We start from the raw sequence: 115,343 nt of genomic DNA, 5'->3' as shown, positions 1-115,343 counted from the left end.
CGACACCGAGCTGTACATGACCACCTTGCCCATGGGGCTCTCCTCTGCTCTGGGGTGCCCCAAATGTAGCGGGTCGTGAGCGGTCGCTCCTTCGAGCAGGCCGCACGGGTGTTCTCGCGAATCCGGACGGCACGACCGCGATATCGAACACGGGCGGGCCTTCACCTCCTGCCCACAGCGGCGGGGCTCTGGTACGAGTTCGAATACGGGGCCGCCCTGCGGGTGAACCCGGAGCCGCTCAGGGAACCTCGACACGAGGTCCTCGCGACCGACGCCCGCAAGCAGGAACGCGGTGACGCGGTTTCCCACCACGACGTGCTCGACCAGGTCACGCACCGAAATCTGTGACGGTGTGGGCAGACGCCTGTCTCCTCGCGTTCAGATGGACGCCGGAACTCCGGTGCGCCCGACCTGCGCGACGGCCACATGAGCAGTCGAGCGTCCTTCGTGAAACTCTTCGAGCGTCGTTGTATTGCAGCAGAGGTAGAGGGTGTCGAGGTTCTCTCCGCCGAATGCGCACGCCACTGCCCACGTGTCGGTGACCTCGACCTTATCGGTGATCTGGCCGCCTTCGACGACCCGATAGAAGCCGCTGTCGACACCGAGGGTCAACGCGTTCCCGAACCAGAGGCCGCCGTCACTATCCAGGGCGATGCCATCGGGGTGAAACGACTCGTCGAGCTGCGCCCATACTCGGTGGTTGGTCAGACCGCCATCTTCCGCCATGTCGAACGCGCTGATGCGGTGCGGGAAGGTTTCCGCGACCAGCAGGGTGCCATCGGGGGTACGTGCGCAGCCGTTGGGGAAGATCAGATCTCCAGGTACCTGCGAGACGCTGCCGTCGGCACGGATGTGGACGAGGTTTGTCGGCTTCGGATCCTCTTCACCGAGCGCGAATCCGAAATTGCCGGCATAAGCGTCGCCCGCCGGTGAAACGTACAGGTCGTTGCCGATCCCTCCAGCCAGTGCGCTGAAGTCGGCATACTGCTCGAGCTTGCCGCCGGCGGTGATGCGATACACCGACCGCTCGTTCTGCGAGACGACAAGTGGTGTCCCGTCGGGAAGGAAACCGAGTCCGGACGGTCGTCCGGGCACTTTAATTATCGGCGTTGCGGCGCCGTCCTCAGCGAAGGTGAGCACCTGTTCGCCGAAGAAGTCGCTGGCCCAGAGTTTTCCGTCATGCCAGCGAGGTGCCTCGAGAAACTGATGCCCGGTCGAGAATGCTGTGGGTTGGTAGGTAGCCATCGCGTGAACTCCTAAGTCCGTGCGGGTTGAGGTACTGGGTGATTTTCACTCGGCTGTCAGGAATTGGGTCCCGAGCCAAGGATTCGGCACGATTGTGGTGGATCAGCTCCTTGTGGAGAGGGTGGTCGACGAAAATTCGAAATCCCTCTCGGAAATCGTCGATTTCACTGGTCTAAATGGACGGCTTAAAGGTGAATGTCACAACATGTATGAGCATGTTTACCCTCGGGTTCCGATCGGGGTGGCTGGTCAGGTGAGATCAGACAAGTTCGAACTGCTCCTGATATCCACCGGCAGCAGCCTTCTCGAGGATTTCGAGATATACCGAGAGACCGCCGGGATACATGAGCATTTCGACGGTTTTGCCGGGTACGTTTGCGCCCATGTACCATGACTTGGCCAGGGGGAACAGGGTGGCCGAGGTGAGATCAGCGATATGCGCACCCCAGTATTGTTGGGCTTCCGGCTTGGCCTCGATGCGGGTATAGCCGTTGTTCCGCATGTGCTCGACGATTTGGATCAGATGTTCGCCTTCAAGTTCGGCGCATGTCGGACCATTGCAGAATGCGTTCGGGCTCTGGGGCCCGTAGACGTACAGAAGATTCGGGAAGCCTACTGTCGCCTTGCCCAGTGCTGTCCGGCTGCCGCCGCGGAACACCTCCTCGAAGGTCTCATTGCTGGTGCCGCGAATATCGATGGCAGTCAAACCTCCGGTGACCGAGTCGAAGCCGGTGGCCAGCACGATGACATCGACTTCGTGTCGGGTTCCGTCCGCGGTGACGATGGCGTCACTGGTGACCTCCCGGATCGGATTGGCAGAGGAATCGACAAGCTCGACATCGTCACGGCACAGGCTCTCGAAGTAGTTCTGCTCCAGGGAGACACGCTTGACGCCCCACGGGTGGATCGGCTCGGTCGGTGCAAGCAGTTCCACCAGCTCCGGCCTGGTGATGCGTTGACGTGTCTTGTCCCGCCAGAACGCGTACAGGATGTCGTTGTCGTCCTTGTCGAACAGGACATTCAGGAAGCCACCCAGCCAGGGCTGTAGTCCACCGTTGGTCCAGAGTTCCTCGAGTATTTCGTTGCGACGTTCCTCGCTCAGATCCTGGAGGTTCTCTTTGAGGAAGTCATAATCGAAACCGGCCCAGGTGTTCTTGCGGTTGGCGAATCGCTCCGGGTAGGTCTTCTTCATCTCGGCATTGTCCGCCTCAGTGAGCGCTCGCTGATTCATCGGAAGCGCGGTGTTAGGGGTGCGCTGGAACACCGTCAGATGATCTGCGACTTTCGAGGCCTCCTGGATTACCTGGATGCCGCTGGCTCCGGTGCCGATGACGGCGACCCGCTTGCCCGCAAGGTCGTAGCCCTCCAGTGGCCAGCGTGCTGTGTGGAAGTAGTCGCCCCCGAACTTCTCGAGGCCAGGGAGCTTGGGGAAGAGGGGCTTGGAGCCGGCACCGAGACACATGATCACGAACCGCGCCTGGGTGGTGAATTCCTCACCGGTGCGCTCGTTGCGGGAGACCAATGTCCACTTATGGGTTTCTTCATCGAACCGGCCTGCCAGGACACGGGTCTCGTAGCGGACGTCTTTGCTCAGGTCGAGCTTCTCGTCGACGTATTCGAAGTAGCGAACCAGCTCGTCACGACCGGGGTACATCTCGCTCCAGTTCCAGTCGCGCCAGAGCTCTTCACGCGAGAACTGGTAGACCGGCGCCCAGGTATCGACGCGTGCACCTGGATAGGAATTCCAATGCCAGACGCCGCCGAGTCCGGTGCCGGCCTCGTAGATCTTGACGTTGTAGCCGAGGGTGCGCAGCCGGTCGAGCTGGTAGACGCCGGAGAAGCCGCCGCCGATGACGAGGACGTCGAGTTCCTCGAGGAGTGTGGTGTTCACGGGAGTTTCCTTTCGGAAGGGGTACGAGGGAGATGGGGGAGTGCGATCAGACAGCGTTGTCGGAGGCCAGAGCGTCTCGGATTCGGTCACGCAGGACGAACTTTTGGATCTTGCCTGTCGCCGTCCGCGGTAGTTGTTCGACGACTTCGAGCCGCTCGGGCAGCTTCTGGGTAGCCACCCGATGTTCGCGCAGGAACGACGTGAGCTCGTCCAGGGCAGGTGGATGCGCCTGGTCGCTCGGTACCACATAGGCGCAGATGCGTTCGACCATGATCGGGTCGGGCATGCCGATCACCGCGATATCGGCAATACCGGGATATTCGAAGAGCAGGTCTTCGATCTCCTTGGCGGAAATGTTCTCCCCGCCCCGGACGATGATGTCCTTACGCCGGCCGGTGATCTGGATGTACCCGTCCTCGTCGATCACCGCCAGATCACCGGTCCGAAACCAGCCATCCGAGGTGAAGGCATCCGCATTGAGTGTCGAATCGACGTATCCGGTGAACAGGTCAGGGCCGCGAACCTGCAGGTCGCCGACCGCGCCCGGAGGGACCGGAGTGTCGTGTTCATCGACAGCCCTCGCTTCTGCGGACCCGATAGGACGCCCGTCGGTGGTGGCGCGCTTGTCCAGCGGATCGCTCGCGTTTCCGCCGGACAGAGTCGGGAATTCGGTCGATCCGTAGATGCGGGTCGCGGTGCAGCCCAGCTGCTCCTCGGCCTGCCGGATCAGTTCGGGAGGTACGTCGGCGCCACCGCAACCAAACACCCGCAGGGTGATGTCGTACTCGGCGCGATGCGGGTGGTGTACCAGCCCGTGCAAGAAGGGTGTGGCACCGACGACGAACGTGCAGCGTCGGCGTTGCAGCAACTCCAGGCCGGCGCCGGGGTCCCAGATATCTTGGAACACGACATGGCTGCCGAGCATGAACGGCAACTGCAGTCCGTACAGAATGCCGGTGATGTGACCGACCGGTGAGGGCATGTACACGATGTCCTCGCCGGTCAGATCGAAGAGTTCGATGATGCTCCGGTTCTCGTAATCCAGGCTTTCGTGGGTGTGCAGAGCACCCTTCGGATCGGAGGTGGTTCCGGATGTGTACAAAAGCAATGCGATATCGGTGCTGGCGTGCGAGACGGGATTGTCGAGTGGAGTGGCGCCCGAGAGGATTTGGTCGAACTCGTTGTCGGAACCGCGAACGGTGATCACATGCTCGAGGTCGGGGAGCGTGGGCGCCAACTCGTCGAACATCCCGCGGTGGTCGAAGGTGCGGAACATGCCGGGCACAAACGCGATACGCGCTCGCGATTGCTTCAGAATGAACTGCACTTCGCGATGTCGATAGATCGGGATGATCGGGGTGGAGACCGCGCCGATCCGCAGCGCACCGTGATGTACGACGATCGCTTCGAGCCAGTTCGGCAACTGCCAGACCACCGAGTCGCCCGGCCGGATCCCACGCTCGAGTAGCACGCCGGCCAACCGGCGGATCATGGCGTCGAGTTCGGCATAACTGACCTGACGATCGCCATCGACCACAGCCAGCCGATCGGGGTGATGGTGTGCATACTCGGCCAAACCAGAATCGATCGTGCTGCGGCTCCACTCGCCGCTGGTGAGGTAGCGGTCGCGGCGCGCGGAATCGGTGTGAGTTGCGGTGATCATCGGTCGACTCCGTCGGTCAGGCGCCGCGAACCGATGAGTGCGTGGAGTTCGTGCTCGTCCCCATACCAGGTCCGCAGGGCGAGGACGCGGCGGTAGTACCAGTGTAGGTCGTATTCGGTGGTGAAGCCGATCCCGCCATGCAACTGCAAGGCGTCCTCGACCACCTGTCGTCCGGCGCCGGCGGCATAGGCCTTGGCCGTCCACGTTGCCATCTCGATGTCGAAATCAACCTCAGCAGAGGAAATATCGGAAACCGTTGCCTCACAGAGCGCCTCCATCGAGATGGCCGCCTGTGCCATCGACGCCGCAATGTGTTTCACGGCTTGGAAGGATCCGACGGGCTTGCCGAATTGCTGGCGCTGCGCGACGTACTCGACAGTTTTCTCGAGCATACGGCGGGCGATACCACTGATTTCGCACGCGGTGAGAAGCCGGAACCATGCCCGGATCTGTCGTAGGAGTGTGGCCGCTTCGGTTCCGGTGGCGAGGATCTCGGCGTCGGTGACAGTTCGCGATGCGATCTCCAGGCGCACGTATTGCGATGTGGGATCGGAACTGGTGATCGGCGTGAGTGCCAGCGCCGGGTCACTGCCCGGTAGGAGCAGCAGCGCCGGTCCGTCCGGGCCGTCGACTGCCAGTACCAGCGAGTCGGCCTCGGCGCCGAAGCGTACGAGTTCGATCGTTCCCTGGATCTGCCCCGATTCCATGTGCACGGAACCGATCGAGGATGCCCAGTCGAGGGTGACGGCAGGGTCGGCGAAGGCGACGAGCGAACCGTCGGGAATGTCGAGGTACGCCGGCAGGATCAGTTGCTCGACCAGGGGGCCGGGTATGAGCCGATCACCGACCAAGACGATCAGACCGGCGACCGCGGTCAGGTCGATTCCTAGACCACCGCGGTTTTCGGGGCGGGTCAGCTCGGACCAGCCGAGGTCGTCGAGTTCGGCCATCAGCTCCGGGTCCCAGCCGCCGCTGAGCAGGGCATGGTGGTAGTCGGATGTGACACGGCGGTCAAAGAATTCGCGGATCGGGGTGACGAGGTCCACGTCAGCTGCGGTGAGACTCATCATCAGCTCCTGGGTAGGCCGAGCAGTCGCTCGGCAACAATGTTGCGTTGGATCTGTGATGTACCGCCGTAGATCGATGCGGCACGCGAGAAGTAGTGATCGTGAATCAACTGCGCGGCGTTCAGCCCGAGAGGTTGTGATTCGGCGTCGAGGCGGAACGGTCCGAGGAGATCGGCGAGGGCGCGGCCGACCACCTGCTCTGCGTCGTTGAGGACGAGCTTGTCGATCGAGTCGAGCGGATGTGGTCCCTCTTCGTCGATCAGGCGTTGCACAGTTCGGCGGATCTGAGCGTCCAACACCCGCAGCGCCACGTGTGACTCTCCGATGGCGGTGCTGATCCGACTATTGGTCGCCGATTCCGGGGAGGTGCCTCGTAGTCCGTCGATCGTCTTCTCGACACCCCAGCCGATCTCCACCTGTCGGCGCATTGCATAGTTGCCACGTTCCTGAGACAGGGTGTCGAGGGCAATTCGCCAGCCGTCGTTTTCCTTGCCGACCAGGTTGCCGACCGGGACTTCGACGTTGTCGAAGAAGACCTCACAGAATTCGGCATCGCCTGTCATCTGGACGAGTGGACGGACGGTGATTCCGGGGGAACTCATGTCGACGATGAGGTAGGAGATGCCGGCGTGCTTGGGTTCGGCGTCGGGGTCGGTGCGGCACAGCAATGCGCACCAACTGGCCTGATTGCCCCAACTGGTCCAGACCTTCTGTCCGTTGACGACGTACTTGTCCCCGTCGCGAAGAGCGCGGGTCCGCAGTGATGCGAGGTCGGAGCCGGCAGAGGGTTCGGAGAACCCCTGACACCAGATGTCTTCGCCCGCGAGCAGAGGTGGCAGAAGACGGGTGCGCTGTTCGGGCGAACCGTACCGGTGGATCGAGGGGCCGACCACATCGAGGCCGATCAATCCGATCGGGGCGGGTGCATGAGCGCGCGCCAGCTCCTCGGAGAAGACTTGCTGGTGCCGCGCGGTGAGGCCACGTCCGCCGGCTTCACGTGACCATCCCAGCCCCATCCATCCGGCATCGAATAGTGTGCGCTGCCATCGACGAAGGACGTTGAACCGTTCCTCCAGCTCCAACGGCACGGTGGGGATCTCCGTTTCGGCAAGCCACCTCCGAGCCTCGCGCCGCAGTTCGGCGATCTCGGTGATCTGCTCGACCGGCACAGGTGAAACAGCATTCATCTCATGCTCCCGTGTAGGCCGGTGCGCGATGCTCGAAGAACGCTGCTACGGCCTCTTTGGCGTCTGAGTAAGCGGACAACTCGCCGGAAAGACCCTGCTCGAACTCGTATCCGCCCTTGAGGTCCTGGTATTCGATCGCATTGAGGCTGCGCTTGGCGAACCGCAACGTGACCGGCGAGTGCCGGACCATCTTGGCCGCCACGTCGTAGGCTACGTCGAGGAGCTGATCGGGCTCGACGACTTTCAAGACGCCGCCCTGCTGCGCGAGTTCCTCGGCAGACAGCGGTTCGCCGGTGAGGTGCAGATAGCGGACCAACTGCTGTGGTACCAGGCGTGAGGCATGTTTGGCGCCGCCCATCACACCGACGTTGACCTCGGGAAGCGTGAAGGTGGCGCCCTTGGCTGCCACGACCAGATCACACGACGCTGCCAGGGCCAATCCGGTGCCCACGGCCACTCCGTGGACAGCTGCGATCACCGGCAACGGGCAATCGTAGATCGACCAGAACGCTTCACGGACCGCAAGCATGCGCTCACCGGCGTTTTCCGGCGTCATCGTCTGGAATTCGGTGAGATCGTTGCCGCCGCAGAAGTGCTTGCCGGCGCCGGTCAAGACGATCGCCCGAGCCTCGGGGAGGTACTCCTCCGTGTGGGTGAAGAACCACTTGATCTCTGCGTACATCTCGCGGGTGACCGCGTTGACCGGCGGGCGGGTAAGCCAGACCGTGCCTACCTTCTGATCGGTCTTCCATTGCAAAAATTGCAGATCCTTCATCAAAGTTCCTTTGTTCGAACGGGCGTAAGCAGAAGCTGTGACCGGCCGGGTGGGGATGGTCGCCTCCATGAGGCGACATGTCCTTGATCCCTAGTGGTTTGCTTCACAACCTGATGTGCTTCTACTCACATTAGTAGGCCCCTCTCCGTAGATATGTCAATAGCTCGTATCTGAAGATGTGGAACTGATCGGGGCCAGGAAGTTCAGAGGATGCATCATTGAACTTTCGTTCATCGCAAGCGGATGACCTGGTTGAGCCCGTAAAAGCGGAGCAGGGAGGGCTGACTCCCCGCGAGTGAACGAGGCAGCGCGAGGTGTGCCTAGCTGCGTGTTAAGCCGACAATGTCATGCGGACTTATCTTCTGTTGAATCGAGCAGGTAGCATCAAATCAACGACGTTTGTCCATGGCTCTTATCGTAAAATGTGCGTACTGTACGGACTGCGGCCGTAATGGAGACCTCACCTACGCTCGGGCGCAGTGCGCCTGCGCCGCCCCGCATGGGAAGGAGGCATTGTGTCCGATCGGCTCTCGAACGGCGGCAGTGCGGGATACTGCGGTGGACCGTCCGCCGCGGGTATATCGTCGGAAGGCTGTCTTGATGGCTGTGCCGCCAGTCCGGACACCGTGTGCATCCCATAGGGGCCTCGAGGAGGAAAAGGGTGTCGTGACCGCATCGCAAACTGTGAAGGCGTCCACTGCCTCGCGCCGGCGACCTCGTGACCGGCGTGCGCAGATACTCCACAACGCCAGTGAATTGTTCACGAAATACGGGTTTCACGCCGTGCGGATGGAAGACATCGCTGAGGCAACCGACGTCACCGCACGGGCGATCTACCGGCACTTCGCCAACAAGCAGGATCTACTGTCGCAGGTGGTCCTCGAAGACCAGGACCGACTGCTCATGGCAGCCCAATCCGCCGAGAGTTCCGAATCCGACGTCTGCAGCTTGGAGCAGTTGTTGACGTGGATGGTCGAGGCATCACTGGAGAGCCTACGACTCGGCCCCCTATGGCAGCGAGAAGCACGGCACCTCACCGCCGATGACTTCGAGCGAGTGCGCGAGGGTACTCGTCGCATCGGAGGCGCGGTGCGAAGGGCCATTGAAAAAGCCGATCCCTCCAAGAGTAGATTCGGTGCCGACGTACGCGCGTGGATGGCAGTGAGCATCATTACCAGCCCAGGGCACTACGACCGTTCGCTGTCACAGCGTCGCCTCTCCCCACTGCTGGTGTCTGCTGCGTTGGCAGCCATCAATACCCCTGAATGCGCGTCAGCGTCACCCGAGTCGCGCGATGCGCCTGCGGCGGAGGCTCCAGTCGCAAATGAACGGCCAGGTACATCACGTCGCGAACAGATCATCGCAGCAGCTGCGCGCGCGTTCCGGGAGCGCGGTTTCGGTGGAGTCAGCCTCGACGAGTTCGGCATCGCAGGCCCTGCCGTCTACAGGTACTTCGACAGCAAGGCAGACATCCTCTCCGCCTTGATCATTCGAGTACAGGAATGGATGGCCCTGGAGAGCTCCAGGGCCATGCATCACAGCGCCTCGGATGAACAGGTCATCGAAGGCCTCGTGAGAGGTTATGTGCGTATCGCAACCGAAGCAACGGATCTGCTCGCCGTTTCGGTTACCGAAGCCCTCAACCTCCCCGCTAGTGCTGCCGAGCGTAATCGGCGAGTCCGCCAGGACGACCTCGCCGAATGGGTCAAATGGCTACGAATCTCGCGTTCAGAAGTCACCGAGGCCGACGCACTCGCGCTGGTGAATGCGGTTCGCACGGCACTCAACGATCTTGTCCGTATTCCGCACCTTTCACGACACGCAGAGTTCCCCGACGAGCTTGTTGCGTGCTCGCTGAATGCTCTTCTGAATACCCCGATGCCATCGGCACGATCGGGTCGGCGGCGTGATGAATAACCATGGTTGGTTAGAGAGCGGTGCCCGAGAGTCCGCTGCCCAAGGCCCCGAAGACGACTCATGCCGTCGGCGAGCTGAGTATCCGCATACTGTGCCGACACGGATTGCGAGCCGAGTCGGTCGATGGCGAACCACGGGCACCGACGTGGGCAAGTGCCGATCCGATGTCAGTGTGTCCAGCAGCTCGTCCGTGGTAAGGCCTTTGCCGCACACGTGCTCCGCGGCGCCGAGTTCGAAGCTTCCCGCGACCGCCACTCGCCCCCACGCCAGTTGTTCACGGGTGGTCCACAGTTCGATGCTCCAGTCGATGCATAGCCGCAGCGTCTGTTGCCGTGTCGGCGCACCTGGGGCTGCCGCGGGTCAGCAGGGTGTAGCGGTCGGTCAGCCGCTCGAGAATCTGCTCGGGAGACATCGCCCGCAACCGAGCGGCCGCCAGCTCGATTGGTAACGGCAACCCGTCGAGCCGGTGACAGATGCCCGCCACCGCCACCGCATTCTTTTCGGTCACGTGTCCGGCAACCGCGGACCAGGTGGTCGATTGGCCCGGAACCGGGCTTGTCGGGGACTGACAGCCCGTAACCAGCTAACCTGCGCAGATGAGGTTCTTGGTCGGCTGCTCCTACGTCAGTGTGTTGTGCGCCTTACTGATCGGAGTGTGGGTGCTTCCCCAGCTGTTGACGAAGGGATATATCGATGTCGGCGGTTCCCCGGCCTTCGAGCCGTTGTTCATCTATCCAGGGGTTGTCGGGTTTGTCGTCTGCATCATGGCTGCTGCGACATCGTTGGTCCTGTTTGGACGCCGCCGACTTACATCGGTCGGTCAACGCCTCATCGCGGCTGGCCAGGTGTTTACAGTCGCGTTGTTCGCCGCATGTATTGCGTCGCTGCGGCTGCCGTCGGCGACTGGATGGGAGCTACTCGCACTGCCCGGGGCATTGCTGATCGGTCAGACCGCGGTGGGGGCCGGCTTGGTGTTTTCGAGATCGCTGAGGGGCACCTGATGAACGGGCTGCTGTGAGCGCTTGCTTGCCGCGACTGGCCTGACCGGTTGCGATCCGTTGCGGAGCCACCTGTCGGTCGGAGTGCGGTGTGGTACATGACCGCGTAGAACGCCACGAGCCGCCGCATGCGCTTGCGATGCGGGAACGGAACTGACGTACGACACGGTGGTGAGCAACTGTGCCGCCCCTGGGCCCGCGCTTCGCGGTGGACAACGGCTTCGGCGAGCCGCACGTCGACGGGTGCGGCGCAGCCGCAACACGCACTTGCCCTTCGCAGATAGGCGATCCCGCCGTGAGCACCCGGAAACCGGGAGATCGTTGGACGTGCCATGACCTCACAGTATGAAGCGAGGGTGCTAGCGTCGGCTTCCTTACTCGGGAACCAGGAGCGCTCCGCCATGAAGTACACCGTCTCGATCGAGATCGCCCTGCCTCTGGAGACAGTGGTACAGCTGCTCGCCGACTCGGCACATCTGCCGAAGTGGCTGCGGGGTCTGGTGCTGCACGAGCCGCTGAGTGGGGTGCACGGGCAGGTCGGTACCAGATCGCGAGTCGTGATGCAGATGGGGAAGCACAAGTTCGAGGGCACCGAGACCATCACGCGTCGGGAACCGGCAGACCTGCCCGGGATCCCGAAAGGGAGCGTCGTTCACTTCGACCGCGAGATCGTCGGCGAGGGCATGTGGAGTGCGGTGCGCGACCGGTTGACCGAAGCGGGTCCGGAGATGACGCTCTGGGTGAGCGAGAGCGAATACCGGTTCAGCGGCTTGCTGATGCGCCTGGTGGGGCTGCTGATGCCCGGCTCCTTCCGCAAGCAGTCGCTACAGCACATGCAGGACTTCAAGGCGTTCGCCGAGCAGGGAAAGGACGTCCGCGAAGCGAAGGACTGATCTACGAGCAGCTCTCGTCTCCCGAAGAGTAGAGCAGCCGGACGTGACCTCATGAGGCACCGCAAGGGGTCCGGTTTCGGAAACCGCTCGGAAGCTCGGGGTTCCGATTCGGGCGATCGGGCTGGGTGAGCGCGGTGTGGACGAGTTGCGGGTCGCCGCGGCCTAGCTGGTACTTTGTGTGCAGTGCTTACCATAACTCGTCTGTGACCCAGACCCTTAGCGTTGATTGTGTGCCGCGCCTTCGTGCGGTGGTGATTCCGTGTGCCTCGAGAGGGAACCCGTTGGCGGGTTCCCTCCTCCTGTCCTGCATTGGAATCGCCACTTGGAGCTCACTTGATCATTTCATCGACAACCATGTCCATGCCGCGTCGGCAGCGCCCGTTCGTCCTCCGCCGTGCTGAGCTGGAGATTCTGCGATGACCGCCGGTCCTGCGCCTCAGCGCCGTCAGAATCTGCGCGCCGACTGCGGAAGCTGTTTCGCCTTGTGCTGCACTGCGTTCGGGTTCTCGCGATCGGTCGATTTCGCCGAGGACAAGCCAGCCGGCACGCCATGCCGGCACCTCGGTTCGGAGTTCTCCTGCACCGTCCACGCGGGACTCCGCTCACGGGGGTTCCGCGGCTGTACAGTTTTCGACTGTTTCGGCGCCGGCCAGGCCGTATCCCAGCGATTGTTCTCCGGGATCAGCTGGCGGGAGCGTCCGGATTTGCAGCAACGCATGTTTGCCGCCTTCAAGGTCATGAAGCAACTGCACGAGATGCTGTGGTACCTGCTCGAGGCGCAGGCGCGTACCTATGACCCGGACGCTGCACATGAAGCTCGCGACCTCGCCTCAGTCATCACCGCACTGACTCGTGGCGGCCTGCCCGAACTACTCACGGTCGATATGGATGCTCTGCATTCCGATGTCAGAGCAGTCCTCGTCGACACCAGTGAGGAAGTTCGCGCTTCCTACTTCGCCGAAAGTGGACACCTGGACAAGGTCCTCGCTCCCGGGGCGGACCTTGTCGGTAAGAATTTGCGCGCACGCAGATTGTGCGGCGCGGACCTACGCGGAGCCTGTCTGATTGCCGCAGACCTGAGGGAGAGCGACCTCACCGCGGTTGATCTGCTCGGCGCGGATCTCCGTGATGCCAGGTTGGAGGGCGCCGATTTGTCGGCCGCGTTGTACGTCACCCAACCTCAAATCAACGCCGCCCGAGGTAGCGGCGAAACGCGTTTGCCTGCCGGTATTTCTGCTCCCGCACACTGGCACAGTCAGTAGCCGGTCGGCCGACCACATCGTTCCGTCACAGACTATTCCGCCGGATAGAGGGATGTCGACCGTCGGCGTGCTTGCTACGGACACCGGGCACTTGACCGATCTGGCCGCCGGTGTGGCTCACGGCATGGCCATCCCTCTATCCGGCCTGTTCGACGCAACGAAGCTCGGCGGCCTTCGGCAAACCCTCGTGACGCGGTGTTCGACGAGCTTCCTGCACCGTGATGCACTCACACATCTGTCGACACGGATTCGGACCACGCGGGGCGCACTGCAGAACCCTGGTCGGCACGAGCTACCGGTGGACGATCGTGGCACCGAGACGAATACTGCCGGTAAGAAACTCGGCGACTCGGTCGATCTCGGTAAGCGAGCAGCTCACCAGTATTTTCACTTCTACGTCGCGTTTCATCGCGTCAACGGTGAGCGCGACCGCGGTGATGCCGGTGGTCGAGTCCGTACCACGGAAAATATCGACGCCCGCGCCATCGGCTGCTGTGGTGCCGATCAGGTAGCCATAGTCCAGTGGGTAGGTGACGGCAGGATACCTCGGGTGAGCAGTGCCTTTCGGTCGATCTATCCGCACCTCGGCCGAGGAGACGAGACTGTCGAGGGCATCGAAGAATGACATCTGCATCAACACAGTCTGCGGCATCTATGAGGCTCTGATCCGTCCGGTGGGGAATCGTTGACCGGTCGTCAATCCTTCAGAACGCTGGCAACTCCGATGTGTGGGTCTCGGTGACATGTCCGGCTAGCTGGCCGAACGTTGACGTAGGTCGAGTGGCCGCGAGCACTTACCGTGCAAACGAGGAGACGATTCCCGATGTCACCTTCCCCTATCTGGTACTGGCTCGGCGACCATTACTGGTACACGGTGTATCCGTTGATAACGCTGTTCGGCCCGATCTTCAGCTGATCGCGATGGTGGACTCCGCGACGACGTCTACTTCTGGTGCCGTTCCTGTGAGGTCGCGGTCCGGGACGTGCAAAACGACATGAGTGTCGTCGTCGCGTCCCGCAAGCCTGACGAGTGCCCTGGACCGCCCGCGCCGCCGCACTGGTAGGCAATTATCTGAGGACTAGCGGCAGTGTCGCGGTGAGCTCGCCCAGTTCGGCCTTCTCCGCGTCGGTCGGGGCCCGCCGTCCGGTGCCGACCAGCAGCGCGTCCCTGTCGCAGAACGACGTGGGGAAGGTGGTGCCGGCGATCTTCTCCGACATATGGCGGGACTGGGCAAGTCCCTCGATGGGCGGCTGCGCAGCGTCCGGGAGGTGTGCGATGAGGTCGAGGTGAAACTGCAGCAGCCGCGGCTCCTGGTATGCGGCGGCGAGCCGGACGATCAAGGAGTCGAGTGGGTCGTCGCCGCTTGGCGGTGTTTGGGCGAGGTCCCAGTAGGTCACCGCGTTGCGGGTTGGTTCCGAGCCGGTGGGAGTCGCGAGGGTGATCAAGACGTCCTGAGCGTCAATGATCAGGTGGCACACCAAGTCCCGCCGAGCCAGCCGGTGCAGATCGGCAGTGGATATCTGCTCGGTCGCCGCGCCAGCTGACGATCGCCCAGTTGGATGCCAGGGCGGCGTTATCACGTCAGATGTCGCTTGCTTTCATACCCGAGTGAGGCTGCGGGCGAAAACAGACGTTCCCTCCCTTCGATGTGTGATGTGTGGGTGAACGCCCGCCTCGTCCGGCGGGCGTTCACGTTGGGTCAGTTCAGGGTGGCGGTGTCGATGACGAACCGGTATCGGACGTCTGACGCGAGGACGCGCTCGTATGCCTGGTTGATCCGGTCGGCGGGGATCACTTCGATTTCGGATCCGATGCCGTGGTCGGCGCAGAAGTCGAGCATCTCCTGGGTCAGGGCGATGCCGCCGATCATCGACCCGGCGAAGTTGCGGCGGCCGCCGATCAGCGACATCACGTTCAGGCTGAGCGGCTCGGCTGGAGCACCGACATTGACCAGGGAACCGTCGACGGCGAGGAGTCCGAGGTAGGCGTTGAGGTCGATTGCGGCGCTGACCGTGTTGATGATGAGGTCGAACCGGCCGGCGAGCTGCTCGAAGGTTCTGGGGTCGGAGGTGGCGTAGTACGCGTCTGCGCCGAGGCGGAGTCCGTCCTCCTGCTTCTTCAGCGACTGGGACAGCACGGTGACCTCGGCGCCGAGGGCGTGGGCGATCTTGACGGCCATGTGCCCGAGCCCGCCGAGGCCGACGATGGCAACCTTCTTGCCGGGACCGGCGCCCCAGCGGCGCAGCGGGGCGTAGGTGGTGATCCCGGCGCACATTAGGGGAGCCGCCGCAGCCGGGTCCAAGCTTTTCGGGACGGACAGGACGTAGTCGGCATCGACGACGACGTGGGTGGAGTAGCCGCCCTGGGTGGTGGTGCCGTCACGGTCTACGCCGGCGTAGGTGGGGACCATGCCGTCGGTGCAGTATTGCTCGTCGCCGTTGCGGCAGTTGATGCACTGGCCGCAGGAGTTGACCAGGCAGCCGACGCCGACGCGGTCACCGACCTTGTGACGTGTGACGTCGGCGCCGACCTCGGCGACGATGCCGACGATTTCGTGGCCGGGCACAACCGGGAAGGGTTGCGAACCCCAGTCGCCGTTGACGGTGTGGATGTCGGAGTGACAGATGCCGGCGTACTGAATCTCGATAAGGACGTCGTGGGAGCCGACGTCGCGGCGCTCGATGGTCGTGGGAACCAGCGGCTGGCCCGCGGCGGGAGCGGCGTACGCGTGGACACGCATGGCAAATCTTCCTTCTTCTCTGGGGGTCACTTCGGTGGTGAGTAGGGCAGGACCGCGTGACCGGTGGCGCATCCGTCTACGGGCAAGCACCGGGCGTGTACGGGCGAGCACCGGGCGTGCGGGGTGTGGGCTATCGCTTCTTGGTGTTCTTGAGCTCGTCAGCCAGTGCGCTCGCCTCGGCCGCGAGGAGCGTGGCACGGGCCTCGTCGCCCGCGTCGATCGTGCGCCAGTAGTCGATCTTCAGTTCGACGTAGCGTTGGCGGAGTGCCATCTGCCGGGCCTCGAGTGCGAGTTGCTGCCGGCGTTGGGTCAGCAATTCGATCTGCGCGGGGGCGGCCCCGGCCCCGAGTTGTGCGTTGGCGACGTACTCTTTCATGTCGCTGACCGACATCCCGGTTGCCGCCAGGCACGCGATTGCCAACAGCTGTCCCAAGTCGTTCTCGTCGTAGACCCTGTGTCTACTGCTCTCCCCGCGGCTGATCGGCGCGATCACACCGACCGACTCGTAGTAACGCAGCGTGCTGGCCGGAAGTCCGGTCAGTGCGGCCGCGTCCTTGATCGTGTAGTCGCGTGGGGTGGTTCGTGCACTCACGACATAAACGCTAAGAACTTCAAGTACTTGAAGTCAAAGGTTGAGTGGGTCACACCCGAGGGCCTCGTCAAGTTCTGCCGATGTGTCGGTTGAATCGGAGGCTGATTGGTCGCGGGCCGATTCCGAGTTCGGGCTGAGCAACTCCGGTCGCTGCACCAGCAACTGTCGCAGCCGACCGTCGTTTCGTACCCCGCGACCACCACCATCAACGAGGCGGTGCCCACCGCTTCGGACTCCGAGAGCCAGTCGGCTCGTCGGCGGCGGCGAGCTCGCTGAACAAGTCATCGGCCGGGCACTCGGCCTTGGCGGCCAGCAGCGAGTCCGCATCACCGCGGGCGATATCTGCTGTCCGATAGCTGCCGGACAGATCGGGCATGCCCGAGGTTCATGCATACCGCCTTGACGGTTCGGGGGCGAGGCAACCGAATCGCCTATGCGGCAGACATTCTCGCCTGACCAAAGTTGCGGAGTTGATCTCAGCGGAGCCGCAGCAGCGCGGCGCCCACACTTTGAGCGCCGACTTGCGACGGTCGTTGGAGTGGTCTGCACCGGCCGTCCCCGTTGGCACGCGTCGCGTTCGAGCAATTTCTGGGGGGAATGCGTCCGCAACCGGACGAGAAGGAAGGAGACGAACTCTCTTCCACTTTCAATGTATAGCGCACCCGGGGTCTTGCGGCAAGGCCCGGGTTGTGCCGCAAACTTACCGGCCTGAGCCGGAACCGGCGGAATTGGGGGACATGAATGCGTGTGTTGTTGTCGACGTATGGGTCGCGCGGTGATGTCGAACCGTTGGTGGGACTCGTGGTGCAGTTGCAGGACCTCGGCACGGAGGTGCGGGTGTGCGCGCCGCCGGACGAGGACTTCGCGCAGCGCCTGGCTGGTGTCGGCGTATCGATGGTGCCCGTCGGGCAGTCGGCACGTGCGCTGACGACCGCGGCACCGTCTTCGGCGGACCTGCCCCGGCGCGCGGCCGAGTTGATCGCCGCTCAGTTCGAGGCGGTCACTGCTGCGGCCGAGGGATGTGACGGGTTGGTCGCGACCGGTGTGATGCCTGCGGCGGCCGGTGCGTTGTCGGTGGCCGAGAAACTGGGCATTCCGTCCGTGTCCGTGACCTTTCAGCAGCTCACCTTGCCGTCACCGCATCGCCCGCCGCTGGCGTATCCGGGCCGGTCATTCCCGCCGGATGTGACGGACAACCGGACACTCTGGGAGCTGGACGCTCAGAGCATCGATGCGCTTTTCGGTGAGGCGCTCGACACCAACCGGGCGTCGATCGGCCTGCCCCCGGTAAGCCACCTTCGCGACTACGTTTTCGGCGACCGGCCGTGGCTCGCGACGGACCCGATTCTGGACCCGTGGCGAGGGACGTCAGACCTCGATGTCGTCCAGACCGGCGCGTGGATCCCGCCCGACGACCGCCCACTTCCTGCCGACTTGGTGGCATTTCTGGACGCTGGCACACCGCCGGTGTATGTGGGCTTCGGCAGCATGCCCATGGGAGCGGCGAAGGACGCCGCCAGGGTGGCCATCGAGGCGATCCGCGCGCAGGGGCGCCGCGCACTTGTCGGGCGGGGTTGGGCGGACCTCGCCCTGATCGACGACCTCGCCGACTGCTTCGCCGTCGGCGAGGTCAATCAGCAGGCACTGTTCACCCGGGTAGCCGCCGTCGTGCACCACGGCGGCGCGGGAACGACGACGACGGCCACGCGGGCAGGCGCGCCACAGGTGGTGGTACCGCAGGTGGTGGACCAACCGTACTGGGCCGGACGAGTGGCCGCTATGGGTATCGGCGCAGCGCACGACGGTCCGATTCCGACCTTCGAGTCGCTGTCGGCAGCACTCACGGCGGCGCTGACTCCTCAAACCAGAGCACGGGCGGCCGCCGTGGCGGGCACGATCCGCACGGACGGGGCAGCGGTCGCCGCGACGCTGCTGCTCGGCACGATTGAACGACCAACGGATCGGAGCTGATGACTGTGAACCCCTTGACTACCACGGCATTCGCTCTTCCCGACCACCTGACGGCCAAGGCCGACCCGGCGCTGATCGCCGGGGATGAGCGGCACTTCGCCGCGATCGCAGAAAGCCTCGAACAGTCCATCGCCGACCTGTCCCGCCGCATCGATGCCGAACGCAAAGCGCCCCGCCGTCTGGGCCAGGAGGCGATGGAGCGGGACATGATGGTTCACGAGCTGAACGCTCAGCTGCGCGCCTTGCGCCGCTTCGGCTTGGACCTGTGCCTCGGACACATCGTCAGCGCCGACAACCCCGAGCCCGTGTATGTCGGACGCCTCGGCCTCATGGACAGTGCGGGCAATCAGCTGCTGGTCGACTGGCGTTCGCCCGCGGCCGAGCCGTTTCTCGGGGCCACCCACGCCAACCCGCTGGGCCTGACCCGCCGTCGCAGGTATCGCTGGACCCGCGGGCGGATCAGCGATTACTGGGACGAGGTGTTTACGCCTGACGGGTTCGAAGGGAACGCGGCGCTCGACGACCAGTCCGCGTTCATCGCCAGCTTGGGCAGCAACCGGACTGCCCGAATGCGAGACGTGCTCGGCACCATCCAGGCCGACCAGGACGCCATTATCCGTGCGGGAGCGAGCGGCGCCCTCGTCGTCGACGGTGGTCCGGGTACAGGTAAGACCGTCGTCGCGCTGCACCGCGCCGCGTACCTGCTCTACTCCGACCCCCGACTCCGTCACGGGGTGTTGTTCGTCGGACCACACGAGCCCTACCTGGCCTACGTCGCCGACGTCCTGCCCAGCCTCGGCGAAGAGGGCGTCCAGCTGTGCACCCTGCGCGACCTCGTCACCGAGGGCGCCGCCGCCCGGGTCGAGCAGGATCCGGAGGTGACGCGCCTGAAGTCGTCCGCGGATCTGGTGAAGGCGATCGGTGCGGCCGTCGAGTTCTACGAGGAGCCGCCCACCGAGGGCATGACGGTCGCGACCGACTGGACCGACCTCTGGCTGAGCGCCGACGACTGGGTCGAGGCATTCGCAGCGCCGGAACCCGGCACTCCGCACAACGAGGCGCGGGACCAGATCTGGGAGCTGCTGCTCACGATCCTGATCGACAAGTACGACGGTGACGTTCCGGCCGCCCAACTCCGGAAGTTGTTGCAGCAGAACGACGAACTGCGCGCAACCCTCGACAACGCATGGACCCTGATCGAAGCCGCCGACCTCGTCGCAGACCTGTGGTCGGTCCCCGCCTACCTGCGCAAGTGCGCACCCTGGCTCAGCGACGACGAAATTCGGAAACTGCAACGCGCGGACGCCCAGGACTGGACGGTGTCCGACCTGCCACTGCTGGATGCGGCACGGCAGCGACTCGGGGACCCGGAGGCGTCACGACGCCGACGTCGGTGCAACGCCGCCGTCGCTGCCGAACGCGCGCGCATGAGTGACGTCGTCGACGACCTGATCGCGGCCGACGACTCGGAAATGCTCGTGATGTCGATGCTGCGTGGCCAGGACCTGCAGCAGTCCCTGGTCGACGGGACCGCTCTGCCGAGCTCCGACCCGGATTTGCTCGCCGGACCGTTCGCGCACATCGTGGTGGACGAGGCTCAGGAACTGACGGATGCGGAGTGGCAGATGTTGTTGCTGCGCTGCCCGTCCCGCAGCTTCACCATCGTCGGGGACCGGGCGCAGGGCCGGCACGGGTTCACCGAGTCGTGGCACGAACGGCTCGGGCGGATCGGGTTCGATCGGATCGACCTCGCCGCACTGAGCATCAACTACCGGACCCCGGAAGAGATCATGACGGAAGCCGAACCGGTCATCCGTACCTTCCTCCCGGACGCCAACGTGCCGACCTCCATCCGCAGCAGCGGCAACCCCGTCGTACACCGATCCACGTCGGAGCTGGGCTCGATCCTCGACACCTGGCTCGAATCGAACTCCGACGGGATCGCATGCGTCATAGGCGATCCCGATTTCCAGTCGACGTCGCGTATCCGGTCGCTGACACCGGAGCTGTCGAAGGGGCTCGAGTTCGACCTCGTCATTCTGGTCGACCCGGCGTCGTTCGGTGAGGGGATCGAAGGAGCCGTCGACCGCTACGTCGCCATGACGCGGGCAACCCGGCAACTCGTCATCCTCACGAGTTCCTGACGCCGGCCGACCACAGGCTGGGGAGCTGCCCCCTAGGACTACATCAGTTCGCCGCCCGTCGCCTGCAACTCCAGGTAGTCGCGCACCAACAGGGGTGAACAGGGTGTGGACACGTCAGCCCAGGGAGAGTGGTCGGGTAGTTGCAGTGGCAGCGTTTCGGGTAGCGCTTCGCGACACCGGATGCCGGCCCGCAGTGGCGGCGTCAACGAGTTCCACCACGTGTCGAGGGCGCATCTGCAGTGGGAGAGGTAGTCCGAGAGTGGTCCCTGCAGAAGCGCGATCTGCGGTACCGAATCAGCTTTGCCACTGATGGCTGCGACGCACGAGTTTCCGCACACGGTCATCACCTGACCGATGAACTGTGGCGGCATTATGCCTTCCGGATTTCGCAGCAGGGCGAGGCGTGCGCCGGCGGAAAGGGCTTCATACGCCGCTTCGGGGTCGATTGCCTCGTCACCCATGCCACGACGGTACTCGGATGTGGTCGTCTCCTACCAGGAACCGCGCTAGTTCGTTTTTCCGGTCCGGTGAAGGATCGCCGAGCGGTCGGCGATCCTTCACCGGACATTTGGTCGGCCTGTCAGCTCGTCATACTGGCGAACATGCCGGGTTCGTAGGACCCGGCCGGATTACGCACGATCACGTTGATCCGGTTGGCGGCATTGATCAGGGCCACCAGGGACACCAGCGCGGCGATCTGGTCGTCGTCGTAGTACTTGCGCACCTGCGACCAGGTCTCGTCGGACACGCCGTGGTGGGCGTCGGCGAGCCGGGTGCCCTCTTCTGCGAGTGCCAGCGCGGCCCGCTCCGCCTCGGTGAACACGGTGGCCTCGCGCCAGGCGGCGACCAGATTCAGCCGGATCGGGGTCTCGCCGGCGGCCGCGGCATCCTTGGTGTGCATGTCGGTGCAGAAGCCACAGCCGTTGATCTGGCTGGCCCGGATCTCGACCAGGTGCTGGGTGGCCTTCGGCAGCGGCGATTGGTCGATCACCAGGGCCGCGTTCGCGAACCGCTTAGCGAATTTCATGGCAATCTCATTGTCGAACAGGTCGAATCGGGCATCCATGACTTCGTCCTCACTCGTGGTGGCGTGCTGATCTGTACGAACATGAGATGCCGGGCACCCGACTGTTGTGACACATGTTTCGGATGTCACAAAACGGCGGCGTCCGGTGTCTGGTGTCTGACACAGAACGACAGAGAAGAGGAGCCACCCATGGCCGGCACGTCGCAGACCACGCCCGCAGATCGTGGCGGGAGCCAGGATGATCATTCGGATCCCGCTACCGAAGCGTTCGTCGCCCACCGCAACCTGCTGTTCACTGTTGCCTACGAGATGCTCGGCTCAGCCACCGACGCGGAAGACGTCCTCCAGGAAACCTGGCTGCGCTGGGCAGGCGTCGATCTCGACACCGTCCGCAATCAGCGTGCGTATCTCGTCCGGATCACCACCCGTCAGGCCCTCGTCCGGCTGCGGACGCTCAGTCGGCGCAGGGAGGCGTACGTCGGCCAGTGGTTGCCCGAGCCGCTGCTGACCGCACCCGATGTAGCCGAGGACGTCGAGTTGGCCGACAGCGTGTCCATGGCGATGCTGCTGGTGCTAGAGACGCTCGCGCCGACCGAGCGGGCGGTGTTCGTGCTGCGTGAGGTGTTCGATCTCGAGTACGGCGAGATCGCGGAGGCCGTCGGCAAGAGCCCGGACGCTGTCCGTCAGATCGCGCACCGGGCGCGGGGACATGTCGCGGCGCGCCGACCGCGCGGCGTCGTGTCCCCGGCCGAATCCCGAGACGCACTCGCGGCGTTCCAGCGGGCACTCGAGACGGGTGATCTGCAGAGCCTGCTCGACCTGCTCGCACCCGACGTCGTCCTCTTGGGTGACGGCGGCGGGGTCAAGCAGGCGGTGCCGCGACCGATCGTGGGAGCCGACAAAGTGGGTCGCCTGCTGGCGGCCGGCCTGCCGCGGATCGACGGCCAGGTGTCGGTTGAGCCGGTGCAGATCAATGGCTGCCCAGCTCTGATCGTCCGGCTCGACGGGGAGATCGACGACGTCGTGGCGGTGCGGATGGACGACGGCATGATCACCGGGCTCTACATCGTGCGCAATCCCGAGAAGCTCTCACGCGTCGAGCAGGAGAACGCGGTGAGCCGCTGAGATCTGAACGCTGACGGTGGGGCTGTCGCGTCGGCGATTCGACCCGCGGTGAGGTAGCAATCGACAACTGAGGCGTCAGAGCGTGTGGGGGGTGGCGATTTTGTTCGTGAGGGCAAGGGCGACCAGTCGGCCGCGTTTCTCGTTGCGGGCAAATTCGTCGACTTGGAATTTGCTGCAGAGAGCGCGCAAATGTGATTTGACGGTTTCGGTGCTCAAATGCAGAGCGTCGGCGATCTGCTGGTTCGATGCGGGGACAGGGTGATCGGTGCCGTTGTGGAACGGCCGGCACAACTCGGTGAGGACGGCGTGCTGGGCAGGGGTGAGCTCGGGGGGTGTGTCGAGGGTGTCGCCGATGGCGGTTTCGCCGCATCCGGTGGCGGGTTCCCCGTGGTAGGTGAGGGTGCTGTCGCCGATCCGGATGACGTCTCCGGGGTGCAGGATCCGGCGTCCGCGTATCCGGGTGCCGTTCACGAAGGTGCCGTTGCGGGAGAGACTTTCGTCGGTGACGGCCCAGTAGCCGCCGATGTGTTCGACGGTGGCGTGGAGGCGGGAGATGTCCGGGTCGGTGGACAGTGACACGTCGGCGTATGCGGAGCGGCCGATGATGATCTGGGACCGGTCCGGGGTCAGTGGTAATTCGTGTGTGTGTCCGTGGTTCGTGTAGGTCAGGACCGGGTATTTCACTGGCATTGATCCTTTCGGTATGTGTCCGCAGGGATGGGCAAGGTCGTGGGTATGGCGCTTACCGGTTCCTTCTATCGTGGTGCGCCGGGGGTCGTGGTGTTAGTGCCCCTGGGGTGATATTTGTCCACCCCTCACGGGGGCTCCAGGCGCCAGGCGCTATCGGGCGCCGCGGATCTGTGGATGTTCGGCTCGAAGGGTCTTCGGGGTCTGGGTGTGCGGTGGAGATGCCGGTCAGACGAAGGCGGAGGCCAGGCACCATGCGGTGAAGAGGCCGCCGAGGCAGAGGGCGATGATGCCGAGGGTCCGGGCCCGGGCCGATGCGGCGCGAGCGCCGTCGAGGTCGCCGTTGTACCAGCGGGGAAACACTTTCAGTGCGTTGCTGAACGCGGCGAACGCGAGGGGCCAGAAGAACACGACGGTGACGACGGCCCACCCGACGTTCGAGGACGGGGGCGGCGGGTACTGCGGGGTCTGCGGTGTGGTCAGTTCGGGCTGGGTCATGGGTCTTCCTGAAGTATGTGCGGTGTGGGAGTGGGTGTGCTTGCCCTGTTCACACTGGTCCACACCGATCCCGCCCGCATCCCCTTCAGGGTGGGAGTGCGGTCACCCCCTGTCGAGGCTGCAATGCGTTGGGGGACTGAGGGTTCGGAGACTCTTCGGGGTGTGGTGATGTGCACCCTGAAGGGGATGAGGTGACCCCGCGGCGGCGGGCATTGTTGACGGCATCGAAAGCACCACCCCCACTCACACACCGGAGGAACACACCATGTCGAACACCACCACGTCCACCAAGTCCGTCAAGACCACAGTCCGCGCCCTTCTCGTCGGCGCCGCCGCGGTGCCCATGCTGATCCTCGGGGCGGGTGCCGCGTCAGCCGCTCCATTTCCGTTCGATGTACCGATCAATATCGGTTTCGAGAACAACCAGCAGGGCGGCAATGGTGGCAATGGCACCGGTGGCAACGCCGGTAACGGCAACAACAACACCGGCGGCAATGGAACCGGTGGTGCGGGCGGCAACGTCGGCGGAGGCGGAATCAATATCGGTTTCGAGAACAACCAGCAGGGCGGCAATGGTGGCAATGGCACCGGTGGCAACGCCGGTAACGGCAACAACAACACCGGTGGTAACGGAACCGGTGGTGCGGGCGGCGGCGTCGGTACTAGGTAACGCGTCATGTTGAGAAGGTCCGCGATCGGGGCGATCGTTGCAGGTGCCGCGGCGGCGGTGCTTGCCTGCGGGGCGGGTGCCGCCGTCGGGTCGGACGGCGGCATTCTCGGCCCGACGACGGTCGTCGGGGTTGCTGTTCCGGACACCCCGGGCGCCGCGAATTGTCAGCCGGGTGCGCCAGGGAGCGGCACCCGGGGCGGGGACGGCGGCGACTGTGTCGGCGGTTCCGCCGGCAATGGTGTCGGCAACCAGGGCGGCAGCGGCACGGGTGGCGCCGGCGGCAACGCCGGATAGCCGCCGCCGGGGTGAAACGGGAGGGGTGAACAACGCCCAGCGTTCACCACCACTCACCATCGATGACCGGTCCCCACCGGGGCGTATGTGCCCGGCGGGCACCGGTCGTCGGCGTGCCGCGCCGCCGCCAAGCCGGTTCTCTGGTTGGGTGGCGTTCCGATACCGGTACAGGCGATGTCAGGTTCGCTGTTTACATTGCTCTTGGTCTTCAGTCATTGATGGCTATTGCGCGCCTCGCGGCGTGTGGCCACGGCTGTGGCTTCAAGAACGTGGCCGGTCGCAGGCCTCTGATGTGGAACCGGTGAAAGGGGGAGGCGGACTATCGAAACACGCGGGGAGGCGGTCAAGAGGTCTCTCGCGCAGGCCGCATCGGGCGCAATTTTGCACGTCCTTCGCATCTCTCCCAGTACGATCAAGAGTGCGCCTAGCGCCCATAGTTACGCGACGTCTATGAGCTGCCCATCGGTGAGCGGATGGTCGAGTAGCGGTGTCAGGGCCTGCCCGACTTACTCGCCGCGGCTGGGCATGGTCAGAATGAGGTGGGCGTCGTAGTCGGCGCCGTCCGAGATCGCCGCCTTGCACAGGCGGACGGCGGGTTCGGGGTTGAACAATGACGGTGCCGCTGTTGCGGCCTCGGTGAAGAGAACAGAATCGGTGCTCACACTCGATTCGGGAATCACGACTGCACGGCGCACGAGGTCGGGAATGTCGCAATCGTGCTCGGCACCCAGGCCTCGGCGATGTCCGCCCGCAGCCGAAGGGGTGTGGCGCGGGCGCGACGGCCTTCACCGTAGAGCAGGTGCGCCAATCGCACCGGGTGGCGGCCGTTCTGGTCGACACTGATCAATCCGAGTGCGTGTGCATCCTCTACGGCGCCGAAGTCGGTGACGTCGGCCAGGATCTGTTCCGGGAGCGGTTCCGCGACCGCGAGAACGTCGAGGACGGCGCCGACGGCGGGGGAAGGGCGTGGAGTTGCGCGCCGATGAGATCCGCTAGTCCCGGTGAGGCTGTGGGGGACAGCCCCACACCCAGACACCAGCACTGAGCCCCGGCGCTTCAGGGCTTGGACTGAGTCGTCCGGCGGCGAGTTCCTGCTCGACCAGGTGACGCAGGTACAGGGTATTTTCGATTCGCTGCAGGTGTCCGTCCTTCCATAATGCAGTGACCGCATCGGGAGCGGGTTCTCCGGTACGAACGGTCACCACAACCGGGCTCAGGCGGCGCCGAACCAGTTGGAGTACCACGCACGCGGACAGGTCGTCGAGCAGGTGTGCGTCATCGCGCCGTAAACGCCTTTTTCAGGCGGGCATCGATGGGTCAGTCGGCGGTTGCGGTCATGGTGTGCTCCTGGTGTTCGGTCCGTCCCGTGAGCGGTTCGATCGGCTCTACGAGAACCCTGTGCGCGGGGACGCGCCTCGCCTGGAGTGAGTTGACCCGCAACGGAATAGATGAGCGCGGCGCGGCTCATGGGGGCCGTAGGCCACGCCGACGACGGGTGTGGTCGCCGAAGCCCAGATCCCTCATTGCTTCGACGGCAATCCATTCTTCCGAACTCCGATGATGAGTCGCGGAAGCCACACACCAGAGGTGACCCCCGAAGGACGTACACACGTGCCGGTCTTACTTTCCATAGCGGGCGGTAACCGGGAGGTCCGCCCCGGCCAACCGGGGGCGACAGGGATACGGGCTCATGCCGAGGACGACCGTAGCCGAGGACGCGGAGTTCGATGCCCGCTCCGCGATACCCGACATCGGACGAGTACCCCGACGGCCCGCCGTAACTCCCTCGGTGTCACCCGGTTGGATTGAACCCGCTGCCGCCAACCGTTCACCGCAAGAGGAACTCCCACGCCCAGGTCGCCGTTCGAGGGGTCATGCCGGCTCGGCGATGCTGTTCTCGGCGGAGTCCGAGGCCTTGGGAGGTTGGCGGCTGAGGAACAGGGCGAGCAGCGCTCCCGCCGCGCACACCACCGACGTGATCAAAAATATCTCGGTGTACTGAGTAAGCAGAGCCCGGTCGACTGCCCCGGTGTACTCGGCCAGCTCCCGTGCCGCCTGCTCGGGAGGTTTGCCGACGGGGAACGGCACCTGCAGGTTCGCAGTCAGGCTGTGGAAGCGGTGCAGCCCCCACGCGGATAACGCGGCAACCCCGACGAGCATCCCGGTCATCCGCGCGACCACCACACCGGCCGAGGCGATCCCGTGCTGGCTGGGCGGCACGGCGCGGAGCACCGCAACGGAGAGCGGCGCGATCACCAGGCCGAGACCTAGCCCAGCGATGGCCAGGTCGGTGTCCAACCGGGGCACCGCAATCGGCCCGACCTGGTACGGCACGGACAGCACGTCCATCGGCCACCGGGCCATCCGGAAGTAACCCGCCGCGGCCAGCAGCATGCCGGCCGCCGCGACCACCCGGTCGCCCAGCCGTGCCGCCAGCAGCCCGCCGAGCAACGCGCCGACCGGGAGCGCGGCCAGGAACCGCAGCAGCAGTATGACCGCTCCCCGGTCGTCCCGGTCGAGCAGCGACTGGGCGAACAGGTCGACGTCCACCAGGGTCACCATCAGCGCGACGCCTGCCGCTCCGGATACCCCGAGCGCGGCAAGGAATGCGCCCATCTGCACATCGACCGGGTCGATCAGCCGGGTCTTGGCGCGCAGCTCCCAGCCGACGAAGGCGATGGCAGCGACACCGACCCCGACCAACGTCGGCCCGCCCCACGGTGGCAGCACCGCGGTGCGCGGGTCCGGGTTGTACAGGCCGACGACGGCCAGCCCGAGGGCGACCGCGAGCAGCAGCCCCCCGGCCACGTCCACCCGGACGGGCTCGTGCGCCCGGTCGCGGCGCGGCACCGAAACCTGCACCGCGATCATGGCGAGCACGCCGAGCGGTAAGTTCATCCAGAACACGCCGCGCCAGCCGGCGATGCCGAACGCGCTCGACCACACGGCAAGGCTGGCGATCGCCACCCCATACAGCGGGCCCAGCACGCTGCCCAGCTCCTGCGCGGCACCCACCGCACCGAGCACGTTCGACCGCTTGTGGGTTGCCCACAGGTCAGCGGCAAGCGCCATGGTCACCGGCAGCAACGCCCCACTTGCGACACCCTGGACGACCCGCCCGGAAACGAGCAAGGGCAGGTCGTCGGCGAGCGCGGTGACCACCGAGCCGACCAGGAACCCGGCGAGGCAGCTCTGCAGCACCAGCTTGCGGCCGAACCGGTCCGATGCCTGGCCGAGCAGCGGCATCGCGGCGATGTAGCCGAGTAGGTACCCGGTGACGATCGGGGTCACCCGCTCCAGTCGGTTCACCGGGATCAGCAGGTCGTCCATGATCTGCCGGATCATGCTCACCACGACGTAGGTGTCCAGCGCGCCGAGCAACACGGCGAGCGCCGCGGCGCCGATGGCGACGGTCCTGCTCCGCGGGATCAACTCCACACTCACGCCGGGGGTGTCACCGTCACGGGCTTGTCCAGCTCGGACACCACCACGTCGACGGTCGGGGCGTCTGCGCCGTCCGGCTTCGGGAACGTCACCAGCGCTCTGATCGGCAGGTGCCTGCCGTCCTCGTCAAGCCAGACCGTGATGTCCACCTCGGACTCGACCCCGGGAACGATGTTGCCCACCGCGTCCTTGTCCGCCCGTCCGGTGATCTTGTATGCGGGTGTCCCGTCAACCTTTTCCCTCGCCTCGGTCTTCGCATCCGTGATGTTGGTCAGCACCTTCGCGAAGCCCCGGTCCGGGTCGAGGATGGTAGACGGGTCGTAGTACTCGGCGGTGAGCGAGGACGGATACCGCTGAAAGGTGCCGGTCGGGCCCTTCAAGTACAGCGAGTCGTCGACCAGCACGAATTCCCCGTCGATCAGCTGGCCGGCCAGGGTCAGCTTCACCGTGCCCTTCGCGCCACCGGCCGGACCGCCCTCCCTGGTCAAATCGCCCTCGGCGGCCTGCACGCTGATGCCTGGAATCGAGCCGGTGACGGACATCGTGAAGTGTGCGCTCCGGATATCGCGGACGGCGGACGCCGACTCGGCGAGCAGCCCGGCCGCGTCCGGCAGGTTCGCGCTCCTTGCCGGATCGGTGTCGGTGGTGCAGCCGGTGACTACCGCCGCGCTGAACGCGAGGGTTCCGAGGAAGATGCGGCGGGTGAGCATGTCCGCATCGTAGGACGCAGGCTCCGAAAACGCCTGGGATTGCGGCCAGAACCGGTGTCGTTGTGGCCCGACCTGGTCCCTCGGCCGACCGACAGCGCGCTGACGACGGTTGTTGATCCCTACCGCTCTCCCGCGGTCAGGCTGCGGGTTCGCTTGTCCCATGATTGCGGGGGCGGCAAGCGCTCCGGCGCCAGTTTCAGGGTTCGCCCCCTCAGTACACATCCCGTTCGGCGCACTGAACCAGAAGTCCGCGGCGGTCCAAGAAGCAACGAACGACAGTGTCTGACAAACTACGGGGACCTAACAAACGGCTCCGCGAGCGAGCCTGGCGATCATGTGGGACCAGGAGCCTGCCACAGAGAGTCTGTTGTGGAACAACGGTCGGCGCTAGCCGATGTGTTGAACGAGCCACCGGCACGCCGCGCTCGCAGCGGTCACGCTCGCGACCGCCCTGACCACCCCAGTTGCGGCGATCTCAGTGCCCGCGACGCTTATGAGTTCGGCGGGAGCCGCGGCGGCCTACTGGTTGCGCACCCGACCGGCGAGGTGGAACGACGGGCTGATCCTCGAGACCGGATACGGGCATGTTCCTGTGGACCTGCTCCGGCAACTGCTGCGAGGTCCCGACATCCTGCTCGCCCCACCGTGCTCCTGATCCTGATCGTTTAGGTGAGCTGATCAAGACGGTGCGAGCCAGGCGTGAATGCGATCGAAGTTTGTCAGCGACTGAGTGGATGGCGTCCACGGTCAGGTGCCGCACGGTCAGCGGTGGTGTTTCGGGTGCGCTGAACGCGGCTCCAGTCGAATTCGTGCCAGCCGGGGATGTGGCGTTGCCGGCCTTCGTCGCGGCGGCGGTGTTCGTGGTCGCGATTTGCCCGTGTTTGTACTCCTCGGGTCGCCGTATACGCGCCACCTGACGGAAGGGCTGGAGTCACCGCTTGGAGACGCATGGTGAACGACGCGATGAAGCGGATATCCGACGCCGGAGAAGGCGTGCGGTGGGCGGCTGACTCGGAATCCGACGCCTCCCACCGGGCGAATTACAGCGGCGCCGGGGCAGCTACGGGTGATCACCGCGCCGATCCACCACTCGTTCCCGAATCTGATCGATGTGCCGAACAGACCGAAAGGTTTGAACGAGGCGCCGACGGGAAATACCACACGCGGCGGCGCGTTGCAGGCGAACGGGCTGGTGCACCCTCATCCTTTGTCGGCGCGGCGCCGGGGCGACGAAGGATGGCCCGTCCTGCTTGAAATTGAAACCAAACCCTTGACTCCGCCGTACCGAATAGTAGATTGAGAGCGGTCATGTGACCTACCTCTCGAGCTGAGAAGTCGGGTGGTCGGTCATACGTGGTGTTCTTCGACTGCGTGTTCGGGGCGTGACTCTCGGTTTGTGTGCCCGGAATGTAACGCGCCTGCGTTCCAGCAGATCGGAGTACGTGGATGAGTCCTGTCGCGACTGTCGCCACGCGAACGACCTATAGCAGCCAACCCATGCCCACCCTGGTATCAGCCACTGATCCTACGTCGAGGACGGCGCAGACACAGCAAACGCCGCCCCAGTCGAGCCGGGACGGCGTTCGTATCGTCGGGCAGCCTGTATCAGGCTCCGCGTCGCTTGGCCTTGAGCAGGTCGAGACGCTCCTTGAGCAGCTCTTCCAGTTCTTCCTTGGAACGACGCTCGAGCAGCATGTCCCAGTGGGTACGCGGCGGCTTGACCTTCTTGGCCTCGGGTGCGGTGCCCTCGACCAGGGTGCCCTCCAAGCCGTTGCGGCAGAGCCACGTGCCCGGGATCTCGGCGTCGTCCGCGAACGGGATGTCGAACACCTCACCGTTGTCGCACCGGTACTTGGCCATCCGACGGGGTGCGAGGTCGTGGTCACGGTCGGTCTCGTAGCTCACCGCTCCGAGTCGACTCCCTCGAAGTACGCGATCTGCCATGGTTGTGTCCTCTCCTCGATCGTCTCCGCGCGAGCACGCCTGGACAGCAGCCAAGCGTTCACACTCATCTACAACGCCACGGCTTCCCGATTGGTTCCCGCACGCCGCGCAGATGCAACCTCGCCATCTTACCGGGCGGGCATCGAGGGGTCGCGCAGTAAGGTGGTGGACCATGACCGGCGCATCCCGCAGACCCGACTCGTGCGTGTGGTGCGGCCGGGAAGTCGCGGAGTCCGGGATGGGGCGACGCCGCCGGTATTGCCGCCAATCGTGCCGGCAGCGAGCGTACGAGCAGCGCACCCAGGTCAAGGGCACGAGTATCCCCGCGGATGCCGTGGTGCTGACCGCCGAGGAAGCCTCCGCCATGGTCGACCGGATCTTCCAGGTTCGTTGTGCGGCCGAGGACGTGGCGACAGCCGTCGCCGAAGGTGCGGCGGCCCATGAGCTGGAGTCGTTGTGCGCCGACCTCCTGCACCTTGCACGTGAGGCCGAACGCTTCCGCTGAGGCCCGGCCACGGGCAGCGGGAAGTGCTGCGCATCCTGCTCGACCGGCCCCATCCGGGTCGCCGTCGCAGATCGTCGGCGATTCCGGCACGAACATCACGAATCGACGCACACCGGACCCACGCGTGAAGCACGATCAGTACAGCGTGGCGGACCGGCAACAGTCGGTTCGTCCCACGCGCTGGGTCTGCGCATCCACAGTTTTCATACCTGCTGGGGGAACGAGATGACGAGTTTGACTTCGCCGCAGCCGAACGAGCGCGCCGCCGAGGGGAACGTGCCCGATGGGGCGTTCCCACTGTCCTCGGTGCAGAGGAGCATGTGGTTCGCGCAACAGCTGAGCCCCACGGTTCCCAAGTTCATCGCCCAGTACGTCGAACTGCGGGGCCACATCGACCTGGACCTGCTCAGTGAGGCCGCCGTTCGCGCCGCCCACGAATTCCAGTCGCCGTTCCTGCGGTTGCTCGATGTCGACGGGGAGCCGTATCAGATGGTGGATCCCACCATCGACCCGTCGATCGGGTTCCGCGACTTCCGCGGTGAGGCCGACCCGATGGCCACCGCGAAGGCGTGGATGGATGAGGACTGCGCGACTCCGCTGCGCCTGACCCGCGATCGGCTCGTCGAGATGACGGTGCTGCAGATCGGCGAACAGCACTACTTGTGGTACACGAGGATTCACCACGTCGCGCTCGACGGCTACAGCGGCATGACCATGGCCAATCGTGTTGCGGCACTCTACACATCCCTCGTCGAGGGCACCGAGCCCGAACCGAATCGGGCGCTCGATCTGCGCGAACTCTACGGCCTCGATCAGAAGTACCGCTCCTCCAGCAGGTTCGAGAACGACCGCAAGTACTGGGCCGAGCGAATCGTCGGCATCGAGCACGGCAGCACCCTGGCAACCCACGACGCACCGGCCGCGGCGCAGAGCCGGCTCGAGAGCGCCACGCTGTCCGAGGCGGCCCTCGAATTCCTCGACGTCTCGGATCAGCGGGTGGGTGCGACTTCGGCGGCCGTGATGGTCGCCGGGTTCGCCTGCTATCTGTCGCGGATGACGGGTCGACGGGACGTCCTGATCAACCTGCCGGTGTCGGCCCGCACCACGGCCCCCCTCCAGCGGTCCGGCGGCATGCTCGTCAACGTCGCGCCGCTGCGCATCACCGTTCGTCCCGAAGACACTGTGGCAGAACTCGTGCAGCGTGTGCAGTTGGAACTGATGGGTGCTCTGCGCCATCAGCGGTGCAGCCTCGAGGACATCCGCCGCGACGCGGGATTGTCCGGGACCGCCGAGGGTTTGGCAGGCCCGATGGTCAACGTGATGCTGTTCCACCAGACGTTCACCCTGGGCTCGGTGGTGGGGGAGTATCACATCGTCACTTCGGGTCCGGTAGACGATTTGCTGGTCAATATCTATCAGGGCGGCGACGGGGAGACGCTTCTCGACTTCCGCGGCAACCCCAACCGGTACGGGCCCGAGGAACTGCGGGCGCATCATCGCAGGTTCGCCGAGTTGATCGAGGAGTTCATCACCGCTGATCCACAGACTCGGACGGCTGCCATCCACGCCGAGAGTGCCCGGTTGGCGGCGCGGGTTCTGGAACGGCAGTCCCAGTTCGATTTCTGGTCGCGCGAGTTGGCCGCGTTGCCCGAGGTGACCGCACTTCCGCTCGATCGGCCGCGACCGGCGGAGCGGGACGGTGCCGGCGAGGTGGTCGACTTCGCCGTCGATGCCGAGGTGCAGCGGCGGGTGCACGAACTGGCACGAGCCGCCGGCACCGCACCCTTCGTCGCCGTGCACGCGGCGCTCGCGATACTTCTGGGACGACTCGGGGACACCGACGACGTCGTGATCGGGACGCCGATCGTCGGGCGGGATCCGATCGACTCCGTCGACCCGGAGAGCGGCACGTTCTTCAACAAGGCCGTCCTCCGCTCGCAGGTGGACGGGGCGTCGCCCTTCTCCGATCACCTCGCGCGGATCCGGGACGCCGACCGCGCTGCCTTCGCGCATGCGGCGTTGCCGTTCGACGACCTGGTTGCCCGGCTCGTCACCGACCCGGACCCGTCCCACGCACCGCTGTTCCAGGTGATGCTCGAGTTCACCGACGGTGGTCACCCGCACGACACAGCTGGGGACGTGCGCATCGATCCCATCGAGCGCGAACACCGGCCGCTGGGTCTCGATCTCGTCTTCTCACTTACCGAATCCGAATCGGGCGGCGGCATCGACGGCCGGGTGCTCTACGCGACGGACGTGTGGGATCGCAGCAGTGCCGAGGCGCTGGCGAGGCGTTTCGTGCGCCTCTTGCGGGCGGTGACGACCGATCCGGCGGCGCCGATCGGGGACGTCGCCCTGCTCGAGCCCGCCGAATACGCGGAGTTGAGTCCCGTTCGCGGCGACGCCTGCGTGGAGCCGCGGACTCTGCCTGCGTTGCTGCGGCACGCGGTGGAGACGGGAGGGGACGGTGCGGCGCTGGTCTTCGAAGGCCGCACCCTGACCTATCCGGAACTCGACGATCAGTCCGACCGCCTCGCGCGGATGTTGATCCGCCGCGGTGTGAGGCCCGGTACGGTCGTGGCGCTGGCGATTGCGCGGTCGATCGAATCGGTGCTGGCCACCTGGGCGGTCGCGAAGTCCGGCGCCGCCTTCGTGCCGGTCGATCCACACTATCCGCCCGACCGCATCGAGCACATGCTGACCGATTCCGGCGCCCTCGTCGGACTCACCGTCACCGCACATCGCGACGCCCTGCCGCAGACGGCACCGTGGCTGGTGATGGACGACCCCGAGTTCGGGCAGGCACTGGCCGACCAGTCACCCGGCGCCGTCACCGACGCGGACCGTCTCCGGCCGCTGCGGTTGTCCGACCCGGCCTACCTCATCTACACCTCCGGCTCCACAGGCACCCCCAAGGGTGTCGTCGTCACCCATGTCGGGCTGGCCAACTTCGCTGCCGACCAACACGCACGGTTCGGTGTCACGCCGGAGTCCCGCACCCTGCACTTCTCGTCGCCGAGTTTCGACGCCTCCATTCTCGAACTTCTGCTGGCGGTCGGGGGCGGAGCGACCATGGTGGTGGCCCCGTCCACGGTGTACGGCGGCAGCGAACTCGCGGACCTGCTCCGGCGGGAGCGGGTGACGCATGCCTTCGTCACCCCGGCGGCGCTGGCGTCGGTCGACCCCGACGGTCTCGACTCGATCCGGTGTGTCGTCACCGGCGGGGAGAGTTGTCCTCCCGCCCTGGTGGAGCAGTGGGCACCGGGCCGGGTGATGTTCAACGCGTACGGGCCGACCGAGGCGACGGTGGTGGCCAGTGTCGCCGGACCGCTGGTCGTGGGGGAGCCTGTCACCATCGGCAGGCCGTCGCGCGGTGTCGACCTGCTGGTGCTCGACGCGCGCCTGCATCCCGTCCCCAAGGGGGTGCCGGGTGAGTTGTACATCACCGGTGACGGTGTGGCACGGGGGTACCACAACCGGCCGATTCCGACGGCCGAACGGTTCGTCGCCGACCCGCACGGGGCCCCGGGGCAGCGGATGTACCGCACCGGTGACCTGGCGCGGTGGAACCTGCGCGGTGAGCTGGAATACCTGGGCCGCACCGACTTCCAGGTGAAGATCCGCGGATTCCGCATCGAACTCGGTGAGATCGACGCCGTCGTACGCTCGCATCCCGCCGTCGCGTTCGCGACCACGGTCGGGCGCACCGCCCCCTCCGGGGACACGGTGCTGGTGACGTATGTGCTGCCCGAGGTCGGCGCCGAACTCGTCGTCGAGAACGTCCTCCAACACGCGGCGGCCGTGCTGCCGGCACACATGGTGCCCGCACGCATCATGGTGCTCGCCGAGGTCCCGCTGACCCCGGCCGGCAAGCTCGACCGGAAGGCATTGCCGGAACCGCACTTCGAGGCCACCTCCACGGTGTACCGGGCGCCGGGAACTCACACGGAGATGCGGGTCGCGGAGGTCTTCGCGGACCTGCTGGGCGTCGAACGTGTCGGCGTCGACGACAGCTTCTTCGACCTGGGCGGTGATTCACTGGTCGCCACCCGGGTGGTCTCCCGGGTCAACACGGCGCTCGGCACGGACATCGGGGTGCTGGACCTGTTCGAGGCGCCGAGCGTGGCGCTGCTCAGTGCCCGCATCGACGCCCTCGGGCCCCGCACGTCGGCACGCCCGCCGCTGGCGCCGCGCACCACTGCCGGCCCGGTGCCGGTGTCGCTGGCGCAGCAGCGGATGTGGTTCATCAACCAGCTCGACACCGCGTCCCCGGCGTACAACATTCCGGTGGCCATCCGGTTGCGCGGCACCCTCGACGTGGAGGCGTTGCGCGCCGCGGTGCGTGACGTCCTCGAACGGCACGAGTCGCTGCGGACCGTCTTCCCCAATACCCCGAACGGGCCGTTGCAGGTGGTGCTGCCGGTCGCGGACGTCAGTCCGGACCTCGACGCGGTCGAGGTAGCTCCCGGCGAGCTCGACATCCATCTGCTCGCGGAGGCGGCGACCGGGTTCGATGTGACCGTGCAGCCGCCGATCCGCGCGAAACTGTACCGGACGGCGACCGAGGATCATGCGCTGGTCTTCGTGGTCCACCACATCGCGGCCGACGGACTGTCGATGACGCCGCTGACGCGGGACGTCATGGTGGCCTACCACGCCCGCGCCGCCGGTGAGGTCCCGCAGTGGGCGCCGCTCGAGGTGCAGTACGCCGACTTCTCCGTGTGGCAGCGGGAGCTGCTCGGTTCTGCCGACGATCCCACCAGCGTGTTGTCCCGGCAGCTGTCGTTCTGGGCCCGCACTCTCGACGGCGCCCCGGAAGTGCTGGACCTGCCCACCGACCGGCCGCGCCCGGCACGGCAATCCATGGTCGGCGGCACAACGGATTTCACCATCCCTGCACGTCTGCACGCCGCCCTGCTCGACATCGCCGGCGCCCACGATGCCAGCCTGTTCATGGTGGTGCACGCCGCTCTCGCGGTGCTGCTCTCCCGGTCGAGCGGATCCTCCGATGTATCCATCGGCTCCCCGGTGTCGGGTCGCGGCGAGCGGCAACTCGACGACGTCGTCGGCATGTTCGTCAACACCGTGGTTCTGCGCACCGAGGTCGATCCGGAGAGCAGCTTCCCCGAAATCCTCACCCGCACCCGGGCCGCCGACCTCGCGGCCTTCAGTAACACCGACCTGCCGTACGAGCTGCTGGTCGACGAGCTGAAACCGACACGCTCCGAAGCCCATTCGCCGCTGTTCCAGGTGATGCTGGTGCTCCAGGGCTTCGCGGACACCCGGCTCGAGCTTTCCGGGCTCGAGGTGGAAGTCCAGGGGCTCGAGACCGGTGCCGCCAAATTCGACCTGCAGGTGATCCTCACCGAGCACATCGAGAGTTCCGGCGCCCCCGGCCCGATCGACGCCCAATTCTCCTACGCCGCAGAGCTGTTCGAGCCGTCCACGATGGACGCCCTCGCGGAACGGTTCGTCACGCTGCTCGACACCGTCACTACCCACGCCGAGGCGAAGGTCGGCGACATCGAGTTGAGCGGCCCCGACGAGAACCGCCGGATCCTGCAGGAGTGGAACGACACCACCACCGTCGTACCGTCCTCGGCCACCCTGGTCAGCCTCTTCGAGGCCCAGGTGCGGCGCACGCCGGACGCGGTGGCAGTGGTGTTCGGTGAAGACGAATTGTTGTACGCGGAGTTCGATGCCCGCGCCAACCGGCTCGCCCGCGAACTCCTCGCCCGCGGCGTCGGGCCGGAATCCCGGGTGGCCGTGTCGTTGCGGCGATCGCTCGAGTTGATGATCGCCATCTATGCGGTCGAGAAGACCGGGGCCGCCTACGTTCCCCTCGACCCCGACCATCCGGCCTCGCGTATCGCCTACGTCCTCGACAACGCCGCCCCGACGTGTGTCCTCACCTCGTCCCGTGATCGCTCCGAAGGGTTGATGAGCGAAGCCGGGAACTCCGCGATCGAGATCGACACCCTCAACCTGGCGGCCCGGTCGAGCACACCGATCACCGACGCCGAGCGGGGCGGAGCCATCCATCCCGATTCGACGGCCTACGTGATCTACACCTCCGGTTCCACCGGCAGGCCCAAGGGCGTTGCGGTGAGCCACCGGGCCATCGCGAATCGGTTGCTCTGGATGCAGGACACCTATCACCTGGACCACACGGACGTGGTGCTGCAGAAGACACCCGTCACGTTCGACGTGTCGGTGTGGGAACTGTTCTGGCCGCTCGAGGTCGGGGCCCGGCTGGTGCTCGCGGCGCCGGACGGTCACCGCGACCCCACGTATCTGTCACACGTGATCGCCGACCATCAGGTCACGACCATGCACTTCGTGCCGTCGATGCTCGCCGTGTTCACCGCCGGCGCGGAGCCCGACCTGTGCGGTTCGCTGCGCCAGGTGTTCTGCAGCGGTGAGGCACTCCCGCCTGCCACGGCCGACGCCTTCCGGGACTTCGGATCGGCGGCGCTGCACAACCTGTACGGCCCGACGGAAGCCGCCGTCGACGTCACCTACTGGGAATGCACCGAGGCCGACCGGGTGTCGGTGCCGATCGGTGCCCCGGTGTGGAACACCCAGCTCTACGTCCTCGACGCCCGCCTGCATCCGGTGCCGGTCGGCGTACACGGTGAGCTGTACCTGGCCGGTGTCCAGTTGGCCCGCGGATATGTCGGGCGTTCCGACCTCACCTCCGACCGTTTCGTGGCCAACCCGTTCGGCGAGCCCGGTCAGCGCATGTACCGCACCGGCGACATCGTCCGGTGGCGTGCCGACGGCAACGTCGAGTACATCGGCCGGCGCGACTTCCAGGTGAAGCTGCGCGGACAGCGGATCGAGCTGGGCGAGGTGGAGGCCGCGCTGCTGGCGCATTCGTCGGTGGCGCAGGCCGTGGTGACGGTGCATCGCAGCGAGGCGACGGGGGAGAGCCTGGTCGGTTATGTGATCCCGGTGGCCGGCGTGGAGATCGACACCGCCGACATTCGCGACACCGCGGGCGAGTCGCTGCCTGCGTACATGGTGCCGACCCGCATCATGGTGCTCGACCGGTTCCCCCTCGGCGCCACCGGCAAGTTGGATCGCGGTGCGTTACCAGAGCCGGAGTTCCTGAGCCCGTCAACCGAATTCGTGACTCCGCGCAATCCCATCGAGGAGATCCTCGCCTCAATCTTCGCGGACCTGCTCGGCGCACCGCGGATCAGCGTGTACGACAGCTTCTTCGACCTCGGCGGCAACTCCCTCGTGGCCACACGGTTGGTGGCGCGGGTCAATGCGGCACTGGGCAGCCGCATCGGTGTCCGGGATATCTTCGACGCCCCGAGCGTCGCCACCCTGGCCACGCGGATCGAGTCCGAGGCCGTCCACAACGCCGAGCGTCCACCGCTGGTCGCCGGCGATCGGCCGGAGCGGGTGCCGGTGTCGCTGGCGCAGAAGCGCATGTGGTTCATCAACCAGTTCGACATCGATTCGCCCGCCTACAACATCGCGCTCGCGGTGCGACTGACCGGTGACCTCGACGACGACGCCATGCAGGACGCCGTCGCCGACGTCCTGGAACGGCACGAGTCGCTGCGCACCCGCTTCCCGATGGTCGACGGCGAGCCCGTCCAGGTCGTCCTCGACACCGAGGACGTGGTGCCGGATCTCACCCCCATCGGAACATCGGAAGACGACCTGCCGCAACACATTGCGCGTCTGGCCGGCGCCGGATTCGATGTGACGGTCGCGGTGCCGGTGCGCGCGGCCCTGTTCTGCACCGCACCCGAGGATCACGTGCTGGTCATCGTCGTGCATCACATCAGCGCGGACGGCTTCTCGATGGCACCCCTTGCCCGGGACGTGATGACCGCGTATGCCGCCCGCACCGGTGGCCAGGCACCCGACTGGGCGCCACTGACCGTGCAGTACGCCGACTTCGCGCTCTGGCAGCACCGGGTGCTCGGCAGCGCCGACGACCCGGACAGTCTGCTGGCCGCCCAGCTCGACTACTGGACCCGAACCCTGGCCGGACTCCCGGAGTTGCTGGCGCTGCCCACGGACCGTCCACGGCCGACCCAGCAGTCCTTCCGCGGTGGTGTCCACTCGTTCAGCATCGACCCCCAGGTGCACAGCAGGTTGATCACCACAGCGCGAGAGCACAATTCGAGTGTCTTCATGGCAGTGCACGCGGCCCTGGCCGTCCTGCTCGCCCGGCTCGGCGACACCGATGACGTCGCGGTGGGAACGCCGATCGCCGGACGCGGTGACGCTGCCCTCGACGACATGGTGGGCATGTTCGTCAACACCCTCGTGCTACGCACCCCGGTGAAGCCGGGTTGCTCCTTCTCCGAACTCCTGGCCAAGGTCCGCGATACCGACCTCAGCGCCTTCCATCACTCGGACCTCCCGTTCGAGCGGCTGGTGGACGCCATCTCGCCTGAACGCGCCACGTCGCATTCACCGCTGTTCCAGGTGGTACTCGAGTTCCGCAACAACGAGCGGCCACGTCTCGAGCTGCCCGGACTGACCGTCACCGGGCTCGACCTCGCCACCGACATCTCCAATTTCGATCTCCAGCTGACCCTCACGGAGGAATTCGGGGTGTCGGGGGAGCCGGCCGGCATCTCGGCCGCCTTCACGTACGCGGCGAGTCTGTTCGACGCGTCGACGATCGCCGGTTTCGCCGATTACCTGCAACGGATCTTCGACGCCGCCACGGCGGATCCGGAACGCGCCGTCGGGGACATCGAGCTGATGGTGGCCTCCGAGCGCGCCGCGCTCACCCCGGTGATGGACGCACCCGACACCGAGCTGCGCACACTCCCCGAACTGCTCGCGGCGGCTGCAGCGACAAATCCGGAGTCGGCCGCACTGATCTACCAGGGTCGGGAGGTGTCGTACCGGGATCTCGATCAGCGATCGAACCGACTGGCCCGGCTACTGATCGGCCGCGGCGTGGGCCCCGAATCGGTGGTGGCGCTGGCGATGGGCCGGTCCGTCGAATCGGTTCTGTCCCTGTGGGCGGTGGCAAAGACCGGCGCCGCGTTCGTGCCGGTGGACCCGGACTACCCGACCGACCGCATCGTGCACATGCTGACCGATTCCGCTGCGCAGCTGGCCTTGACGGTGACCGAGTTCCGGTCGGATCTACCCGAATGCGTCGACTACCTGGTCGTGGACGCACCCGAGCTCGGTGACGACTTGGCCGGTCAGTCGTCGGCTGCCGTCACCGATGCCGACCGCACGCTGCCCGTTGCCTTGGAGAACACTGCGTATCTGATCTACACGTCGGGATCGACCGGCATGCCGAAGGGCGTCGCCGTCACTCACCGTGGCCTGGCGAACTTCGCGACGGACGAACGCACCCGATTCGGCATCACCGCGACCTCGCGCACCCTGCACTTCTCCTCTCCGAGCTTCGACGCCTCGATCCTCGAGCTGCTGCTCGCCGTCGGGTCCGGGGCGACGATGGTCATTGCGCCCTCGACTGTCATCGGCGGTACCGAACTCGCCGATGTGCTCCGTGAGGGCCGGGTCACCCACGCGTTCATCACCCCTGCTGCGATGGCGTCGGTGGAACCCGTGGGTCTCGATCACCTCGAATGTGTCGTCACCGGGGGTGACGTGTGCCCGCCGGAGCTGGTGGCGCAGTGGGTCACCGCAGACCGGCGGATGTTCAACGCTTACGGCCCCACCGAAGCGACCGTGGTGTCGAGCGTGACCGGTCCGATGGTGCCCGGCGAACCCGTCACCATCGGCAGGCCGCCGCTGGGTACGGGCGAAATGGTGCTCGATTCGCGGCTGCACCCGGTGCCGAACGGGGTGACCGGCGAGTTGTACGTCACCGGTTCGGGGCTCGCGCGGGGCTACCGGAACCGGGCCGGCACGACGGCCGAGCGGTTCGTCGCCAACCCGTACGGCGGCCTCGGCGCCCGGATGTACCGGACTGGCGACCTGGCGCGGTGGAACCGCGACGGACAACTGGAGTACCTGGGCCGCAGCGACTTCCAGGTGAAGATCCGCGGCTTCCGCATCGAGCTCGGCGAAATCGAGACGGCCCTCGCCCGCTACCCGGGCGTAGCCCATTCGGTGGTGTCGGCGCACAAGGGCAGTACCGGGGTGAACCGGCTCGTCGGCTACGTCGTGCCGACCAACGGCGCCGAGCTCGAGCCGGAGGCCGTCCTCACCTTCGTCGGCAGCTTCCTTGCGCCCTACATGGTGCCGTCCGCGTTGATCGTTCTCGACGCGCTGCCGCTGACCCCGGCGGGCAAGCTGGATCGGCGGGCACTGCCTGAGCCGGACTTCGGCGCCCGCGTGTCGTCGGGGCGCGCACCGGTCTCGGAGATGGAATCGGTGCTGGCCGACCTGTTCGCCGAAGTCCTCGGACTCGAGTCGGTGGGCGTGGACGATTCGTTCTTCGCTCTCGGCGGCGACAGCATCATGTCGATCCAATTGGTGGCCCGCGCCAAGTCGGCGGGTGTGGTGCTGACCCCGCGGGACGTGTTCGAGGCCAAGACGGTGGCCGGGCTGGCGGCGGTGGCGTCCTGGGTGGGCGACTCCGACGTGGTGGTGCTCGAAGAACTGCCCGGTGGCGGCGTCGGTGCCATGCCGACCACCCCCATCACGGCGTGGCTCCTCGAGCGCGGTGGCGAGTTCAACCGCATGTCGCAGTCGATGTTGCTGACCGCGCCCCCGAATCTGCGTGCGATAGAACCGTTGATCGAGACGTTCCAGGCTGTCCTCGACCGGCACGACATGTTGCGGGCGCAGCTGATCGTCGGGACCGACGAGTCGCATCTCGAGGCGTGCCCGGTCGGCTCGGTGGCCGCGCGCAACATTCTGCGTCGGGTGGCCGTGTCCGCCGTTCCCGGCACCTCCGAGTTCGCGGGCGCCGTCATCGCGGAACTCGATGCGGCACTGGACCGTCTCGACCCGGCGTCGGGTTCGATGCTGCAGGTGGTGTGGTTGGATGCCGGTGACGCCGGCGGCCGGTTACTCGTGGTCGCACACCACCTGGTGGTCGACGGGGTGTCCTGGCGGATTCTGGTGCCCGATCTCGCGACGGCGTGGGCGCAGGTCTCGGCGGATCAGGAGCCGGTCCTCGAGCCGGTCGGCACGTCGATGCGGCGCTGGGCGCACGGACTGGTGGACCAGGCGGGTGAGCGGGCCGTCGAACTCGACCTCTGGCAGCGAATCCTCGACTGCGAGGACCCGCTGATCGGTAGCCGACCACTCGATCCGAACATCGATGTGAACGCCACTGTCGGCAGGATCACCGTCGAGCTGCCGGCCGAGGTCAGCGAGGCGATCCTCACGGCCGTCCCGGACGCGATCCACGGCAGCGTCAACGACGGGCTGCTCACCGCACTCGCGATGGCCGTCACACAGTGGCGCAGGTCCCGGCTCGTCACCGGTGCCCATGGGCGGCCCGTCGACGGCACGCTCGTCAGCCTCGAAGGCCACGGGCGAGAAGACCAGGTGGTCCCCGGTGCCGACCTCGGCCGGACCGTCGGCTGGTTCACGGCGATGTTCCCGGTGCGCCTGGACCTGTCGGGCATCGACCTCGACGAGGCCTTCGATGGTGGCCGGGCCGCCGGCTCGGCGATCAAGGCGATCAAGGAGCAACTGCTCGCCATCCCCGACCACGGCATGGGCTACGGCATGCTGCGGTACTTGAACCAAGAGACCGCACCCGTGCTCGCGGATCGCTCGCTGCCTCAGATCAGCTTCAACTACCTGGGCCGGTTCGCCGCCGACCTCTCCGAGGCCGCGACCCGCGCCGGGTGGGCGCCGACCGGGGAAGTCGACATGGACCGCGCCCAGGACCTCGACACACCCGTCACCTCCGCAATCGACATCAACGCCGTCACCACCGAGGTCGAGGACCGTCCGCAGCTGCGCGCGACGTGGGCCTACGCGGCGGGTGTGCTCGACGTGACCGAGGTGCGGGCACTCGCGGAACTGTGGGTGCAGGCGCTGACCGCGCTCACCACCTACGCGTCCCGCCCCGACGCCGGCGGAATCACCCCGTCGGACCTGGACCTGGTGTCCCTCGACCAGGACACGATCGACCGCGTCGAGGCCCGCTTCCCCGCGCTGTCCGACATCTGGTCGCTGTCGCCGTTGCAGTCCGGTCTGCTGTTCCACGCACTCCTGGCCGAAGAGTCGATCGATTCGTACACCGTGCAGATGACCATCGAGCTCCGCGGTGCGGATTCTGCGCGGCTGCGACTGGCGGGGCAGGCCCTGCTCGACCGGCACGCGAATCTGCGGGCATCGTTCGTCTACGACGAAGGCGGCACCCCGATCCAGGCAATTTCCCGGCAGGTGGAGCTGCCGTGGACGGAGATCGACCTGTCCGGCCTCGACGCCGACGCGCGTGCAGCCGAGATGGACCGCATCGCCGACGCCGACCGGCGACGTGGCTTCGACATGTCCACCCCGCCGCTCATCCGGTTCACGCTCATGCAGGTGGGCGGGGACGAACAACATTTGATGGTCACCAACCACCACATCCTCCTCGACGGCTGGTCCATGCCGTTGCTTATCCGCGACCTGCTGACGCTGTACGCCACCGCGGGCGACACCGCCGCGCTGCCCCGGGTGAACCCCTACCGTGACTACCTCGCCTGGATGTCGCATCGCAGCACCGAGGAGTCGCTCGGAGTGTGGGCGCGCGCCCTTGCGGGTCTGGAAGGACCCACCCTGCTCGCGCCGGCCGACGCGGCCGCCCAGAGTACCGACGAATCGAGTGAACTGATCGTCGAACTCGACGACGACGACACCGAACTCCTCAGCGCGCTCGCCCGGGAGCGGGGCATCACGCTGAGTACCCTGATTCGCACGGCATGGGGAATTGTGTTGGGCAGCTTGACCGGCCGCACCGATGTGGTCTTCGGTGGCACCGTGTCGGGCCGCCCCCCGCAGATCGCCGGAATCGAGTCGATGATCGGCTTGTTCATCAACACGCTGCCGGTTCGCGTCGTGCTCGACCCGTCGGAGACGCTGGGGGAGTTGCTCGAGCGCATCCAGAGTGAGCAGGCGGCGCTGCTCGATCACCACTATCTGGGGCTCACCGACATTCAGGGCGTGGGCGGCGACGGCGCCGTTTTCGACACCCTGACGGTGTTCGAATCGTATCCGGTGGACCGGGCGGGCCTCACCGAGAACACCGACATCGCAGGCATGAACGTTCTCGACGTGCACGATCGCGCCAATGCCGCGCACTATCCGCTGGCGGTGATCGCCTCCGCGCATGAACGCCTGCAACTGAAACTCGAATACGTTCCCACCCTGTTCGACGGTGACGCCGTCGCGCGCATCGGTGACCGGGTGGTCCGGGCCCTGATGGCACTCGCCGAGCGGCCGAATCTGCGGTTGGCACAGTTGCGGCTGCTCACCGAGGCCGAGGAGACCGCGCTGGTTCCGGTCCGGGGGCTGCCGGGCCGTTCCGTGCGGACACTGCCCGCGATGTTCGCGGAGACCGCCGCGGCGGCCGGCGACGCCACCGCGGTCGTGGCCTCACACCGCCGGTTGACGTACCGGGAACTCGACGAACGGTCCAACCGCTTCGCGCGACTGCTGCTCCGCCGCGGTGTCGGACCGGAAGATTTCGTCGCCCTGGGTATTTCGCGGTCCCTCGAATCGATCGTCGCAGTGTGGGCGATCGCCAAGACGGGTGCAGCGTTCGTGCCGGTCGATCCGGGCTACCCGCGTGAGCGAGTCGAACACATGCTCGGCGATTCGGGCTGCAGGTTCGGTGTGTGCGTGAATGCCGACCGCGGCCGGTTGCCGGCCGCCACGACCACGTGGTTGACGCTCGACGACCCCGAAACGGTCACTGCCGCAGCCGAAATGTCGTCCGATCCAGTCACCGACGACGAGCGTGTCGTGCCACTGCGATTCGCGCACCCGGCGTACATGATCTACACCTCGGGATCGACGGGCACCCCGAAGGGTGTGGTGGTCAGCCACCGTGGCCTCGACAACTTCGCCGAAGAACAGCGCGCCCGGTACGGGACCGACTTCACGTCGAGGACGATGCACTTCTCGTCGCCGAGCTTCGACGCGTCGGTCCTCGACTACCTGATGACCTTCGCGGTCGGCGCGACCATGGTGATCGTGCCGACATCCGTCTACGGCGGTGACGAACTGACCGAACTGATCCGATCCGAGCGCATCACCCACGGATTCATCACTCCCGCCGCGCTGGCGTCGGTGGACCCGGAAGGCCTCGACGGCTTCCGTACCGTGGCGGTCGGGGGCGAGGCCGTCCCGCCGGAACTGGTAGCGCGCTGGGCCCCGGGCCGAAAGATGCTCAACGCTTACGGCCCCACCGAGTCCACCATCGTCGCCAACCTCAGTGATCCCCTGGAAGCCGACGAGCCCGTGACGATCGGCGGACCGATCCGTGGTACCGCCGAGGTCATCCTCGACGCCTGGCTGCAGCCGGTCCCCGTCGGTGTCGCCGGGGAGCTGTACATCAGCGGTGAAGGACTTGCCCGCGGCTACCATGCGCGGGCGGGGCTCACCAGCGAACGGTTCATCGCGAATCCGTTCGGTGAGCCGGGCGAGCGCATGTACCGTACCGGTGACCTCGCGCGCTGGCGTCCGGATCGAACAGCGGAATACCTCGGCCGCACCGACTTCCAGGTAAAGGTTCGTGGTTTCCGCATCGAACTCGGTGACATCGACAGTGCCCTCGCCGGGCATCCCTCCGTGGCGTTCGCCGTCACTCTCGGGCGCCCGGGGCCGACGGGTGACACCGCACTCGTGTCCTATGTGCTGCCCGAGGCCGACACAACGCTCGAACCGCCGGAGCTGAAGCAGTGGGCGGCGGAACTGCTGCCCGCCCACATGGTGCCGTCGAGCATCATGATCCTCGACGAGATCCCGTTGACCCCGGTGGGCAAGCTCGACCGGGCGGCTCTACCGGAACCACAGTTCCTGCCGACGACGGACGAGTTCCGCCCGCCGTCCACGGTGCTCGAGCACACCATCGCCGACGTCATCACCACCGTCCTCGGGATCGAGCGGGTCGGCATCGACGACAACTTCTTCGACATCGGTGGTAACTCGCTCATCGCCACCCGCGTGGCGGCCCGGCTCACCGCCGAGTTGGACACCCAGATCGGAGTGCGCACCCTGTTCGAGGCGCCGACAATCCACGCCCTCGCCCGCATGATCGAATCGACCGCGTTCGCCCCCGCCGGGGACGGCGACCACGCGAGGGTTCCGCTCGAGCCGAGGCGGCGACCGGAGCACGTGCCGGTGTCGCTCGCACAGAAGCGCATGTGGTTCCTCAACCAGTTCGACACCTCCTCCGCCGCGTACAACATTCCGCTCGCGGTGCGGCTGACCGGACGGCTGGACGTGGAGTCGCTGCGCGCGGCCGTCACCGACGTCTTCGTCCGGCACGAATCGCTGCGCACCGTGTTCCCCTCCCACGATGGGGAACCGACGCAGGTGGTGCTCTCGCCCGGACAGTGGACACCGAATCTCGAGATTGCCGACGTGGGGGACAGTGAACTTCACGACCACATCGCCGCGCTCGCGACCGCCGGGTTCGACGTGACGGCCGACGTGCCGATTCGTTCGGCACTGTTCGCTCTCGCGCCCGACGAGCACGTACTCGTCATCGTGGTGCACCACATCTGTGCCGACGGCTTCTCACTCACTCCGCTTGCCAGGGACGTGATGGCGGCCTACGCGGCCCGCATCGCAGGCAGCGCTCCGCAGTGGAGCCCCCTGTCGGTGCAGTACGCCGACTACACGCTGTGGCAGCTCGAACAACTCGGCAGCGAAAGTGACTCCGAGTCTCTCATCTCCCAGCAACTGCGGTACTGGACAGAGCAGCTCGCGGACCTGCCCGAGATCCTGCAGCTGCCCACAGACCGCGCGCGGCCGGTTCAGCAGTCGTTCCGCGGCGCCCAGGTCGACTTCACGATTCCGGCCGAGCTGCACCGCTCGCTGTCCGCGCTGGCGCGCAAACACAACTCGACCATGTTCATGGCCGTGCACGCAGCCCTGTCCGTGTTGTTGTCGGCGTTGTCGTCCACCGAGGACATCGCGGTGGGAACACCGATCGCCGGTCGCGGTGAGGCGGCACTCGACGAGATGGTCGGCATGTTCGTCAACACCCTCGTCCTTCGGGCCGCCGTCGACCCCGCCGGGGGCTTCGGCGACCTGATCGATCGGGTGCGGGCCACCGACCTCGCGGCATTCCACCATTCGGACGTGCCGTTCGAGCGGTTGGTCGACGTGCTGGCGCCAGAACGGTCCACTGCGCATTCCCCGCTGTTCCAGGTACTGCTCGAATTCCGCAACAATGAAACCCCACGACTCGAGCTTCAAGAATTGACCGCTACGGCCGTCGATTTCGATCTGGAAGTGGCCAAATTCGACCTGCAGCTCAGCGTCGAGGAACGCTTCGACGAGGAGGGGACCGCCGCCGGGATCACCGCGGCATTCGTCTACGCCACCGACCTGTTCGAGGCCGGAACCGTGCGCACCATCGCGGACCGGTTCCTGCGGGTCCTCGGTGCGGTGACCGCCGATCCGCACGCCCCCGTCGGTGACATCGAACTCACCGACGCCGCCGAACGGGCCGCGATGGCGACCGAGTGGAACACCGTCGGCGTCGATGCCGGTCACGACACCCTGGCGGACCGCTTCGGGCAGACCGTCGCCCGGTTCCCCCAGGCCACCGCGGTCACCTCCGAGGACGTGGCGTACACGTACCGTGAGCTGGACAACCGCTCGAACCGGTTGGCGAGGCTGCTCATCTCCCGTGGAGTCGGCCCGGAAACCCTGGTCGCGGTGGCACTTCCACGTACCTGCGATCTGATCGTCGCGTTGCTCGCGGTGATCAAGTCGGGCGGTGGATATCTTCCGGTCGACATCACCTATCCCGCAGACCGGCTGGCGTTCGTCTTCGAGGACGCCGCACCGAACTGTGTGATCACCACCGTCGGCGATGCCTCGGCGCTTCCGGAATCCGGGACGCCCGTCATCCTCCTCGACGACATCGAGACCGACGCCGATCTCGGGCGGCTGTCCCCGGCGGCGATCACGGACGACGACCGGGTCACCCCCCTCGATGCGTCGTCGGTGGCCTACGTGATCTACACCTCCGGGTCGACGGGCCGCCCGAAGGGTGTGGTCGTCTCGCACCGCAACGTGCTCACTCTCTTCGCGAACACCCAGCCGCTGTACGGATTCGACGAGAACGACGTCTGGACGATGTTCCATTCGTATGCCTTCGACTTCTCCGTGTGGGAGTTGTGGGGACCGCTGCTCTACGGCGGACGACTGGTGGTCGTCGACTACTACACCGCGCGGTCACCGGAAATGTTCCACGAACTGCTCCGCAACGAGCAGGTGACGGTCCTCAACCAGACGCCGACCGCGTTCTACCAACTGGCCGAGACCGACCGAATCGTCTCGGAGATCGACGTGACCGCAGCGGCACTGGCGTTGCGGTACGTGATCTTCGGCGGAGAGGCCCTCGACCTCGGTCAGCTGGGACGCTGGTATGCCCGGCACGACGACTCCGCGCCGACCCTGGTCAACATGTACGGCATCACCGAGACCACCGTGCACGTCAGCTACCTGCGGCTCGACCGTGAGTTCGCCGAGTCCGCCTCGGCCAGTGTGATCGGACGCGCCATCGCCGGGCTGCGTGTGCACGTGCTCGACCGGCGCCTGCATCCCGTACCGCCGGGCACCATCGGCGAAATGTACGTGTCCGGCGAGCAGGTCACCCGGGGCTACCTCGGCCGTGCGGCGCTCAGCTCCACCCGGTTCGTCGCCGACCCGCTCGGGTCCGGCACACGGATGTACCGGACCGGCGACCTGGCGCGTTGGAACGCCGGGGGTCAACTCGAATACCTGGGCCGCAGTGACTTCCAGGTCAAGATCCGCGGTTTCCGCATCGAACTCGGTGAGATCGAGTCGGCGTTGCTCCGCTACCGCGGGATCGCGCAGGCCGTCGTCCTGACCCGCGACGACGGCCACGGGGGCAACCGGCTGATCGGATATGTCGTGCCCGAGTCCGGGTCCACCGTAGAGGTGTCCTCGGCGCTGGAATTCCTCGGCACCCAGCTCACGTCCTACATGGTTCCCGCGACTCTCGTCGTCCTCGACGCCCTGCCGCTCACCGGCAACGGCAAGCTCGACCGCCGCGCGCTGCCCGAACCGGACTTCGGCGCCCGGGTGTCCGCGAGCCGGGCACCCACCACCGAAATGGAAACAGTGCTGGCCACGTTGTTCGCCGAGGTTCTCGGACTGGACTCGGTGGGTGTGGAGGATTCGTTCTTCGCGCTCGGCGGTGACAGCATCATGTCGATCCAGTTAGTGGCCCGGGCCAAGGCTGCGGGTGTGGTGCTCACCCCGAGGGACGTGTTCGAGGCCAAGACGGTGGCCACCCTCGCCGAGGTGGCGTCCTGGGCCGGGGCTGCCGACGTGGTCGTCCTCGAGGAGTTGCCCGGTGGCGGTGTAGGCGACATGCCGACCACCCCCATCACGTCGTGGCTGCTCGAACGCGGCGGCGACTTCCGCCGCTACACCCAGACGGCGCTGCTCGCCCTGCCCCCGGCAACCGACCGCACGATGCTCGAGCGCACGATCCAGGCGGTCGTCGATCACCACGACATGCTGCGCGCCCAACTGGCCGGGCCCGCACCACAGTGGCGTATCGAGGTGCGCGGGTCCGGGTCCGTCGACGTCCGCGAATTCCTCCACCGCGTCGAGGTGCCCGCGGTGACCGGTTCCACCTTCGCCGACATCGCCACCCGCGAACTCGACGAGGCCGCGGGACGACTGGACCCGGTAGCCGGTGTCATGTTGCAGCTGGTGTGGTTCGACGCCGGTGACGGCGGCGGACGGTTGCTGGTGGTCGCTCATCACCTCGTGGTCGACGGGGTGTCGTGGCGGATCCTCGTCCCCGACCTGGCCACCGTGTGGGCGCAGCTCTCCGCGGGCCAGGAACCGGTCCTCGAGCCGGTCGGCACATCGATGCGCCGGTGGTCCCACGGTCTCGCCGGCGCTGCCGTGGACCGCGCCGGGGAACTCGACCTGTGGCGCGGGGTGCTCAGCGGTGACGACCCGCTGATCGGGTCGCGGCCACTCGACTCGGACGTCGACGTGGCGGGCACCGTGGAAAAGCTGACCGTCGAGGTGCCCACCGACGTGACCGACGCACTTCTCACGAAGGTGCCCGAGGCATATCACGGCGGAGTCAACGACGGCCTGCTTGCGGGACTGGCGCTGGCACTGGCGCGGTGGCGTGCCCGGTCGGCGCGGCGCACCCACGGTGAAAGCTGGGCCCAGTCACTGGTCAATCTCGAAGGCCACGGTCGTGAAGACCAGGTGCTGCCGGGTGCGGACCTCGGCCGCACCGTCGGCTGGTTCACCGCGATGTTCCCGGTGCGCCTGGACCTGTCGGGTATCGACCTCGACGAGGCCTTCGACGGTGGCCGGGCCGCCGGCTCGGCGATCAAGGCGATCAAAGAGCAACTGCTCGCCATCCCCGACCACGGCATCGGCTACGGCATGCTGCGGTACCTGAACCCGGACACTGCAGAAGAACTGCGCGCGCTGCGCCAACCTCAAGTCACGTTCAACTACCTCGGACGGCTGGGCGGTGCAACGTCGACCGATACCCACGGACACCCGTGGGTTCCGGTGAGCGACACCAAGCTCGACGACGTTCCCGCCTCCGACATCCCGGTCGCCTCGGTGCTCGACATCAACGCCGTCACCGACGCCGCCGCCGACGGAAACAGGTTGCGCGCGACATGGGCGTTCCCGGCCGGTGTCCTGACCGAGCCGGAGGTACGCGAACTCGCCGAACTCTGGGTGCAGGCACTCACCGCGTTGACTGTCCATGTGGCGCGGCCCGATTCGGGCGGTGTGACGCCGTCCGATCTCGACCTCGTCAGCCTCGACCAGACCGCGATCGACCGGCTCGAGGACCGCTTCCCGGCACTCGCGGACATCTGGTCGCTGTCGCCTCTGCAGTCGGGCCTGCTGTTCCACGCGCAGTTCTCCGACGCCGCCGTGGACCCGTATCTCGTTCAGCTGACCCTCGAACTGCGCGGGCAGGTCGATGCCGACCGGATCCGCCGCGCCGGCCAGGCACTGCTCGATCGGCATCCCAACCTGCGGGCCGCGTTCGTCCACGACAGCGCGGGGGCCTCCGCCCAGATCATCCAGAACGGTGTCGTCCTGCCGTGGTCCGAGTTCGACCTCTCGGATCTGGAACCGGCCGAGACCGAGCGGGACTACGACCGGATCCTGGAGCGAGACAGGGCGGTCAAGTTCGACATGTCGCAGGCACCGCTGCTGCGGCTCGCGCTGATCCGGCTCACGGAACAGGACTACCGGCTGGTCCTGACCAATCACCACATCCTGCTCGACGGCTGGTCGACGCCGCTGGTCATCCGTGACCTGCTCACCCTGTACGCCACCGACGCCGACGGCAGCCTGCTGCCCCGGGTGCACTCATACCGCGACTACCTGTCGTGGATGCGACGCCACGACATCACCGAGTCACTCGCGGCGTGGCGCGCCGCTCTCGACGGAGTGGACGAACCGACGCTGCTCGCGCCGATGGACCGGGCCGAAGCGCATTCGGCGATGGCCGAGGAAACCGCCTTCACCCTGTCGGAGGAACAGACCACCCGCCTGCGTGAGCTGAGCCGTGAGCGTGGACTGACCCTCAACACGGTCGTGCAGACGGCATGGGGCATCGTGCTCGGTGGACTGATCGGACGCACCGATGTGGTGTTCGGCGGGACCGTGTCGGGCCGGCCGCCGGAGATCCCCGGCATCGAGTCGATGGTGGGTCTGTTCATCAACACCCTGCCGGTCCGGGTGGCGCTGAACCCCCGGGAACCTTTGGGAGAGCTGCTCACCCGCGTCCAGAGCGAGCAGGCGGCACTGCTCGACCACCATTACGTGGGGCTCACCGACATCCAGTCGGTGGCCGGGCTCGGGGCGGGCTTCGACACGTTGACCGTGTTCGAGTCGTATCCAGTGGACAAGGACGGGCTGACCGAGCACACCGATATCGCCGGCATGTTCGTCACGGGGATCGGGGGCAAGGACTCGGCGCACTATCCGCTTGCCGTGGTTGCGTCCGGTGACGAGCGACTGAACCTGAAATTCGAGTACCTGCCGGAGGTGTTCGAGGAGCGCGCGATCGACGAGATCGCGGATCGCCTGCAGCGAGTACTCGCCGCGATATCCGATCGGCCCGAGATCCCCCTGGCGCACATGCAGTTGCTCACCGAGTCCGAACTCGCCGAGTTCGCTCCGGTGCGGGGACGCCCCGGTTTCTCGGTCCGGACCCTCCCACAGATTTTCGAGGACGCTGCCGCGCTCGATCCGAACCGCACGGCGCTCACCTTCGAGGGCCGGAACGTGTCCTACCGCGAACTGAACGAGCGTTCGAACCAGTTGGCGCGGGTGCTGATCTCGCGCGGCGCGGGCCCGGAGGCGTTCGTGGCGCTGGGAATTCCCCGGTCCATCGAGTCCGTTCTCGCTGTCTGGGCGGTGGCGAAGACGGGCGCAGCCTTCGTCCCGGTCGACCCCAACTACCCGATCGACCGCATCGAGCACATGCTCACCGATTCCGGTGCCACCATCGGACTCACCACGACGGCATACGAGAAAGACCTTCCCGACACGGTGCCGTGGCTGCTGCTCGACTCCCCGAAGTTCGAGAAGGCATGCCAGGCGAAACCGGCTCTGCCCGTGGCAGATTCGGATCGGAAGTCGCCGATCAGCCTCGACAACGCTGCATACATCGTGTACACGTCGGGTTCGACGGGTAAACCGAAGGGCGTCGTGGTCACCCACGAGGGACTCGACAACTTCGCCGAGGATCAGCGTCAGCGATTCGGGGCCACCCAGACCTCGCGCACGCTGCACTTCTCCACTCCGAGCTTCGACGGGTCGATCTTCGAGTACCTGCAGGCCTTCGGCGTCGGCGCAACCATGGTGATCGCCCCACCGACCGTCTACGGCGGTGCCGAGCTGGCCGAACTGATCCGTGCCGAACACGTCACGCACGCCTTCGTGACCACGGCTGCTCTGGCCACGGTCGATCCCACGGATCTCGACGAGTTCCAGCACGTGACCGTCGGTGGGGAAGCGTGCCCGCCGGAACTGGTGACGCGGTGGGCCCCCGGCCACAACCTGTTCAACGGGTACGGCCCCACGGAGACCACCGTGATGGCCAACATCAGCGACCCGTTGGCGGTGGGCGAGCCGATCACGATCGGCGGACCCATCCGCGGTATCGAAGAGCTGGTCCTCGACGCCCGGCTCCAGCCCGTCGCGGTGGGTGTGCCCGGCGAGCTGTACATTACCGGCGCCGGCCTGGCGCGCGGCTACCACCAGCGGCCCGCGCTCAGCAGCCATCGCTTCCTCGCGAACCCGTATGGTGAGCCGGGGGAGCGGATGTACCGCACCGGCGACATCGTCCGCTGGCGTGCCGACCACTCGGTGGAGTATGTGGGGCGCAGCGACTTCCAGGTCAAGATCCGCGGCTTCCGCATCGAACTCGGCGAGATCGACGCCGAGATCGCCACCTTCCCCGGCGTCAGTTTCTCGACCACGCTCGGCGTGCCCGGACCGTCCGGGGACACCGTTCTGGTCACCTACCTGCTACCTCTGACGGAAGGCGGGGTCGACCCGGCCGCGTTGACGGCGCACCTGTCCACACGGCTTCCCGCGCACATGGTGCCGTCGAGCATCATGTTCCTCGACGAGATCCCGCTGACACCGGTGGGCAAACTGGATCGTTCGGCGCTGCCGGCGCCGGAGCTCAACGTCCACACCAAGGAGTTCCGCGCGCCGTCCACCGATCTCGAGCGGACGATCGCAGACATCTTCGCCGACGTCCTCGGACTCGAGCGGATCGGCGTCGACGACAACTTCTTCGACCTCGGTGGCAACTCCCTCGTCGCGACCCGCGTCACCGCCCGGCTCCGTGATGCGCTCGACACCGACATCGGAGTTCGGGCACTGTTCGAAGCGCCCGACGTGCGATCGCTCGCCGAGCGAATCGGCGAGGGTTCCGTTCCCGGCGGGGGTGCCCGCCCACCGCTCGCCCCGGTCGAGCGACCCGAGCTGATTCCGCTGTCCCTGGCGCAGAAGCGGATGTGGTTCCTCAACCAGTTCGATCCGTCGTCGCCCGCCTACAACATTCCGCTCGCGGTGCGTCTCACCGGACGGCTCGACGAGGAAGCGCTGCGGCTGGCCATGTCGGACGTGCTCGAGCGGCACGAGACGCTGCGCACGGTGTTCCCGACCGTCGGCAACGAACCGACCCAGCGGATACTTCCTGCGGAGCTGGTCCGGCCGGAATTCACGACCGCCACGGTGACCGCGGAGGAGCTCCCGGCGCGCATGCGGGATCTGGTGTCCCGCGGATTCGACGTCAGCACCGACCTACCCGTGCGCGCCGCCCTCTTCCGGACCGAGCCCGACCATCACGTCCTCACGATCGTGGTTCATCACATCTGTGCGGACGGGTTCTCCCTCGCCCCGTTGGCGAGGGACGTCATGGTCGCGTACGGCGCGCGGCTCGAAGGAGACGGTCCGCAGTGGGCGCCGCTGCAGGTGCAGTACGCCGACTACACCCTGTGGCAGCACGCCGTGCTCGGGTCGGAGGACGATCCGGCGTCGCTGATCAACCGTCAGCTCCGCTTCTGGTCGCAGACTCTCGCCGGACTGCCGGACGTCATCCAGTTGCCGACCGACCGGCCACGCCCGATTCAGCAGAGTGTCGAAGGCGATCGGGTGGAGTTCGCGATCGACGCCGACTTGCACCGGCGGTTGACAGCGCTCGCCCGGGAGAACAACGTCACCATGTTCATGGCGGTCCATGCTGCCCTCGTGGTACTCCTGGCTCGCCTGGGCAGCACCGATGACGTCGTCATCGGGACACCGGTCGCCGGCCGGGGGGAAACCGCTCTCGACGACATGGTCGGCATGTTCGTCAACACGCTTGTCCTGCGGAGTCGCATCGATCCCGCGACGACGTTCACCGAGCTGGTCCGTCAGATCCGCGAAAGCGATCTCGCCGCGTTCGCGCACTCGGACCTGCCATTCGAACGGTTGGTGGAGGAGTTGAACCCGAGGAGGTCCACGTCCTACTCACCGCTGTTCCAGGTGGCTCTCGAGTTCCAGAACAATGAGCGCGCGTCGCTCGAGCTGCCGGACCTGCGGGTCGAGGGCGTGGATCTCGAGACGAGGATGGTCAAGGAAGACCTCGAGGTCATCCTCGCCGAGCAGTTCGATTCGACCGGTGCACCCGCCGGGATCAGCGGTGGCCTCGACTTCGCGGTGTCGCTCTTCGACGAGGAAACCGCCCGCAGGATCGCCGACCGGTTCGTCCGCGTCCTCGCTGCCGCCACCGCCGACCCGGAGCAGTCCATCAGCACCCTGCCCATCCTCGATGAGGCGGAGCAAGAAGAGTTGGCCCCCGCCCGCGGCAAGCCGGAGGTCCGGCCCGAGCTGTGGCCCGACATCCTCGCCGCCGCGGCGGCCGTCGCCCCCGAGGCGACAGCCCTCACCTTCGAGGACCGTCACGTCAGCTACCGCGAACTCGACGAATGGTCCAACCGCCTGGCCCGGGTCCTGAGGGCCCACGGTGTGGGCCCGGAAACGTTCGTCGCACTGGGCATGCCGCGCTCCATCGAAGAGGTGGTGTCGATCTGGTCGGTGGCCAAGTCCGGCGCGGCGTTCGTGCCCGTCGATCCGACGTATCCCCGTGATCGCATCGAATACATGCTCACCGACTGCCGGGCATCGGTCGGGATCACCGTTGCCGAGCGCCGGGACAATCTGCCGGAATCCGTCCCGTGGCTGGTGCTCGACGACGAAGAACTCGCGGAGCAGGTGGCGGTGGTGTCCTCCGAGCCGATCACCGACGCCGACCGGACGCGACCCCTCCACCTCGGGCATCCCGCCTACCTGATCTACACCTCGGGTTCGACGGGCAAGCCCAAGGGCGTCATCGTCACCCATCGGGGCATCGCCAACCTCACCGCGGAAGAGCACGAGCGTTTCCTGGTCACCCTCGACTCGACGGTGTCGCACCTGGCGTCGCCGAGCTTCGACGCCTCGGTGTTCGAGCTGATGATGGCGTTCGGCGCCTCGGCTCGGCTGCTGATCATCCCGCCGACCATCTTCGGCGGCGACGAACTCGCGGACCTGCTGCGCAGGGAACAGGTGACTCACGCGTTCATCACCCCGACCGCGCTGTCCTCGATGGAGGATCGCGACCTCGACACGCTGAGGATGCTGGCCGTGGCCGGCGAGGCGTGCCCACCCGAGCTGGTCGAGGTCTGGGGCCGCCACCGCCGCATGCACAACGGGTACGGTCCGACGGAAACGAGCATCCAGGCCAGTGTCAGCGCCCCGATGCGACCCGGTGGGGTTGTCAACATCGGTGCTCCCGCCATCGGCTTCGAGTACCTGGTGCTGGACGAGCGGCTGCAGCCCGTCCCGGCGGGCGTCCCCGGTGAGCTGTACATCGCCGGGCCCGGATTGGCGCGGGGGTACCACAAGCGCGCGGCCCTCACCTCGGAACGGTTCCTGGCCTGCCCGTTCGGCGAGCCCGGCCGGCGCATGTACCGGACCGGTGACGTGGTGCGGTGGCGCGGGGATCACACCGTCGAGTACATCGGCCGCACCGACTTCCAGGTGAAGGTGCGGGGCTTCCGCATCGAACTCGGTGAGATCGACGCCGTTCTCGCCCGCCATCCGGCGGCGGCCTTCGCGGCCACGATCGGGCACACAGGGCCGTCCGGAGACACCCTGCTCGCGGCCTACGTGCGCGCCGTCGACGGCCACGACCTCGATCCTGCGGAGCTGCGCACCTACGCGGCCGAGCGACTGCCTGCCCATATGGTTCCCTCGGCCGTGGTGGTGCTCGATCAGGTGCCGATGACCCCGGTGGGCAAGCTCGACCGCAGGGCGTTGCCGGCGCCGGAGTTCGGGACCACCGCGGCCGCATTCCGCGCACCCGACACCGAAACCGAACGCGTCGTCGTGGAGGCGTTCGCGGAGGTGCTCGGAGTCGATCGGGTCGGGACGGCGGACAGCTTCTTCGACCTCGGCGGCAACTCGATCGTCGCCACCCGTGTCATCACCGTTCTCCAGGAACGCCTCGGCCGGCGGATCCCGCTGCAGTCGATGTTCCTCGATCCGACACCGGCGGGACTGGCGCGCCGGATCGACACGGACGGCGGCGGCGAGTCGGCCGTCGACGAGGCGCTGCGCGTGGTGATTCCGCTGCGACCGACGGGGGAGACACCGCCACTGTTCTGCATCCATCCCGGGATCGGGCTCTCGTGGGGTTACGCCGGGTTGCTGCAACACCTGTCGCAGGACCGTCCCGTCTACGGCCTGCAGTTGCCGAGCATCAGCGGGGGACCGATCTTCGACTCGATCGAGGAGCTCGCCCACCACTACGTGCTCGAAATGCGGAGCATCCAAGGTTCCGGGCCGTACCACCTGCTCGGGTGGTCCCTCGGCGGCATCATCGCGCAGGCCATCGCGGTGGAGTTGCAGCGGGAGGGCGAATCCGTCGCCACCCTCGCCCTGATGGACAGTTACGTGATCGGTAACGCCGACGCCACCCCGGACAGCCTCACCGTGTCCGAGTTGCTGCACGGTCTCGGGCTCGACCTCGAGTCCGAGAGCGAGGACGGAGAACTCACCTACGAGCGCGCTGTCGAACTGCTCGACGAGGCGTTCGGGCAGAAGACGGGGATCACACCACAACACCTCGAGCGCATCAGCCTCGGGTTCACGAACTCGTCGAGACTGATGAACGAGTTCCGTCCGCAACAGTTCGACGGGGACCTGCTGTTCTTCACTGCGGCGTCGTCACCTGCGGAGCACTCACCCGAGGAGTGGGCGCAGTGGGTGAGCGGACGAATCCGGGAAGTGAAGCTCGAGTGCGAGCACAACCAGATGATCGAGCCGGAGGTCCTTGCGGTCATCGGGCCGGTGCTCGAGGAGTATCTCGATCTGCCCTGAGCCGATGCGTGCCCGCGGCCCCGCTGTGACCGGTGGGCCGGTCCGATTGCAGTGACGTAACGGACCGGCCCGGATACCGATAACACCGGGGAACTCGGTCACACTCGAACTCGATTCCAGGAGGCGATATGGGGCGCTCACCCAGCAAGGGCCTGTCAGCACGCGCCCTGCGCGCGGTCTTCACCGCGTGCGTCGCCGTGGCCGGTGCGGGAGGTGTGGCCGCCGCAGCACCGATCTATCCTGCCTCCGAGACGGATCCCTTCTACGTGCAGCCGTCGAACCTCGAGTCCAGCGCGGCCGGGCAGCCGATCGCCACCCGGCCCATGCCTCCGCTACTCGCATTCCCCGACACCGATGTCTGGCAGGTGAAGTACCGCACCACCAATTCGCAGGGGCGCCCGATCTCCTCGGTCAGCACCGTGCTGGTACCGCACACCCGGCCGGTGGGCGGTCCGCTGCTGTCCTATCAGCACATCATCAACGCGCTCGGACCGCGGTGCGCGCCGTCACGCACCCTGTTCACCAACGACCCGGACCTTCAGATCAAGGAGGCGCCGGCGCTGAATCTCGCACTGCAGCGGGGCTGGACGGTCGCCCTTCCCGACCACCTGGGACCCAACAGCGCCTACGGTGCGGCCAAGCTCGGCGGGTTCATCACCCTCGACGGTATTCGCGCCGTTCAGCGGGTTCCGGAACTGAACGTCGCGGAGAGCCCTGTCGCGCTGGCCGGCTACTCCGGGGGCGGCATGGCGTCGGCCTGGGCTGCGGCTCTCGCGCCGGAGTATGCCCCGGAGCTGAATATCGTCGGGGTCGCCGAGGGTGGTGTACCGATGAACATCGGGAAGATGGCCAACGGCCTGGGTATGCAGCCGCATCCGGCGTTCGGCCTGGCGATGGCGGCGGCACTCGGCCTCGAACGGGAGTATCCGGACCGGCTGCCGATCAGTGAGCAGCTCAACGATCGTGGTCTTGCCATGCGCAGCGACATGGCGAATGCGTGCACCAACGGCATCCTCGCGGCGGGCGCCGGTCGTAGTGCGACCGAGGTGGCCAAGACCACGGACCTCATGAGCAGTCCGCAGGCGTGGGAAGTACTCGACGAGAACAGTGTCGAGCTGTATCCCGGTGTGCCGACCGCGCCGATCTTCGAATGGCACAGCCCGACCGACGTGCTCATCCCCGTCGACTCGATCGAGACGACGATCGCACGGTACTGCGCGGCCGGTGTTCGGGTGCAGTCGGAACTCTTCCCGAGTCCCGACCACCTTTCGACGGCGGTCCTGGGTCTTCCCACCGCCCTGGACTACCTGGACGCGCGGTTCCGGGGCGATCCGGCACCGAGCAACTGCTGACCGACCACCCCCACTCCGGGCGGTGACATGCGGGATCGTCATCGGATTGTGTTCTGCCTGAACGGCGTCCGGATAGCGCGGCGTTTGAGCCCCGGAAACCACGGGTACCCAAAATTATGCATGCCAGCGCACTCAATGCAGTCGTGACGGGATCGGACTCGGGGATCGGCCGGGCGGTCGCACTGGCACTCGCGGACGATGGTTTCCACCTCGGGCTGGCATACGCCACGGATCGCGACCGCGCGGAGGTCACGGCCCGCGAGGTGAGGGCCAGGTCGGTGCGCGCGGTGGTGCGGAAGATGGACCTCGCCGAGCTACCCCACTCGGCCACCGCGGTCGATGAGTTCGCCCGGGAACTCGGCGGAATCGGTGTCCTCGTCAGCTGCCCGGGCAGCACAGCCGTCGAATGCATACAACGTGGTGTCCGGTACATGATCGCCGGCGGGCAAGGTGGCCGCATAGTGAACATCACCGCATCGGCGTCGTCGCTCGGCGGGCTGACTGGTCTCCTCGCCGCCGAGTTGTCGCGGTACTCCGTCACCGTCAATTCCGTCGTCGTCCCCGCCGCGGATCCCGCGTTCCCGTCCCCGGGCCGCGACGACGGGGAAGCCGCCACCGTCGCGTCGTACCTCACAGCGCCAGCCGCGATGTTCGTGACGGGCGCCCAGTACACGGTGGAAGGGCGCCGAGTCACCATTACCCCGCACAGCCTGACCGACCCCGGCCCTCGCCGTCCCGGTCCTCGGGGAAGCGACCGCATCCGCTCCTACGCGGGTCGCTGGGCACCGACCCGGTGGACTCGCTGACCCTCCGTTGTGCGAAAACTCGGTGCAGGACGAGCGTCGCTGTACCGTTGTTCCAGGGGGCGTGAAATGAGAGTGACGGCTTCATGCAGCCCGCAGCGAAGATCAAGGTGGGGAATCTGCCTCACGAGCTGACGAGTTTCGTCGGTCGGCGTCGAGAGATCGCAGAAGCGCGCGGCCTGCTGGCCACCTCACGCCTGGTCACACTCACCGGAATCGGAGGAGTCGGCAAGACCAGGCTGGCCCTGCGAGTTGCTCTCGATTCGAGTCGGGCATTCGAGGACGGTGTGTGGCTGGTCGAACTGGGCGAACTCGAGGAAGACGCCCTGGTGGTCGGTGCCGTGGTCGCAGCTCTGAAGCTGCGTGAGCAGCAATCCGAGGCACCCGAGGTGGTATTGCGGGAGTTCCTGGAGCCACGGTGCGCGCTGCTGGTCCTCGACAACTGCGAACATCTCGTGGATGCCGTCGCCGGCCTGACCGAGTTCTTGCTGCGAAGCTGCCCGGAACTGCGGATCCTCGCCACCAGCCGGGAACCACTCGGAATCCCGGGCGAGGCCACCGTTCGGGTGCCACCGCTCACGCTGCCCCACTCGGGCCATCCTGCGTCAGTGAAGGCTCTCGCCCAGTACGAGTCGGTCGCACTGTTCGCCGAGCGCGCCGCCGCGGCCGTCCCCGGATTCCATCTCACCGAGGACAACCGTGTTGCGGTCGTGCAGATCTGTCAGCAACTGGACGGTCTGCCATTGGCGATCGAACTAGCCGCAGTGCGACTCCGGGTGATGTCGGTCGAACAAATCCTTCAGCGGCTGACGGACCGCTATCAGTTGCTCACGACCGGATGCCGCGGCGCGCCCGCACGCCAGCAGACGCTCCTGTGGTGTATCGACTGGAGCCACGAACTGTGCACCCCGCAGGAACGGGAACTGTGGGGAAGGCTCGCCGTCTTCGCCGGGGGCTTCGAATTGGACGCGGTCGAGAAGATCTGTTCAGGATCGTTGCGCCCCGCCGAGGTCGTCGACGTGGTCGCCTCGCTGATCGACAAGTCGATCCTGATCCGGGAAGAGGCCAGGGGTGCGGTGCGCTACCGGCTCCTCGAGACTCTCCGCGAGTACGGCCGCGAGAAGTTGCAGGAGACCTCGGAGTTCGCGTCACTGCTGCGCCGGCACCGGAATTTCTACGAGCAATTGGCGGTGCAGGCGCGGTCCGAGTGGGTCAGCGCCCGACAGGTCAGGTGGATTCAGCGCCTGGACGCCGAGCAACCGAACTTGCGAGCCGCCCTGCATTTCTGCCTGACGTCACCGAAGGAAGCGGCGGCGGGGCTTCGCATGGCCGCGGCCTTGTACCCGTTCTGGCGGTCGCGGGGACTGCTGAGGGAGGGCAGACGCTGGGTCGACCAACTGCTGGCTGTCCGCGGCGCGGGTTCCGCGGAGGAGCGGATCCGCGCCCTCTACGTGGCGGTCATGTTGTCCGAACTCAACAGCGAGGTCGAGGCTTCGTCCGCGGCGATCGAGGAGGCTCATGCACTCGCCCAGGGGGTCGCTGACCCGATCTCGCACGCACTGATTGCTCATGCCGAAGGTGGTCGCGCGATGTTCGGCGGACATCTCGATGCGGCCCGGGCGAACTACGAGGCCGCATTGGCCGTGTTCCGCACCGACGACAATCTGCTGCACCTGATCTGGGGGCTTCTCGGACTCGCGCTGGCGACCGGTTCGACCGATCCGGATCGGTCCGCACAGTGTCAGAGCGAGATACTCGCCCTCACCGAAGCGCACGGCGAGTCGGTGTATCGCAGTTGGTCACTGTGGGCGGCAGGTATGTCGGCGTGGCAGCACCGCGACTTCGAGGGCGCGGAGGGTCTGCTGAAACAGGGTCTGCAACTGGCCGGGATGGTCGACGACCGCATCAGTGCTGCCGGATGCCTGGAAGTGCTGGGCTGGATCGCAGTGGGTAGGGGAGACAGCCACCATGCTGCCGAACTGATGGGGGCCGCGCACGCGCTGGCGCATGCGGTCGGCAATCCGAATACGGTCTATCCGAACCAGCGCATCCATCATCTCGACTGCGCCGAACAGGCGCGACGGGACATCGGTGACCGCGCGTTCGAGGCCGCCTTCCATCAGGGAATGAACACCTGCCTCGAGGAGGCCGCAGCGGCTGTGCTGGGGACGAAGCAGCGCACGAATCCGAACACCGATCAATCGCAGACCGCCCTGACACGCCGCGAATGGCAGGTGGCCGAACTCGTCGCCGACGGGCTGACCAACAAGGCGATCGCCGCCACCCTGGTCATCTCGCAACGCACCGCCCAGGGACACGTCGAGCACATTCTGGCAAAACTCGGCTTCACCTCCCGCACCCAGATCGCGGCGTGGGTCGTGGAGCACGCGCAGGATCGGCACGTCTGACAACTGCGCGGCCGGGACGGGGATGGCGTCGCGGGGGCGAAACAGGTATGTGCCCGGGTCGATCGGCCGCTGTACTTTCCGGCGGCACGGGTCAAGCTCATACGCGTCCCTCTTTTCAGCCGGTACAACCCCCGAGGCCCCAATGTCCCCTACACCGCGAACGCACCGAAAGCCCGACTCCCACCGCGCTCGGCCCCCGATCCTTCGGCGGTCTCACCAGACCGACGGGTGTCGACTCCGGAGCGGGGGGAAACGGAGGTTGTTCGGCAGGGTGGGTCGGGGGACACCGCGCAGCAGGCCGTTACCTTTCGCGTCCGTGACGCCGACGGTAAGTCTCACCTTCGCCGGGCGGGTGACGGTATGAGCCCGGAACGACACAGCCGCGGGCATGCGCTCGCGAAGGCGTGCGCGCTGATGATCCAACGCTGCCGCAGCTGCACGACCCTGTTGGCACCGCTGATGGCCACGTGCTCGACGTGCCAGGGTTCCGATTTCGAGCAGGTGCCCTCGTGTGGTGTCGGTTCGATCGTCTCGTCCAAATCGATCGAACGTGAACGGCGCGGGCGGGATCGTGTCTCGGCCCCCTGCACGATCGCGATCGTGGAACTCGACGAAGGCCCCTGGGTGTATACCTGGATCGACGGCGAGGTCCCTGCCTCTTCCTCCCAGCATCCCGTCCGTGTCGAGTTCCGGCCGGCGGCAGCAGCCGAGCAGCTACCCGTGTTCGCGATCCGGCACTCCAGCGAGGGCTGACCCATGCAGACACGTCCTGCGGTCGAGCCCGGCGAGAAGTACGACGCCGAATGGATCCGCTTCTGGCTCGGCCGGTGTGAATGGCTCGAGCGGACCCATTCGCTGAGTTCGGACGGCCGATGGATGGCAGTCTTCGCCATTCAGTGGGCCCCGTTCGGCGGTGCCGCCGCGGCGGACCTGATGGAACGTTTCGGCGTCGAGCGGGAGCGTTTCCTGGAACTCGTCCTCACAGCACTGGCACCGCGCAGCTCTGATCTGCAGCGGATTCGCGCGGTGAAAAGTCGTCTGCGGGCCTCCCTCGAGCACGCGTGGCGGCGGATCGAGTAGTCGCGCCGCGGTCAGTCGTGCAACAGATCGTCGAGGTGGATCGGTACCGCCCTGACCCGGATGCCAGTGGCGCTGCGCACCGCGTTCGCCACGGCAGCGGCCGCACCGACGATGCCGATCTCCCCCGCACCTTTCGAGCCGATCGGATTGGCGTGCTCGTCGACGTCCGCGAGGCAGACGGCATCAAGGTAGCGGATGTCGGCGTGCGCGGCGATGTGGTAGCCCGCGAGGTCGTGGCTGACGATGTGGCCGAAACGTGGATCCCCGACGCTTTCCTCGTGCAGGGCCATCGACACTCCCATCGTCATGCCGCCGATGAGTTGGGAGCGGACCGTCCGCGCATTGACGACCCGTCCGATGGCGAACACCCCGAGCATCCGCTCCACCCGAATCTCACAGGTGTCGCGATGGACGTGTGCCTCCACGAAATGGGCGCCGAACGAATGGAGTGCGAATTTTTCGGCGTCGGGATTACCCGGTGTCTCCGCACTCGCTTCCGCCCCCGGGTGCGGCGTCGTGCCGTGTGTGTCGCGGAACGCCCGGGCCGCGGCGACGACGGCACTGCCCCAGGAACTGATACCCGTGGAACCTCCGGCCACCGTGGCGGACGGTAGGTCGCTGTCGCCGATCTCCAGGTCGATCGCGTCGAGAGGACAGCCGAGGGCATCGGCCGCGATCTGGGTGAGGGCGGTCCACGTTCCGGTGCCGATGTCGACGGACCCGATCTGCACCCGGTACCTGTCCCCCTCGTAGCGAATGCGCGCAACCGACCCCGGTGACGTGTTCGCCGGGTAGGTCGCGGCGGCCACTCCGTACCCGACCGACCAGTCCGAGCCGGAGCGAATCCCGGCCTTGGTGTCCCGGTCGGCCCAGCCGAAACGTTCGGCGCCTTCGCGGAGGCAATCGACGAGGCGCCGGCCCGACCACGGGTGCCCGGACTCCGGGTCGGTGGCCGGCTCATTTCTGATGCGCAGTTCGATCGGGTCGATGCCGCATACCTCGGCGAGTTCGTCCATTGCGACTTCGGCCGCGAACATTCCGGGTGTCTCGCCCGGGGCCCGCATCCAGGACGGTGCGGGCACGTCGAGGGCAACGAGGCGATGTGAGGTGTACCGGGCGGGGGAGGAGTACATCATCCGCGTCGGCACCGCCGCCTGCTCGGCGAATTCTTTGATCTTGGCGGACTGGGTGAGCACCTCGTGGGAGATGGCGGTCAGGTGACCGTCGGTGTCCGCGGCGAGCCGGATGTGCTGCAGCGTCGGGGCTCGGTAGGCGGACAGCGCGAACATCTGCTGCCGGGTGACCGCGAACTTGACCGGCCGGCCCGGTACCTTCTGCGCCGCCAGCGTCACCAGCACGTTGTGCGCGTGAGGCAACCCCTTCGATCCGAAGCCGCCGCCGACGTGTGGTGCGATGACCCGGATGTCCTCCGGTTCGAGACCGAACACCGGCGCCAACGTCTTCCGGACCGAATGAACGCCCTGCGTCGAATCGTGCAGTGTCAGGACGGGGCCCGGTCCACCCGGCCGCCACAGGGCGATCGTGGTGTGCGGCTCCATCGGATTGTTGTGCTCCATGGCCGTGGAGTACACCTGGTCGACCGTCCGTGGGGCGGTGGTCAACGCCGCCTCCACATCACCGCTTCGCGTGTCGGTGGGAAACCCGCCATTCACTGTTTCCGGGGCGTAGAAGTCGCTCCGGTCGGCGCGGAAGTCGGTGTCGTGGTCACGCACCTCGTACTCGACTCGGATCAGGTCGGCAGCCTGACGGGCAGCTTCGGGCGACTCCGCGACCACCGCGCCGAGGAACTGGCCCCGGAAGTGGACCTCGGGGTCCTGCAGGATCGCGAGTTCACCGTCGGAGGTGTCCGCGAGCCGCGGCGCATCGAACACCGTCAGTATGGTGACCACCCCGTCCACGGCCTGCGCGTCCCCCGCATCCACGGCGGTGACCTTCCCGCGGGCGATGCTCGACAGGACGGGATGCAGATAAGTCGGATCCGGCACTGCGTGCTCGAAGGCATACCGCGCCGCACCGGTCACCTTGTCGTGACCATCGAGGCGCTCGGCGGGCGTTCCGACGACCCTCGGTTCGAGCAACGCCATCAGCGTGCCTCCTCGGCGAGGGAACGGAGCGTCGCGGACAGGACGCGTCTGGTGAGGGTCACCTTGAACTCGTTACCCGGCAGGGGGCTCACCGCGGACAGTTCGGCGTCGGCCGCCGCCGCGAAGGTCTGCTCCGTGGGTACGGAACCGTTCAGCATTTCTTCGGCTCGCCCCGCGCGCCACGGTCGGTGCGCCACCCCGCCGAGTGCGATCCGCGCAGAACTGATGCGGTCGTTCTCGATCGTCAGGTCCGCGGCCACCGACACGAGCGCGAACGCGAACGACGCCCGGTCACGCACCTTGCGGTACGCCGACCGGCTTGCCGCCAACGGCGGTGGAAGTTCCACCGCGGTGACGAGTTCACCGTGCGTGAGCTCGGTGTCCCGGTCGGGGCTGTCCCCGGGGAGCCGATAGAACTCGGCCAGGGGAATGCGCCGGTCGCCGTCGACACTCCGCACGACCACCACTGCGTCGAGCGCCGTCATAGCGACGGCCATGTCGGACGGATGCACGGCCACGCAGTGCTCGGAGGCACCGAGGATGGCGGAGTAGCGGGCATACCCTCCGAGAGCAGAGCAGCCGGTACCCGGTGCCCGTTTGTTGCACGGTGTCGTCACGTCCTGGAAGTACACGCACCGAGTGCGCTGGAGGAGGTTGCCCGCGGTGGTGGCAAGATTACGGAGCTGACCCGACGCACCGGACAGCAGTGCCCTCGACAGCATCGGGTACCGCGAACGGACGAGTTCGTGCGCGGCCAGATCGCTGTTGCGGACGGTGGCACCGATTCGAAGTCCGCCGTCCGGGAGTTCGTCTACGTCGCCGAGGGGAAGTGCACTGACATCCACCAGTCGACCCGGCTGCGTCACACCGAGTTTCATGTGATCCACGAGGTTGGTGCCGCCGGCCAGGAAGCGCGCGTCGGGGTCCGCGGTGACGGTGGCGACGGCCCCGTCGACGTCGGTGGCCCGTTCGTAGTCGAACGGGATCATGCCTCCGCCGCCTGACGAATCGCGGCCAGAATATTCGTGTACGCGCCGCAGCGGCACAGGTTCCCGCTCATCCGTTCACGGATCTCGTCGTCGGTCAGCTCGGGCGGCGCCGTCAGATCCTCGGTGACGTTGCTCGGGTGCTGCGCCCAGAACTCGTCGAGCATTCCGACGGCGGAGCAGATCTGACCGGGTGTGCAGTAGCCGCACTGCAGCCCATCCTGCTCGACGAATGCCTGCTGCATCGCGTGCAGCTCGTCGCCGTCGGCCAGGCCGCGCGCCGTGGTGATGCGGGCACCGTCGTGGGCGACGGCGAAGGTCAGGCAGGTGGTGGCCCGCCGACCGTCCAGTAGCACGGTGCACGAACCGCACTGGCCGTGATCGCATCCCTTCTTGGGTGCCGTCACATCCAGATGCTCCCGCAGGGCGTCCAGCAGCGTCGTCCGCGTGTCGACCTCGAGGGTGCGATGTTCGCCGTCGACGTCGAGGGCGATCTTCGCGTGCCGTGCGCCGCGCGGACCGGAAGGGTGATTCATATGTTGAGGCGTACCCAGGAGCCCAGATTCCGAACCGCATCTGCCGCTAGCCCTGGTCGGGGAGGACTCCGGTCTCGAGGAAGATCACCCGCCTGCCGATTTCGACGGTGTGATCGCAGAACCTTTCGTAGAACCGGCCGAGGAGAGTGATGTCGACCGCAGCCTTGACACCGTGTGGCCAGTCCTCGGCCTGCGTGATCGCGAAGAGTCCGCGATGCAGGTCGTCCATCGTGTCGTCGGCGGTCAACAATCCCCTGGCGCGTTCGGGGTCGCGGTGCTGCAGGACCTGCTCGGTTTCCTCGGCCTGGGCCACCGCGACCGCACCCATCCGGGTGAACACCTCGAGCACCTCGTCCGGGACGACATGCTCCGGATGCCGTCGGCGGACGATCTTCGCGATGTGCACCGCGAGGCCACCCATTCGATGCAGGTCGGCGGAGATGTGGAGACCGCCCACCATGAATCGGAGATCGTGAGCGACCGGCGCCTGCAACGCCAGCAGTGAGAACGCGCGCTGTTCCCAGCGGGACGCGGCTGCGTCGAGCTCGCCGCTCACGTCGATGACGTGCTCGGCGAGTCCCAGGTCCGCCTGCAGCAACGCACCACTGGCCTCCCGCATCGCCGTCACGGTGAGTCGGCACATAGCAGCCAGGTCACCAGCGAGACTGTCGATGTTCTCCGCGAATCGTGTGCGCATCGGGTCAGCCTAGGTGTGTTCTGTAGCAAGTGCGTTGCTCTAGCGGGGGTCCGCGTGCGCGAGCTTGCGGTATCCCCGCGCCCCTGCCCGGTCGACCGCAGCTCGGACCAGACCGAAAATCGTGCCCTGCACGGCGGCGGCGATGAATACCTCGCGATCGGTGCGGGAGAGATCCTTCGGGTCCGGCAACTCCGGTTCACCAGCCACGCGCTTCCACACCTGGCCGAACACCGCTCCCGCCAGTATTCCGCCGCCGACACTCGCGGCGAGGGCCAGTGGTTTGTACATCACTTTCGATACGGCACTCATGTTCTCGTCCTTTGCGGTGTCGTCGCGGGTCGCGGTAGTCGGTGATCTGGTCCTCAGGGGCCGGGGCGATCGACCTCACCGCGCCACGCATCGGTCTCGGTGCCACGGGACTCGATGAACTCCTTGAACCGGGCCATGTCGCCTTTCACTCTCTTGCCGAGCAAACCCAGCTTGTCGGCCACGTTCTCGACGAACCCGTCGGGGTCGACGTCCATCTGCGCCGTCACGCGTGTCTTGTCATCGTCCAGACGGTGAAAGGTGATCACCCCGGCGTGATTGGGGCCGTCATCGGACTTCCATGCCACCCGTTCGTCGGGATGCTGCTCGGTGATGGTGGCATCGAACTCGCGTTTCACCCCGGCGATCGACACGACCCAATGGACGTGTGTCGGATCGATCTGACGGATTTCGTCAACACCCTCCATGAATCGAGGGAATTCTTCGAACTGCGTCCACTGGTTGTATGCCGTGTTCACCGGAACGGACACGTCCACGGCCTCGGTGATGGTGCTCATTTCGTCTCCTGTCGGTCGGTGTCGCGGTGAACGCGTACCCCGAGGGGGCTCGGGTCAATCCGGCGAGGAGGACCGGGCCCGCACGGACCCCTGGGCTCATGTTTCAGAATTCCCCGGGTGGGGCAATGCCCCTTATATGGCCAACGAATCAACTGGAGGGCCGCCGCGGATCGTCGTGGTGGGAAGCGGCTTCGCCGGATTCGAATGTGCGCGGCGACTTCGGCGCTCACTGCGCGACACCGGCGCCCGCATCATCATGGTCTCGCCCAACGACTACATGCTCTATACCCCGTTGCTGCCCGAGGTGGCGGGCGGCATTTTGGACGCCCGGTTCGTCACCATCGCATTGTCGGACGCGCTCCCCGGCGTCGAACTCGTCCGGGGCGCTGTCGATTCCATCGACCTCGACAATCGCACCGTGCACGTCACCGATTGCGAGGCGGGTGCGGAGGTGCTGTCGTGGGACCGGCTGGTGTTCACGCCCGGCTCGGTGACGCGACTGTTCGACATCCCGGGCCTCCTCGACCACGGTCGGGGACTGAAAACGCCCGCGGAGGCGCTGTACTTCCGTGACCAGCTCCTCACTCAACTCGAAATGGCCAGCCGCGACACCGACCCCCGGGAATCCCGGGCGCGGCGGACATTCGTCGTGGTGGGCGCGTCCTACGCCGGGACGGAGTTGATTGCCCAACTGCGCGCTCTGGCCGACAGCGCGGCCGCCCGCCAGGGCCTCGACCCGACCGCGGTCCGGTTCGTGCTTCTGGACGCCGCAGACAAGGTGATGCCGGAAGTGGGGGAGAAGCTCGGTGCCCAGGTGCTCGACGTGCTGCGGTCGCGCGGCATCGAGGTGCGGCTCGAGACGACGCTGACCGAGCTCACCGAGAACAGCGTGACCCTGAGCGACGGCACGGTGCTCCCCACCCACACGGTCGCCTGGGTGACCGGAGTGACCGCGAATCCTCTCGTCGACACGCTCGGCCTGCCCACCGAGAAAGGCAGGCTGAAGGTCGCCGCGGACCTGTCCGTCGAGGGACACCCCGGGGTCTTCGCCGGCGGGGACGCCGCGGCCGTCCCAGATCCGCGCCACCAGGGGTCGATCACCCCACCGACGGCGCAACATGCGGTTCGTCAAGGGCGCACACTCGCCCGCAACGTCGCGGCCAGCCTCGGGGTCGGCGAGGCGAAACCCTATGCGCACCGCGACATGGGTCTCGTGGTCGATCTGGGACCCGGCTTCGCAGTGGCCAACCCGCTCGGCATCCCGCTGTCGGGACTACCCGCGAAGGTGGTGACCAGGCTGTATCACCTCTTCGCCATGCCCTCGCCGGTCAATCGGTGGGCGGTCGGCCTCGCCTATCTCACCGACCTGCTGTTCCCCCGCCCGTTGGTGTCGATCGGCTTGGCCACCGAAACCCAGGCGCAGTTCGCGGTCAGCCAGGGCATCGGTGCCCGGAACTGACCGCGGCGCCGGGTACAGAAGGGTTGTCGAAGAGGAAGGAATGCGATGGCATCGCAGGTGCAGGACAATCCGCAGCGGAACCGTTATGAACTGATCGCGGACGGTGACGTTGCCGGGTTCATCGAGTATTCGGCGGGCGATGGTGTGCTCACCCTGACCCACACAGAGGTCGGTGACGCATTCGAGGGCAAGGGGTACGCGGGGCGTCTGGTGGAGGACACACTCGACGACGCCCGGAGCCGTGGGCTGGGAGTCCTTCCCGAATGCACCTACGTGCAGCAGTGGATTCGCAAACATCCGGACTACCGGACTGTGGTGCCGGAAAACGATCGGGGCCGGTTCGACCTGGAACGGAGTGACGATGAGTGAGGACAAGAGAACCTTCGTGGCACGGCGCCTCGACGAGGTGATCCACGAGTGGGAGGCGGACGCCCCGCCCGGTTCGGGCACCGGTCAGGCGGACGGGCCGCTGGTGACGGCGCAGCGCCATCGCGCCGAAGTGGACACCGCGACCGACGAACGCGTCGACGAGATCGCCGCCTCGTACCCGGATATCGCCGCGGCCTGGTCCTCGCACCGGGACTGATCGCCGGCGCAGACGGGCGCCGCGGCACCTACCGGCGACGGCGGAGGTCACCGCCCGAAAAGACTTGCGAGCGCACTCGTTTCGAGTCCGTCCGCGAGGGCTCTCGCGTCGTCGTACACTTCTTTCGCGCCGGCGTCGAGCAGTTCACCGCGTGAGATGCCGCCACTGAGCAGACCGATGAAGGGAACCCCGGCCTCGGTGGCCGCCTCGGCGTCCCATACGGCGTCCCCGACCATCACCGCGGTGTCGGGTGATGTGGACGATCGCTCCAGTGCGGTCTTCACCACCTCGGGATCCGGTTTCGCCTGTCCGACATCGCCCGAGGACGTGGTGTGCGCGATGCAGGAATCCACGTCGAGAACCGCACGAAGCACAGAGAGTTCGTCGTCGGGTGCGGAGGTCGCCAACACCACCTGCACGCCGCGACGGTGCAACTCGCGGATCAGCTCGCGGGCACCGGGGAGTGGCCGCATACTCGGCTGCAGATCCAGGTAGTACTGCTTGTGCAGCTCCTTCGCCCGATCACCCACCTCGCCGGCGGCGTCGCCCAGCAAGGTGTCGAGCAGCAACTGCGAGTCCAATCCGATGGCGCGGTGTATCCGCCATGCGTCGATGTGATGCCCGACTTCGGCGAATGCACGTTGCCACGCATCGACGTGGAGGTAATTCGAATCCACCAGCGTGCCGTCGACGTCGAACAACGCCGCCGTGGTGCCGGACCCTGACCCGGGATCTGCCACGATGAACCTCCTCGAAAACCGACACGTGTGATCGAGCAAACCACACGGGTACGATCGCGGCCAGCGGTAGCCCGGGTGGTTTCGCGGGCGCCGGCCCCGGGTATGCGGCTGTCACCGATGCACCAGCGCGAGGGAGTGATCGTCATCAAGGCTCAATGGGATACAACAGCTTCGGTGTCCGCCGTCTGGTCCGTCCTCGCCAATGGGTGGTTGTATCCGTCCTGGGTGGTGGGTGCGTCCCGCATGCGCGCCGTCAACGCGGAGTGGCCCGCCGTGGGCAGTCAGCTGCACCATTCGGTGGGTGTCTGGCCGGTACTCATCGACGACTCGACGGAAGTCCTGGAAGCCGACGAGGAGCGAGAGCTTCGGCTGCTGGCCCGGGCCACGCCCGCGACGAAAGCCGTCGTGCACCTCCGGCTCGAGCCGAGAGGTTCCGGCTGCCACCTCGAAATGGACGAGAAGGTAGCGACGCCACCGCTGAAGTGGATCCCGCGGTCGGTGCAGGATGTGGCCGTCTATCCCCGCAACCGCGAATGTCTGCGCCGGCTCGCCTTTCTGGCCGAGCAGACGTCCACCCCCTGACAACCTCCCGACTGCGCGTCACTCCCGGACTGCCCCCCCATGAGCCGCGGAAAGCGGTAGGGGCAGCGGAGAGGCCCACTCTCAACGCGGGACGAGTTCGAAGTATGCGCCGTCCTCGCCGGCGTCGGTATCGCGGTAGCGGAAGGCGAGTGCGAACCGGTCGAACGCAGAGAACCAGTCGTCCCACGAGATGCGTTCGAGGGCTTCCTCGGAAGCGCCGCCGGCGAAATCGAGCCGAAGTAAGACGGTCTCCGGGGAGCCGGCGTTGCCGACTCTGGCTGGAGCTCCGTCGTGTCGGTCCACCCACCGCCGGATCTCGGTGTGGTCGGTAGTGGTTCGGGTGCCGGTCACGGCGTTCCGGTTCCGGCCGACGTCACCGCGACACCAGCTTGAAGAAGGTGCTGTCCTCGCCGCTGGCCCTGTGCGCATGGTATAGGAACGCCAGGGCCGAGTCCTCGACGATGTCGGTCAGCGCTTCGAGGCTGTCGATCGCCGGAAGATCCTCGTCGCCCACCGGGCAGCTGCGATGATCCGAAGAGCGGATCATCGGCTCCGCCGGTTCGGCATCTCCACTCGGCATGTGCGCGTCGGTCATGTACTCACCAACGTTCAGCTCATTGCAGGGCCGGCGGCCGACGATCCGGTCATGTCCTCGAGGAACTCGTGGCAGCGGCGTGCGCGGTCGGAATCTTCCGCCATCACCTGCTCGAAGAACGACGCGATGTCGTCGCGGCCGGCGTTCTTGGCGTCCCGCACGTATTGCCCGTAGTCGTGTCCGGCCTTGAGCGAATGATATTGGACGGACACCAGGTCGTAGCTGACGTCGTCGAATCCGGTTTCTCCGGTAGCCATGATGCTTCTCCTTGTGTGCTCGTTGAAGTCCCGCCGCCCGGTGTGGCGGCGGGTGATCGATGGATAACCCGCAGGCTGGGGTTACCGCGGGGGGACCGCAGTGGTGTGTCCGGTCGACCTCAGACGGGGAAGGAGGAGGCCGAGTGCGATCATGCCGACACCCAGGGCGAAATGCAGCCAGTTGTCCGCAGTGTTCACCGGGACGAAGTTGGCTGCGCTGTCCTGGTCGATGAGGAGGCCGTAAATCCACAGGACCAGGTAGATCACGCCGCCGCCGACAAGGAAGGCCTTCGCCGTGTTGGCGGCGCGCGCCATGACAATGCCTGCGACGCCGAACAGAAGGTGCACGACGTTGTGCAGAATCGACACCTCGAAGATGCCCAGCAGCATGGCATGCGACTCGTGCCCGGCGACGGACATCATGTCGTAGTCGGTGGTCACGCCCGGGATGAACCCGAGAATGCCCACCAAGAGGAATACCGCTCCGACCACCAGCGCAGCAATCTGTACGGGTGTGGCGGTCATCGAGCTTCGGGTTGAGGTCGGTCGTGTCATCGCCCTACTCCTTCGGGTGCGTTACCGGTAGTTCGCGGTCTACCCGCCGTGTACCTCGCCGCCATCACCTCAAACAGGGAATTCCGAATGTTTTTGTCGCGTCTTCCTCGCACGCCGGGAGGGGTGGCCGCCACCGACCGCAATTCCTGCAGACCTGTGAGGATGGGGTTTACGCTGTAGTCCAATAGTGTCGACCGTGGAGTTGGACATGACGGCAACTGGTGTGCGCCCGATCGAAGCCCGCAGGCCCTATCCGCCGCGTTATCGCCGCAAAGGGTCGTTCATCTACGACATGATCTCGACGACGGACCCGAAGACGCTGGGTTTGATGTATCTGGTCACCGCCTTCGGGTTCTTCCTCGCCGGCGGATTGATGGCGATGCTGATTCGCGCCGAGCTCGCGGTGCCTGGCCTGCAGTTCTTGTCGAACGAGCAGTACAACCAGCTGTTCACCATGCACGGCACGATCATGCTGCTGCTGTACGCCACCCCGATCGTCTTCGGCTTCGCCAACTACATCCTGCCGCTGCAGATCGGCGCCCCCGATGTGGCCTTTCCCCGGCTGAATGCCTTCTCGTACTGGGCTTTCCTCTTCGGCGGCCTCATCGCCTTCGCGGGGTTCATCACCCCCGGTGGCGCCGCGGACTTCGGCTGGACCGCGTATTCACCGTTGACCTCCGCGATACACTCTCCCGGGCTCGGGGCGGACCTGTGGATCATGGGCCTCGCGCTGTCCGGGCTCGGCACCATCCTCGGTGGCGTCAACATGATCACCACGGTGATCTGCCTACGATGCCCCGGAATGACCATGTTCCGCATGCCGATCTTCACCTGGAACATCTTCATCACCAGTATCCTTGTGCTGCTTGCCTTCCCGATCCTCACCGCCGCACTCATGGGGCTGGCCGCAGACCGGCACCTCGGGGCCCACGTCTTCGACCCTGCCACGGGCGGCACGATTTTGTGGCAGCACCTGTTCTGGTTCTTCGGGCACCCCGAGGTGTATATCGTCGCGCTGCCGTTCTTCGGCATCGTGACCGAGATTTTCCCCGTCTTCAGCCGCAAGCCGATCTTCGGCTACAACGGCCTGGTCTTCGCAACCATGGCCATCGCGGCCCTGTCGATCGCGGTGTGGGCACACCACATGTACGCCACGGGCGCGGTGCTCCTGCCGTTCTTCTCCTTCATGACCTTCCTGATCGCGGTGCCCACCGGGGTGAAATTCTTCAACTGGATCGGCACCATGTGGAAGGGGCAGTTGACCTTCGAGTCGCCGATGCTCTTCGCCGTCGGCTTCATCATCACGTTCCTCTTCGGTGGTCTCACCGGCGTCATCCTCGCCAGCCCGCCGCTCGACTTCCACGTCACCGACAGCTACTTCGTGGTCGCCCACTTCCATTACGTGCTGTTCGGCACCATCGTGTTCGCCACCTACGCCGGCATCTACTTCTGGTTCCCGAAGATGACCGGGCGGATGATGGACGAACGCCTCGGCAAGTGGCACTTCTGGACCACGTTCATCGGCTTCCACGGGACCTTTCTCGTGCAGCACTGGCTCGGAGCCGAGGGTATGCCGCGCCGGTACGCCGACTACCTGCCGCCGGACGGGTTCACGACGCTGAACACGATTTCCACGGTATTCGCTTTCGTCCTGGGAATCTCCACGCTGCCGTTCCTGTGGAACGTCTTCAAGAGCTACCGGTACGGCGAGGTCGTCACCGTCGACGACCCGTGGGGTTACGGCAACTCGCTCGAGTGGGCCACCACCTGCCCGCCGCCGCGGCACAACTTCATCGAGATTCCGCGGGTGCGCTCCGAGCGTCCCGCGTTCGAGCTGCACTACCCGCACATGGTCGAGACGATGCGGGCCGAAGCGCACATCGGCCCGGGAGGCCACAAGCAGACGGCCGTCGACGTCGAAGACACCGCCCAGCGTTCGGAGGAGCCGGGAGGACCGGCAGGGGACCGGTGAGGCTCCACGGTGTCGAGGGCGAGGGACGGCGATCAGATGGTCACGGTCTCGCGGGCGGTGCGGTCCCAATGGTCGCCGTGCATGTGGGACAGGACGATCACATCGAGGGGCGGTAACTCGTCGATCCGCAAGGCCGGGTCCTTCAGGCGCCGCGACACCAGGCCGTAACCGAGATAAGCGTGCTGGTGCAGAAAATTGGCGTTGGTGAGCACGGTGATCGGGCCATAACCGAGGAGAACGGTTGCGTTCCCCACGAAGGTCAGCGAGAGAGTCATCACTGATCGGTCGTCATGCGTGCCCGCGAGCATCTATCCAGTCGAGAGCCTTACGTACGGAGTCGCAGGTGGGGATCATCGTGTCGAGTCCGGTGGCCTGAATGGGACGCAGCACCGCCCGGTTGCCGGCAAGCGCCCAGGTCATGTGCCGCTGCCGCGCGGACTCGGCGAACGTCGAGAGCACCGACAGCGCTGAGGTTCCGACGAAGTCGACACCGGTCATGTCGATGACGAGCACGGCGTCGTCCTGCGCGAGGTCGGCCAGCGCCAACGCGAACGACGGTGCGGCAAGCACGTCGATGTCACCCGAGATTCGGCCGATCGTGGCGCCCCCGGTCGCGGCCGCTTCGACCGCGACACCGATTTCGTGGTCGTGCGCGAGGCGCGATCCCCGGTCGCAGTGCGGTGCGGCCACGGCGCTGACGCTGCGTGAAGATTTCATGACCCTCCGATCGCATGCAATCTGTGGGCGTCCGTGCGCGTCTCTTCGTTCCGCGGCGTGGACACACCAAGCGCAAGCGTCGGTGGTCCGACGCCACGTACAGGGCGCACAACCCCCGTCCATTGCGCATCCTGTGGCGTCCGGACTGCGTGCGGCTGTGTTCTCAACCACGCGCGATCAACCCTACGTCCACGCACGGCACGCTTTCAACCGATTGGCGGTTCCGATCGCTGGGTACGCTGCGCGAAGATCCACGCACCTGCGACCGAAATGTGGAGTGCAGATGGCCGAGATCGGCGAAATTGGGAAGCTTCGAGCGGCGCCGGGTTCACCTGTCGAATTACGGGTGACGGCCGAGTTCGATCAGCTTCCGGTGATCAGGGCGGTAGCCGAAACACTCGCTGCCCTCGCTGATTTCGGTGCCGACGAGGTAGCGGACATCAAACTCGCGGTCGATGAGATCGCCTCCGAGCTGATCGGCGCCGTGATCTCCGATGTGGATCTGACGTGTTCGTTCGTGACTTCGGATTCCGCGCTGGCCGTCACGGTGGCGGCCAGAATTCCGGCGGGCAACGTGCCGGACCGCGGGGCCTTCGGGTGGCGCGTCGTGGAGACGGTGACCGACGGCGTGACGGTCACCGAGAGTGAGCTCGATTCGGCGGTACCGGAACGGCAGGTGGCCGTCGAATTCGTCAAACATCGCGGACCGCAATGAGTGCCGGGCGGGGCGCTGTCCTCGTGTGGACGGTGCGCGGGCGGGTACTCGGCGAGGATACGCGCGGCTCGTGCTCGCGAAATGTCGAATCAGGACAGGGAGGATCGTCGCCATGACCGCTCAACCCCCGGATCCGGACCCGGCCGAGACCCCCAATCTCGAACCGGGGGGTGGCGTCAGCCCCGGTTCGACCCCACCTGATGCGGCGCAGACCTCGGGGACGTCGTTCTCCGAGCCCCGAACCGGCAGACATTTTCCGCCTACGGGCATCGCGACAATGGTGGCAGTCGGTGCAATCGCCGCTGTGTTCCTGGCAATTGCCGTTCTGCTGATTCTCGACCTCGCCGGCGTGTGCGACTGAGCAGGAACGACACCCGCGTCAGCTCGGGTCGTCGTCCTCGCCCTCGGCCTGATCCGGTTGATGTGTGCCGGACAGCAGATTTTCGGGGTCCGAATCCGGGTCTTCCGCCGGGTCGTAGGGCTTTTCGGACTCACTGCTCGTGCCTGGCGTTCCCGCGTCTTTCGTCATGGCAACTACCCGGTCCTTTCCTTGTTACTCGCGCAGGCGTCGTCACTCGCGCACGGCGTCGCGATGTCCATGGTCATGGCCGCTGCCCGATTCCGGTCGCGAATTCCCGGAGCCGACCACCTACCGTGTCCCCGTGCAGGGGTGGCGTGGGCAATCCGGCACCATCGCGCAATCCGCCCAGAAATTCCTCGAGGGTTTCCCGGGGCGTGTAGCGCGGCTGCCACCCCAACTCCGTCCGAGCTCGGGTCGTGTCCATGATCGGCAGCTGCAGAACGGTGTCGAGGAGTCCGGGTGAGGCGGGCACCGCGTGCGTGTGCCACGCCGCCCACAGGGCACCGCGGACCGCGGGCCGCGGAATGGGAATCTGACGGGCCCCGAAAAGTTCGGCGAGGTAGGCGCCGTCCACGGGCGGGTCCGCCGCAAGGTTGAAGGCACCGCGCACCGGCCTGAGTACCGCCTGGACGTATGCCGCAGCCACATCGGTGGTGTGCAGAATCTGCGCACGCAGATCCTCGACGAGGGGAACGGCCGGGATGAGCCCGCCCCGGACCAGCCGGCCGGCCAGCAGGGGCCCGACGAACAACCGACGCTGCGCGGTGGCCGACTCCCGCTTGAAGATGAAGCCGGGACGCATCCGCACCACCCGCATATCCGGGTTGCTCAGCTCGTACGCGTCCAGCCACCGCTCCAGATACGCCTTCTCACGCGGGTAGGCGGCGCCGGGCCAGCCGTGGGTGGGCCAGTCCTCGGCGACGCCGGTGTCGGACGGCCCCGGCGAATACGCCGCAACCGAAGAGGCGTACACGAGGGCCGGTACCCGTTCCTCGGCCACGGCCTCGAACACACGGATGGCACCGAGCACGTTGTTTTCGAAGGTGACCTCCGGCTTGTGGGTGGGCTGGAACAACCAGGCGAGGTGGATGACGGCGTCGGCGCCGCGCACGATCGGCCGGAAGTCGTCGACGCGGGAATCGGCGAATATCCACCGTGTCTTCGAGCAGGACCAGTCGGTGTGCCTGCGCGCTACGCCGACGATCTCCTCGACCGACGGCTCCTCGCTCAACGCCTCGACGATGCTCGTTCCGACATTGCCGGTGGCCCCGACGACGACGACCTTCAGCCCCTGCTGCTCGCTCATGGCAGCCGAATACCCACCGAACGCACTCGTAATCGGCGAGGGTCACCGGGTCCCGTCGAACGGCGAGCGGCGGCGCAGCACCGGACTGTCTCCGGCATCGCCGCCGATGACGCCCCGTACCGCCGCGTCGAGCGTGTCCTGCGCCGAATACCGGGGTGCCCACTGAAGTTCGCGGCGAGCCCTGGCCGAATCGAGCAGGGGAACCGAATAGGCCAGATCGATCCACCCGCGGTGGACAGGTTGCAGGTGGGCTCGCCACGTCACGTCGACGAGAAGCGTCAGCAGCGAGCGCGGCACGTGCACGGGGCGGGCGTGGAGCGCCGCACCGAAGTTGTCCGTGCCCAGCGGGGGATCGACCGACAGATTGAACGCCCCGGTGGCCCGCGCGAACACCATTCGAGCCAGCGCGTCGGCAACATCGTCGGCGTGGACGGCCGGGATCGCCAGCGAGCGGTCCAACGGGAGCAGCGGAAGATACTTCAGAGCGCCCGCCGGAATGCCCCGTGGCAGGGTGTAACGGCCGAGTTCGCTGCCTGCTGCCTGCTGGCCGATGAATCCCGGCCGTACCCGGGTGACGGCCACCGAGGAACTCTTTTCGAAGTCGTCGAGTCCCGCCTCGGCGGCGGCCTTGTCGACGCTGTACACCGAGCCCGGCACACCGCCGCGGGGTGCGGACTCGTCGACCGTCCGTCCGGGGGCCGGTGAATACACCGCCCCGGACGACATATGGATCAGATGCGCGACACCGGCGGCCTCGGCTGCGGCCGCCACCGCCAGGGTGCCGTCCACGCCGACGCGTCGGAGATAGTTCCGGTCGTGGGTGGGCTGGAACGCCCACACGAGGTGGATCACCGCGTCGGCGCCCTCGAATATGGGCCGCAACAGGTCGATCGCATCGGGGTGCGCCACGTCGATCGCGTGCCACTGCAGCCCGTCGTACGGCGGGACCTGCGCGGGAGGTCGTCGTGCGAGCCCCACCAGCTCGAGGTTCTGGTCGAGGTGCTCGGACCCGCCTCGGAGCCGGTTGAGCAGGGAGGTGCCGACGTTACCGGTCGCCCCCGTGATGATCAGCCGCATCGCTGTGCCTCGCCGTCCCCGAGTCCGTTCGACACGAGCTGAAAGCCGGAATCTCTCATCACCGCGGGGTCCAAGAGGTTTCGCGTGTCGACGATCGCCTTACGCTGGGCGAGTGTGCCGACGAGGTCCCAGTCGAGGGTTCGGAAGTCACTCCATTCGGTCAGAAGGACCAGCACCGCCGCGTCTTTCGCTACCAAGTAGGGGTCGTCGACCACTTGCACACCCGGGATCGCCGGGGAGTCCGGCGACACACCGGGATCGTAGGCGGTGAGCACGGCTCCTTCAGCGGACAGCGCGGCTGCGACGGTCAGCGCCGGCGAGTCGCGGACGTCGCAGGTGTCGGCTTTGAACGCCAGGCCCAGCAGCCCGATGCGTACCCCGTCAAGGGAGCCGCCTGCTTCGATCCCGGCGGCCTGCCGCGCCTTGGCGACCACCCGGTGCGCCTGCGCGGCATTCGTCTCGAGCGCCGCACGCAGCAAGGGAAACGACACGCCCCCGCGTTCCGCGCTCGCCAGCAAGGCGTGGGTGTCCTTGGGAAGGCACGATCCTCCCCAGCCGGGCCCGGGGTTCAGGAAGCTGGCCCCGATCCGGTGGTCGGCGCCCATGGCCCGTCCGATGTCGCGGATGTCGGCGGCGAAGTGATCACACAGCTCGGCGAGGGTGTTCGCGTAGGACAACTTGAGTGCGAGGAACGCGTTACTCGCATACTTGGCGAGTTCGGCGCTGGCCGGATCCATCCGCAGCACCGGCGCCTCGACGCCGGCGTAGAGGTCGACGACGCGTTGCCCGGCGTCCGCGTCCGAGGCGCCGACGACGATGCGGTCGGGGTTCAGGAAGTCATGCACCGCATGGCTTTCCCGCAGAAACTCCGGATTGCTCACCACGGTGATCCCATGGGGTTCGAGGCGTTCGCCGATGCGGATGGTGGTGCCCACCGGCACAGTCGATTTGGTCACCACGATACTGCCGGGTGCGAGCAGTGCCGCCAGTTCGGTAACCACGGCGTCGACGGAAGAGAGATCGGCGGCGCCGTCCTCACCCATGGGGGTGGGCACGCACACGAATACGGTGTCACACAACGCGAGTCCGGTCCGGTCGGTGGTGATGTGCAGGCGTTCCGATGCCACACCTGCGTGACGAGCCGTTCGAGTTCCGGCTCGAGGAAGGGCAGCTCACTGCGCAGGACATCGACGCGGTGCGCGTCGATGTCCACCAGGGTGACTCGGTGTCCCAGATGGTAAAAGCCTGCGCCGCTGGTCAATCCCACGTAGCCGGCGCCCACGACGCCGACGTGCCGGTCAGACATCCAGCCCTCCTTCCATCGCGTGCTTCTCTGCACATACCTCGCCCACGGCGCCCAGCACGTCCTCGACGGTGATCGCCGCGAGCCCGGGGTCGAGACTGCTCCCGTGCGGGTCACCGCGCCGTCCGGACCACAGGCACGCGTGCTGCGGGCGGCGAGGCGGTCCCCAGTGTGCGGGTGAGACCGGACCGAACAGGATCACCGACGGAGCGCGAAACGCGGTGGCCAGGTGCGCGATCCCGGTGTCGCCGCACAGGACCAGTCGCGCATCGGCGACCACTGCCGCGGTCCCGCGCAGCGACATCTCGCCCGCCAGGACGGCACCCGGCGGCAGTCCGGCGGAATCGGCGACCGCTTCCGCGAGGGGCCGCTCACCTGCACTGCCCGTGACGACGACGCGATGCCCCCGGTCGGCGAGGACGCGGGCCACCGCTCCGAAACGGTCCACCGGCCAGCGGCGGGCTGGGGATGCCGCCCCGGGATGTATGACGACCGCGCCGGGTGCGGCGGACGCCTCCGGTGGCGGTGTGAGATCGAGAACCTCTGCATTACAGGGGATTCCGAACCATTCGAGGAGGGAACACCACCGCTGCACCTCGTGCTGGTCCGCCACCCATTCCGGCCCCGGGAGGTCCGGGTAGTCGGCGTGCCGGTAGGTCAGGGTGCGGGGCGGATTCTGGCGCAGCAGATCCGCGATGCTCTCCGGGCCGCGCCCGTGGAGATTGACCGCCAGGTCGAGCTCTCCGCCGCGGAAGTCGAGGGCGCCGAGACCGGCGGTCGGAACGAGTTCGTCGACCGCGCCGATCAACTCCACCAGTGGCGCCAATCCCGTTGGGGCCGCGAGCGCAAGCCGCCGGTCCGGACAGGACCGGCGGAGCCCGCGCAGAGCGGGCACCGCGGTCAGGAGGTCACCGATGCCGAGCGCGCGCAGGACGAGGACGGTCGGCGTCAGGGCCATGAGCTCTCGGTCGACGAGCACACGACCATCTCTCGAACCTCACATCCGGGGGGCTGGCTCAGGGCGAACAGCACCGTGTTCGCGACGTGCGCCGGATCGTTCAGCTTGGCATCCGCCGGCGGCTTGTACTGCTCGTCGCGGCCGTCGAAGAATGGAGTGGTCATGCCGCCGGGAATCAGCAGCGTGACGCCTACCTCGCCCGCGGTCTCGGCGGCGAGAGCCCGGGTGAATCCCACGACACCGAATTTGGCCGCGCAGTAGGCGGTGGCATCGCTGACCGCTTTGATCCCCAAGGTGGATGCACAGGTCACCACCGTTCCGCGGGATTCCTTCAGGTGCGGCAACGCCGCACGAACCACCGCCACCGTGCCCAGGAGATTGACGTGCACCACGCGCTCCCAGTCCTTGGTGGGGACGGTGTCGAGCCGGCCGCAACTGTCGATACCGGCGGCCGTGAACACGCCGTCCAGCCGCCCGCCCGCCCTCTCGACGAGGTCGTGCACGGCCTGTTCCGCCGCACCGGAGTCGGCGAGGTCGGCGATGACGTACTCGACGTCACCCTCCGGCGCCACCCGGTCGATCACGAGCGGCCTACCGCCGCGCTCCCGCACGGCGCGGACCGTCGCCGCGCCCAGACCGGACGCACCACCGGTGACGAGTACGGTACCGATCTGATCGTTGCTGGCTGTTGTCATCAGGGCTCCCTTCGAGAGTTGAGGCCGTCACCGCGGCCCGGGGTAGTTGCGGCCGTCACGGGGGTCGGCTCGAGTTGCCGCCCGGGCGGTCGCGAGCATCCGGGTCGTCGAGTAGCCGTCGACGACCCGCACGAACACCACGTCACCGCCGTGCCGCCGCACCACCTCCGCTTCCGGAATTTCCTTGTCTGCGTAGTCGTCGCCCTTCACCCACACATCCGGGCGCAGGCGTCCGAGGATTTCGGCGGGCGAGGACTCGTCGAAGATCACCACGGAGTCGACCGAACCGAGTTCGGACAACACCCGCGCGCGGTCCTCGGCGCGTACGAGGGGGCGGTCGGCGCCCTTCATGCGGCGCACCGAGTCGTCCGAATTGAGGCAGACGATCAGCGCATCACCGAGCATGCGGGCCTGCTGAAGCAGGCTCACGTGCCCGCGGTGCAGCAGGTCGAAACAGCCGCCGGTCGCCACCAGCCGTCCACCGTTCCGGCGCACGCGAACGGCGAACTCGTACGGGTCGGTGTGAGCGTCGCCGCCGCCGAGGGCAGGCGCCTGCGTGGAGGAACACACCGAGACCGCGGAGGCCCCGCCGAGGCCGACGAAGCGGGCGGCCGATTCGACCGCCGCGGTCACCGCCTGCTCGACCGAAGCCCCGTCCAGAAGTGCGGTGGCCGCCGCACTGGCGAAGCGATCTCCGGCGCCGCACGTGTCGGGCCTGCTCGCCGCGGCGAGTCGAGCCGATTCGGGGACGGCGATCATTCCGCTCGTGCCGGACGACCGGGTGGCGAGTGCTGCCCCGGCGGCTCCGACCGTGACCGCCACCGCGTCGCTGTCCCACCGCACGGTCAGCCCGGCGGCCCGGTCGAGTGGTCCACGCGCCTCGGGTTCGGCTCGGGTGGCCTCCGCGTCGTTGGGTGTGATCAGCCGGGCACCCGGCACCGGTGCCGAGCCGCGGGGATGGGGATCCCACACCACCGGAACGTGCGCAGCGCGTTCGGCGACGAGCGCCCGGATCTCGGGGTGGTTCGCCATTCCGCGTCCGTAATCCGACACGAGGATGGCACCCGCACCGGTGATGGCCTCCCGCACCTGTACTCCCAACGGCTGGGTTGTCGCGATCCCGCCGCCGGAATCGAGGCGGACCAGGGACTGACCTCCCGCGCGGACCCGGGTCTTGCAGACCGTGGTGCCGACGAGGGGCACCGCGACGACCTCGACCCCGGAGCCGAGCAGATTCGTGAGCCGGTCGGCGTCGGCATCGGTGCCGAGGGCGGTGACGAGCACGACCTGCCCGGTGGATCTGGCTGCGAGGAGTGCGGCGAGGCCGGCGCCGCCGGGCCGTTCCCACCGCCGCTCCACGTCGACGACGGGCACCGGCGCCTCCGGGCACAACCTGTCCGCGCTACCTTCGATGTCGACGTCGAGCAGGGTGTCGCCGATCACCACGAGCGGCGTCACGAGGTGACTCCCAGTTCGGCGTCGAGGGCGGCGCACAGCACATGCACCAGCGCAAGATGCATCTCCTGCACCGTCGCCACCGAGGGCGCTTCCACCGCGATGGCGTCATCGCACAGTGCGGCAAGGGGATTCGGTGCCGGACCAGTCAGTGCCCAGGTGGTCACGCCGATGTCGTGGGCTGCCTTGGCGGCGGCCACCACGTTGGGACTGGTTCCGCTGGTGGACAGAAGGACGAGGACGTCGCCGCGCCGTCCGTGCGCCCGGACCTGCCGGGCGAACAGCTCTTCGACGCCGTAGTCGTTGAGAATGGCGGTGGCGGCCGAGGTTTCGGCGTGCAGGGCGATGGCCGACAACGGCCGGCGTTCGTCGCGGAAACGGCCGACCAGTTCACCCGTCAGATGCTGCGCCTCAGCGGCGCTGCCTCCGTTCCCGCATGCCAGTAGCCGCCCATCGGCCGCGAAGATCTCGGCGAGGCGGCGGCCCCAGCGGGCGATCGTCGGTGCGCACATTCGGTTACGTGCCAGCGCATCACTGAGTTCCGCGAAATGCTCGACCGTGAACGTCCGGTCGTCTTCCGCTTTGTGGTGGTCGATCACGGCGTACCTCCTCCGTCGGTGCGGACATCCGGGTGCGCGGTCAACTGCTCGATGGCCGCGAGAACCTCCTCGGTGGTGACAGTGTCGAGACAGGGATGACCGGGCACGGGGCACTCGCGCGCCCGCGTCCCGGCGCAGGGTGCGTTCGCGCGCCCCAGAAGCCGGTGCGGAACCCCGTAGGGTGCCCACCTGTCGGGGGGCACCACCGGTGCGAAGAGGGACACCACCGGCGTGCCCACGGCCGCGGCGAGGTGCGCCGGCCCGGTGTTCGGGGCCACCAGCACCCGTGCGCCGGCGAGGATCGCGGCCATCTCGAACATGTCGGTCGCGCCGCCCAGGTCGGTGGCCCAGTCCCCGGCGACATCGCGGGTGAGATCCCGTTCCCCAGGTGTCCCGGTGACCAGTACGCGAAGACCCGCCGCCACCAGCCCGCGGACCAGGTCGCGGCTCCGATCCACGGTCATCCGGCGGGCGGGGACCGCCGCCCCGGGATGGACGACGATGTACGGGGTGTCCCCGGTGACGGTGGATACGTCGGGCAGGGGTCGCCGAACCTCGAGCCGGCCGCGGTCACCGGCCGGCAGCGCGTACCCCGCGGCGGTGGCCAGCGACAGCGCGCGCTCGGCCTCGGGCGGGTCGCCGCCGACTTGATGGCGCAGGTCGAGCAGTGCCCCGGGGTAGTCCTCGCTGATCGCCCCGATCCAGGGCACCGCGGCCATCCGGAGTACGAGGGCGAGGGGGAGCGGTGACTGGTGGAACGAGGTGAGGATCAGCGCGCGGTCGAGTTCGAGAGTCTCGACCTGTTTGATCAGTTGGTGCACCGATTCGGCGGTGACGGGGGAGTGCTCGAAGTCGACCCACGGCGCCTGCCACTCGATGATGTCGTCGACGCCGGGCAGCAGTTCCGCCGCCGCACGGCCGCGGGGGCCGACCAGCATGGTGACGCGGGCGCTCGACTGCGCCACGGCCCGAACCGCCGGACCGGCGAGCAGGACGTCGCCGGCGCTGTCCAACCGGGCCACCAACGCGTTCCCCGTCATCGCCGATCTCCCATCGCCAGAGCGACCGCGGCCACGAGAGTCGGTGCCACCGCTGCCTTGCGGTGCGCGGCCGCCACCTCCTCGGGCAATGTCCGCGTCGTCGGGACGAGGACCGCACGCGCACCGGCGGTCAGGGCGGCGTCGACGTCCGCTCCGGTGTCGCCGATCAGCACGCAGCGGCGTACATCCACCCCCAGTTCCTCCGCTGCCCGCCGGACCATCGTGGGATGGGGTTTGCGGCATTCGCAGCCGTCGGCGGCGTCGTGCGGGCACACCTGCCAGGTGTCGAACGGGCCGAGAACCTCCTCGACCCGCGAATTGACCGCGACCAGCCGCTCCGGTGAGATCAAGCCCTTCGCGACGCCCGACTGGTTGCTGATCACGCCGATCGGGACCCCGTGTGCGCGCAACCGCCCGAGAAGTTCGACCGCACCGGGAACGGGCCGCACGAGGTCGGGGTCCGAAAGATAGGGCACGTCGACGATGATCGTGTCGTCTCGATCGAACAGGACGGCGGCCGGACGTTCCCGCTCGGTCCGGCGCACCTGAAACTCCCCGCGTAGTCGCCACCCGCACGCGACGGGGGGAATCAGGGCGCTGGTGAAAGCCATCCGGAATACCTCGCGGGGAGTACGCGGTCCGGGAAGGATCCGGCGCACCGCGAAGTCGACGGTGCTGCCGGCCCAGAGTGCACCGGCGACCACTGCCGCCTGCCGCTTGCCGGCCAGGCCCAGCGCCAGGGCCAGGCCGCCGGCCGAGGTCGCGAGGACGTGTCCCCGCATGCGTCCGGGACCCTCGCCGATCTCGTGTCGCCAGTGCGGGCCGAACTTGCGGCGCATCAGGGCGTTATCCGCATTGCCGGCCTGCGCCCGCATACTCGTGAACATGGTCCCGCGTCCCGGCGGATGCGTGGTGACGCGGGCTCCGTCGACGATGCGGTACCCCGCGCGAATCACGCGCAGCGCCAGGTCGGCGTCTTCCCGGAAGGCGCGGGGAAAACGCTCGTCGAAGCCACCGACGGCCTGGAGCGCGGACCGGCGATACGCCATGTCTGCGGTGATCCATCGGGCACCGGCCAGGGCCGCGGTCCTGCGTTCGTCGTCATCAGGCGGGCGGGACGTCGGGAGCGGCACCACGATGCGTGCCTGCGACGCTCCGACCGGGTCGTCCGCCGCGGCCGTCTCGGCCTCCTTCAGGTCGGCGACGAGGTCGTCGAACCAGGTGGGCGCCACCATCACGTCGTCATCGAGGAATGCGATCCAGGGGCTCGACGCCGCCCGCCAGCCGACGTTGCGGGCGGCCGCCGGACCGCGGCCTCCCGAGGTGAGGAGCCGCACGGGCAGATAGCCGGTAGGCACTTGAAGTGGGCCGTGGTCGCCGGGACGGTCGTCGACCACCACGATCTCGTGCGGCCGCGCACCCGTGGCGGAGGCGAGCGCCCCGAGGAGACGGTCGAGACTCGGCCGGCCCACCGTCGGGATCACGACCGAGTAGGCGACTGCACTCTCTCCTGGTGCAGTGTCTCCAGGTGTGCTGCCTTCGACTGCGCTGGGTCCGCGCCGATCGTCCTCGCTCATGACCGGGGTCATCGACCGGTCACCGACGGCCGCGTCACCACGAAGGGCCCGATCGCCAGGAGGTCGACGGGGGCCGAACCGAAACACTCGAGCGCGTCGCGAGGGCTGTCGACCATCGGCCGGCCTGCGGTGTTGAGGCTGGTGTTCACGACGACCGGCAGGCCCGTGAGCTTCGCGAACTCGGTCAGCATGCGCGCGACCAGTGGCTCCGCCCCCTCGTCGACGGTCTGGATGCGCGCGGTGCCGTCCACGTGGGTGACCGCCGGGATCCGGTCCCGCCACGCGGGGTGCACGTCGTGCACGAACAGCATGTAGGGGCTCGGTATCGGCCCGCGGCTGAAGATGTCGGCGGCGCGATCCGCCGCGACCATCGGCGCCACCGGCCGGAACTGTTCTCGGCCCTTGACGTCGTTGAGTCGTTCGAGGTTCTCGGCGCGGCCGGGGTGGGCCAGGAGGGATCGGTGCCCGAGGGCCCGGGGACCGAATTCGGCGCGTCCCTGAAACCAGGCGACGATCTTGTCGTCGGCCAGCGCCTCGGCCACGACGGCCGCGACATCGTCCGGTTCCGTGAACGGGACCTTCGCCGCGACGAGGGCTCCCCGGATTTCCTCGTCGGAGAATCCGCGGCCGAGGGCGGCGCCCGTCCACCGGGACAGCGGTTCACTCGCCTCGGCGGCGATGCTGAGCGCGGCGCCGAGTGCGGTCCCGGAATCTCCTGCGGCGGGCTGTATCCACACCTGTTCGAACGGACTGTCGGTGTGGATGCGGGTGTTGGCAACACAATTGAGGGCGATACCGCCGGCCAGGGCCAGTTGGGTGGCATTGGTGCGCCGGTGCAGCCACGAACACAACTCCAGCAGAACCTCTTCGAGGCGGGTCTGAATGGAGCACGCGAGATCGGCGTGTTCGGGGCGAATTCGCAGTTCGGGGCGCGGCGGGGAGCAAGCATGTCCCAGTCGATCGGCAGGGTCCGGAATCCGCCGTCGTCGGTGGTGAAGACCCGTTCGCGAAGGTACTCGAGATGGCGGGGTTTGCCGTACGACGCGAGCGCCATCACTTTGTACTCGTCGCTCGAGCGCGCGAACCCGAGGTGCTCCGTCAGGAACTCGTACATCAATCCGAGTGAGTGCGGAAGCTGTTGCATGGCAAGGATATCCAACTTCCGGTCGCGGTACTCACCGGCGAGCATCGAGGTACTCTCACCGCGGCCGTCGAGGGTGAGGACGGCCCCGTCGCCGAAGGGGGCGACGAGCCCGGCGGACGCCGCGTGCGCGACATGGTGCCGCACGAACTGCACCTTGTCGGGGTCGAGGCCGGGTAATGCGGTAGCGAGAAAGCGTGGCGCGCGACGCGCATACGTGGTGCGCAGCTCTTCCCACCCGGAATCGAGGCCGTCGAGGCTGTGGTCGACGAGTTCTGGGTCGTACGAGTAACCCACGGCGTCGAGGTCCTGCGGACGCAGCCCACCGACCTCGAGACACCACCTTGCTGCCTGCTCGGGTAATTCCCAGGTGGAGAAGGGTACCGGCCGCTTCCCGTGCTTTCGCCGGGAGAAGCGTTCCTCCTCAGCGGCGGCCACGATCTGCCCGTCGACGACGAGCGCGGCCGCGGAATCGTGGAAGACGGCGTTGATGCCCAGGATCCGCATAGCGCCTCTCTCGTTGTGCTCGATTCGGATGTCCAACGTGGCACGGAACGGTGTCGCCCGATTTGGGTGGCGAATACCCTCGGAAAGTCACCATAAACACCTATAGCTGATTTACCCGTTCACGCCGCGGCGGAGTGCTCCGTGACCCATCGGACCGTGCGGCGCAGCCCCTCGTCGGCGCCGACGCGCGGTGCCCAGCCGAGCGCGGTCCGCGCGCGGGTGATATCCGGACATCGCTGCTGGGGATCGTCCTGAGCGGCAGGTATGTGCACAATCGGCGATCTGCTGCCGGTGAGGTCGAGGATGCGTTCCGCCACGGACAGGACCGTCATCTCGTCCGGATTCCCGATGTTGACCGGACCCCGCTCCCCGGATTCGGCGAGCGCGCACAGGCCGGCGACGGTGTCGGCGACGAAACAGATCGACCGCGTCTGTTGTCCCGTCCCCGCCACGGTGATCGGTTCGCCGCGCAAGGCTTGACCGAGGAAGGTGGGGATCATGCGCCCGTCGGCGTCGCGCATCCTCGGCCCGTAGGTGTTGAAGATTCGCGCGATAGCGATATCGCAGAGCCCCGCACGGCCGTACGCCGCGCACAGCGCCTCCGCGTACCGCTTGGCCTCGTCGTACACGCTGCGCGGACCCACCGGGTTGACATTTCCCCAATAGCTCTCGCGCTGGGGATGTTCCAGGGGATCGCCGTACACCTCACTCGTCGAGGCGAGGAGGAACCGGGCCCCCTGAGCCACCGTCAGATCGAGTCCGTTCTTCGTACCGTGCGACCCGGCCAGCAGGGTTTGCACCGGCAGGCGTTGGTAGTCGACCGGCGACGCCGGCGACGCGAGGTGGAAGACGACGTCGACCGAACCGACGTCGGGAAACGGTTCGCTCACGTCGTGGTCGACGTACTCGAACAGGGGGGAATCGCGCAGTGCCTGCACGTTGGCCGGAGTGCCGGTCGACCCGTTGTCCATGCAGCACACCGCTGTACCCGACCGGATCAGTTCCTCACACAGGTGAGAACCGACGAAGCCGGCGCCACCGGTGACCAATGCGCGTTCGAATCGTGTCATGAGCGTGTGGCCCCGGGTTCCGGTTATCGCGCGACGACGGAACCGGCGCCCTGCTCGGACGGGTTGATTCGCTGATAGGCTCGCACCGTGTCCGAGGCGATCCGATCCCAGGAGTACCGGGAGCGGGCCCGGTCGTGACCGGAGGCACCGAATACGGCGCGCGCCGAGTCGTCGGCCAGCAGGCGTCGTAGCGCCGCTGCCAGCGCATCGGGATCCCGTGGGGGCACCAGCCGACCCGTTCCGCCGTCGACCACCGTGTCCAGCATGCCGCCCACCGCGGCGGCGACAACGGGAACGCCGCAGGCCATTGCCTCGACGGGAACGATGCCGAACGGCTCGTACCACGGCGTGCACACCACGGCGTCGGCCGAGCGCAGCAGGGCGGGCATCCGTTCCCGGCTGATCTGGCCGGGCATCAGGACGCGATCCCGCACCCCGAGCTCGTCGGCGAGGTGGAGCAGCCGGGCGGCTTCGGGGTCCTCGGCGAGGCAACCGTGCGCGGGACCGCCTGCGATCAACAGCTCCACGTCGGGCAGCTGGGGGAGGGCGGCGATGGCAACGTCGAACCCTTTCCTAGGCACCAGTCGTCCCACGGTGACGAGCCGGTGACGTGCCCGCGTCGGTTCCACCGGGCCGGTGGGAGTGAACAAGTCGAGGTCCACCCCGCACGGCACAACGGAAACACTCGAACGGCGAAGACCCATCCGCACCAGTTCGAACACCTCGTCCGAGCAGGTGGCCACGATGCGGTCGGCGGCTTTCGCGAGATCGAGCTCGAGCCGAATCCTGTCGTGCGGGCTGGTGTCGGCATCACCCTGATAGCGACGTTTCACCACGCCCAGCGCATGAAACGTCTGCACCGTGGGCACGCCGAGGGGCGGGCAGCGGACTGGGTGGCGAGTCCGGACATCCAGAAGTGGGCGTGGGCGACATCCGGTCGGTCCGCGGCCCAGACGCCGAGCAGGTAGACCCCGAAATCGTCCATCCACGGCAGCAGGTCGTCCTTCGGGAGAACCCGGGGCGGGCCCGCGGGCACATGAATTACCCGATAACCGGCGGGAGTCGGGACCTCGTCGGGCAGCGTGGTCGAATCGCGACGGGTGTACACGGTCACTTCGTGTCCCATCCTGACCAGGCCGGCCGACAGTTCGGAGACATGCACGTTCTGCCCGCCGGCGTCAACGCCACCGAGAGCGGCAAGGGGACTGGCGTGTTCGGACACCATCGCGATTTTCATCATCCTCCGTCCGGCTCGCGCCGTTTATGTTGTGCGGGTGTTCTCTTCGGAAGTCTCGGCCAAGAGTTCGTCCCACCGATCGAGGAAGGTGCCCAACCCGAAGTTCTGGAGGGCGAAGTCGCGCGCCGCCTTCCCGTACAACTCGGCCCGGTCCGGTTCGTGCACGAAATCGGCGACGGCGCGTGCGAGTACGGAGACATCGGCGGCGATGACTCCGGCCTCCGGCGGAACCGAAGTCGGCACCTCCGTCGATGCCACCGCCACGACAGGCATTCCGAGGTGCATCGCCTCGACGAGCGCCAGCCCGAGCGAAGTCCAGCGCGCCGTGTGCACGAACACGCGCCGCCGCGCGACCTCACGGTGCAGTTCGGCGGTGAGCAGATCACCACATCCACGCACGCGACCTTCCGATCCGGGCGGAGTCCAAGTGTCCGTTCCGATTCCGAACACGTCTACCGGTGCCGCCGCCGCGAGGGTCGGCAGCAGATCGCTGCCGGTCACCCGCCACCGTCGCTGCGGTTCGTTGATCATGGTCGCGGCCCTCGGTAGTTCACCGGTGTAGAGGTGTCCCGGGTCGACGATTCCGTGGGAGATCACGTGCGTGCGCGCAGAACCGTTGTCCCACATCAGGTTATTGAAATGGGTGACGTGAACGATCGGTATGTCGGACTGGCCGGCGAGTGGATGCGGGGTGGTGGCGGCCCCGGCGGCGGGGGTGTTGTGTTCGAGATACAGTGCGGGAACGTCGCGTCCGGGCTGCCGCCCGAGCCATTCCTGCGCGAGTTCGAGTTCGTGTGGGCGCTGCAGGACCACGACGTCGACATTCGATCGGCGCAGCTCCTCGGAAAAACCTCGCGGGCAGATTCCGGCCAGGGGCGACCGCAGCGGCCACGTCCCCAGTCCCCACCCTCCGGCAGGGTCGGGATGAGGTACCGGTGGCGGCCCTGAACGAAAGCCGTGGTCCACGCACCGTGTACGTGCCACAGCACGATGTCGAGTTCACGCTTCGGCATGCGTACAGAATGTCCCGAAGAAGGAGAAGTAAACCGACGACCCCGGGAATGGGCGCCGCGTGGGGCGTCCCGGCGCACGACTGCAGGCACCGTGGCTCGTCGGCCCGGGGCCTACAGTCGTACTGCTCGTCCTATTTACCCTGCTCGGCGCGCTGCCGGGCTTCTTCGGCCGCCGCCTCGCCGCGTGCCTTCTCGGCTGCTGCTTCCTTCTCCGCGACTTCGCGCTGAGCCTCGGCCTTGTCCTGCTGCGCCTGCCCTTCGCGAGTCATGCCGTCGTTGCCGGTCACAGCTCCCGCTGCTTCCTTCGCTTTGCCCTTGACGTCTTCGACGACACCCTTGACACCCTCGGCCGGACCTGACTTGTCGTCTGCCACTGAGATGCACCTCCTGGTCGGTGGACACGCGCACGGACAATCCCCGCACACACGGTCCGACTACCCGGGCGCCGTAGCGGCCAAACGACGGCGATCCCTTCGGCGTGTGCTGCGTATTCGGTTCCCACTGAGGGGGACACCGCGCGTCCGGGGCCCGCTCCGCTTCTTATTCTCGGCCGAGAGTAGAACCGCCCACCTCTGGTTAGGGGATTCACCGTGACAGATTCGGACATGCGCAGGAACTCGGTGGCGGTCGTCACGGGTGCGGGCAGTGGGATCGGAGCAGGACTCGCCAGGACGGCGAGGCGGCGCGGTATGCGGCTGGTACTCGCCGACGTCGACGCCGCGGCCGTGCACGACCTTGCCGCAGAACTGGGCGGCGATACCATCGCCGTTCCCACCGACGTCGCGGATCAGGGGGCCGTGGACGCCCTCGCCGACGCCGCCTTCGAGACTTTCGGGCGAGTCGATCTACTGTTCAACAATGCGGGCATCATGCGGGCCGGGTTCATCTGGCAACTCGGTGAATCCGAGTGGGACACCGTGCTGGGCGTCAACGTGAGAGGCGTCGTCAACGGAATCCGAGCGTTCGTCCCCAGAATGATCGACCAGGACGGCACCAGTCGTGTGGTGAACACCGCCTCCGTCGGCGGATTCGCACCCGGACCGATGATGTCGCCGTACAGCGCGTCGAAGTTCGCTGTGGTTGCCCTGACCGAATGCCTGCAGATGGAACTGGCGATGGTCGAAGCCCCGGTGTCCGCGAGCGTCCTCGCACCAGGACCGGTGAACACCTCCGTGTTCGAGAATCCCTACGGCCGGGTGTCGCACCCCGCAGTCGAGCGGATGGTCACGCAGATGCGGGAACTACTCACCACGCACGGCCTCGACACGGACACCTTCGCTGATCGGGTCTTCGACGGCATCGATCGCGGCGACTTCTGGCTCGCGCCGCAGGGGGACCACCTCGACGAGATGGTCAGAGAACACACCGCCGGCATCCTCGAACGGCGAGAACCCTTGATACGGGGCTCTTTTCGTTGATCGCGCCCCGTCTCCAGCCGGGACGGTCACCGCCGCAATTCCGTCACCTTGTCCAGCCATCCAGCTTGTGCGGGTTGCGGATGGCGTAGATCCCGGGTGATCCGGCCGTCCTCGACCACGAGACTCACCGCAGTGGGAGAGCCACCGATGTCCATTCGGGTGCCGGGCATCCCGTTGAACCACGCGGTGGTCGCCGTGAGACCGGGGACCACCGCGGCGCGGGCCAGGAAGGCCGCCACCCTCTCGGCTCCGGTGATCGGCTTGCGGGCCGCCGCCACCAGCCCGCCGCCGTCGGCGATCACCACCACGTCCGGGGCCAGCACCTCCATCAGTGCCTGCACGTCGCCGGTCGAGACGGCGCCCAGGAACCTAGCGACGGCTTCCTGCTGCTGGCGGCGGGACACCGATCGGAGCCGGTTCAACGCTTGCCGGGTGACCATCCGCACCAGGTAGGCCCGCGGATCGGAATCTCGACCTGCTCGACGTCGGCCCACCGCAGCCAGGTCTCCTGGACGACGTCCTCGGCGTCGGCGGCGGAGCCGAGCATCTCGTACGCGACGGTGAAGAGCAGGCTGCGGTGGGTGACGAACGGGTCGTCGGTCATGTCGTCGAACGGACTGCGAGCGGCTTCAGATCACATGCCGCCGCGAGCCCCTGTGATTCGATGCCGAATGCGACGTTGGTGCGGGTCATGAAATTCGCCAGCGCGATGAACGCGGTGAGCTCCACGAGGGCGGGGGCACCGAGCTGCTCGAGCAGGCGCGCCGACATGTCGTCGGTCACCGTCGGCGGGGTCTGGCTCATTGCTTCGGCGTACTCCAGAACTTCCCGCTCGAGCGGGGTGAACACGTCCGACTGTGACACCCGAGCCGAAAATGCTTGCCGACCGGGGAAGGGGGGAAATCCTCCGGGCAGCCGATAGGGGATACAGCCCGGATCAATGACCTTCCTGGTCGGTGAGCGATTCTCCGTCGAGGGCCTTGACTCGCTTGCGCTCGAGGAGCACGAGTGTGGCGCCGCCGATGAGGCACACCACACAGATGATGGTGCCGATCACGGCCCAGCCCTCGAAACCGTAACCTGCTCCGACCAGTGTCGCCCCGAGCGCAGCGATTCCGGCGGCGATCAGGAAATACCCCGGCCAGTTGCGACTGTCGGTGATCGCTTCCCCGGCGTGCCCGCGGATGGTCCGCGCGTCGTCCTGGGGACGCTCGTTCTCTGAGGGACCTTTCCCGGCCCCGGTGTCCGGCTGATACGTCACTGCCGACCTCCTGTGCTCATGTGACCTCGTCGATACGGACGATCCGGTGACGCACCCGGCTCATTCGTCGGGGTCATCGGATCCCGACGATTCCTCGGCCAACTCGGGCGCGTTCTCCCGGGTAGCCATGCCACCGTCCTTGCCCTGATCTGCAGGACCGGGCCGGCCACCCTTGGGTGTTTCCCGGTCGTCGTTCGTGTCCTTCTGCATCTGAAATACGCTCCTAGGGTGGAGATCTCAGTGGGCGTTCCGTCGCCGCCGTACCACCAGCAGCACGAGGAGAAGGGAAGCGACGACGCCGACCGCTGCCACGCGTTGCGGTTGCTGCTTCAGCGTCTCGATGTCGTGGCGTGCGTGCGCCTTGGCCCGAGAGCCGATATCGATTTTCTTGTGCAGAGCATCGACGGTGGCCGCCAGTTCCGCCCGCTGCTGCTCGACCGGGGGGCTCGGCGTGGTGACCTCGCCATTCGGCTGCTGTGCCTCGGTCATCGGAAGCCCTCCTTGACGGTGTCGACGTCCGCCCGGACGCTGCGGGTGGTCTGCTCCGGAACGGGAGGCAACGCGTTCTTCGCGCGACGACCGCCGACGGCCGCGGTGATCGACCCTGCGATGGTCAGCACGGCGGCCACGATCAGGGCGGCGATCCACGGTTCGAGGGCGGTGGAGAGTCCGAGCACTGCGGTGGCAACGAGCGTCGCCAAGCCGAACAACAGCAGCAGAAGGCCCGCTCCCGACACGCCGACGCCGATACCGACACGCGTGCCTTTTTCCTTGACCTCCGTCAGGGCAGAACTCACTTCGGTGCGGACGAGTTGCGACACCTGCTCGGTGAGCCGCTCGACGAGCTGCACGGTCGACAGATCGTCGACGTTGTCCGAGCGGCCTGCCGGGGTGGAACCGGGCGACCCGGTCCGATGCGCATCACTGCGATGGATGTCCGTCATGTCACTGCTCCTTTCGTACTCGAACGCCTACCCGGCTGCCGACAGCACGAAACGCCGAGGCCAGCGCGCGCCGGCGGTCTCACGTGTCCGAGGAGTTCTCGCCGCGGGCGCCTCGCCCCGACCGTTGCTGCATGTCGTCGATCAGTTTCGATGCGGTGACCTTGGTCAGGTCGTCGGGAACGGTCTCACCCAACTCTTGGGCGAGAGTGTGCAGGTAGGACCGTTGTGGCCCGGTCATCGGTTCGTCTCCGGCGATCCAGTCGTCCGGATCCTTCTCGGGGGTCGGCGACGGATCCGGTCCGGAGGATTGAGAGTCGGCCATGCCATTCCTGTCTGCTCGTTCGGTTCGGTTCGGGATTCGTGACCCGAGGACGTGGCATCCGACCGATTGCCCGCCGGCCGACATTCCGAAACGGCCGTATCTGCCGGAGGGGGGAATTGGCGCCGCGCTCACTTGCGGTGTCGTCCCTGCAGTATGCGGGCGAACAACCACAGTCCGAGAAACAGGGCCACGGCCACGGCGGCGGCGACGACTCCGACGACGGGCGAGACGACAAAGCTGAAGATGAGCAGCACCACACCGATGAGCGCCATCGCCAGCGTGGTGATCCCGCAGATCGCCAGCCGGTGCGCCACGGCAACCAGGTCGTACAGGGCGTGCAGGCGGAACAGCATCCGGTGAATACCTACCGGGGCGACCAGCAGCATGGTCGATGTTACCGAGAGGGCTACGGTGACGAGGTAGATGAGAACCTCGGCGTCCGTGAGCTCCGCGAACCTCTCCTGGAAGGGCAGCGTGAGAAGAAACCCGGTGAGCAGTTGGACCCCGGTCTGTACGACGCGTAATTCCTGGAGCAGACCGTTCCAGTTCCGGTCCAGTCGTTGCGTCTCGGTCTCGTGGCGGGCGCGGAAATTCCAGTCCGCGTCATCGCGCTCCAATCGGCCACTGTCCATCCGTCATCACTACTCTCTCGGCGTACCGAATTCGTTCATTCCGTGTGAATTCCGTACACCGCGTAAGCGGAGTGAATCACGGGTTGCGCAACATTGCGCACCCGAACGCCACCAGGGGTGGTGCCGCGTTCGCGTCCCGCGTGGGCGTGGCCGTGCACGGCGAGGTCGACACCGAACTCGTCGATCGGTTCGCCGAGGAGATACGACCCGAGGAAGGGATAGATTTCGGGGGGCTCACCGTGCAAGGTGTCGGAGATCGGCGAGTAATGGGTGAGAGCCACCCGGATGTCGGTCTCGAGGGTCGACAGGGCACGGCGTAGCTCCGACGCGACCTCCACGGTATGACCGGCGAAGTCCTTCATCTGCCGCTCTCCGAAGGCACTCGCGCATTTGCCCGCGAACCCGCCACCGAACCCCTTTACTCCCGCTACCCCGAGCGTCTGACCATCGACCGCAACGGTGGCAGTGGTCCCTTCGAGAACGGTGATGTCCCGGCTTTCGAGGAGTGCGGTGATCTCGTCGGCGGCGTCGCAGTGGTGATCGTGGTTTCCGAGAACCGCGATCACCGGAACGCCGAGATCCCGGAATTCGTCGGCGACCACCGAAGCTTCTTCGACGGTGCCGTGGCGGGTGAGGTCGCCCGCGAGCAACAGCACATCGGCGTGTTCGTGGAGTTTGTCGAGTGCCGGACGAAGCAGACCGCGCGCGTCCTCGGCGAGGTGCACGTCACCGACAGCTGCAATGCGCATCAGTCGAGTTCCTCTCGGCCTGCCGGTTCACGATTGTCCACTACCTGAACATCGTTGCGCACCGACATGGTAGGAAGGTGCTCGCGCACAACGACTTCCAGATCATCCCTGCGGTGGGCGCAGCTCACTTCTCCGCTCAGGTAGACCTGGTTCGCGCGCACCGAGATTCGCACGCCGAGTTCGGACGTGCGCGGGTCCTCGCGAGCGCGCGCCGTAGATGTGCGACGAGGTACTGGGGCGGCTGCTCTTCCGGATTCATGCGCTCTCCTCCGTTGCCGGCGGCGACTGATGGCCACTGCCCGTCCCGTCGGAGATGTGAAGGTCGCCGAGTAGAGCCAGAAATGCTCGGGCGTAGGGTGATTTGCCGGCGCTTAGCTCTACCTCCTGCCAATCGACCTGCTCACGCAGATCTCGGGCGATACGCAGCAGCGGGACGAAGTCGCACCGGTGCGCGTCCAGCACGAGAAGTTTGTCGACCATGAGGTCCGTAGCACTGATCACCAGTGCCGCGGTGGGGCCGACCCGCATCCACGTCGCGCGTTCGAAGAGCTCGTCGGTGACGGGCTGATAGTTGGGCCGGAAAACCAGATCGACCAGCACTTCACCGTCGTAGACCTTGACGAGCCAGTCCTCGGGCGGAACCACCCGGGTCATCCCGGCGGCTTCGAGGGCGCGCAGTGCGGACTCCGCGTCCTCCTCTTTCAGGAAGATGTCGACATCGTGATCGGACGGCGGTCCACCGCGCGCGTAGACGGCGCAGCCGCCGGCGACCGCGAACCTGATACCCGTGTCATTCAGCGTGCTCACCACCTTGGTGAGCGTCTGGAGAAGTTCGGTCTCGTCCATGTCGAATCCGGTCGCTTTCTGCCCGGGCAGCCTCCGATGCGGGAGATCGGCGTGCTGTTCACACCTCCTGTTCGGTACGGGTGCCCCGACTCGCGCCGCGCGAAACGTGGCGGTGTGAGGCACCCCCCGCCACGGGTTATACGGGACTCTCGAGATCCGGGTGCACGAGTGTAGGGGTAGGTGACTGTAAAGGGGAGTGCGTGCGGTTGCGGCACGGTGACCCGTCCGGGCCGGACATTCGCCGGCGGCGTCGGGGCCGAGATTTCTCGTACGACACACCCGACGGCGCGGCCGGAGTATCGGACGAGGACCGAGCGGGGATCGACGCACTGGTATCCCGCCCGCGTGGGGCAAGGTGTGGATCTGCCCGCACCGCAACGGTCACATCCAGGCAGTCGGACTCGATGCTGCCGGTCGCCGTCAATACATCTGGAGCGAGCGGTGGTCGAACGCGCCGTGATTCGCCTTCTCGCCCGATGACACCGCAGCTCGCTCGGTGACACCGAAGGAGCCTGCCCATCCTCTCGGATGGGCAGGCCCCTTATTTCGTTTGCGGTCAGCGGCGGGCGGCGGTGCGTCCGGTGACCAGCTTGACCAGGAAAAGGAGAATCACTGCCCCGAGGAGGCAGGTGAAGAAGCTGAACCAGAGACCGCCCCCTTCGACGTCCACATTGAGCAGTTTGAGGAGGAAACCACCGAGTAGTCCGCCGATGATGCCGACGACGATGTTGAGGAGGATGCCCATCTGAGCATCGGTCTTCATGATCTTGCTGCCGATCCAGCCGGCGAGCCCGCCGATGATGATCCAACCGATAATTCCCAGTCCTAGCACGGAAGTGTCCTTTCGGAATAGAGCGATCCCGGTACGGCCGGGATCACTCGGTCAGGTGACGCTCGAATAGGTGACGCGTGTTCGGGTCGGACGGAAATGCCGACGATCAACGAGCCTGCGCCGCGGCCTGCTTCTCCGAGTGTGCGCCTTCGTTGGCGAGTGACCCACCCGAATTTTCGAGATGAGCGCGAACGAACCACTGGAACTTCTCGAGTTCGGCGGTCTGCCCGATCAGCAGGTCCTCGGTGATGGGGTCGAGATCGCCGAATTCTTCGATGGCCTTGCGATTATCCTCGATGACGCCGGTGTAGACGAGATCGAGCGCGGCCAGGTGCGCCTGGGCGGTGTCGCGGCCGACCGAGTAGTCGTCCCACGTACGGTCCCGTCCGATGGCCGCGGGTGTGCCGTCCGGTGACTTGCCCAGGGCGGCAATACGCTCGGCGACCGCATCGGCGTATCCGCGGACCAATTCGACCTGCGGGTCGATCATTTCGTGGACGCCGATAAAGTTCGGCCCCACCACGTTCCAATGGATGTGCTTGAGCGTGAGGTGCAGATCGTTGTAGGCGCTGAGCCGTTTCTGCAGGGTGTCGGCGACTTGCGAACCCTGCTCCGCGGACAGGCCTGGCACGGTGAATTTCGACATTCTCGATCCTCTCGTTCGCTACTGCCGTGTACCGGCAACGGTGTCGGTTGCGCGGTGGCCGTCGTTCAGGACGACGAGTCGGCGGTCTCGGTGGCGGTGTGCTCGAACATCCACTCGAGCCGGTTCTTCAACTCTTCGGTCGACAACGTCCAACTGCCGGCCCGGGTCGATCCGGCGGGTGTGGTCACCGCGTACCCCCAGGCCGCAGCCGCGAACCAAATATGTGAACCCGCCCACCGCAACTACTGTGCTTCATCACGCCCGTCGTCCTTCCCGATTTCTGGAACCTCTCGTCGGAAGAACCGGGGTTCTTCCGTGTTCCCTTCAGATTCGAACGATACGACCGTACAACAAAATCTATATCTGTCAAAACAGATCTTGTGTGGGCGCGCATGCGAATGTCTTCTGATGACGACGACAAGGTGGTGGCGGCCCAAAGATTTCGATTCGGCAACCTCCGGGCGCAAATGGCGCCCATCCCGCGTTTCGAGACCCTATCTTCGGGGGAATCGACAGCGACACGGTCGTGTCCGGTGTTCGGAGGAGGCGCAATGCTCAACGTAACTCTGCTGGTGGGCCTGCTGGGATCGAGTCTGTGGGTGGCGGCCGCGCTCCAGGGCATGGCCGACCGGAGGTCGGTGCGATGAGCACCGGAGATACGCTGGCACGCTCGACGGATCGGGGCCTGCACACCGGTACCGTGCGATGGTTCAACGAGGATCAGGGGTTCGGATTCATCGCCCCGGACGACGGATCGGAGGATGTGTTCGTGCACATCTCCGAAATCGCCGGAGACGGCCATCGCTGCCTCGCCGACGGGCAAACCGTGAGGTTCGAGGTGTGCCGGACAGCGACGGGGGACCAGGCGCGCAACGTGCGGATCCGCTGAGGGGTTCGCGACGACGGGTGCGGTCCCGGTTCGGGTTCACGCCACCCGGGCGGGGTAACCGGCGGGGTGACGAAACAGCCGAACTCGACCCTTCGGAGGTAACAGTGAGCGAACATGCCCCGCGCACCATCGACTACCCCGGCCACACGGCCGAGATGGCCGACCAGCCGCAGGACGAGATGCGCGCCTACCGCGGCAGAGACCTGCTTGCGGGCAAGAAGGCCCTGATCACCGGGGGCGACTCGGGCATCGGCCGGGCAGTCGCCGTCGCCTTCGCGAAAGAGGGCGCCGACGTGGCCATCGCCTATCTCGAGGAGAGCGACGACGCCGGCCACACCGCTGAACTGGTCGCGGCTGAGGGCCGGAAGTGCCGCGTCTTCCCCGGTGACCTGGCCGACCCGCAGCATTGCCGTGACGTCGTCGAGCGCACGGTGTCCGAGTTGGGCGGACTCGACGTCGTCGTGAACAACGTGGCGTACCAAGAGCCCGTCGAGGACTTCCTCGAGCTGTCCGACGACCAATGGCGCCGGACGTTTTCCGTCAATATCGACAGCTTTTTCCACGTGACAAAGGCTGCTGTCCCACACCCGGCCCCCGGCTCGGCCATCATCAACACCGGTTCGGTGAACGGGCTGCGTGGCAACAAGTCGCTGATCGACTACTCCGCCACCAAGGGTGCGGTGAACGCACTGACGTACTCGTTGGCGCAGGCACTGCTCGAGCGGGGAATCCGTGTCAACTGTGTCGCCCCGGGCCCGGTCTGGACACCGCTGATTCCTGCCACCATGGACGAGGAGAAGGTGGCGGACTTCGGCAAACAGGCCCCTACGGGCGAGCCGCGCAACCGGACGAGATCGCCCCCTCATACGTGTTCTTCGCCTCCGGTCTGCTGTCGTCGTACTACAGCGGGGAGGTTCTCGCACCGCTCGGCGGCGAGACCATGCCCGGTTGAAAAACCCCTCGCAGGCGAGTCACCGGTGTGCCCTCGCGCCACAGGCGTTGTCCCCGTTGCCGGAGCGGCGCACACTGAGATCGATGCCGGCTTGCGCGGCAGCAGGCGATGGAGGAGCGATCGTGGAGTTGCATACCATGGCGATCGACAAGCCCGACGACATGAATGTGATCGTCGGGCAGGCCCATTTCATCAAGACGGTCGAGGATCTGCACGAAGCACTGGCTGGGGTAAGTCCGCACCTGCGGTTCGGGGTGGCATTCTGCGAGGCGTCGGGTCCTCGCCTCGTGCGCTGTTCGGGCAACGACGACCGTCTCGTCGAGTTGGCCACGCGCAACGCGATCGCGGTCGGTGCGGGCCACTCCTTCTTCGTCTTCGTGGAGGAGGGTTATCCGGTCAATGTGCTGAACACGCTCAAGCAGGTGCCCGAGGTGTGCGGCATCTTCTGCGCTACGGCCAATCGGGTCGAGATCATCGTGGCCGAGACGGAACTCGGCAGAGGCATCGCCGGAGTGATCGACGGGTTCACACCCGCCGGCGTCGAGACAAGTGCCGATGTCGCCGACCGTAAGGCTCTGCTGAGGACCATCGGGTACAAGCTCTGAGCGTCGAGTCACATCTCGCCGGCTGATCGACCGTGACGCGTCGTGGAGCGGTGGGGCCGAGGTGGAGCAGGGAAACCGACGAGTGGGTTCGCTGGTTCAACGCGGCCCGGTTGCACTCGGCGATCGACTATCTTTCGCCGACCTGGTTTGAGACCCGCTATCGTGAATAGCGTCCCCCGGTTGCCTCAACCCCCGAAGTGGCCTGAACTGGAGTCTCCACCCGATCCAGGGTGATTCATTCTCGGCTGGATCACCGATGCCCAGTTCATAGGTCCGCCGCCCAGGATCCGGGTGAACCTGTCCGCATTCGCGGTCTCGGCCCGCCGCTGTCTCTGCTGTCCTGCGTCCACGGATGGAGTCCTTGCGTCGACCGTATCCGGGCCATCAATTCGCGCGGCCAGGCGGGTTCCGAGCCCGCGCGACCTACACCCAAGATGAAAAGTACTGCTGGTGTGGTCCACCCACGGTGGGGGTTGTCGTCGGTGCTCGGTGCTCGGTGGTTGGACTCGGCGTGGTTATGTCAGCCGGAGCGAGGGCTGTCACGGCTTCACCCTGCGGTGCTCGCCTCCAGTCGGAATCCGACTTTCACCGTTACCTGGTAGTGCGCGATGGCACCGTTCTCAACGTGACCTCGGGTTTCTACGACCTGAAACCACTCAACGTTCCGCACGGTCTCGTTGGCACGCGCGATGGCATTCCGAATAGCCGCATCGGCGCTGTCGCTCGACGAACCGACAACCTCAACAACTCGGTAGACGTGATCACTCATCAGGATTCCTTTCGGTCGTGACTATTCGAACTTAGGCCGAGACAGATGCGTTTCGCGACTCGCTCGCGCAGGATACGGGTGCCCCGACCTTCGTGCTCTGCCTCGAAGAACACTTCGGGATCGAGGTTGCGGCATCGACAGATTGACCATCCGTTTGGTAGATTACGTTGGGCCGGCTGGAGGATCCGATGCGCGCACTCCATGTGGAGAGGACATCGCCGCCCCGATCTGTGCGCGCGAACTGAGCCCGAACTTGGCGAGGATATGTTTCACGTGTCCGTGAACGGTGTGGGGGCTGATCGATAGCTGTTCGCCGATCTCACTGTCGGTCCGACCGGTGACAATCAGTTCCGCGACTTGGCGCTCCCGCCTGGTCAACGGGGTCCTCGCGGTGGGGTCGACAGTGCACTCGCCGAGCGCATATGCGACAGATACCTCGAACCCGAGGTTGGCGCCGATATCGCGTGCAGTCTCGAACGTGCGTCGGCCGAGTGCCGCTAGCGCGTGTCGTTCGCACGCTTCGTGGTGAACGAGCAGATTGGGGAAAAGGACTGTGGAACTGCCAACGGTTCGGCCTAAAGCCTCTGCGGCGCCCATCATTACCGAGGCCCGCGCACTGTCACGCTCACACGCGATCCATGCCAGTGCCTCCATGGACGGCGCGGCCATCAGTGGGTCATCTCGCATCCGCGCCAGCCGAAGGCATTGTTGCAAGAGCTGAACCGCGGAATCTTCGTCCCCTTGTTGCCACCGGGTAACTCCGGTGCCCCAGAGCGCGTATGACCGATACACGGACTCACCACGTGATTCGGTGATCACGAGAGCCTTTTCATAGGACATGAGTGCCCGCTCGGTATCGCCGCGGAAGGCATGCGCCCAGCCGAGCTGTAGTAGCCCTTCGACCTGCGGACGGAGTGCCCCGATCGAGTCGAAGACCGCGAGCGCATCTTCCAGACGCGCACGTGCGTCATCGAAGTCGCCTCCGAAGAGAGCCGAGATCCCCTCCGCATGCGCAATCTCGGCGTGGACTACGGGATCCGGACGCGGTCCGATTGCCGCCCGCGCCTGCACTATCAGGGATCGGCCGGTAGCCAAATCGCCCTGCAACTCAGCGAGCACACTGTCAGCGCAAAGTGCTGTAATTCGTGCAGTGCTCAGCTTCCCCGAATCCTGTGCGACAGCGCGGTCGAGCCAATATCGCCCTTCAGTCAGCAGACCGCGGGAGAGCCAGAATGGGAACAGGGCAGTGGTCATACGCAACGCGGTGTCGTCCTCCGACTCCGGCGCCGCTTCTTGCGCGGTATGGCTCAAAGCCTCACGGAGGTTCGGTTGTTCGCGCTCGAGCCTGTTGATCCAGTCGAGTTGCCGATCGGTGATCCAGCCTGCATCCGCATCAAGCACCAACTGTTGGTACCAGTCCCGGTGCTTACGGCGAACCTGGGCATACTCACCAGTCTGGTCCAACTTGTCCCGTCCGTATTCGCGGACAGTGTCAAGCAAGCGGAATCGGACCGCGGTGCGGGTCTCTTCTCGAAGAAGAATCGACTTGTCCACAAGGGAGGACAGCGAGTCGAGCAATTCGTCGGCCCGCAGATCACCGTCGCAGATTCCCTCGGCCGCGTCGAGTTCGAACCCTCCAGCGAATACCGACAGTCGTTCCCACACGTGCTGCTCGACCGCGCTGCACAGTCCGTAACTCCAATCGATACTCCACCGAAGGGTCTGCTGACGGCTCGGGGCCGCCCGGCTGCCTCGGGTCAACAGCGTGAAACGGTCGGTCAGTCGCTCGAGGATTTGATCCGGCGACATCACACGAATGCGCGCAGCCGCCAATTCGATGGCCAACGGCAGTCCGTCCAACCGCGAGCATATCTGCGCGACCGCAGACTCGTTTTGGGCGGTGAGCTGGAATCCGGGCTGTGCGGCGGCTGCACGTTCGGCGAACAACGCAACAGCATCATTGGTAAGTGGCCCGCGCTGCTGCTGTCCTGGGGTGGGTACGGCTAGCGGCGCGACCCGCAAGATCGCCTCCCCACCGATAGACAGGGCTTCGCGGCTGGTCGCGAGTATCCGCAGTTTAGGGCTTCTGCGGAGCAGCGACTCTGCTAGCTGCGCCACCGCGGACACCACGTGCTCACAGTTGTCCAGCACCAACAACAGGCTGCGTGAGGAAACGAAGTCCGCGAGCACCTCGCGCAAGGGCCGGGCTGCCTGCTCCCGAACGCCCAGCGCGCCGGCCACCAACTGTATGAGTAGCGAGTCATCGTTGATCTCATCAAGCTCGACAAGCCACACACCGTCGTGGAATGTGTCTTGTAAGTCGGCGGCGACCCGGAGCGCGAGCCGAGTCTTACCCACCCCACCCATCCCGGTCAGCGTGACTAGCCGGGCGATTTCCAGAAGATTCTGCGCTTCCGCTAGCTCTGTGCGGCGACCGACGAAGCTGGTGAGTTCGAGCGCGAGGTTTCCCGGCAGGTTGCCAGACGGCGCACTGAGATGTGGGCGACGGTCCGCGTCGTGAAGCCCGCCCAAAGGTAATCCGAGCGGCACGAAGATTCGACCCTGTAATTGATCGTCATCGGACCCGGTTGCGTAATGCCATCTCATCGAGGGGGAAACCGTGATTGAGTTGCAACTGTTGGATCTTCTCACCGAGTGCGGCGGCCGACGGACGGTCCTGGGAACTACGCGACATCGCCTCCTCGATGAGCGCGCACACATCGTCGTCGATGCCGTTATCACGAAGATCCGGCACAGGTTGTGTGGTGATCCGCAGAAACTGAGCGACCACCTGTTCACCTCTGCGCCTTTCGAATGCAGCGTGACCGGTCAACGCGCAGAACAGGGTTGCGCCAAGCCCATAGACATCCGACGCAGGCCCAGGAGGGTCTCCACCAAGCACCTCGGGCGCGGTGAAAGCAGGGAACCGGTGACGGTGCCGGTGGCAGTTTGGAAACCCCCAGCGATGTGTGCGATCCCAAAATCGGTGAGAGCAGGTTCGCCGTAATCGGTGAGCAGGATATTCGCGGGCTTGACGTCACGGTGAACAATGCCGAGGCGGAATGCTGTCTCGATGGCGCCGGCCATCTTCACCCCGAGACGGAGTACCTGCTCGGTCGAGAGGGGACCGTGGCGTCGGATCCACGCATCGAGCGAGTCTCGCGGGTAGTACTGCATCACAAGATAGGGGCGGCCGGTCTCCGTCGCTCCGACCTGCAGCACATTGACGATATTGGGATGACCGGTCAGCCGTCCCATTGCCTGTTGTTCGCGGAAGAAACGTTCCGTGTTCTCTTCGTCCAAGTCAGCGGTGAGGACCTTCACTGCCACCGTACGGTCGAGGGCGGCCTGACTGCAGCGGTACACGACGCCGAAGCCGCCGCGGCCGATCTCGGCAGCGTCGTCGAATCCGGCCGCGTGTAGTTCTGTAATGAGATCGAGGTCCGCGCCGCCAGACATATCACGCTGTGTCTGGAGCGGGTCGTTCTCAGTCATCGGTTCCTGCAGACGTTTCGCCGGCGTGCCCGGGCTCTTCTCAAGGTGATATCCAGCGTATCCCACTCGGTCATTCCACCCGACTGATTCAACGGCCCCGCACATCAGAGCTACCGGTGCACATCAGAGCTACTGGCGGATGTGGCCCCTCCGCGGAGGCGAACTGGCCTGCATCAACGGGTTGGTTCCCCTCCGCGGGCGTCAACCCCGCGAGAATGATCCGGGAGGTCGGATAGACACCGTGGCGGTCTCGTCCGAGTCAGTCCGTAAATTCCTGCGGGACGAGAAGGGGAGTACCTGCTGGGAAACCAACTCGGCGGCGGTGACGCTCGTTGCGAGTGGGATCAGTGTTACCCCGTCGGCGACGGAAGCCGCGCGGATATCCGAGATCAGGCCTGCTAGCCCATGAGGTGTACCGACGTAGCGAACTGTCGCGGAGCAGCCGAAATGGTTCGACTCGGCGAGTTCGGTGCGTGCCGTGCGTGCGTCCGGAGCGATCAGGAACTCGAGGTCGAGAAGCACCAAGAGGCCGTACGGATCGCGACCCGCTTCGGCCTCAGCCGACCGTATGCGTCTTGTGGTCAGTTGAGCCTGTCCGAGATCCGCTGCCTGGATGCGCACCGTTGCGTGTGTGCCCACGGGTTCACCCCCCTCCGCGATGGGGTCCGTCCGATCGGCGGATGTGCAGCCGGAGATGGACGTTCTCGTCGTAGTGAATCCCGCGGCTTCGGGTAGAGCGAGTGCGACGTGTGGCGGGCGGGACGGAGACGAGATCATGATCGGTCCTGGTGGTGATGCGAGTACGAGACACCGACCGAGAAGGACGTCGCGACCAATCCGACCGGCTTGTCGTCGACCGTCGCGCACAGTGCCGCGAATCCCGAAGTAGGGAACCCCAGCGCGGAACAGAGTTCGGCGTGGTCGGCCATGACAGGTTCGAGCGATGGTGTAGAGGGGTGGACACTCGTGAGACTCATGGATGGTCCACTCCGGTTCGACGGCGGCCTGCCCGGGGGTGGCGCGCCGACCAGATCTCCCATGGCGATTGGGCTGGAAACCGAGTCGGTGCACTGTTACCACAGGCTTCGTGTGACGGTCACCATACCACCAAACGATCGGTTGACCGCGGTGGAATTGTGTAGATGCTGACGCCGCGTGGCGATCCGCCTGAGGAGCTCGTCGTCCGCGATCAGGCCGGGACGCGAGCGCGGGTCGCACGACAGGGTTTCCCGGTCGCGTCACGTGCCGTGGCTCTGGGATCGAGTCGAGAAGGCAAAATCTCAGCCGCGATCGCGGAACGGGCCCGGTCTCGGCCGGCGTTCGGCGGCGAGCCCTGCGGCGCTGTACGTGCCGGCTTCGACGCCCCGGGCGGTGCGTCCGCCGTGCGAGGCCCGTGTGCACTCGGAAAACGCGTATATGCCCCGGGCGGTCGAATTTCTCCTCGTAACGGTTTCAACCTGACCGTCAGCGCGGTCCCAGGTCGCGATTGGTAGTTGCACGTGACGCGCAACACGCCTAGTCTGGTTTCACCACCAACCGGTTGTTAGAAAAGGAGTGCTGTGGATATCTCTTCGGCCGACATCAAGCTCATTCTGACGGCGCTGCAAGATGCGGGGTTCGATCAGGCTGAGGTCGTGGTGGGCGATGTCCACATAGCCGTGGCCCGACGCGGCGTCCAGCTGCCCGTGTCCTTACCCACCTCAGAACCAGCACCGGCCGCGGAGCCCGGACCGCCCGTGGCAATCGAGCCGGAGCGCTCAGCGCCGGCTCCCGCTGTTCCGCCAGGCGGTGCTGTCCCCCGGAAGGCGGCTCGAAGCAGGTCGTCGCTTCCCGAGTGTAGGAGTGTTTCGGCGTGCTTCCCGGAACGGCGGTGCACCATTCGTCGAGATCGGCCAGAACGTGACAGCCGGGGACGTACTCGGCAACGTCAAGGTCCTCACGTTGACGATGCCCATCGAGGCGATGACGGATGGCGTTGTGACCGCTATCGCTGCAGACGACGGTGACCCCGTGGAATACGGAACCCCGCTCGTCACGATCGCGTCGTAACAGGGGCGCACTACCGCCACCAACCAAGATGAACAAGGAAACTCACGTGAACATCGATTTCGTCGAGCAGAGCCTTCGAGACGGGCAACAGAGCCTCTGGGGCATGCGGCTGCGTGCGTACGAGGCGGCAGGCGCCCTGCCATACCTGAAGGATGCCGGGTACCGCACCATCGACCTCACCGGCGCGGGCATGTTCACCGTCTTGCTCCGTGAATACGGCGACGATCCCTGGGCGACACTCGACTTCCTCGTGGCGGGACTGAAAGGCAACGAGCTCCGCTCGGGCCTACGCACCCTGAGCTGCGTCGGCTTCGCGCCCACTCCGCAGGCGATCATGGACCTGTGGATCCAGACGCTGATCAAGCACGGTTCCACCAGCTTCTGGCTCTACGACTGCCTGTACGACATGGACCTGATGAAGCACCAGGTCGACGTCGTGCGCAACGCCGGCGGGCAACCCGTCCCAGCCATCATGTACGGACTCACCGACGTGCACGACGACGCGTACTTCGCCGATCGTGCGCGGCAGATGGCCTCCTGGGAAGGCGTCGAATCGATCTACGTCGAGGACGCCGCCGGAATCCTCAAACCCGAACGTGCGCGCACGCTGCTTCCGGCGATCCGGCAGGCGACCGGTGACATGCCACTAGAGTTGCACTGTCACAACACCACCAACATGGCCCAGCACAACTACATCGTCGGTATCGAGAGCGGATTCACGCGTATACACACCGCATCGCGTCCGATGGCGAACGGCCCGTCGCTGCCGTCCACCGAGGCGATGGCCACGATAGTCGAGCACCTGGGCCGCGAACACACCCTCGACACGTCGACGTTCGCACCTGTCGCCGAACACTTCGAGCACGTCGCGCGAGAGGCCGGCCGCGCAACCGGTGTGCCCGCCGAATACGACCCCCGGATGTACGACCACCAACTACCCGGTGGCATGACCGGCACGCTGATCAACCAGCTCGAGCGACACGGCATGGGCCACCGCTTCCCGGAGGTTCTAGAGGCCATCCCCCAAGTGCGCGTGCAGCTCGGTTCGCCCATCATGGCCACGCCATTCTCCCAGTTCGTCGGTGTCCAGGCGGTGCTCAACATCGTCACCGGAAAGCCCTACTCCATGGTGTCCGACGAAGTCATCCACTACGTCCTGGGTCACTACGGCCCGGTGCCCTCCCCAATCGACCCCGACGTACTGGACAAGATTATGTCGAACCCACGAACCAAGCAGTTGCAGTCGTGGGAGCGCCCCGATCCGTCGCTGAAGGAGATCCGCGCCCGTTTCGCGCCGGATATCTCCGACGAGGAACTGCTGATCCGATTCATGATGTCCGATGAAGAAGTGGACGCCATGCTCGCGAAGGGGCCACTGCGGGTCGACCGTCGACGCAGCAGCAACAACATCGTCGAGTCCTCATCGATCTCATCGACGCTCCGGCCGCGAGTACCTCGTTCGCCGTCTCGACCCCGAAGTTCAGCGTGCGGGCTGCCCGGACGACGACATGACCACAGCTGCAGAGGACTTGATCCACACGGCACCGATAGCCGCACGGACCGATCAAATGGATGGAAAATGACGACAAGCACTCGAGCCCATCCGCGATATAGATCGTTTCGCGTCAGAAGCCGAGGAATTTCTCAGTACCGCCGTCCCTCCCGGTGGAAAGAGGCCCGGGGACACTGACGAGTCACGAGATGGACGAGGTCCGCCGGCAATGGGACTTCACCCTGTGGGAGGGCGGCTACTCGGGCCTGTCCATCCCAACGGAATACGGAGGTCGGGGGCTCGGACTAGCCGAGGAAATCGTCTTCCACGTCCTGGCAGGCAAAGCGCAGGCGCCGGACGGATTCACCCGGGTCGGGAAATCCTTGGTCACGCCGATGCTTATCGCTGTCGGCACCGAACAGCAGAGGGCCCAATACATCCCGTCGATCATGAACGGGCAAGAGGTATGGTGCCAGGGCTTCTCCGAGCCCCAGGCAGGGTCGGACCTTGCGAACATCCAAGCCAAGGCCCGACGCGTCGACGGCGGCTACCTCATCAACGGCAGCAAGACCTGGACTTCGTTTGCCCAGCATGCACGCCGATGCTTCGTACTCGCCCAGACGCAGCCTGATGCCGGCCGATACCGCAACCTGTCGATGTTCCTCGTCGACATGGAACAGCCCGGTGTCTCGATCAGTGACATCAGACAGATCTCCGGGGCCGTGCACTTCGCCGAGACCAGGTTCGAGAACGTCTTCGTTCCCGATTCCGACCGGGTCGGTGACGACGGGGACGGGTGGAAGGTCGCGATGCGGGTGCTCGGTGACGAGCGCGGGGGTATCGAGACCGCCGCGCGGTACGTCGAAATCCGATCCGATGTCGACGCCCTACTCGAGGTATTGGGTGATCGCCCCGAGTACGCCTCACGGCTGAGGGACTTGGACATCCGGACGGAACTGGTCCACTGGCAGTTGATGAAGGTCGCCGATCTCGAGTCTGTCGGCGACGACGAAGCGCTGGCACGGGCCGGCGCCGTGCTCAAGCTGATGTGGAGCGAGCTGTGGCAGGACGTGACCCGACTCGGTGTCGGGCACGCGCCAGTGGTCCAGCAGAAGCACTGGTCCTACCAGTACCTGGAATCCCGCGCCGTGACAATCTACGGCGGGTCCAGCGAGATTCAGCGAAACATTCTGGCAGAACGAGTGTTAGGACTTCCGAAGTGACCATCGTCGAACAGAAGCAGAACCCGAAATCGCGATACGCGATGACGACCCTTCCGAACGAGTACGGAGTCATCGGCGCCGAGGGAATCGGGGACCTCGTCAAACGCGCCACCTCTCACGCCCCCATCGCGACGTATGTGGAGGAGTCCGAACCGCCCATCTCGTGGGCGGCCATCGCGGAAGCGGGATGGGACCTGGCCGGAATCGTCGAGGATGACACCTGCGCGAGCACACGAGATCTGGTTGCCATTGCCAAGGCCTGGGGCTACGGCAGCATCCCGCAACCGTTGCTGCCGAGCTTGCTGGCCAAACGGCTGTCCGCCGCCGCACGAGAGGTTGATGGCCCGGTCACCTTCGCGTTGCCGCTCGGCGACGGTGCCCTTGTCCCGTTCGGTGCGCTCGACGGTATCGTCGTGGCCTCGGCCCTCGGTGACATCGAGGGGAAGTGACCGAGGTACCCACCGGTGATGTCGACGGGTTGGACCTGGTCGGCCGCGGTGTCCACACCGCCGTCGCCACGACGTTCACCACAGAGGCGGCCCGTGAGGTGGCCCTCGTTCTCGCGGCCGAGGTCCTCGGCGGAGCGGAACGCCTACTCGCCGATTCACTCACCTTCGTGATCGAACGCGAACAGTTCGGCCGACCAGTGGGGTCCTTCCAGGCGGTCAAACACAACCTGGCCACCGCGACCGTCAACGTGGAGGCAGCGGACACCGCACTGATCTGGGGATCACAGCAAGACACCAACGCGTTCCGTGGTGCGCTTTTCGCGGTAGATCAGTGCATCGATGTAGCCGAGATCGCGGTGCACGTTCACGGCGGTCTCGGATTCACCTGGGAGGTCGGACTGCACTTCCCGCTTCGGAAGATGCTGAGCGTCCGCAGAATCATCGACCGTCTCGAGCGCGACCACACCTGAGACTGCACCTACGAGCAGCCGCCGGGCGCCAACCCGGCGGCTGCTTCGTCGTGCCTGCAGGCCGGCAACGACGGACAGCGCGACGTCCGGACGGTCGAGCAGTCCGGACGTCGCGGTGTGGCTCTGACGGGCCGTGAGCTCTACTCGTCGACGACTGCTCCCGCGCAGTTCACGAGACCGCCGTCGACGACGAACTCCGCACCGGTCGAATACGACGACTCGTCCGAGGCCAGGTAGACGATCAGGTTCGCGACCTCATCCGCCTCCCCGATCCGCCGAATCGGAGCAGCAAGCGAGGACAGATCCATGCCCTCCGTCAATGGAGTCCTGACCGTACCGGGGTGCACCGAGTTGGCACGCACGTTCTTGCCCCCGAGTTCGGCGGCAACGGACTTGGTCAGACCACGCAGCGCGAACTTGGATGCCGCGTAACCATGTTGGCCCGCGCTACCAGTCAGACCCGCCGTGGACGAGATATTGATGATCGACGCCGGAGCTGACCGAACGAGTTCGTCACGGGCAGCCTTGATGCCGATGAAGGACCCGGTGAGGTTGACGTTCAAGATGGTGTTCCACTGATCCAACGAGTAGTTCTCGAGAAACCCGAAATTGACGATGCCGGCGTTGTTTACCAGCACATTGAGTTTCCCGAACGTGCTGACCGCGGTCGCGACGGCATTCGCCCAGTCGTCCTCGCTGGTGACGTCGAGGTGGACGAAGACCGCGTTCTCGCCGAGTTCATCCGCGAGCAGCTTGCCAAGGTCGTCCAGGATGTCGCCGATGACGACCTGTCCGCCTTCGCGGACCACCGCACGAGCGTGGGCGGCGCCCATGCCCTGAGCTGCGCCGCTGACAAGAGCGACTTTGCTTTCGAGTCTGCCGGTCATAGAGATCTTGCTCCTTGGTTCGAGGAATGACGATGTCGGCTGCCACGCTCAGCCTCACAGGCCGATGTGTGGCATACACCACACAACTTCGGTCACCGCGTCAAAGACCGCAAGGGTAGGGGCGGTCGGGAAAGTCGGGTAGTCACTACTCTGCACCTGCGCGGTGATGCCCATCACAGTGGAGTGAAGGCAGTGGCCGGTGTCCTACCCGCCACGCCTGCTGATACCAGCGCCGCGACGTCCGCCAGCTCGGGGACATCGTGGCCCGTCCCAAGGCAGGAGACATTGCACTGATGACTGCGACAGTCGCTACGACGAGTCTGTTCACGAACGCCGATCACTACCACACCCCGTTGGGTCCCGATGGCACGCCGCACGCCTTCTTCGAGGGCGCTGCGCGACGAAGCGAGCACCCCCATCGGATGGAGTGAGGCCTACGGTGGGCATTGGGTGGTAGCCGGATACAAGGAAGCCCAGGCGGTCATTCAGAACACCAAGGCCTTCTCCAACAAGGGCGTCACGTTTCCGCGCTACGAAACCGGCGAATTCGAGCTGATGCTGGCCGGGCAGGACGACCCCATCCACAAGAAGTACCGCAAGCTCGTGGCGAAGCCGTTCTCACCGGAGGCGACCGACCTGTTCACCGAGCAGCTGCGTCAAACCACCAACGACCTGATCGATGAGCGCATCGAAAGCGGTGAAGGCGACGCGGCCACCTGGCTGGCGGACGAGATCCCGGCCCGGTTGACGGCCATTCTCCTCGGCCTTCCGCCCGAGGATGGCGACACCTACCGCCGGTGGGTCTGGGCCATCACACACGTGGAAAACCCGGAGGAAGGCGCCGCGATCTTCGGCGAGCTGGTAGCGCACGCCCGCGCTCTGATCGCCGAGCGCCGCGAGAACCCGGGCAACGACATCATGTCCCGCGTCATCATGTCCAAAGTGGACGGTGAAAGCCTCTCCGAAGACGACCTGATCGGCTTCTTCACGATCCTGCTCCTCGGTGGCATCGACAACACCGCACGCTTCCTCAGCTCGGTCTTCTGGCGCCTGGCGTGGGACATCGAGCTGCGTCGCCGCCTCATCGCCCACCCCGAACAGATCCCCGGCGCGGTCGACGAGCTGCTGCGCTTCTACGCTCCCGCAATGGTCGGCCGACTCGTCACCGAAGAGGTAACCATAGGCGACGTCACGATGAAGCCGGGCCAGACGGCCATGCTGTGGTTCGCGGTCGCCAACCGTGATCGCTCGGCGTTCGACTCTCCCGACAACATCGTGATCGAGCGGGAGCCGAATCGGCACCTGTCACTGGGCCACGGAATCCACCGTTGCCTGGGTGCACATCTGATCCGCGTCGAGGCACGCGTGGCGATCGGCGAATTCCTCGAGCGTATACCGGAGTTCTCGCTCGACCCGAACAAGGAATGCGAGTGGTTGATGGGCCAGGTAGCCGGCATGCTGCACGTGCCGATCGTCTTTCCCGAAGGTAAGCGACTGGCATGAGCGAACTCCGATCCCGGGCGATCGGCGAGCTCGAACCGTCCATCGCCATTGTGGGCAGCGGCCCGGCCGGCTGCTACACCGCGCAGATGCTGCGCAAGCGATGGGCGGCGGCGCAGATCGTCGTCTTCGAACGACTCCCCCGTTCCATACGGACTGTTACGTTACGGCGTGTCCCCGGACCACCAGGGCACGAAGGCGGTCGCTCGGCAATTCGATCGGCTGTTCACCGACGGCGGCGTGCACCTGATCGGCAACGTCGAAGTGGGAAAGCATGTTTCGATCGATCAGCTCCAGGATGCATTCGACATCGTGG

Annotated in this window: 94 protein-coding genes and 13 pseudogenes (2 of these 107 cut by a window edge); 39 read left to right on the top strand and 68 right to left on the bottom strand. The window is 66.3% G+C overall.

Annotated elements, in window-relative coordinates; translation table 11 throughout:
* Positions 1 to 33 carry the beginning of a dihydrofolate reductase family protein gene (locus HYG77_RS01140; protein WP_208961639.1) on the bottom strand. Its footprint begins 549 nt before the window's first position, so only the first 33 of its 582 coding nucleotides appear in the window; its start codon is at positions 31 to 33; the stop codon falls past the left edge of the window.
* Positions 34 to 75: 42 nt separating this feature from the next.
* Between HYG77_RS01140 and HYG77_RS01135 the strand changes: the two genes are divergently transcribed.
* On the top strand, positions 76 to 348 hold the full coding sequence (locus tag HYG77_RS01135) for a hypothetical protein (RefSeq protein ID WP_109329777.1): 273 nt from the start codon (positions 76 to 78) through the stop codon (positions 346 to 348).
* Positions 349 to 378: 30 nt separating this feature from the next.
* On the opposite strand, the gene HYG77_RS01130 is transcribed toward HYG77_RS01135, so the two are convergent.
* The 6 genes from HYG77_RS01130 to HYG77_RS01105 form a co-directional block, all read right to left on the bottom strand.
* Complete coding sequence (locus HYG77_RS01130; protein ID WP_208961638.1) at positions 379 to 1,245, bottom strand: SMP-30/gluconolactonase/LRE family protein; 867 nt, start codon at positions 1,243 to 1,245, stop codon at positions 379 to 381.
* A gap of 259 nt (positions 1,246 to 1,504) precedes the next feature.
* On the bottom strand, positions 1,505 to 3,136 hold the full coding sequence (locus tag HYG77_RS01125; RefSeq protein ID WP_109329781.1) for an NAD(P)/FAD-dependent oxidoreductase: 1,632 nt from the start codon (positions 3,134 to 3,136) through the stop codon (positions 1,505 to 1,507).
* 46 nt (positions 3,137 to 3,182) lie between these two features.
* Entirely contained in the window at positions 3,183 to 4,799 is a 1,617-nt protein-coding gene (locus HYG77_RS01120) for an AMP-binding protein (protein WP_109329783.1), read from the bottom strand.
* A complete protein-coding gene (locus tag HYG77_RS01115; RefSeq protein WP_109329785.1) occupies positions 4,796 to 5,869 on the bottom strand; it encodes an acyl-CoA dehydrogenase family protein in 1,074 nt (357 codons plus the stop codon). The genes HYG77_RS01120 and HYG77_RS01115 overlap by 4 nt, the downstream gene beginning before the upstream one ends.
* Complete coding sequence (locus tag HYG77_RS01110) at positions 5,869 to 7,035, bottom strand: acyl-CoA dehydrogenase family protein (RefSeq protein WP_208963247.1); 1,167 nt, start codon at positions 7,033 to 7,035, stop codon at positions 5,869 to 5,871. The genes HYG77_RS01115 and HYG77_RS01110 overlap by 1 nt, the downstream gene beginning before the upstream one ends.
* Positions 7,036 to 7,054: 19 nt before the next feature.
* Positions 7,055 to 7,828, bottom strand: a complete 774-nt coding sequence (locus HYG77_RS01105) for an enoyl-CoA hydratase-related protein (protein ID WP_105418272.1) — start codon at positions 7,826 to 7,828, stop codon at positions 7,055 to 7,057.
* 600 nt (positions 7,829 to 8,428) lie between these two features.
* Between HYG77_RS01105 and HYG77_RS01100 the strand changes: the two genes are divergently transcribed.
* Positions 8,429 to 9,745, top strand: coding sequence for a TetR/AcrR family transcriptional regulator (locus HYG77_RS01100; protein WP_244461406.1), 1,317 nt, complete (start codon positions 8,429 to 8,431; stop codon positions 9,743 to 9,745).
* Between the two features lie 162 nt (positions 9,746 to 9,907).
* Here HYG77_RS01100 and HYG77_RS01095 read toward each other — a convergent pair.
* A pseudogene (locus HYG77_RS01095) lies at positions 9,908 to 10,157 on the bottom strand (hypothetical protein); the annotation flags it as partial.
* Between the two features lie 184 nt (positions 10,158 to 10,341).
* Between HYG77_RS01095 and HYG77_RS01090 the strand changes: the two are divergent.
* From HYG77_RS01090 to HYG77_RS01075, 4 genes are all read left to right on the top strand, one after another.
* Positions 10,342 to 10,746, top strand: a complete 405-nt coding sequence (locus tag HYG77_RS01090) for a hypothetical protein (RefSeq protein WP_109329791.1) — start codon at positions 10,342 to 10,344, stop codon at positions 10,744 to 10,746.
* A gap of 398 nt (positions 10,747 to 11,144) precedes the next feature.
* Complete coding sequence (locus HYG77_RS01085) at positions 11,145 to 11,636, top strand: SRPBCC family protein (RefSeq protein ID WP_208961637.1); 492 nt, start codon at positions 11,145 to 11,147, stop codon at positions 11,634 to 11,636.
* 416 nt (positions 11,637 to 12,052) lie between these two features.
* Positions 12,053 to 12,898, top strand: a complete 846-nt coding sequence (locus tag HYG77_RS01080) for a pentapeptide repeat-containing protein (RefSeq protein ID WP_208961636.1) — start codon at positions 12,053 to 12,055, stop codon at positions 12,896 to 12,898.
* Between the two features lie 52 nt (positions 12,899 to 12,950).
* The gene (locus HYG77_RS01075) at positions 12,951 to 13,523 is read left to right on the top strand and encodes a hypothetical protein (RefSeq protein WP_208961635.1); all 573 of its coding nucleotides are present in this window, start codon (positions 12,951 to 12,953) and stop codon (positions 13,521 to 13,523) included.
* A 443-nt stretch (positions 13,524 to 13,966) separates the two neighbouring features.
* On the opposite strand, the pseudogene HYG77_RS01070 reads toward HYG77_RS01075, so the two are convergent.
* From HYG77_RS01070 to HYG77_RS01055, 4 genes and pseudogenes are all read right to left on the bottom strand, one after another.
* A pseudogene (locus HYG77_RS01070) lies at positions 13,967 to 14,386 on the bottom strand (maleylpyruvate isomerase); the annotation flags it as partial.
* Positions 14,387 to 14,598: 212 nt separating this feature from the next.
* Entirely contained in the window at positions 14,599 to 15,639 is a 1,041-nt protein-coding gene (locus HYG77_RS01065) for an NAD(P)-dependent alcohol dehydrogenase (RefSeq protein WP_208961634.1), read from the bottom strand.
* A 130-nt stretch (positions 15,640 to 15,769) separates the two neighbouring features.
* A complete protein-coding gene (locus HYG77_RS01060; protein WP_208961633.1) occupies positions 15,770 to 16,231 on the bottom strand; it encodes a MerR family transcriptional regulator in 462 nt (153 codons plus the stop codon).
* A gap of 205 nt (positions 16,232 to 16,436) precedes the next feature.
* Positions 16,437 to 16,607, bottom strand: a complete 171-nt coding sequence (locus tag HYG77_RS01055; RefSeq protein WP_208961632.1) for a hypothetical protein — start codon at positions 16,605 to 16,607, stop codon at positions 16,437 to 16,439.
* Between the two features lie 365 nt (positions 16,608 to 16,972).
* Here HYG77_RS01055 and HYG77_RS01050 point away from each other — a divergent pair, with 365 nt between their 5' ends.
* Both HYG77_RS01050 and helR read left to right on the top strand, forming a co-directional pair.
* Positions 16,973 to 18,202 (top strand): glycosyltransferase, encoded by a 1,230-nt coding sequence (locus tag HYG77_RS01050; protein ID WP_208961631.1) that lies wholly within the window; start codon positions 16,973 to 16,975, stop codon positions 18,200 to 18,202.
* A 5-nt stretch (positions 18,203 to 18,207) separates the two neighbouring features.
* A complete protein-coding gene (gene helR / locus HYG77_RS01045; RefSeq protein WP_208963245.1) occupies positions 18,208 to 20,346 on the top strand; it encodes an RNA polymerase recycling motor ATPase HelR in 2,139 nt (712 codons plus the stop codon).
* A gap of 38 nt (positions 20,347 to 20,384) precedes the next feature.
* On the opposite strand, the gene HYG77_RS01040 is transcribed toward helR, so the two are convergent.
* Positions 20,385 to 20,807, bottom strand: a complete 423-nt coding sequence (locus HYG77_RS01040) for a hypothetical protein (RefSeq protein ID WP_208961630.1) — start codon at positions 20,805 to 20,807, stop codon at positions 20,385 to 20,387.
* A 119-nt stretch (positions 20,808 to 20,926) separates the two neighbouring features.
* A complete protein-coding gene (locus HYG77_RS01035; RefSeq protein ID WP_109329809.1) occupies positions 20,927 to 21,412 on the bottom strand; it encodes a carboxymuconolactone decarboxylase family protein in 486 nt (161 codons plus the stop codon).
* 150 nt (positions 21,413 to 21,562) lie between these two features.
* Here HYG77_RS01035 and HYG77_RS01030 point away from each other — a divergent pair, with 150 nt between their 5' ends.
* On the top strand, positions 21,563 to 22,498 hold the full coding sequence (locus HYG77_RS01030) for an RNA polymerase sigma-70 factor (RefSeq protein WP_109329811.1): 936 nt from the start codon (positions 21,563 to 21,565) through the stop codon (positions 22,496 to 22,498).
* 75 nt (positions 22,499 to 22,573) lie between these two features.
* Here HYG77_RS01030 and HYG77_RS01025 read toward each other — a convergent pair whose 3' ends face one another.
* Positions 22,574 to 23,188, bottom strand: a complete 615-nt coding sequence (locus HYG77_RS01025) for an FHA domain-containing protein (protein ID WP_244373390.1) — start codon at positions 23,186 to 23,188, stop codon at positions 22,574 to 22,576.
* Between the two features lie 225 nt (positions 23,189 to 23,413).
* Positions 23,414 to 23,683, bottom strand: coding sequence for a CD225/dispanin family protein (locus tag HYG77_RS01020; RefSeq protein WP_109329813.1), 270 nt, complete (start codon positions 23,681 to 23,683; stop codon positions 23,414 to 23,416).
* 265 nt (positions 23,684 to 23,948) lie between these two features.
* Between HYG77_RS01020 and HYG77_RS01015 the strand changes: the two genes are divergently transcribed.
* Both HYG77_RS01015 and HYG77_RS01010 read left to right on the top strand, forming a co-directional pair.
* The gene (locus tag HYG77_RS01015; RefSeq protein WP_208961629.1) at positions 23,949 to 24,353 is read left to right on the top strand and encodes a hypothetical protein; all 405 of its coding nucleotides are present in this window, start codon (positions 23,949 to 23,951) and stop codon (positions 24,351 to 24,353) included.
* Positions 24,354 to 24,359: 6 nt separating this feature from the next.
* Positions 24,360 to 24,647, top strand: coding sequence for a hypothetical protein (locus HYG77_RS01010; RefSeq protein WP_208961628.1), 288 nt, complete (start codon positions 24,360 to 24,362; stop codon positions 24,645 to 24,647).
* Positions 24,648 to 25,153: 506 nt separating this feature from the next.
* Here HYG77_RS01010 and HYG77_RS01005 read toward each other — a convergent pair.
* The 5 genes and pseudogenes from HYG77_RS01005 to HYG77_RS00990 form a co-directional block, all read right to left on the bottom strand.
* Entirely contained in the window at positions 25,154 to 25,309 is a 156-nt protein-coding gene (locus HYG77_RS01005) for a hypothetical protein (protein WP_162603225.1), read from the bottom strand.
* Between the two features lie 14 nt (positions 25,310 to 25,323).
* Positions 25,324 to 25,683 (bottom strand): hypothetical protein, encoded by a 360-nt coding sequence (locus HYG77_RS01000; RefSeq protein WP_208961627.1) that lies wholly within the window; start codon positions 25,681 to 25,683, stop codon positions 25,324 to 25,326.
* Between the two features lie 31 nt (positions 25,684 to 25,714).
* Positions 25,715 to 25,927: pseudogene (locus tag HYG77_RS40895) on the bottom strand (hypothetical protein); the annotation flags it as partial.
* 592 nt (positions 25,928 to 26,519) lie between these two features.
* On the bottom strand, positions 26,520 to 28,091 hold the full coding sequence (locus HYG77_RS00995; protein ID WP_208961626.1) for an MFS transporter: 1,572 nt from the start codon (positions 28,089 to 28,091) through the stop codon (positions 26,520 to 26,522).
* Entirely contained in the window at positions 28,088 to 28,801 is a 714-nt protein-coding gene (locus HYG77_RS00990; protein WP_208961625.1) for an LppX_LprAFG lipoprotein, read from the bottom strand. The genes HYG77_RS00995 and HYG77_RS00990 overlap by 4 nt, the downstream gene beginning before the upstream one ends.
* Before the next feature lie 478 nt (positions 28,802 to 29,279).
* Here HYG77_RS00990 and HYG77_RS00985 point away from each other — a divergent pair, with 478 nt between their 5' ends.
* Complete coding sequence (locus HYG77_RS00985; RefSeq protein WP_208961624.1) at positions 29,280 to 29,456, top strand: hypothetical protein; 177 nt, start codon at positions 29,280 to 29,282, stop codon at positions 29,454 to 29,456.
* A gap of 950 nt (positions 29,457 to 30,406) precedes the next feature.
* Here the strand turns inward: HYG77_RS00985 and HYG77_RS00980 are convergent.
* Positions 30,407 to 30,745 (bottom strand): RNA polymerase-binding protein RbpA, encoded by a 339-nt coding sequence (locus HYG77_RS00980; protein WP_005255751.1) that lies wholly within the window; start codon positions 30,743 to 30,745, stop codon positions 30,407 to 30,409.
* A gap of 172 nt (positions 30,746 to 30,917) precedes the next feature.
* Here HYG77_RS00980 and HYG77_RS00975 point away from each other — a divergent pair, with 172 nt between their 5' ends.
* The 7 genes from HYG77_RS00975 to HYG77_RS00945 all read left to right on the top strand — a co-directional run bounded on the left by HYG77_RS00975 (position 30,918) and on the right by HYG77_RS00945 (position 63,932).
* A complete protein-coding gene (locus tag HYG77_RS00975; RefSeq protein ID WP_109329829.1) occupies positions 30,918 to 31,250 on the top strand; it encodes a hypothetical protein in 333 nt (110 codons plus the stop codon).
* A 225-nt stretch (positions 31,251 to 31,475) separates the two neighbouring features.
* Positions 31,476 to 58,289: a non-ribosomal peptide synthase/polyketide synthase gene (locus HYG77_RS00970; RefSeq protein WP_208961623.1), complete on the top strand. Its 26,814-nt coding sequence runs from the start codon at positions 31,476 to 31,478 to the stop codon at positions 58,287 to 58,289.
* 128 nt (positions 58,290 to 58,417) lie between these two features.
* Positions 58,418 to 59,641, top strand: coding sequence for a lipase family protein (locus tag HYG77_RS00965; RefSeq protein ID WP_208961622.1), 1,224 nt, complete (start codon positions 58,418 to 58,420; stop codon positions 59,639 to 59,641).
* Positions 59,642 to 59,784: 143 nt separating this feature from the next.
* Complete coding sequence (locus tag HYG77_RS00960; RefSeq protein WP_244373388.1) at positions 59,785 to 60,447, top strand: SDR family NAD(P)-dependent oxidoreductase; 663 nt, start codon at positions 59,785 to 59,787, stop codon at positions 60,445 to 60,447.
* Between the two features lie 83 nt (positions 60,448 to 60,530).
* Positions 60,531 to 62,852: a LuxR C-terminal-related transcriptional regulator gene (locus tag HYG77_RS00955; RefSeq protein WP_208961620.1), complete on the top strand. Its 2,322-nt coding sequence runs from the start codon at positions 60,531 to 60,533 to the stop codon at positions 62,850 to 62,852.
* Positions 62,853 to 63,212: 360 nt separating this feature from the next.
* The gene (locus tag HYG77_RS00950) at positions 63,213 to 63,605 is read left to right on the top strand and encodes an OB-fold domain-containing protein (RefSeq protein ID WP_208961619.1); all 393 of its coding nucleotides are present in this window, start codon (positions 63,213 to 63,215) and stop codon (positions 63,603 to 63,605) included.
* Positions 63,606 to 63,608: 3 nt separating this feature from the next.
* Positions 63,609 to 63,932 carry a hypothetical protein gene (locus HYG77_RS00945; RefSeq protein WP_109329842.1) on the top strand — a complete coding sequence of 108 codons (324 nt, stop codon included), beginning with the start codon at positions 63,609 to 63,611 and terminating at the stop codon, positions 63,930 to 63,932.
* 11 nt (positions 63,933 to 63,943) lie between these two features.
* Here the strand turns inward: HYG77_RS00945 and HYG77_RS00940 are convergent, their stop codons facing one another.
* Genes HYG77_RS00940 through HYG77_RS00915 form a run of 6 tightly spaced genes read right to left on the bottom strand, consistent with a single transcriptional unit; the run spans position 63,944 to position 69,080 of the window.
* Positions 63,944 to 66,037 carry a xanthine dehydrogenase family protein molybdopterin-binding subunit gene (locus HYG77_RS00940; RefSeq protein ID WP_208961618.1) on the bottom strand — a complete coding sequence of 698 codons (2,094 nt, stop codon included), beginning with the start codon at positions 66,035 to 66,037 and terminating at the stop codon, positions 63,944 to 63,946.
* Positions 66,037 to 67,026 (bottom strand): xanthine dehydrogenase family protein subunit M, encoded by a 990-nt coding sequence (locus tag HYG77_RS00935; RefSeq protein WP_208961617.1) that lies wholly within the window; start codon positions 67,024 to 67,026, stop codon positions 66,037 to 66,039. The genes HYG77_RS00940 and HYG77_RS00935 overlap by 1 nt, the downstream gene beginning before the upstream one ends.
* Entirely contained in the window at positions 67,023 to 67,559 is a 537-nt protein-coding gene (locus HYG77_RS00930; protein ID WP_208961616.1) for a 2Fe-2S iron-sulfur cluster-binding protein, read from the bottom strand. The genes HYG77_RS00935 and HYG77_RS00930 overlap by 4 nt, the downstream gene beginning before the upstream one ends.
* Before the next feature lie 46 nt (positions 67,560 to 67,605).
* On the bottom strand, positions 67,606 to 68,256 hold the full coding sequence (gene phoU / locus HYG77_RS00925) for a phosphate signaling complex protein PhoU (RefSeq protein WP_109329850.1): 651 nt from the start codon (positions 68,254 to 68,256) through the stop codon (positions 67,606 to 67,608).
* A gap of 39 nt (positions 68,257 to 68,295) precedes the next feature.
* Positions 68,296 to 68,565, bottom strand: coding sequence for a DUF4235 domain-containing protein (locus HYG77_RS00920; protein WP_208961615.1), 270 nt, complete (start codon positions 68,563 to 68,565; stop codon positions 68,296 to 68,298).
* 53 nt (positions 68,566 to 68,618) lie between these two features.
* On the bottom strand, positions 68,619 to 69,080 hold the full coding sequence (locus tag HYG77_RS00915) for an SRPBCC family protein (RefSeq protein WP_109329854.1): 462 nt from the start codon (positions 69,078 to 69,080) through the stop codon (positions 68,619 to 68,621).
* Positions 69,081 to 69,216: 136 nt separating this feature from the next.
* Here HYG77_RS00915 and HYG77_RS00910 point away from each other — a divergent pair, with 136 nt between their 5' ends.
* Genes HYG77_RS00910 through HYG77_RS00900 form a run of 3 tightly spaced genes read left to right on the top strand, consistent with a single transcriptional unit; the run spans position 69,217 to position 71,125 of the window.
* A complete protein-coding gene (locus HYG77_RS00910; RefSeq protein ID WP_109329857.1) occupies positions 69,217 to 70,539 on the top strand; it encodes an NAD(P)/FAD-dependent oxidoreductase in 1,323 nt (440 codons plus the stop codon).
* A gap of 45 nt (positions 70,540 to 70,584) precedes the next feature.
* Positions 70,585 to 70,908: a GNAT family N-acetyltransferase gene (locus HYG77_RS00905; RefSeq protein ID WP_109329858.1), complete on the top strand. Its 324-nt coding sequence runs from the start codon at positions 70,585 to 70,587 to the stop codon at positions 70,906 to 70,908.
* Complete coding sequence (locus HYG77_RS00900; protein WP_109329860.1) at positions 70,901 to 71,125, top strand: hypothetical protein; 225 nt, start codon at positions 70,901 to 70,903, stop codon at positions 71,123 to 71,125. The genes HYG77_RS00905 and HYG77_RS00900 overlap by 8 nt, the downstream gene beginning before the upstream one ends.
* 47 nt (positions 71,126 to 71,172) lie before the next feature.
* Here the strand turns inward: HYG77_RS00900 and HYG77_RS00895 are convergent, their stop codons facing one another.
* Positions 71,173 to 71,865, bottom strand: a complete 693-nt coding sequence (locus HYG77_RS00895; protein ID WP_208961614.1) for an HAD family hydrolase — start codon at positions 71,863 to 71,865, stop codon at positions 71,173 to 71,175.
* A 117-nt stretch (positions 71,866 to 71,982) separates the two neighbouring features.
* Between HYG77_RS00895 and HYG77_RS00890 the strand changes: the two genes are divergently transcribed.
* On the top strand, positions 71,983 to 72,447 hold the full coding sequence (locus HYG77_RS00890) for an SRPBCC family protein (RefSeq protein WP_208961613.1): 465 nt from the start codon (positions 71,983 to 71,985) through the stop codon (positions 72,445 to 72,447).
* 81 nt (positions 72,448 to 72,528) lie between these two features.
* On the opposite strand, the gene HYG77_RS00885 is transcribed toward HYG77_RS00890, so the two are convergent.
* From HYG77_RS00885 to HYG77_RS00870, 4 genes are all read right to left on the bottom strand, one after another.
* Complete coding sequence (locus HYG77_RS00885; RefSeq protein ID WP_208961612.1) at positions 72,529 to 72,798, bottom strand: hypothetical protein; 270 nt, start codon at positions 72,796 to 72,798, stop codon at positions 72,529 to 72,531.
* A 22-nt stretch (positions 72,799 to 72,820) separates the two neighbouring features.
* Positions 72,821 to 73,042, bottom strand: coding sequence for a hypothetical protein (locus tag HYG77_RS00880; RefSeq protein ID WP_208961611.1), 222 nt, complete (start codon positions 73,040 to 73,042; stop codon positions 72,821 to 72,823).
* Between the two features lie 14 nt (positions 73,043 to 73,056).
* Positions 73,057 to 73,299, bottom strand: a complete 243-nt coding sequence (locus HYG77_RS00875; protein WP_208961610.1) for an acyl carrier protein — start codon at positions 73,297 to 73,299, stop codon at positions 73,057 to 73,059.
* Positions 73,300 to 73,380: 81 nt separating this feature from the next.
* A complete protein-coding gene (locus HYG77_RS00870) occupies positions 73,381 to 73,824 on the bottom strand; it encodes a DUF4383 domain-containing protein (RefSeq protein WP_208963243.1) in 444 nt (147 codons plus the stop codon).
* A gap of 238 nt (positions 73,825 to 74,062) precedes the next feature.
* On the opposite strand from HYG77_RS00870, the gene ctaD reads away from it, so the two are divergent.
* The gene (gene ctaD, locus HYG77_RS00865; RefSeq protein WP_208961609.1) at positions 74,063 to 75,826 is read left to right on the top strand and encodes a cytochrome c oxidase subunit I; all 1,764 of its coding nucleotides are present in this window, start codon (positions 74,063 to 74,065) and stop codon (positions 75,824 to 75,826) included.
* A 50-nt stretch (positions 75,827 to 75,876) separates the two neighbouring features.
* Here the strand turns inward: ctaD and HYG77_RS00860 are convergent.
* Positions 75,877 to 76,101: pseudogene (locus HYG77_RS00860) on the bottom strand (MBL fold metallo-hydrolase); the annotation flags it as partial.
* 13 nt (positions 76,102 to 76,114) lie between these two features.
* Complete coding sequence (locus tag HYG77_RS00855) at positions 76,115 to 76,543, bottom strand: STAS domain-containing protein (RefSeq protein ID WP_208961608.1); 429 nt, start codon at positions 76,541 to 76,543, stop codon at positions 76,115 to 76,117.
* A 283-nt stretch (positions 76,544 to 76,826) separates the two neighbouring features.
* Here HYG77_RS00855 and HYG77_RS00850 point away from each other — a divergent pair, with 283 nt between their 5' ends.
* Both HYG77_RS00850 and HYG77_RS00845 read left to right on the top strand, forming a co-directional pair.
* On the top strand, positions 76,827 to 77,258 hold the full coding sequence (locus HYG77_RS00850) for an ATP-binding protein (RefSeq protein WP_208961607.1): 432 nt from the start codon (positions 76,827 to 76,829) through the stop codon (positions 77,256 to 77,258).
* 112 nt (positions 77,259 to 77,370) lie between these two features.
* Positions 77,371 to 77,619, top strand: a complete 249-nt coding sequence (locus tag HYG77_RS00845) for a DUF6480 family protein (protein WP_208961606.1) — start codon at positions 77,371 to 77,373, stop codon at positions 77,617 to 77,619.
* A gap of 18 nt (positions 77,620 to 77,637) precedes the next feature.
* Here HYG77_RS00845 and HYG77_RS00840 read toward each other — a convergent pair whose 3' ends face one another.
* The 15 genes and pseudogenes from HYG77_RS00840 to HYG77_RS00770 all read right to left on the bottom strand — a co-directional run bounded on the left by HYG77_RS00840 (position 77,638) and on the right by HYG77_RS00770 (position 92,971).
* Positions 77,638 to 77,787 carry a hypothetical protein gene (locus HYG77_RS00840; RefSeq protein ID WP_204164929.1) on the bottom strand — a complete coding sequence of 50 codons (150 nt, stop codon included), beginning with the start codon at positions 77,785 to 77,787 and terminating at the stop codon, positions 77,638 to 77,640.
* A 73-nt stretch (positions 77,788 to 77,860) separates the two neighbouring features.
* Positions 77,861 to 78,925: an NAD-dependent epimerase/dehydratase family protein gene (locus tag HYG77_RS00835; RefSeq protein ID WP_208961605.1), complete on the bottom strand. Its 1,065-nt coding sequence runs from the start codon at positions 78,923 to 78,925 to the stop codon at positions 77,861 to 77,863.
* A 42-nt stretch (positions 78,926 to 78,967) separates the two neighbouring features.
* Positions 78,968 to 80,002 (bottom strand): NAD-dependent epimerase/dehydratase family protein, encoded by a 1,035-nt coding sequence (locus tag HYG77_RS00830; protein ID WP_208961604.1) that lies wholly within the window; start codon positions 80,000 to 80,002, stop codon positions 78,968 to 78,970.
* A pseudogene (locus tag HYG77_RS00825) lies at positions 79,993 to 81,308 on the bottom strand (UDP-glucose/GDP-mannose dehydrogenase family protein). Before HYG77_RS00825 ends, HYG77_RS00830 begins: the two are co-directional and overlap by 10 nt.
* Positions 81,301 to 82,263 carry a glycosyltransferase family 9 protein gene (locus tag HYG77_RS00820; protein ID WP_208961603.1) on the bottom strand — a complete coding sequence of 321 codons (963 nt, stop codon included), beginning with the start codon at positions 82,261 to 82,263 and terminating at the stop codon, positions 81,301 to 81,303. Before HYG77_RS00820 ends, HYG77_RS00825 begins: the two are co-directional and overlap by 8 nt.
* Positions 82,254 to 82,958, bottom strand: coding sequence for an SDR family oxidoreductase (locus HYG77_RS00815; RefSeq protein WP_109329885.1), 705 nt, complete (start codon positions 82,956 to 82,958; stop codon positions 82,254 to 82,256). Before HYG77_RS00815 ends, HYG77_RS00820 begins: the two co-directional genes overlap by 10 nt.
* A 27-nt stretch (positions 82,959 to 82,985) precedes the next feature.
* Entirely contained in the window at positions 82,986 to 84,416 is a 1,431-nt protein-coding gene (locus HYG77_RS00810; protein ID WP_244373386.1) for a PfkB family carbohydrate kinase, read from the bottom strand.
* On the bottom strand, positions 84,413 to 84,925 hold the full coding sequence (locus HYG77_RS00805; protein WP_109335090.1) for an SIS domain-containing protein: 513 nt from the start codon (positions 84,923 to 84,925) through the stop codon (positions 84,413 to 84,415). The genes HYG77_RS00810 and HYG77_RS00805 overlap by 4 nt, the downstream gene beginning before the upstream one ends.
* An 83-nt stretch (positions 84,926 to 85,008) precedes the next feature.
* Positions 85,009 to 86,052, bottom strand: a complete 1,044-nt coding sequence (locus HYG77_RS00800; RefSeq protein ID WP_109329889.1) for a glycosyltransferase family 9 protein — start codon at positions 86,050 to 86,052, stop codon at positions 85,009 to 85,011.
* Positions 86,049 to 87,629, bottom strand: coding sequence for an HAD-IIIA family hydrolase (locus HYG77_RS00795; RefSeq protein ID WP_208961602.1), 1,581 nt, complete (start codon positions 87,627 to 87,629; stop codon positions 86,049 to 86,051). Before HYG77_RS00795 ends, HYG77_RS00800 begins: the two co-directional genes overlap by 4 nt.
* 8 nt (positions 87,630 to 87,637) lie before the next feature.
* Positions 87,638 to 89,277, bottom strand: a pseudogene (locus HYG77_RS00790) (carbamoyltransferase C-terminal domain-containing protein).
* 119 nt (positions 89,278 to 89,396) lie between these two features.
* Positions 89,397 to 90,347 carry a UDP-glucuronic acid decarboxylase family protein gene (locus HYG77_RS00785; protein WP_109329895.1) on the bottom strand — a complete coding sequence of 317 codons (951 nt, stop codon included), beginning with the start codon at positions 90,345 to 90,347 and terminating at the stop codon, positions 89,397 to 89,399.
* 23 nt (positions 90,348 to 90,370) lie between these two features.
* Positions 90,371 to 91,584, bottom strand: a pseudogene (locus tag HYG77_RS00780) (glycosyltransferase).
* A 24-nt stretch (positions 91,585 to 91,608) separates the two neighbouring features.
* Positions 91,609 to 92,597, bottom strand: a pseudogene (locus tag HYG77_RS00775) (glycosyltransferase).
* 131 nt (positions 92,598 to 92,728) lie between these two features.
* A complete protein-coding gene (locus HYG77_RS00770; RefSeq protein ID WP_109329899.1) occupies positions 92,729 to 92,971 on the bottom strand; it encodes a CsbD family protein in 243 nt (80 codons plus the stop codon).
* A gap of 216 nt (positions 92,972 to 93,187) precedes the next feature.
* Here HYG77_RS00770 and HYG77_RS00765 point away from each other — a divergent pair, with 216 nt between their 5' ends.
* A complete protein-coding gene (locus HYG77_RS00765) occupies positions 93,188 to 94,015 on the top strand; it encodes an SDR family NAD(P)-dependent oxidoreductase (protein WP_208961601.1) in 828 nt (275 codons plus the stop codon).
* A gap of 43 nt (positions 94,016 to 94,058) precedes the next feature.
* Here the strand turns inward: HYG77_RS00765 and HYG77_RS00760 are convergent.
* From HYG77_RS00760 to HYG77_RS00715, 10 genes and pseudogenes are all read right to left on the bottom strand, one after another.
* Positions 94,059 to 94,619, bottom strand: a pseudogene (locus HYG77_RS00760) (sigma factor).
* A pseudogene (locus tag HYG77_RS00755) lies at positions 94,616 to 94,873 on the bottom strand (carboxymuconolactone decarboxylase family protein); the annotation flags it as partial. The pseudogenes HYG77_RS00755 and HYG77_RS00760, both read right to left, overlap by 4 nt.
* 79 nt (positions 94,874 to 94,952) lie before the next feature.
* Positions 94,953 to 95,276: a hypothetical protein gene (locus HYG77_RS00750; protein WP_109329905.1), complete on the bottom strand. Its 324-nt coding sequence runs from the start codon at positions 95,274 to 95,276 to the stop codon at positions 94,953 to 94,955.
* A 60-nt stretch (positions 95,277 to 95,336) separates the two neighbouring features.
* Entirely contained in the window at positions 95,337 to 95,486 is a 150-nt protein-coding gene (locus tag HYG77_RS00745; RefSeq protein ID WP_208961600.1) for a hypothetical protein, read from the bottom strand.
* 27 nt (positions 95,487 to 95,513) lie between these two features.
* Positions 95,514 to 95,765 (bottom strand): hypothetical protein, encoded by a 252-nt coding sequence (locus tag HYG77_RS00740; protein ID WP_109329906.1) that lies wholly within the window; start codon positions 95,763 to 95,765, stop codon positions 95,514 to 95,516.
* Complete coding sequence (locus HYG77_RS00735) at positions 95,762 to 96,220, bottom strand: phage holin family protein (RefSeq protein WP_208961599.1); 459 nt, start codon at positions 96,218 to 96,220, stop codon at positions 95,762 to 95,764. Before HYG77_RS00735 ends, HYG77_RS00740 begins: the two co-directional genes overlap by 4 nt.
* 79 nt (positions 96,221 to 96,299) lie before the next feature.
* Entirely contained in the window at positions 96,300 to 96,542 is a 243-nt protein-coding gene (locus HYG77_RS00730) for a DUF3072 domain-containing protein (protein ID WP_208961598.1), read from the bottom strand.
* Between the two features lie 128 nt (positions 96,543 to 96,670).
* The gene (locus tag HYG77_RS00725) at positions 96,671 to 97,174 is read right to left on the bottom strand and encodes a DUF6328 family protein (protein WP_208961597.1); all 504 of its coding nucleotides are present in this window, start codon (positions 97,172 to 97,174) and stop codon (positions 96,671 to 96,673) included.
* A 35-nt stretch (positions 97,175 to 97,209) separates the two neighbouring features.
* Complete coding sequence (locus HYG77_RS00720; protein ID WP_204164967.1) at positions 97,210 to 97,926, bottom strand: metallophosphoesterase; 717 nt, start codon at positions 97,924 to 97,926, stop codon at positions 97,210 to 97,212.
* Between the two features lie 252 nt (positions 97,927 to 98,178).
* Positions 98,179 to 98,769: a nucleotidyltransferase gene (locus HYG77_RS00715; protein WP_204164930.1), complete on the bottom strand. Its 591-nt coding sequence runs from the start codon at positions 98,767 to 98,769 to the stop codon at positions 98,179 to 98,181.
* Between the two features lie 355 nt (positions 98,770 to 99,124).
* Here HYG77_RS00715 and HYG77_RS40890 point away from each other — a divergent pair, with 355 nt between their 5' ends.
* On the top strand, positions 99,125 to 99,229 hold the full coding sequence (locus HYG77_RS40890) for a hypothetical protein (protein ID WP_348273571.1): 105 nt from the start codon (positions 99,125 to 99,127) through the stop codon (positions 99,227 to 99,229).
* Positions 99,230 to 99,325: 96 nt separating this feature from the next.
* On the opposite strand, the gene HYG77_RS00710 is transcribed toward HYG77_RS40890, so the two are convergent.
* The 3 genes from HYG77_RS00710 to HYG77_RS40585 all read right to left on the bottom strand — a co-directional run bounded on the left by HYG77_RS00710 (position 99,326) and on the right by HYG77_RS40585 (position 100,435).
* Positions 99,326 to 99,601 (bottom strand): GlsB/YeaQ/YmgE family stress response membrane protein, encoded by a 276-nt coding sequence (locus HYG77_RS00710; RefSeq protein ID WP_109329916.1) that lies wholly within the window; start codon positions 99,599 to 99,601, stop codon positions 99,326 to 99,328.
* Positions 99,602 to 99,707: 106 nt separating this feature from the next.
* Positions 99,708 to 100,247, bottom strand: a complete 540-nt coding sequence (locus tag HYG77_RS00705; protein ID WP_109329918.1) for a DNA starvation/stationary phase protection protein — start codon at positions 100,245 to 100,247, stop codon at positions 99,708 to 99,710.
* 65 nt (positions 100,248 to 100,312) lie between these two features.
* Positions 100,313 to 100,435 carry a hypothetical protein gene (locus HYG77_RS40585; RefSeq protein WP_257792479.1) on the bottom strand — a complete coding sequence of 41 codons (123 nt, stop codon included), beginning with the start codon at positions 100,433 to 100,435 and terminating at the stop codon, positions 100,313 to 100,315.
* 497 nt (positions 100,436 to 100,932) lie between these two features.
* Between HYG77_RS40585 and HYG77_RS00700 the strand changes: the two genes are divergently transcribed.
* The 4 genes and pseudogenes from HYG77_RS00700 to HYG77_RS39345 form a co-directional block, all read left to right on the top strand.
* Entirely contained in the window at positions 100,933 to 101,136 is a 204-nt protein-coding gene (locus HYG77_RS00700; RefSeq protein ID WP_162603313.1) for a cold shock domain-containing protein, read from the top strand.
* Between the two features lie 155 nt (positions 101,137 to 101,291).
* Positions 101,292 to 102,088: pseudogene (locus HYG77_RS00695) on the top strand (SDR family oxidoreductase).
* Between the two features lie 137 nt (positions 102,089 to 102,225).
* The gene (locus HYG77_RS00690; protein ID WP_244461404.1) at positions 102,226 to 102,693 is read left to right on the top strand and encodes an adenosine-specific kinase; all 468 of its coding nucleotides are present in this window, start codon (positions 102,226 to 102,228) and stop codon (positions 102,691 to 102,693) included.
* A 22-nt stretch (positions 102,694 to 102,715) separates the two neighbouring features.
* Positions 102,716 to 102,863, top strand: a pseudogene (locus HYG77_RS39345) (integrase core domain-containing protein); the annotation flags it as partial.
* Positions 102,864 to 103,240: 377 nt separating this feature from the next.
* On the opposite strand, the gene HYG77_RS00685 reads toward HYG77_RS39345, so the two are convergent.
* The 4 genes and pseudogenes from HYG77_RS00685 to HYG77_RS00665 form a co-directional block, all read right to left on the bottom strand.
* Positions 103,241 to 103,462 (bottom strand): dodecin, encoded by a 222-nt coding sequence (locus tag HYG77_RS00685; RefSeq protein WP_109329924.1) that lies wholly within the window; start codon positions 103,460 to 103,462, stop codon positions 103,241 to 103,243.
* Positions 103,463 to 103,624: 162 nt separating this feature from the next.
* Positions 103,625 to 106,957 (bottom strand): annotated as a pseudogene (locus tag HYG77_RS00680) (protein kinase).
* 201 nt (positions 106,958 to 107,158) lie between these two features.
* On the bottom strand, positions 107,159 to 107,734 hold the full coding sequence (locus HYG77_RS00670) for a hypothetical protein (RefSeq protein ID WP_208961594.1): 576 nt from the start codon (positions 107,732 to 107,734) through the stop codon (positions 107,159 to 107,161).
* The gene (locus HYG77_RS00665; RefSeq protein WP_204164931.1) at positions 107,731 to 107,934 is read right to left on the bottom strand and encodes a hypothetical protein; all 204 of its coding nucleotides are present in this window, start codon (positions 107,932 to 107,934) and stop codon (positions 107,731 to 107,733) included. The genes HYG77_RS00670 and HYG77_RS00665 overlap by 4 nt, the downstream gene beginning before the upstream one ends.
* Positions 107,935 to 108,745: 811 nt before the next feature.
* Here HYG77_RS00665 and HYG77_RS00660 point away from each other — a divergent pair.
* The 5 genes from HYG77_RS00660 to HYG77_RS00640 are packed head-to-tail and all read left to right on the top strand — an operon-like array spanning position 108,746 to position 112,640.
* Positions 108,746 to 109,006 carry a biotin/lipoyl-containing protein gene (locus tag HYG77_RS00660; protein WP_280123289.1) on the top strand — a complete coding sequence of 87 codons (261 nt, stop codon included), beginning with the start codon at positions 108,746 to 108,748 and terminating at the stop codon, positions 109,004 to 109,006.
* A gap of 46 nt (positions 109,007 to 109,052) precedes the next feature.
* Positions 109,053 to 110,696: a carboxyltransferase gene (locus HYG77_RS00655; protein WP_208961592.1), complete on the top strand. Its 1,644-nt coding sequence runs from the start codon at positions 109,053 to 109,055 to the stop codon at positions 110,694 to 110,696.
* An 11-nt stretch (positions 110,697 to 110,707) separates the two neighbouring features.
* Positions 110,708 to 111,721, top strand: coding sequence for an acyl-CoA dehydrogenase family protein (locus HYG77_RS00650; protein ID WP_208961591.1), 1,014 nt, complete (start codon positions 110,708 to 110,710; stop codon positions 111,719 to 111,721).
* Positions 111,718 to 112,170 carry a hypothetical protein gene (locus HYG77_RS00645; protein WP_208961590.1) on the top strand — a complete coding sequence of 151 codons (453 nt, stop codon included), beginning with the start codon at positions 111,718 to 111,720 and terminating at the stop codon, positions 112,168 to 112,170. The genes HYG77_RS00650 and HYG77_RS00645 overlap by 4 nt, the downstream gene beginning before the upstream one ends.
* Entirely contained in the window at positions 112,167 to 112,640 is a 474-nt protein-coding gene (locus HYG77_RS00640) for an acyl-CoA dehydrogenase family protein (protein WP_208961589.1), read from the top strand. The genes HYG77_RS00645 and HYG77_RS00640 overlap by 4 nt, the downstream gene beginning before the upstream one ends.
* Before the next feature lie 140 nt (positions 112,641 to 112,780).
* Here HYG77_RS00640 and HYG77_RS00635 read toward each other — a convergent pair whose 3' ends face one another.
* Positions 112,781 to 113,527, bottom strand: coding sequence for an SDR family oxidoreductase (locus tag HYG77_RS00635; RefSeq protein WP_109329936.1), 747 nt, complete (start codon positions 113,525 to 113,527; stop codon positions 112,781 to 112,783).
* A gap of 363 nt (positions 113,528 to 113,890) precedes the next feature.
* On the opposite strand from HYG77_RS00635, the gene HYG77_RS00630 reads away from it, so the two are divergent.
* Both HYG77_RS00630 and HYG77_RS00620 read left to right on the top strand, forming a co-directional pair.
* A complete protein-coding gene (locus HYG77_RS00630; RefSeq protein WP_208961588.1) occupies positions 113,891 to 115,030 on the top strand; it encodes a cytochrome P450 in 1,140 nt (379 codons plus the stop codon).
* 168 nt (positions 115,031 to 115,198) lie between these two features.
* Positions 115,199 to 115,343: the 5' end (the start) of a hypothetical protein gene (locus HYG77_RS00620; RefSeq protein WP_244373384.1), read on the top strand. Its footprint extends 1,043 nt past the window's final position; the window shows 145 of its 1,188 coding nt (coding positions 1–145); it begins with the start codon at positions 115,199 to 115,201; its stop codon lies off the right edge, out of view.

This window comes from Rhodococcus sp. ZPP (assembly GCF_017656075.1).
Taxonomy (GTDB): Bacteria; Actinomycetota; Actinomycetes; order Mycobacteriales; family Mycobacteriaceae; genus Rhodococcus_F; species Rhodococcus_F oxybenzonivorans.
Note: the sequence above shows the minus strand (reverse complement) of the source record. Positions and strands in the feature narration are given on the sequence as shown.

What these genes read in the sequence shown, in the direction of transcription:
- HYG77_RS01130 (WP_208961638.1), bottom strand. Translation starts at nt 1,245, where the DNA reads ATGGCTACCTACCAACCCACAGCATTCTCGACCGGGCATCAGTTTCTC.
- HYG77_RS01120 (WP_109329783.1), bottom strand. Translation starts at nt 4,799, where the DNA reads ATGATCACCGCAACTCACACCGATTCCGCGCGCCGCGACCGCTACCTC.
- HYG77_RS01115 (WP_109329785.1), bottom strand. Translation starts at nt 5,869, where the DNA reads ATGATGAGTCTCACCGCAGCTGACGTGGACCTCGTCACCCCGATCCGC.
- HYG77_RS01105 (WP_105418272.1), bottom strand. Translation starts at nt 7,828, where the DNA reads ATGAAGGATCTGCAATTTTTGCAATGGAAGACCGATCAGAAGGTAGGC.
- HYG77_RS01100 (WP_244461406.1), top strand. Translation starts at nt 8,429, where the DNA reads ATGGCTGTGCCGCCAGTCCGGACACCGTGTGCATCCCATAGGGGCCTC.
- HYG77_RS01090 (WP_109329791.1), top strand. Translation starts at nt 10,342, where the DNA reads ATGAGGTTCTTGGTCGGCTGCTCCTACGTCAGTGTGTTGTGCGCCTTA.
- HYG77_RS01085 (WP_208961637.1), top strand. Translation starts at nt 11,145, where the DNA reads ATGAAGTACACCGTCTCGATCGAGATCGCCCTGCCTCTGGAGACAGTG.
- HYG77_RS01080 (WP_208961636.1), top strand. Translation starts at nt 12,053, where the DNA reads ATGACCGCCGGTCCTGCGCCTCAGCGCCGTCAGAATCTGCGCGCCGAC.
- HYG77_RS01075 (WP_208961635.1), top strand. Translation starts at nt 12,951, where the DNA reads ATGTCGACCGTCGGCGTGCTTGCTACGGACACCGGGCACTTGACCGAT.
- HYG77_RS01065 (WP_208961634.1), bottom strand. Translation starts at nt 15,639, where the DNA reads ATGCGTGTCCACGCGTACGCCGCTCCCGCCGCGGGCCAGCCGCTGGTT.
- HYG77_RS01055 (WP_208961632.1), bottom strand. Translation starts at nt 16,607, where the DNA reads ATGCCCGATCTGTCCGGCAGCTATCGGACAGCAGATATCGCCCGCGGT.
- HYG77_RS01050 (WP_208961631.1), top strand. Translation starts at nt 16,973, where the DNA reads ATGCGTGTGTTGTTGTCGACGTATGGGTCGCGCGGTGATGTCGAACCG.
- HYG77_RS01040 (WP_208961630.1), bottom strand. Translation starts at nt 20,807, where the DNA reads ATGGGTGACGAGGCAATCGACCCCGAAGCGGCGTATGAAGCCCTTTCC.
- HYG77_RS01035 (WP_109329809.1), bottom strand. Translation starts at nt 21,412, where the DNA reads ATGGATGCCCGATTCGACCTGTTCGACAATGAGATTGCCATGAAATTC.
- HYG77_RS01030 (WP_109329811.1), top strand. Translation starts at nt 21,563, where the DNA reads ATGGCCGGCACGTCGCAGACCACGCCCGCAGATCGTGGCGGGAGCCAG.
- HYG77_RS01025 (WP_244373390.1), bottom strand. Translation starts at nt 23,188, where the DNA reads ATGCCAGTGAAATACCCGGTCCTGACCTACACGAACCACGGACACACA.
- HYG77_RS01020 (WP_109329813.1), bottom strand. Translation starts at nt 23,683, where the DNA reads ATGACCCAGCCCGAACTGACCACACCGCAGACCCCGCAGTACCCGCCG.
- HYG77_RS01015 (WP_208961629.1), top strand. Translation starts at nt 23,949, where the DNA reads ATGTCGAACACCACCACGTCCACCAAGTCCGTCAAGACCACAGTCCGC.
- HYG77_RS01010 (WP_208961628.1), top strand. Translation starts at nt 24,360, where the DNA reads ATGTTGAGAAGGTCCGCGATCGGGGCGATCGTTGCAGGTGCCGCGGCG.
- HYG77_RS00990 (WP_208961625.1), bottom strand. Translation starts at nt 28,801, where the DNA reads ATGCTCACCCGCCGCATCTTCCTCGGAACCCTCGCGTTCAGCGCGGCG.
- HYG77_RS00980 (WP_005255751.1), bottom strand. Translation starts at nt 30,745, where the DNA reads ATGGCAGATCGCGTACTTCGAGGGAGTCGACTCGGAGCGGTGAGCTAC.
- HYG77_RS00975 (WP_109329829.1), top strand. Translation starts at nt 30,918, where the DNA reads ATGACCGGCGCATCCCGCAGACCCGACTCGTGCGTGTGGTGCGGCCGG.
- HYG77_RS00970 (WP_208961623.1), top strand. Translation starts at nt 31,476, where the DNA reads ATGACGAGTTTGACTTCGCCGCAGCCGAACGAGCGCGCCGCCGAGGGG.
- HYG77_RS00965 (WP_208961622.1), top strand. Translation starts at nt 58,418, where the DNA reads ATGGGGCGCTCACCCAGCAAGGGCCTGTCAGCACGCGCCCTGCGCGCG.
- HYG77_RS00955 (WP_208961620.1), top strand. Translation starts at nt 60,531, where the DNA reads ATGCAGCCCGCAGCGAAGATCAAGGTGGGGAATCTGCCTCACGAGCTG.
- HYG77_RS00950 (WP_208961619.1), top strand. Translation starts at nt 63,213, where the DNA reads ATGAGCCCGGAACGACACAGCCGCGGGCATGCGCTCGCGAAGGCGTGC.
- HYG77_RS00945 (WP_109329842.1), top strand. Translation starts at nt 63,609, where the DNA reads ATGCAGACACGTCCTGCGGTCGAGCCCGGCGAGAAGTACGACGCCGAA.
- HYG77_RS00940 (WP_208961618.1), bottom strand. Translation starts at nt 66,037, where the DNA reads ATGGCGTTGCTCGAACCGAGGGTCGTCGGAACGCCCGCCGAGCGCCTC.
- HYG77_RS00935 (WP_208961617.1), bottom strand. Translation starts at nt 67,026, where the DNA reads ATGATCCCGTTCGACTACGAACGGGCCACCGACGTCGACGGGGCCGTC.
- HYG77_RS00930 (WP_208961616.1), bottom strand. Translation starts at nt 67,559, where the DNA reads ATGAATCACCCTTCCGGTCCGCGCGGCGCACGGCACGCGAAGATCGCC.
- phoU (WP_109329850.1), bottom strand. Translation starts at nt 68,256, where the DNA reads ATGCGCACACGATTCGCGGAGAACATCGACAGTCTCGCTGGTGACCTG.
- HYG77_RS00920 (WP_208961615.1), bottom strand. Translation starts at nt 68,565, where the DNA reads ATGAGTGCCGTATCGAAAGTGATGTACAAACCACTGGCCCTCGCCGCG.
- HYG77_RS00915 (WP_109329854.1), bottom strand. Translation starts at nt 69,080, where the DNA reads ATGAGCACCATCACCGAGGCCGTGGACGTGTCCGTTCCGGTGAACACG.
- HYG77_RS00910 (WP_109329857.1), top strand. Translation starts at nt 69,217, where the DNA reads ATGGCCAACGAATCAACTGGAGGGCCGCCGCGGATCGTCGTGGTGGGA.
- HYG77_RS00905 (WP_109329858.1), top strand. Translation starts at nt 70,585, where the DNA reads ATGGCATCGCAGGTGCAGGACAATCCGCAGCGGAACCGTTATGAACTG.
- HYG77_RS00900 (WP_109329860.1), top strand. Translation starts at nt 70,901, where the DNA reads ATGAGTGAGGACAAGAGAACCTTCGTGGCACGGCGCCTCGACGAGGTG.
- HYG77_RS00890 (WP_208961613.1), top strand. Translation starts at nt 71,983, where the DNA reads ATGCACCAGCGCGAGGGAGTGATCGTCATCAAGGCTCAATGGGATACA.
- HYG77_RS00880 (WP_208961611.1), bottom strand. Translation starts at nt 73,042, where the DNA reads ATGACCGACGCGCACATGCCGAGTGGAGATGCCGAACCGGCGGAGCCG.
- HYG77_RS00875 (WP_208961610.1), bottom strand. Translation starts at nt 73,299, where the DNA reads ATGGCTACCGGAGAAACCGGATTCGACGACGTCAGCTACGACCTGGTG.
- HYG77_RS00870 (WP_208963243.1), bottom strand. Translation starts at nt 73,824, where the DNA reads ATGACCGCCACACCCGTACAGATTGCTGCGCTGGTGGTCGGAGCGGTA.
- ctaD (WP_208961609.1), top strand. Translation starts at nt 74,063, where the DNA reads ATGACGGCAACTGGTGTGCGCCCGATCGAAGCCCGCAGGCCCTATCCG.
- HYG77_RS00855 (WP_208961608.1), bottom strand. Translation starts at nt 76,543, where the DNA reads ATGAAATCTTCACGCAGCGTCAGCGCCGTGGCCGCACCGCACTGCGAC.
- HYG77_RS00850 (WP_208961607.1), top strand. Translation starts at nt 76,827, where the DNA reads ATGGCCGAGATCGGCGAAATTGGGAAGCTTCGAGCGGCGCCGGGTTCA.
- HYG77_RS00845 (WP_208961606.1), top strand. Translation starts at nt 77,371, where the DNA reads ATGACCGCTCAACCCCCGGATCCGGACCCGGCCGAGACCCCCAATCTC.
- HYG77_RS00840 (WP_204164929.1), bottom strand. Translation starts at nt 77,787, where the DNA reads ATGACGAAAGACGCGGGAACGCCAGGCACGAGCAGTGAGTCCGAAAAG.
- HYG77_RS00835 (WP_208961605.1), bottom strand. Translation starts at nt 78,925, where the DNA reads ATGAGCGAGCAGCAGGGGCTGAAGGTCGTCGTCGTCGGGGCCACCGGC.
- HYG77_RS00830 (WP_208961604.1), bottom strand. Translation starts at nt 80,002, where the DNA reads ATGCGGCTGATCATCACGGGGGCGACCGGTAACGTCGGCACCTCCCTG.
- HYG77_RS00820 (WP_208961603.1), bottom strand. Translation starts at nt 82,263, where the DNA reads ATGGCCCTGACGCCGACCGTCCTCGTCCTGCGCGCGCTCGGCATCGGT.
- HYG77_RS00815 (WP_109329885.1), bottom strand. Translation starts at nt 82,958, where the DNA reads ATGACAACAGCCAGCAACGATCAGATCGGTACCGTACTCGTCACCGGT.
- HYG77_RS00805 (WP_109335090.1), bottom strand. Translation starts at nt 84,925, where the DNA reads ATGTGCGCACCGACGATCGCCCGCTGGGGCCGCCGCCTCGCCGAGATC.
- HYG77_RS00800 (WP_109329889.1), bottom strand. Translation starts at nt 86,052, where the DNA reads ATGACGGGGAACGCGTTGGTGGCCCGGTTGGACAGCGCCGGCGACGTC.
- HYG77_RS00795 (WP_208961602.1), bottom strand. Translation starts at nt 87,629, where the DNA reads ATGAGCGAGGACGATCGGCGCGGACCCAGCGCAGTCGAAGGCAGCACA.
- HYG77_RS00785 (WP_109329895.1), bottom strand. Translation starts at nt 90,347, where the DNA reads ATGACACGATTCGAACGCGCATTGGTCACCGGTGGCGCCGGCTTCGTC.
- HYG77_RS00745 (WP_208961600.1), bottom strand. Translation starts at nt 95,486, where the DNA reads ATGCAGAAGGACACGAACGACGACCGGGAAACACCCAAGGGTGGCCGG.
- HYG77_RS00740 (WP_109329906.1), bottom strand. Translation starts at nt 95,765, where the DNA reads ATGACCGAGGCACAGCAGCCGAATGGCGAGGTCACCACGCCGAGCCCC.
- HYG77_RS00735 (WP_208961599.1), bottom strand. Translation starts at nt 96,220, where the DNA reads ATGACGGACATCCATCGCAGTGATGCGCATCGGACCGGGTCGCCCGGT.
- HYG77_RS00730 (WP_208961598.1), bottom strand. Translation starts at nt 96,542, where the DNA reads ATGGCCGACTCTCAATCCTCCGGACCGGATCCGTCGCCGACCCCCGAG.
- HYG77_RS00725 (WP_208961597.1), bottom strand. Translation starts at nt 97,174, where the DNA reads ATGGACAGTGGCCGATTGGAGCGCGATGACGCGGACTGGAATTTCCGC.
- HYG77_RS00715 (WP_204164930.1), bottom strand. Translation starts at nt 98,769, where the DNA reads ATGGACGAGACCGAACTTCTCCAGACGCTCACCAAGGTGGTGAGCACG.
- HYG77_RS00705 (WP_109329918.1), bottom strand. Translation starts at nt 100,247, where the DNA reads ATGTCGAAATTCACCGTGCCAGGCCTGTCCGCGGAGCAGGGTTCGCAA.
- HYG77_RS00690 (WP_244461404.1), top strand. Translation starts at nt 102,226, where the DNA reads ATGGCGATCGACAAGCCCGACGACATGAATGTGATCGTCGGGCAGGCC.
- HYG77_RS00685 (WP_109329924.1), bottom strand. Translation starts at nt 103,462, where the DNA reads ATGAGTGATCACGTCTACCGAGTTGTTGAGGTTGTCGGTTCGTCGAGC.
- HYG77_RS00670 (WP_208961594.1), bottom strand. Translation starts at nt 107,734, where the DNA reads ATGATCTCGTCTCCGTCCCGCCCGCCACACGTCGCACTCGCTCTACCC.
- HYG77_RS00665 (WP_204164931.1), bottom strand. Translation starts at nt 107,934, where the DNA reads ATGAGTCTCACGAGTGTCCACCCCTCTACACCATCGCTCGAACCTGTC.
- HYG77_RS00650 (WP_208961591.1), top strand. Translation starts at nt 110,708, where the DNA reads ATGGACGAGGTCCGCCGGCAATGGGACTTCACCCTGTGGGAGGGCGGC.
- HYG77_RS00635 (WP_109329936.1), bottom strand. Translation starts at nt 113,527, where the DNA reads ATGACCGGCAGACTCGAAAGCAAAGTCGCTCTTGTCAGCGGCGCAGCT.
- HYG77_RS00630 (WP_208961588.1), top strand. Translation starts at nt 113,891, where the DNA reads ATGGCACGCCGCACGCCTTCTTCGAGGGCGCTGCGCGACGAAGCGAGC.